The sequence below is a fragment of the Campylobacter sp. IFREMER_LSEM_CL2101 genome (assembly GCF_025771825.1).
GTDB classification, from domain to species: domain Bacteria; phylum Campylobacterota; class Campylobacteria; order Campylobacterales; family Campylobacteraceae; genus Campylobacter_D; species Campylobacter_D lari_C.
Map to the genome: position 1 here is coordinate 57,672 of NZ_JAKMQZ010000002.1, position 115,343 is coordinate 173,014.

Annotated in this window: 122 protein-coding genes, 1 pseudogene and 1 riboswitch (2 of these 124 cut by a window edge); of the genes and pseudogenes, 41 read left to right on the top strand and 82 right to left on the bottom strand. The window is 29.2% G+C overall.

The features are described 5' to 3' along the window. The 8 genes from L8V88_RS01610 to mnmH form a co-directional block, all read left to right on the top strand. Positions 1 to 2,514: the 3' portion of an acyl-[ACP]--phospholipid O-acyltransferase gene (locus L8V88_RS01610; protein WP_263726512.1), read on the top strand. It extends 999 nt beyond the left edge of the window; only the last 2,514 of its 3,513 coding nucleotides appear in the window; the start codon falls outside the window, past its left edge; the stop codon is at positions 2,512 to 2,514. Positions 2,515 to 2,694: 180 nt separating this feature from the next. After that, on the top strand, positions 2,695 to 3,639 hold the full coding sequence (locus L8V88_RS01615) for an NAD(P)-binding domain-containing protein (protein ID WP_263726513.1): 945 nt from the start codon (positions 2,695 to 2,697) through the stop codon (positions 3,637 to 3,639). Beyond that, positions 3,633 to 4,325 (top strand): tRNA1(Val) (adenine(37)-N6)-methyltransferase, encoded by a 693-nt coding sequence (locus L8V88_RS01620; protein WP_263726514.1) that lies wholly within the window; start codon positions 3,633 to 3,635, stop codon positions 4,323 to 4,325. Before L8V88_RS01615 ends, L8V88_RS01620 begins: the two co-directional genes overlap by 7 nt. Continuing rightward, positions 4,315 to 4,686, top strand: coding sequence for a YkgJ family cysteine cluster protein (locus L8V88_RS01625; RefSeq protein WP_257936479.1), 372 nt, complete (start codon positions 4,315 to 4,317; stop codon positions 4,684 to 4,686). The genes L8V88_RS01620 and L8V88_RS01625 overlap by 11 nt, the downstream gene beginning before the upstream one ends. Then, positions 4,662 to 5,897 carry a tetratricopeptide repeat protein gene (locus tag L8V88_RS01630; RefSeq protein ID WP_263726515.1) on the top strand — a complete coding sequence of 412 codons (1,236 nt, stop codon included), beginning with the start codon at positions 4,662 to 4,664 and terminating at the stop codon, positions 5,895 to 5,897. Before L8V88_RS01625 ends, L8V88_RS01630 begins: the two co-directional genes overlap by 25 nt. Next, positions 5,882 to 6,484 carry an indole-3-glycerol-phosphate synthase TrpC gene (locus L8V88_RS01635; RefSeq protein WP_263726516.1) on the top strand — a complete coding sequence of 201 codons (603 nt, stop codon included), beginning with the start codon at positions 5,882 to 5,884 and terminating at the stop codon, positions 6,482 to 6,484. The genes L8V88_RS01630 and L8V88_RS01635 overlap by 16 nt, the downstream gene beginning before the upstream one ends. Then, positions 6,484 to 6,972, top strand: coding sequence for an HIT family protein (locus L8V88_RS01640; RefSeq protein WP_257396669.1), 489 nt, complete (start codon positions 6,484 to 6,486; stop codon positions 6,970 to 6,972). The genes L8V88_RS01635 and L8V88_RS01640 overlap by 1 nt, the downstream gene beginning before the upstream one ends. Next, positions 6,965 to 7,948 (top strand): tRNA 2-selenouridine(34) synthase MnmH, encoded by a 984-nt coding sequence (gene mnmH, locus L8V88_RS01645; protein WP_263726517.1) that lies wholly within the window; start codon positions 6,965 to 6,967, stop codon positions 7,946 to 7,948. Before L8V88_RS01640 ends, mnmH begins: the two co-directional genes overlap by 8 nt. On the opposite strand, the gene L8V88_RS01650 is transcribed toward mnmH, so the two are convergent. Genes L8V88_RS01650 through L8V88_RS01660 form a run of 3 tightly spaced genes read right to left on the bottom strand, consistent with a single transcriptional unit; the run spans position 7,943 to position 11,374 of the window. Beyond that, positions 7,943 to 9,463: an inorganic phosphate transporter gene (locus tag L8V88_RS01650; protein WP_263702059.1), complete on the bottom strand. Its 1,521-nt coding sequence runs from the start codon at positions 9,461 to 9,463 to the stop codon at positions 7,943 to 7,945. The two genes, mnmH and L8V88_RS01650, sit on opposite strands and share 6 nt — an antisense overlap. Positions 9,464 to 9,509: 46 nt before the next feature. Next, positions 9,510 to 10,610 (bottom strand): 4-hydroxythreonine-4-phosphate dehydrogenase, encoded by a 1,101-nt coding sequence (pdxA, locus tag L8V88_RS01655; RefSeq protein ID WP_263726518.1) that lies wholly within the window; start codon positions 10,608 to 10,610, stop codon positions 9,510 to 9,512. After that, complete coding sequence (locus L8V88_RS01660) at positions 10,607 to 11,374, bottom strand: pyridoxine 5'-phosphate synthase (RefSeq protein ID WP_263726519.1); 768 nt, start codon at positions 11,372 to 11,374, stop codon at positions 10,607 to 10,609. The genes pdxA and L8V88_RS01660 overlap by 4 nt, the downstream gene beginning before the upstream one ends. A gap of 55 nt (positions 11,375 to 11,429) precedes the next feature. Here L8V88_RS01660 and L8V88_RS01665 point away from each other — a divergent pair, with 55 nt between their 5' ends. From L8V88_RS01665 to L8V88_RS01675, 3 genes are read left to right on the top strand one after another with little or no spacing between them, the layout of a single operon-like run. After that, positions 11,430 to 12,389, top strand: coding sequence for a Ppx/GppA family phosphatase (locus L8V88_RS01665; protein ID WP_263726520.1), 960 nt, complete (start codon positions 11,430 to 11,432; stop codon positions 12,387 to 12,389). Between the two features lie 10 nt (positions 12,390 to 12,399). Continuing rightward, positions 12,400 to 12,843 carry a GatB/YqeY domain-containing protein gene (locus L8V88_RS01670; protein ID WP_263726521.1) on the top strand — a complete coding sequence of 148 codons (444 nt, stop codon included), beginning with the start codon at positions 12,400 to 12,402 and terminating at the stop codon, positions 12,841 to 12,843. Continuing rightward, positions 12,840 to 13,493 carry a DNA/RNA non-specific endonuclease gene (locus tag L8V88_RS01675; RefSeq protein WP_047208365.1) on the top strand — a complete coding sequence of 218 codons (654 nt, stop codon included), beginning with the start codon at positions 12,840 to 12,842 and terminating at the stop codon, positions 13,491 to 13,493. Before L8V88_RS01670 ends, L8V88_RS01675 begins: the two co-directional genes overlap by 4 nt. 31 nt (positions 13,494 to 13,524) lie before the next feature. On the opposite strand, the gene dnaK is transcribed toward L8V88_RS01675, so the two are convergent. Genes dnaK through L8V88_RS01690 form a run of 3 tightly spaced genes read right to left on the bottom strand, consistent with a single transcriptional unit; the run spans position 13,525 to position 16,698 of the window. Then, positions 13,525 to 15,387, bottom strand: a complete 1,863-nt coding sequence (gene dnaK / locus L8V88_RS01680) for a molecular chaperone DnaK (RefSeq protein ID WP_263726522.1) — start codon at positions 15,385 to 15,387, stop codon at positions 13,525 to 13,527. A gap of 22 nt (positions 15,388 to 15,409) precedes the next feature. Then, a complete protein-coding gene (gene grpE / locus L8V88_RS01685; RefSeq protein ID WP_039641673.1) occupies positions 15,410 to 15,919 on the bottom strand; it encodes a nucleotide exchange factor GrpE in 510 nt (169 codons plus the stop codon). Then, a complete protein-coding gene (locus tag L8V88_RS01690) occupies positions 15,916 to 16,698 on the bottom strand; it encodes an HrcA family transcriptional regulator (RefSeq protein ID WP_263726523.1) in 783 nt (260 codons plus the stop codon). The genes grpE and L8V88_RS01690 overlap by 4 nt, the downstream gene beginning before the upstream one ends. A gap of 240 nt (positions 16,699 to 16,938) precedes the next feature. Here L8V88_RS01690 and L8V88_RS01695 point away from each other — a divergent pair, with 240 nt between their 5' ends. After that, on the top strand, positions 16,939 to 17,070 hold the full coding sequence (locus L8V88_RS01695) for a hypothetical protein (protein ID WP_256374638.1): 132 nt from the start codon (positions 16,939 to 16,941) through the stop codon (positions 17,068 to 17,070). Here the strand turns inward: L8V88_RS01695 and L8V88_RS01700 are convergent. From L8V88_RS01700 to L8V88_RS01720, 5 genes are read right to left on the bottom strand one after another with little or no spacing between them, the layout of a single operon-like run. Further along, positions 17,059 to 17,688 carry a hypothetical protein gene (locus L8V88_RS01700; protein WP_263726524.1) on the bottom strand — a complete coding sequence of 210 codons (630 nt, stop codon included), beginning with the start codon at positions 17,686 to 17,688 and terminating at the stop codon, positions 17,059 to 17,061. The two genes, L8V88_RS01695 and L8V88_RS01700, sit on opposite strands and share 12 nt — an antisense overlap. Next, entirely contained in the window at positions 17,685 to 17,921 is a 237-nt protein-coding gene (locus L8V88_RS01705; RefSeq protein WP_039626390.1) for a hypothetical protein, read from the bottom strand. The genes L8V88_RS01700 and L8V88_RS01705 overlap by 4 nt, the downstream gene beginning before the upstream one ends. Next, on the bottom strand, positions 17,905 to 18,957 hold the full coding sequence (locus tag L8V88_RS01710) for a DHH family phosphoesterase (RefSeq protein ID WP_263724835.1): 1,053 nt from the start codon (positions 18,955 to 18,957) through the stop codon (positions 17,905 to 17,907). Before L8V88_RS01710 ends, L8V88_RS01705 begins: the two co-directional genes overlap by 17 nt. Positions 18,958 to 18,966: 9 nt before the next feature. After that, the gene (gene flhA, locus L8V88_RS01715) at positions 18,967 to 21,126 is read right to left on the bottom strand and encodes a flagellar biosynthesis protein FlhA (protein ID WP_263726525.1); all 2,160 of its coding nucleotides are present in this window, start codon (positions 21,124 to 21,126) and stop codon (positions 18,967 to 18,969) included. Beyond that, positions 21,119 to 21,523, bottom strand: a complete 405-nt coding sequence (locus L8V88_RS01720) for an Rrf2 family transcriptional regulator (RefSeq protein WP_263695407.1) — start codon at positions 21,521 to 21,523, stop codon at positions 21,119 to 21,121. The genes flhA and L8V88_RS01720 overlap by 8 nt, the downstream gene beginning before the upstream one ends. A 178-nt stretch (positions 21,524 to 21,701) precedes the next feature. On the opposite strand from L8V88_RS01720, the gene rpsO reads away from it, so the two are divergent. Beyond that, complete coding sequence (rpsO, locus tag L8V88_RS01725; protein WP_039618506.1) at positions 21,702 to 21,974, top strand: 30S ribosomal protein S15; 273 nt, start codon at positions 21,702 to 21,704, stop codon at positions 21,972 to 21,974. A gap of 188 nt (positions 21,975 to 22,162) precedes the next feature. On the opposite strand, the gene L8V88_RS01730 is transcribed toward rpsO, so the two are convergent. From L8V88_RS01730 to ilvC, 5 genes are read right to left on the bottom strand one after another with little or no spacing between them, the layout of a single operon-like run. Continuing rightward, a complete protein-coding gene (locus tag L8V88_RS01730; RefSeq protein ID WP_263723650.1) occupies positions 22,163 to 23,056 on the bottom strand; it encodes an RsmB/NOP family class I SAM-dependent RNA methyltransferase in 894 nt (297 codons plus the stop codon). Then, the gene (ruvX, locus tag L8V88_RS01735; protein ID WP_263726526.1) at positions 23,043 to 23,429 is read right to left on the bottom strand and encodes a Holliday junction resolvase RuvX; all 387 of its coding nucleotides are present in this window, start codon (positions 23,427 to 23,429) and stop codon (positions 23,043 to 23,045) included. Before ruvX ends, L8V88_RS01730 begins: the two co-directional genes overlap by 14 nt. Further along, a complete protein-coding gene (locus tag L8V88_RS01740; RefSeq protein WP_263726527.1) occupies positions 23,426 to 24,193 on the bottom strand; it encodes a DNA-protecting protein DprA in 768 nt (255 codons plus the stop codon). Before L8V88_RS01740 ends, ruvX begins: the two co-directional genes overlap by 4 nt. Then, positions 24,180 to 25,196: a divergent polysaccharide deacetylase family protein gene (locus tag L8V88_RS01745; RefSeq protein ID WP_263726528.1), complete on the bottom strand. Its 1,017-nt coding sequence runs from the start codon at positions 25,194 to 25,196 to the stop codon at positions 24,180 to 24,182. The genes L8V88_RS01740 and L8V88_RS01745 overlap by 14 nt, the downstream gene beginning before the upstream one ends. Positions 25,197 to 25,248: 52 nt before the next feature. Beyond that, positions 25,249 to 26,271, bottom strand: a complete 1,023-nt coding sequence (ilvC, locus tag L8V88_RS01750; protein ID WP_012661655.1) for a ketol-acid reductoisomerase — start codon at positions 26,269 to 26,271, stop codon at positions 25,249 to 25,251. Positions 26,272 to 26,378: 107 nt separating this feature from the next. Between ilvC and L8V88_RS01755 the strand changes: the two genes are divergently transcribed. The 6 genes from L8V88_RS01755 (at position 26,379) to L8V88_RS01780 (ending at position 31,238) form a co-directional block, all read left to right on the top strand. Next, positions 26,379 to 28,319 (top strand): VacB/RNase II family 3'-5' exoribonuclease, encoded by a 1,941-nt coding sequence (locus tag L8V88_RS01755; protein ID WP_263726529.1) that lies wholly within the window; start codon positions 26,379 to 26,381, stop codon positions 28,317 to 28,319. Beyond that, positions 28,312 to 29,277: a DNA polymerase III subunit delta gene (gene holA / locus L8V88_RS01760; protein ID WP_263726530.1), complete on the top strand. Its 966-nt coding sequence runs from the start codon at positions 28,312 to 28,314 to the stop codon at positions 29,275 to 29,277. The genes L8V88_RS01755 and holA overlap by 8 nt, the downstream gene beginning before the upstream one ends. A gap of 90 nt (positions 29,278 to 29,367) precedes the next feature. Continuing rightward, positions 29,368 to 29,742, top strand: a complete 375-nt coding sequence (gene rpsF / locus L8V88_RS01765) for a 30S ribosomal protein S6 (RefSeq protein WP_012661658.1) — start codon at positions 29,368 to 29,370, stop codon at positions 29,740 to 29,742. A gap of 3 nt (positions 29,743 to 29,745) precedes the next feature. Beyond that, positions 29,746 to 30,273, top strand: a complete 528-nt coding sequence (locus L8V88_RS01770; protein WP_115645698.1) for a single-stranded DNA-binding protein — start codon at positions 29,746 to 29,748, stop codon at positions 30,271 to 30,273. 11 nt (positions 30,274 to 30,284) lie between these two features. Then, positions 30,285 to 30,545, top strand: a complete 261-nt coding sequence (gene rpsR / locus L8V88_RS01775) for a 30S ribosomal protein S18 (protein ID WP_039618521.1) — start codon at positions 30,285 to 30,287, stop codon at positions 30,543 to 30,545. A gap of 51 nt (positions 30,546 to 30,596) precedes the next feature. Further along, positions 30,597 to 31,238, top strand: a complete 642-nt coding sequence (locus L8V88_RS01780) for a MarC family protein (RefSeq protein WP_263674570.1) — start codon at positions 30,597 to 30,599, stop codon at positions 31,236 to 31,238. Here L8V88_RS01780 and L8V88_RS01785 read toward each other — a convergent pair. Genes L8V88_RS01785 through fliW form a run of 5 tightly spaced genes read right to left on the bottom strand, consistent with a single transcriptional unit; the run spans position 31,220 to position 33,767 of the window. Further along, positions 31,220 to 31,642 (bottom strand): hypothetical protein, encoded by a 423-nt coding sequence (locus tag L8V88_RS01785; RefSeq protein ID WP_263726531.1) that lies wholly within the window; start codon positions 31,640 to 31,642, stop codon positions 31,220 to 31,222. The genes L8V88_RS01780 and L8V88_RS01785 overlap by 19 nt on opposite strands. Further along, on the bottom strand, positions 31,639 to 32,367 hold the full coding sequence (locus L8V88_RS01790; protein ID WP_263726532.1) for a hypothetical protein: 729 nt from the start codon (positions 32,365 to 32,367) through the stop codon (positions 31,639 to 31,641). The genes L8V88_RS01785 and L8V88_RS01790 overlap by 4 nt, the downstream gene beginning before the upstream one ends. Next, positions 32,351 to 32,647: a hypothetical protein gene (locus L8V88_RS01795; RefSeq protein ID WP_263726533.1), complete on the bottom strand. Its 297-nt coding sequence runs from the start codon at positions 32,645 to 32,647 to the stop codon at positions 32,351 to 32,353. The genes L8V88_RS01790 and L8V88_RS01795 overlap by 17 nt, the downstream gene beginning before the upstream one ends. Next, positions 32,644 to 33,372: a pyrroline-5-carboxylate reductase gene (locus L8V88_RS01800; protein WP_263726534.1), complete on the bottom strand. Its 729-nt coding sequence runs from the start codon at positions 33,370 to 33,372 to the stop codon at positions 32,644 to 32,646. Before L8V88_RS01800 ends, L8V88_RS01795 begins: the two co-directional genes overlap by 4 nt. After that, positions 33,372 to 33,767, bottom strand: coding sequence for a flagellar assembly protein FliW (fliW, locus tag L8V88_RS01805; RefSeq protein WP_012661666.1), 396 nt, complete (start codon positions 33,765 to 33,767; stop codon positions 33,372 to 33,374). The genes L8V88_RS01800 and fliW overlap by 1 nt, the downstream gene beginning before the upstream one ends. A 175-nt stretch (positions 33,768 to 33,942) precedes the next feature. Between fliW and L8V88_RS01810 the strand changes: the two genes are divergently transcribed. Together L8V88_RS01810 and lon are read left to right on the top strand one after the other, a co-directional pair. Beyond that, on the top strand, positions 33,943 to 34,599 hold the full coding sequence (locus L8V88_RS01810; protein WP_258108478.1) for an outer membrane protein assembly factor BamD: 657 nt from the start codon (positions 33,943 to 33,945) through the stop codon (positions 34,597 to 34,599). Continuing rightward, positions 34,599 to 36,977, top strand: coding sequence for an endopeptidase La (gene lon / locus L8V88_RS01815; RefSeq protein WP_263726535.1), 2,379 nt, complete (start codon positions 34,599 to 34,601; stop codon positions 36,975 to 36,977). The genes L8V88_RS01810 and lon overlap by 1 nt, the downstream gene beginning before the upstream one ends. A 16-nt stretch (positions 36,978 to 36,993) precedes the next feature. Here the strand turns inward: lon and L8V88_RS07940 are convergent, their stop codons facing one another. From L8V88_RS07940 to L8V88_RS01865, 10 genes are all read right to left on the bottom strand, one after another. Then, positions 36,994 to 38,370, bottom strand: coding sequence for a methyl-accepting chemotaxis protein (locus tag L8V88_RS07940; protein WP_318529677.1), 1,377 nt, complete (start codon positions 38,368 to 38,370; stop codon positions 36,994 to 36,996). Between the two features lie 8 nt (positions 38,371 to 38,378). Continuing rightward, positions 38,379 to 38,870, bottom strand: a complete 492-nt coding sequence (locus L8V88_RS01825; RefSeq protein ID WP_263723644.1) for a PAS domain-containing protein — start codon at positions 38,868 to 38,870, stop codon at positions 38,379 to 38,381. 43 nt (positions 38,871 to 38,913) lie between these two features. Next, entirely contained in the window at positions 38,914 to 40,125 is a 1,212-nt protein-coding gene (gene ilvA / locus L8V88_RS01830) for a threonine ammonia-lyase (RefSeq protein ID WP_012661672.1), read from the bottom strand. Positions 40,126 to 40,127: 2 nt separating this feature from the next. Further along, the gene (locus L8V88_RS01835; RefSeq protein ID WP_263726643.1) at positions 40,128 to 40,487 is read right to left on the bottom strand and encodes a CoA-binding protein; all 360 of its coding nucleotides are present in this window, start codon (positions 40,485 to 40,487) and stop codon (positions 40,128 to 40,130) included. A 68-nt stretch (positions 40,488 to 40,555) separates the two neighbouring features. Continuing rightward, entirely contained in the window at positions 40,556 to 41,728 is a 1,173-nt protein-coding gene (locus tag L8V88_RS01840; protein ID WP_263726536.1) for an MFS transporter, read from the bottom strand. Positions 41,729 to 41,739: 11 nt separating this feature from the next. Further along, positions 41,740 to 42,162, bottom strand: coding sequence for a MarR family winged helix-turn-helix transcriptional regulator (locus L8V88_RS01845; protein WP_318529678.1), 423 nt, complete (start codon positions 42,160 to 42,162; stop codon positions 41,740 to 41,742). Positions 42,163 to 42,216: 54 nt separating this feature from the next. After that, entirely contained in the window at positions 42,217 to 43,257 is a 1,041-nt protein-coding gene (trmA, locus tag L8V88_RS01850) for a tRNA (uridine(54)-C5)-methyltransferase TrmA (RefSeq protein WP_263726537.1), read from the bottom strand. Then, positions 43,258 to 44,970, bottom strand: a complete 1,713-nt coding sequence (locus L8V88_RS01855; protein WP_263663159.1) for a Na+/H+ antiporter NhaC family protein — start codon at positions 44,968 to 44,970, stop codon at positions 43,258 to 43,260. A gap of 16 nt (positions 44,971 to 44,986) precedes the next feature. Next, complete coding sequence (locus L8V88_RS01860) at positions 44,987 to 45,733, bottom strand: SDR family NAD(P)-dependent oxidoreductase (RefSeq protein ID WP_263726538.1); 747 nt, start codon at positions 45,731 to 45,733, stop codon at positions 44,987 to 44,989. Further along, the gene (locus L8V88_RS01865; protein ID WP_263726539.1) at positions 45,730 to 46,977 is read right to left on the bottom strand and encodes an ankyrin repeat domain-containing protein; all 1,248 of its coding nucleotides are present in this window, start codon (positions 46,975 to 46,977) and stop codon (positions 45,730 to 45,732) included. The genes L8V88_RS01860 and L8V88_RS01865 overlap by 4 nt, the downstream gene beginning before the upstream one ends. 109 nt (positions 46,978 to 47,086) lie before the next feature. Between L8V88_RS01865 and L8V88_RS01870 the strand changes: the two genes are divergently transcribed. Both L8V88_RS01870 and L8V88_RS01875 read left to right on the top strand, forming a co-directional pair. Then, positions 47,087 to 47,539 (top strand): methylated-DNA--[protein]-cysteine S-methyltransferase, encoded by a 453-nt coding sequence (locus L8V88_RS01870; RefSeq protein ID WP_263726540.1) that lies wholly within the window; start codon positions 47,087 to 47,089, stop codon positions 47,537 to 47,539. A 1-nt stretch (position 47,540) separates the two neighbouring features. Beyond that, positions 47,541 to 48,419 (top strand): EamA family transporter, encoded by an 879-nt coding sequence (locus L8V88_RS01875; protein WP_263677276.1) that lies wholly within the window; start codon positions 47,541 to 47,543, stop codon positions 48,417 to 48,419. Here L8V88_RS01875 and truA read toward each other — a convergent pair. The 7 genes from truA to glmU are packed head-to-tail and all read right to left on the bottom strand — an operon-like array spanning position 48,373 to position 54,614. Next, positions 48,373 to 49,107: a tRNA pseudouridine(38-40) synthase TruA gene (gene truA / locus L8V88_RS01880; RefSeq protein WP_263726541.1), complete on the bottom strand. Its 735-nt coding sequence runs from the start codon at positions 49,105 to 49,107 to the stop codon at positions 48,373 to 48,375. The genes L8V88_RS01875 and truA overlap by 47 nt on opposite strands. After that, positions 49,107 to 50,132, bottom strand: a complete 1,026-nt coding sequence (locus L8V88_RS01885) for an LptF/LptG family permease (RefSeq protein ID WP_214100351.1) — start codon at positions 50,130 to 50,132, stop codon at positions 49,107 to 49,109. The genes truA and L8V88_RS01885 overlap by 1 nt, the downstream gene beginning before the upstream one ends. Then, on the bottom strand, positions 50,129 to 50,878 hold the full coding sequence (locus L8V88_RS01890) for a prepilin peptidase (RefSeq protein ID WP_263726542.1): 750 nt from the start codon (positions 50,876 to 50,878) through the stop codon (positions 50,129 to 50,131). Before L8V88_RS01890 ends, L8V88_RS01885 begins: the two co-directional genes overlap by 4 nt. Then, the gene (gene uppS, locus L8V88_RS01895; RefSeq protein WP_263674584.1) at positions 50,875 to 51,543 is read right to left on the bottom strand and encodes a polyprenyl diphosphate synthase; all 669 of its coding nucleotides are present in this window, start codon (positions 51,541 to 51,543) and stop codon (positions 50,875 to 50,877) included. Before uppS ends, L8V88_RS01890 begins: the two co-directional genes overlap by 4 nt. Position 51,544: 1 nt before the next feature. After that, positions 51,545 to 52,165 (bottom strand): hypothetical protein, encoded by a 621-nt coding sequence (locus tag L8V88_RS01900; protein WP_047208387.1) that lies wholly within the window; start codon positions 52,163 to 52,165, stop codon positions 51,545 to 51,547. Then, complete coding sequence (coaBC, locus tag L8V88_RS01905) at positions 52,162 to 53,325, bottom strand: bifunctional phosphopantothenoylcysteine decarboxylase/phosphopantothenate--cysteine ligase CoaBC (protein WP_263726543.1); 1,164 nt, start codon at positions 53,323 to 53,325, stop codon at positions 52,162 to 52,164. Before coaBC ends, L8V88_RS01900 begins: the two co-directional genes overlap by 4 nt. Continuing rightward, on the bottom strand, positions 53,322 to 54,614 hold the full coding sequence (gene glmU / locus L8V88_RS01910; protein WP_263726544.1) for a bifunctional UDP-N-acetylglucosamine diphosphorylase/glucosamine-1-phosphate N-acetyltransferase GlmU: 1,293 nt from the start codon (positions 54,612 to 54,614) through the stop codon (positions 53,322 to 53,324). The genes coaBC and glmU overlap by 4 nt, the downstream gene beginning before the upstream one ends. Positions 54,615 to 54,751: 137 nt before the next feature. On the opposite strand from glmU, the gene fliP reads away from it, so the two are divergent. The 8 genes from fliP to L8V88_RS01950 all read left to right on the top strand — a co-directional run bounded on the left by fliP (position 54,752) and on the right by L8V88_RS01950 (position 66,099). After that, positions 54,752 to 55,486, top strand: coding sequence for a flagellar type III secretion system pore protein FliP (gene fliP, locus L8V88_RS01915; RefSeq protein ID WP_012661688.1), 735 nt, complete (start codon positions 54,752 to 54,754; stop codon positions 55,484 to 55,486). 9 nt (positions 55,487 to 55,495) lie between these two features. Next, positions 55,496 to 56,407: an AEC family transporter gene (locus tag L8V88_RS01920; RefSeq protein ID WP_263726545.1), complete on the top strand. Its 912-nt coding sequence runs from the start codon at positions 55,496 to 55,498 to the stop codon at positions 56,405 to 56,407. 8 nt (positions 56,408 to 56,415) lie between these two features. Further along, positions 56,416 to 58,164 (top strand): bifunctional anthranilate synthase component I family protein/class IV aminotransferase, encoded by a 1,749-nt coding sequence (locus L8V88_RS01925; RefSeq protein ID WP_263726546.1) that lies wholly within the window; start codon positions 56,416 to 56,418, stop codon positions 58,162 to 58,164. Continuing rightward, positions 58,161 to 58,733: an anthranilate synthase component II gene (locus L8V88_RS01930; protein ID WP_263726547.1), complete on the top strand. Its 573-nt coding sequence runs from the start codon at positions 58,161 to 58,163 to the stop codon at positions 58,731 to 58,733. Before L8V88_RS01925 ends, L8V88_RS01930 begins: the two co-directional genes overlap by 4 nt. A gap of 35 nt (positions 58,734 to 58,768) precedes the next feature. Continuing rightward, the gene (locus L8V88_RS01935) at positions 58,769 to 60,025 is read left to right on the top strand and encodes a TolC family protein (RefSeq protein ID WP_263663143.1); all 1,257 of its coding nucleotides are present in this window, start codon (positions 58,769 to 58,771) and stop codon (positions 60,023 to 60,025) included. Beyond that, a complete protein-coding gene (locus L8V88_RS01940; RefSeq protein WP_263726548.1) occupies positions 60,022 to 60,762 on the top strand; it encodes an efflux RND transporter periplasmic adaptor subunit in 741 nt (246 codons plus the stop codon). Before L8V88_RS01935 ends, L8V88_RS01940 begins: the two co-directional genes overlap by 4 nt. Positions 60,763 to 60,764: 2 nt before the next feature. Next, positions 60,765 to 63,779: an efflux RND transporter permease subunit gene (locus L8V88_RS01945; protein WP_263726549.1), complete on the top strand. Its 3,015-nt coding sequence runs from the start codon at positions 60,765 to 60,767 to the stop codon at positions 63,777 to 63,779. 91 nt (positions 63,780 to 63,870) lie between these two features. Then, complete coding sequence (locus tag L8V88_RS01950; protein ID WP_263726550.1) at positions 63,871 to 66,099, top strand: autotransporter domain-containing protein; 2,229 nt, start codon at positions 63,871 to 63,873, stop codon at positions 66,097 to 66,099. Positions 66,100 to 66,151: 52 nt separating this feature from the next. Here L8V88_RS01950 and L8V88_RS01955 read toward each other — a convergent pair whose 3' ends face one another. The 18 genes from L8V88_RS01955 to L8V88_RS02040 form a co-directional block, all read right to left on the bottom strand. Continuing rightward, entirely contained in the window at positions 66,152 to 66,481 is a 330-nt protein-coding gene (locus L8V88_RS01955) for a Spx/MgsR family RNA polymerase-binding regulatory protein (protein WP_263726551.1), read from the bottom strand. Further along, positions 66,475 to 67,815: a class II 3-deoxy-7-phosphoheptulonate synthase gene (locus tag L8V88_RS01960; protein ID WP_263726552.1), complete on the bottom strand. Its 1,341-nt coding sequence runs from the start codon at positions 67,813 to 67,815 to the stop codon at positions 66,475 to 66,477. The genes L8V88_RS01955 and L8V88_RS01960 overlap by 7 nt, the downstream gene beginning before the upstream one ends. 52 nt (positions 67,816 to 67,867) lie before the next feature. Further along, positions 67,868 to 68,221 carry a cupin domain-containing protein gene (locus L8V88_RS01965; protein ID WP_263726553.1) on the bottom strand — a complete coding sequence of 118 codons (354 nt, stop codon included), beginning with the start codon at positions 68,219 to 68,221 and terminating at the stop codon, positions 67,868 to 67,870. Between the two features lie 2 nt (positions 68,222 to 68,223). Further along, on the bottom strand, positions 68,224 to 68,580 hold the full coding sequence (gene rplS, locus L8V88_RS01970) for a 50S ribosomal protein L19 (protein ID WP_012661698.1): 357 nt from the start codon (positions 68,578 to 68,580) through the stop codon (positions 68,224 to 68,226). A gap of 11 nt (positions 68,581 to 68,591) precedes the next feature. Further along, a complete protein-coding gene (gene trmD, locus L8V88_RS01975; protein WP_263726554.1) occupies positions 68,592 to 69,296 on the bottom strand; it encodes a tRNA (guanosine(37)-N1)-methyltransferase TrmD in 705 nt (234 codons plus the stop codon). Beyond that, complete coding sequence (rimM, locus tag L8V88_RS01980; RefSeq protein ID WP_039628476.1) at positions 69,293 to 69,817, bottom strand: ribosome maturation factor RimM; 525 nt, start codon at positions 69,815 to 69,817, stop codon at positions 69,293 to 69,295. The genes trmD and rimM overlap by 4 nt, the downstream gene beginning before the upstream one ends. After that, positions 69,807 to 70,052, bottom strand: coding sequence for a KH domain-containing protein (locus L8V88_RS01985; RefSeq protein WP_012661701.1), 246 nt, complete (start codon positions 70,050 to 70,052; stop codon positions 69,807 to 69,809). The genes rimM and L8V88_RS01985 overlap by 11 nt, the downstream gene beginning before the upstream one ends. A gap of 1 nt (position 70,053) precedes the next feature. Beyond that, a complete protein-coding gene (rpsP, locus tag L8V88_RS01990; RefSeq protein ID WP_012661702.1) occupies positions 70,054 to 70,281 on the bottom strand; it encodes a 30S ribosomal protein S16 in 228 nt (75 codons plus the stop codon). A 71-nt stretch (positions 70,282 to 70,352) separates the two neighbouring features. Then, a complete protein-coding gene (ffh, locus tag L8V88_RS01995) occupies positions 70,353 to 71,690 on the bottom strand; it encodes a signal recognition particle protein (RefSeq protein ID WP_263726555.1) in 1,338 nt (445 codons plus the stop codon). Positions 71,691 to 71,754: 64 nt separating this feature from the next. Further along, complete coding sequence (locus L8V88_RS02000; protein ID WP_263726556.1) at positions 71,755 to 72,507, bottom strand: pseudouridine synthase family protein; 753 nt, start codon at positions 72,505 to 72,507, stop codon at positions 71,755 to 71,757. Beyond that, entirely contained in the window at positions 72,488 to 73,672 is a 1,185-nt protein-coding gene (gene waaA / locus L8V88_RS02005; RefSeq protein WP_263726557.1) for a lipid IV(A) 3-deoxy-D-manno-octulosonic acid transferase, read from the bottom strand. The genes L8V88_RS02000 and waaA overlap by 20 nt, the downstream gene beginning before the upstream one ends. Next, on the bottom strand, positions 73,669 to 74,388 hold the full coding sequence (locus L8V88_RS02010) for a zinc ribbon domain-containing protein (protein ID WP_263726558.1): 720 nt from the start codon (positions 74,386 to 74,388) through the stop codon (positions 73,669 to 73,671). Before L8V88_RS02010 ends, waaA begins: the two co-directional genes overlap by 4 nt. An 11-nt stretch (positions 74,389 to 74,399) precedes the next feature. Next, positions 74,400 to 75,125, bottom strand: coding sequence for a Nif3-like dinuclear metal center hexameric protein (locus L8V88_RS02015; RefSeq protein WP_263726559.1), 726 nt, complete (start codon positions 75,123 to 75,125; stop codon positions 74,400 to 74,402). After that, on the bottom strand, positions 75,115 to 75,975 hold the full coding sequence (gene glyQ / locus L8V88_RS02020) for a glycine--tRNA ligase subunit alpha (RefSeq protein WP_039618598.1): 861 nt from the start codon (positions 75,973 to 75,975) through the stop codon (positions 75,115 to 75,117). The genes L8V88_RS02015 and glyQ overlap by 11 nt, the downstream gene beginning before the upstream one ends. Continuing rightward, positions 75,972 to 76,478 (bottom strand): DUF3972 domain-containing protein, encoded by a 507-nt coding sequence (locus L8V88_RS02025; RefSeq protein WP_263695382.1) that lies wholly within the window; start codon positions 76,476 to 76,478, stop codon positions 75,972 to 75,974. Before L8V88_RS02025 ends, glyQ begins: the two co-directional genes overlap by 4 nt. 9 nt (positions 76,479 to 76,487) lie before the next feature. Beyond that, positions 76,488 to 76,982 carry a 5-(carboxyamino)imidazole ribonucleotide mutase gene (gene purE / locus L8V88_RS02030; protein ID WP_263677245.1) on the bottom strand — a complete coding sequence of 165 codons (495 nt, stop codon included), beginning with the start codon at positions 76,980 to 76,982 and terminating at the stop codon, positions 76,488 to 76,490. Further along, positions 76,979 to 78,235, bottom strand: a complete 1,257-nt coding sequence (locus tag L8V88_RS02035; protein WP_263726560.1) for a peptidase U32 family protein — start codon at positions 78,233 to 78,235, stop codon at positions 76,979 to 76,981. Before L8V88_RS02035 ends, purE begins: the two co-directional genes overlap by 4 nt. After that, on the bottom strand, positions 78,232 to 78,939 hold the full coding sequence (locus tag L8V88_RS02040; RefSeq protein WP_263674650.1) for a protein phosphatase CheZ: 708 nt from the start codon (positions 78,937 to 78,939) through the stop codon (positions 78,232 to 78,234). Before L8V88_RS02040 ends, L8V88_RS02035 begins: the two co-directional genes overlap by 4 nt. 201 nt (positions 78,940 to 79,140) lie before the next feature. Here L8V88_RS02040 and glnA point away from each other — a divergent pair, with 201 nt between their 5' ends. After that, the gene (gene glnA, locus L8V88_RS02045; protein ID WP_263726561.1) at positions 79,141 to 80,571 is read left to right on the top strand and encodes a type I glutamate--ammonia ligase; all 1,431 of its coding nucleotides are present in this window, start codon (positions 79,141 to 79,143) and stop codon (positions 80,569 to 80,571) included. A gap of 28 nt (positions 80,572 to 80,599) precedes the next feature. On the opposite strand, the gene purU is transcribed toward glnA, so the two are convergent. The 14 genes from purU to L8V88_RS02115 form a co-directional block, all read right to left on the bottom strand. Continuing rightward, positions 80,600 to 81,427, bottom strand: coding sequence for a formyltetrahydrofolate deformylase (purU, locus tag L8V88_RS02050; RefSeq protein ID WP_263726562.1), 828 nt, complete (start codon positions 81,425 to 81,427; stop codon positions 80,600 to 80,602). Beyond that, a complete protein-coding gene (locus L8V88_RS02055) occupies positions 81,424 to 82,533 on the bottom strand; it encodes a CCA tRNA nucleotidyltransferase (protein ID WP_263726563.1) in 1,110 nt (369 codons plus the stop codon). Before L8V88_RS02055 ends, purU begins: the two co-directional genes overlap by 4 nt. Continuing rightward, positions 82,502 to 82,939, bottom strand: a complete 438-nt coding sequence (gene ciaD, locus L8V88_RS02060) for an effector protein CiaD (protein ID WP_263726564.1) — start codon at positions 82,937 to 82,939, stop codon at positions 82,502 to 82,504. Before ciaD ends, L8V88_RS02055 begins: the two co-directional genes overlap by 32 nt. Then, a complete protein-coding gene (locus L8V88_RS02065; protein ID WP_087691144.1) occupies positions 82,936 to 83,184 on the bottom strand; it encodes a hypothetical protein in 249 nt (82 codons plus the stop codon). The genes ciaD and L8V88_RS02065 overlap by 4 nt, the downstream gene beginning before the upstream one ends. Positions 83,185 to 83,246: 62 nt before the next feature. Continuing rightward, positions 83,247 to 84,419 carry an MFS transporter gene (locus tag L8V88_RS02070; protein ID WP_263726566.1) on the bottom strand — a complete coding sequence of 391 codons (1,173 nt, stop codon included), beginning with the start codon at positions 84,417 to 84,419 and terminating at the stop codon, positions 83,247 to 83,249. Between the two features lie 2 nt (positions 84,420 to 84,421). Then, positions 84,422 to 84,589, bottom strand: a complete 168-nt coding sequence (locus L8V88_RS02075) for a hypothetical protein (protein WP_263674658.1) — start codon at positions 84,587 to 84,589, stop codon at positions 84,422 to 84,424. A 2-nt stretch (positions 84,590 to 84,591) separates the two neighbouring features. Further along, positions 84,592 to 84,927, bottom strand: a complete 336-nt coding sequence (locus tag L8V88_RS02080) for a chaperone NapD (RefSeq protein ID WP_039641788.1) — start codon at positions 84,925 to 84,927, stop codon at positions 84,592 to 84,594. Continuing rightward, positions 84,914 to 85,840 carry a WD40 repeat domain-containing protein gene (locus L8V88_RS02085; protein WP_263726568.1) on the bottom strand — a complete coding sequence of 309 codons (927 nt, stop codon included), beginning with the start codon at positions 85,838 to 85,840 and terminating at the stop codon, positions 84,914 to 84,916. Before L8V88_RS02085 ends, L8V88_RS02080 begins: the two co-directional genes overlap by 14 nt. Before the next feature lie 4 nt (positions 85,841 to 85,844). Further along, on the bottom strand, positions 85,845 to 86,363 hold the full coding sequence (locus L8V88_RS02090; RefSeq protein ID WP_263726570.1) for a nitrate reductase cytochrome c-type subunit: 519 nt from the start codon (positions 86,361 to 86,363) through the stop codon (positions 85,845 to 85,847). Then, positions 86,353 to 87,144 (bottom strand): quinol dehydrogenase ferredoxin subunit NapH, encoded by a 792-nt coding sequence (napH, locus tag L8V88_RS02095; protein WP_263726572.1) that lies wholly within the window; start codon positions 87,142 to 87,144, stop codon positions 86,353 to 86,355. The genes L8V88_RS02090 and napH overlap by 11 nt, the downstream gene beginning before the upstream one ends. Continuing rightward, positions 87,141 to 87,890: a ferredoxin-type protein NapG gene (gene napG / locus L8V88_RS02100; RefSeq protein ID WP_263726573.1), complete on the bottom strand. Its 750-nt coding sequence runs from the start codon at positions 87,888 to 87,890 to the stop codon at positions 87,141 to 87,143. The genes napH and napG overlap by 4 nt, the downstream gene beginning before the upstream one ends. Before the next feature lie 2 nt (positions 87,891 to 87,892). Then, positions 87,893 to 90,667: a periplasmic nitrate reductase subunit alpha gene (gene napA / locus L8V88_RS02105; protein WP_263726575.1), complete on the bottom strand. Its 2,775-nt coding sequence runs from the start codon at positions 90,665 to 90,667 to the stop codon at positions 87,893 to 87,895. 167 nt (positions 90,668 to 90,834) lie between these two features. Beyond that, entirely contained in the window at positions 90,835 to 91,629 is a 795-nt protein-coding gene (flgG, locus tag L8V88_RS02110; RefSeq protein ID WP_039626513.1) for a flagellar basal-body rod protein FlgG, read from the bottom strand. A 17-nt stretch (positions 91,630 to 91,646) separates the two neighbouring features. Then, positions 91,647 to 92,459: a flagellar hook-basal body protein gene (locus L8V88_RS02115; RefSeq protein WP_039618632.1), complete on the bottom strand. Its 813-nt coding sequence runs from the start codon at positions 92,457 to 92,459 to the stop codon at positions 91,647 to 91,649. 134 nt (positions 92,460 to 92,593) lie between these two features. On the opposite strand from L8V88_RS02115, the gene rpoD reads away from it, so the two are divergent. After that, the gene (rpoD, locus tag L8V88_RS02120; protein WP_263677227.1) at positions 92,594 to 94,471 is read left to right on the top strand and encodes an RNA polymerase sigma factor RpoD; all 1,878 of its coding nucleotides are present in this window, start codon (positions 92,594 to 92,596) and stop codon (positions 94,469 to 94,471) included. Between the two features lie 20 nt (positions 94,472 to 94,491). On the opposite strand, the gene L8V88_RS02125 is transcribed toward rpoD, so the two are convergent. Next, positions 94,492 to 96,585: an RNA degradosome polyphosphate kinase gene (locus L8V88_RS02125; protein ID WP_263726577.1), complete on the bottom strand. Its 2,094-nt coding sequence runs from the start codon at positions 96,583 to 96,585 to the stop codon at positions 94,492 to 94,494. Positions 96,586 to 96,812: 227 nt separating this feature from the next. On the opposite strand from L8V88_RS02125, the gene nrfH reads away from it, so the two are divergent. Both nrfH and L8V88_RS02135 read left to right on the top strand, forming a co-directional pair. Next, positions 96,813 to 97,307, top strand: coding sequence for a cytochrome c nitrite reductase small subunit (gene nrfH / locus L8V88_RS02130; protein ID WP_039618639.1), 495 nt, complete (start codon positions 96,813 to 96,815; stop codon positions 97,305 to 97,307). A 16-nt stretch (positions 97,308 to 97,323) separates the two neighbouring features. Beyond that, entirely contained in the window at positions 97,324 to 99,141 is a 1,818-nt protein-coding gene (locus tag L8V88_RS02135; protein WP_258107585.1) for an ammonia-forming cytochrome c nitrite reductase subunit c552, read from the top strand. A 27-nt stretch (positions 99,142 to 99,168) separates the two neighbouring features. Here L8V88_RS02135 and thiC read toward each other — a convergent pair whose 3' ends face one another. The 3 genes from thiC to rpe form a co-directional block, all read right to left on the bottom strand. Beyond that, positions 99,169 to 100,467: a phosphomethylpyrimidine synthase ThiC gene (gene thiC / locus L8V88_RS02140; RefSeq protein WP_258107586.1), complete on the bottom strand. Its 1,299-nt coding sequence runs from the start codon at positions 100,465 to 100,467 to the stop codon at positions 99,169 to 99,171. A gap of 44 nt (positions 100,468 to 100,511) precedes the next feature. Then, positions 100,512 to 100,616, bottom strand: a riboswitch (TPP riboswitch). Positions 100,617 to 100,648: 32 nt separating this feature from the next. Further along, entirely contained in the window at positions 100,649 to 101,413 is a 765-nt protein-coding gene (locus tag L8V88_RS02145) for a 3'-5' exonuclease (protein ID WP_263726578.1), read from the bottom strand. Beyond that, positions 101,410 to 102,057, bottom strand: coding sequence for a ribulose-phosphate 3-epimerase (gene rpe / locus L8V88_RS02150; RefSeq protein ID WP_263726580.1), 648 nt, complete (start codon positions 102,055 to 102,057; stop codon positions 101,410 to 101,412). Before rpe ends, L8V88_RS02145 begins: the two co-directional genes overlap by 4 nt. A 145-nt stretch (positions 102,058 to 102,202) precedes the next feature. Between rpe and rpmB the strand changes: the two genes are divergently transcribed. From rpmB to L8V88_RS07980, 5 genes and pseudogenes are all read left to right on the top strand, one after another. Next, complete coding sequence (rpmB, locus tag L8V88_RS02155; protein ID WP_012661734.1) at positions 102,203 to 102,397, top strand: 50S ribosomal protein L28; 195 nt, start codon at positions 102,203 to 102,205, stop codon at positions 102,395 to 102,397. Positions 102,398 to 102,422: 25 nt separating this feature from the next. Next, positions 102,423 to 103,550, top strand: a complete 1,128-nt coding sequence (locus L8V88_RS02160; RefSeq protein WP_263723602.1) for a potassium channel family protein — start codon at positions 102,423 to 102,425, stop codon at positions 103,548 to 103,550. Positions 103,551 to 103,597: 47 nt separating this feature from the next. Next, positions 103,598 to 103,813, top strand: a complete 216-nt coding sequence (locus tag L8V88_RS02165) for a YdcH family protein (RefSeq protein ID WP_012661736.1) — start codon at positions 103,598 to 103,600, stop codon at positions 103,811 to 103,813. Between the two features lie 429 nt (positions 103,814 to 104,242). After that, a pseudogene (locus L8V88_RS07975) lies at positions 104,243 to 104,530 on the top strand (methyl-accepting chemotaxis protein); the annotation flags it as partial. Between the two features lie 66 nt (positions 104,531 to 104,596). Next, the gene (locus L8V88_RS07980) at positions 104,597 to 104,977 is read left to right on the top strand and encodes a CZB domain-containing protein (protein WP_412175396.1); all 381 of its coding nucleotides are present in this window, start codon (positions 104,597 to 104,599) and stop codon (positions 104,975 to 104,977) included. A 10-nt stretch (positions 104,978 to 104,987) separates the two neighbouring features. On the opposite strand, the gene L8V88_RS02175 is transcribed toward L8V88_RS07980, so the two are convergent. The 3 genes from L8V88_RS02175 to groES form a co-directional block, all read right to left on the bottom strand. Further along, a complete protein-coding gene (locus tag L8V88_RS02175) occupies positions 104,988 to 105,557 on the bottom strand; it encodes an NUDIX domain-containing protein (protein ID WP_263674675.1) in 570 nt (189 codons plus the stop codon). Positions 105,558 to 105,685: 128 nt separating this feature from the next. Beyond that, positions 105,686 to 107,323 (bottom strand): chaperonin GroEL, encoded by a 1,638-nt coding sequence (gene groL / locus L8V88_RS02180; protein ID WP_257403999.1) that lies wholly within the window; start codon positions 107,321 to 107,323, stop codon positions 105,686 to 105,688. A gap of 13 nt (positions 107,324 to 107,336) precedes the next feature. Continuing rightward, positions 107,337 to 107,597, bottom strand: a complete 261-nt coding sequence (gene groES, locus L8V88_RS02185; protein WP_263708095.1) for a co-chaperone GroES — start codon at positions 107,595 to 107,597, stop codon at positions 107,337 to 107,339. Between the two features lie 162 nt (positions 107,598 to 107,759). Here groES and L8V88_RS02190 point away from each other — a divergent pair, with 162 nt between their 5' ends. Next, positions 107,760 to 110,303, top strand: coding sequence for a hypothetical protein (locus tag L8V88_RS02190; RefSeq protein ID WP_263726584.1), 2,544 nt, complete (start codon positions 107,760 to 107,762; stop codon positions 110,301 to 110,303). A 32-nt stretch (positions 110,304 to 110,335) separates the two neighbouring features. Here the strand turns inward: L8V88_RS02190 and hpf are convergent, their stop codons facing one another. The 5 genes from hpf to L8V88_RS02215 form a co-directional block, all read right to left on the bottom strand. Beyond that, positions 110,336 to 110,854, bottom strand: a complete 519-nt coding sequence (gene hpf / locus L8V88_RS02195) for a ribosome hibernation-promoting factor, HPF/YfiA family (RefSeq protein WP_263726586.1) — start codon at positions 110,852 to 110,854, stop codon at positions 110,336 to 110,338. Between the two features lie 78 nt (positions 110,855 to 110,932). Next, the gene (locus L8V88_RS02200; RefSeq protein WP_263726587.1) at positions 110,933 to 111,613 is read right to left on the bottom strand and encodes an endonuclease III domain-containing protein; all 681 of its coding nucleotides are present in this window, start codon (positions 111,611 to 111,613) and stop codon (positions 110,933 to 110,935) included. After that, positions 111,610 to 114,549 carry a DEAD/DEAH box helicase gene (locus tag L8V88_RS02205; RefSeq protein ID WP_263726588.1) on the bottom strand — a complete coding sequence of 980 codons (2,940 nt, stop codon included), beginning with the start codon at positions 114,547 to 114,549 and terminating at the stop codon, positions 111,610 to 111,612. The genes L8V88_RS02200 and L8V88_RS02205 overlap by 4 nt, the downstream gene beginning before the upstream one ends. Next, complete coding sequence (locus L8V88_RS02210; RefSeq protein ID WP_263723596.1) at positions 114,539 to 114,943, bottom strand: bactofilin family protein; 405 nt, start codon at positions 114,941 to 114,943, stop codon at positions 114,539 to 114,541. The genes L8V88_RS02205 and L8V88_RS02210 overlap by 11 nt, the downstream gene beginning before the upstream one ends. Then, a protein-coding gene (locus tag L8V88_RS02215; protein ID WP_236681191.1) for a M23 family metallopeptidase crosses the window boundary here: on the bottom strand, positions 114,871 to 115,343 show its 3' portion. 439 nt of this gene lie beyond the right edge of the window; the window shows 473 of its 912 coding nt (coding positions 440–912); the start codon falls outside the window, past its right edge; its stop codon occupies positions 114,871 to 114,873. Before L8V88_RS02215 ends, L8V88_RS02210 begins: the two co-directional genes overlap by 73 nt.

The following is a 115,343-nucleotide window of genomic DNA, read 5'->3' on the forward strand; positions in this document are numbered from 1 at the left end:
TTTATTTTTGGTTTAAGCGGGGCATTTTTTATCATACCTTTAAACTCTCTAATACAATTTCATGCAAAAGAAAATGAACTAGGAAAAGTCTTAGCAGGAAATAATTTTATACAAAATATTTTTATGTTAGGCTTTTTGACACTAGCTACTTTTGCTGCATATGCTAAAATTGAAGTGATAAATTTGTTTTATTTTATCATCGCTGTGGCATTTTTTGGAAGCATTTATGTGTTAAGTAAATTGCCTTTTTCTTTAGTGCGTTTATTAATGAGTATAGCGTTTTTTCAACGCTATCGTTTATTAGTAGAAGGTTTTGAAAATATTCCTGAAAAAGGTGGAGCATTATTACTTGGTAATCATATATCTTTTATAGATTGGGCTATTGTGCAAATGGCTATACCAAGAAAAATTTATTTTGTTATGGAAAAAAGCATTTATTCTAAGTGGTATATTAGAATTTTTCTTGATAAATTTGGAGTTATTCCTGTTTCAAGTGCTTCTAGTAAATCAAGCTTAGAGCTTATTGCTATGCATATTAAAAACGGAAATTTAGTTTGTCTTTTCCCAGAAGGAGTACTCTCACGCCATGGACAGCTTAATGAATTTAAAGGTGGATTTGAGTTAGTTGGCTCAAAATTAGAAGAACAAGATGGAGTGATTTTGCCTTTTTATATTAGAGGACTTTGGGGAAGTGCTTTTTCAAGAAGTGATGAAGAATTTTCAGCAAGAAATCGTAAAATAAGCAAAAGAAAAATCGCTATTGCTTTTGGAAAAAGCTTACCAATACACACTAAAAAAGAAGTGGTTAAAACAAAAGTTTTTGAACTTTCTTTTATTGCTTGGAAATCTCAATGTGAAAGTATGCATACTATAGCCAGAGCTTGGATAGATAGCGCTAAAAGAAATTTAAGTCAAATAGCTATTGTTGATCCTTTAATAGGTGGTATTACTTATAGAAAAATGCTTGCTTTAAGTTTGGTTTTTAGCTCTTTCATAAAAGATAGATCGCATGAGTTAAATATACAACCTACCCAAGGAAGCTATGCTCCAAAAGAAGAATGCGTAGGAATTTTACTCCCTGCTTCTATGGCTAGCTCTCTTTGTAATCTAGCTGTATTACTTGCAAATAAAATCGTGGTAAATTTAAATTTCACAGCAGGTATAAAAGCGATTAATCAAGCCATTCAAAGTTCTCAAATTCAACAAATTTATACTTCTAGAAAATTTATGGAAAAATTAGAAAATAAAGGTATAAAACTAGAATTTGAAGAGCATGTTAGAATTATTTTCATGGAAGATGTTATCGCAAGCTTTAAAAGACAAAAGCTCAAAATCTTTTCTATGCTTGCTTTAGTAAGTATCTTACCTACTTGTTTAATAAAAGCATTATTTGCGCCTAATAAACAAAACCTTGCCATAGCTGCTATATTATTTAGTAGTGGTAGCGAGGGAACACCTAAAGGAGTAATGCTAAATAATCGTAATATTTTAAGCAATATAGCTCAAATTTCAGATGTATTATGTGCAAAAAATGAAGATGTTGTCTTATCTTCTTTGCCACCTTTTCATGCTTTTGGATTAACTGTAACTACTTTTATGCCTTTATTAGAAGGGATTAAAAGCATAACACATGCTGACCCAACAGATGCACTAGGTGTAGCAAAAGCTATAGTAAAAAACAATGTTAGCATTATGTGTGCTACTTCAACTTTTCTAGGTATTTATGCAAGAAATAAAAAACTTGATGCGATTATGTTTGAAAGCTTAAGGATTATCGTCTCAGGTGCTGAAAAACTTAAAAGCGAAGTAAGAAGCGCCTTTGAAATGAAATTTAAAAAACCTATTTTTGAAGGCTATGGAGCCACTGAAACCACTCCGGTTGCAAGTGTGAATTTACCGAATAAATTTGATCCTGACTATTGGATTTTACACCGTGCAAATAAAGAAGGTAGTGTAGGTATGCCTTTACCAGGAAGCGCTATACGCATAGTAGATCCATCTACTTATGAAAGTTTAAATCATGGAGAAGATGGATTAATACTCATTGGTGGTCATCAGGTTATGGTGGGTTATTTAAACAATAAAGAAAAAACCGATGAAGTTATCAAAGAAATCGATGGCATACGCTGGTATAATACTGGAGATAAAGGCCATGTAGATGAGGATGGCTTTTTATATATAGTAGATCGTTATTCTCGTTTTGCAAAAATTGGTGGAGAAATGATATCTTTAGGAGCTTTAGAAGAAGAAATTGCTAAATTTATCAATACAGATGTGGTAAAATTTTGTGCAGTAGCACTAGATGATGATAAAAAAGGTGAAATGGTATGCTTATTAGTAGAATGTCAAGATCAAGACTTTGAAGGAATTTGTGAAGCGATTAAAAACTCTACTATGCCTGCTATTTTTAAACCAAGTAAATATTTTAAAGTAGAACAAATTCCGCTTTTAGGTTCTGGCAAAGTGGATTTAAAAGGCGCTAAAGATTTAGCTAAAATCTTGCAAACTCATTAAAATAAGCCTTTGGCTTATTTTAATTCTAAACTAATTTTATAATAGAATTTTCTATTTTATTTATCTTACTATATAAGCTAGCCTTTTTTAAATTTTATTAATGAATTTTACTAAAGTTTTTATATTTCATTATCATTTTTTTGATACATTTACACATTAAAAATATTAAAAAGGGAAATAATGAAAATTTTTGATATGGTAGTTATTGGTGCTGGCCCTGCAGGTATTGCAGCGGGAGTAGAAGCTAAAATAAAAAATAAAGAAGTTATTGTTTTAGAAAAAGCTGATGCGATTTGTCAAACATTAGTAAAATTTTACAAAGAAGGCAAAAGAGTAGACAAAGCTTATAAAGGTTGTGATAGCACAAATCACGGGCATATAAATTTTGAAGATGGAACTAGAGAAAGTACGATAGAAACTTTCCAAAATGCTATCAAAGAGCATAATCTTGAAGTAAAGCTTTCTAGTGAAGTTGAAAGTGTTAAAAAAGATGGAGAAAATTTCATCGTTAGCACTGCAAATGAAAATTATATTTGCAAAAATGCAGTTATTGCCATAGGTAGAATGGGTAAACCAAATAAACCAAGCTATACTTTACCTATAACTTTAACAAAAATCATCAATTTTAATGCAAATTCGGCAAGCCAAGGTGAAAAAATCTTAGTTGTAGGTGGTGGAAATTCAGCAGCAGAATACGCTATAGATTTAGCTAAAAATAATGATGTGACGCTTTGCTACAGAAGAGAAACTTTCTCAAGATTAAACGATATTAATCTAGAAGATATTCAAAAAGCTTTTGAACAAGGTAGTGTAAAAGCAAAACTTGGCATAGATATAACTAGCATTGAAGATGAAAGCGGTAAAGCTAAAGTAAATTTTACTAATGACACAAATGAAATTTATGATCGTATCATTTATGCTATTGGTGGTTCAACTCCACTTGATTTCTTACAAAAATGCTCTATAGAAGTTGATGAAAAAGGCGTGCCAAGCTTTGATGAAAATAAAGAAAGTAATGTAAAAGGATTATTCGTAGCAGGTGATATAGCGAGTAAAAACGGAGCTTCTATTGTAGTAGGTTTAAATGATTCATTTAAAATCTGCGATCATCTTTATAAATGCTAAAACTCTTTCAATATTCAAAAGGCTATCGTTATAATAATGATAGCCTTTTACTTTTTGACTTTTTATCTAAATATAATTTAAAAGGAAATATCCTTGATATAGGATGTGGTTGTGGAATTTTAGGACTTTTGATAAAGCAAAAATTTCCAAATTCAAAAGTTTATCTACTAGATATCCAAGAGCAAAATATCAAACTAAGTTATAAAAATGCTAAAGAAAATAAACTTGAAATTCAAGGCATTTGCGAAGACTTTTTAAACTATAAAAGTGATATAAAATTTGATTTTTTGATCTCTAATCCTCCATTTTATAAAAAAAATACACAAAAAAGCCAAGATTTGCATTTATGTATATCAAGATATCAAGAATTTATGCCACTTGAGAAGATGTTTGCTAAAATAAATACTTTTATCAAGCCAAATGGTAGTTTTTTTATGTGTTATGAGGCAAGTTTTTTGGATGAAATTTGCGCTTATTTAAAACAATTTAAATTAAAACTAGTTTCACTTCAATGTGTTCATACTAATGCACAAACTAACGCAAGACTTGTTTTAATGCATATTAAAAAAAATAGCAAAAGTCCTTGCGCGATAATGCCTACACTTTTTATGTATGAAAATGATGTTTTAAATCCAAAAATTAGTGAAATTTATGAAAATACAGGAACTATAAGCTATGATGTGTGAAAAAGGTTTTGATTATTCTTTTGATGAAAGTGCTTGTGAAAAATGTGGTGGGAAATGTTGCACTGGAGAAAGTGGGTATATCTATGCTAGCAAAGAAGAACTAGAGGCTATTGCTAGTTTTTTAAATTTAAGCTTTGAAGCCTTTAAAGAGCAATACCTCATCAAAGTTGGGTTTAAATATAGCTTTAAAGAAGTAAAGTATGAAAATGGCTATCGTTGTATTTTTTTTGATACAATGTATAAAAAATGTTTAATTTACAAGCATAGACCAAAACAATGTAGAACTTTTCCATTTTGGGAGTATTTTAAAACACACAAAGAGGAGTTAAAAAAAGAATGTATAGGGGTTTGCTTTCACTAATTATAGTTTTTATCCTAACAAGCCTTGCTTTAGCTAAAGGTGAAGATAAAATCCTACAAGCACTTATTTATGAAGAGCATGGGCAATTTCAAAAAGCATGTGATATTTATACAAATTTATTTCATGAAAATAATGAAAGTATTTATTTGCAAAAGGCTTTACTTTTAGCTTTAAGTGCTAATTTAAAACAAAAAGACGAGCTTTTAAAAGCTTCTAAAGACTTTTTAGAACACACAGCTATTGCAAGATTAAATGCTTTATATTTTTTTGAAATAGGAGATTATAAACAAGCTGAAGCTATACTTTATAAACTCATTAAAGAAGAACAAGATTATAGAAATTATGAAATACTAGGCGATATTTTTGCTAAAAAAGCTTTATATACTAAAGCTTTAGAGCAATACAATCTTGCTTATAAACTTTTTGAACATGAAAATTTATTGCTTAAAATAGTTGAAGTTAATATCAAAAATAAAAATATCAACCAAGCTAAAAAAGCTTTAGAAGAATTTATAAAAAACTCACACTGTACCCTTAAAACATGCACCCTACTTTTAAAAATTTATCAAGAGCAAAAAGATTATAAAGCAAGTATTCAAACCCTTGAAAAACTATATAAACTCAACAATGATATTAAATATATATATGCTATGATAGAATTACTAGTACAAGAAAAAAATTATACTCAGGCTCTAAATTTAACCCAAAAATATAACATAAATCCTGATACTAAAATTTTCTTATACACACAAACAAAAGATTATGAAAAAGCTTATGAAATAGCTTTAAAACATTATGAACTTAGCAAAGATAAAAAATATCTTTCTATGGCAGGTGTTTTAGAATTTGAAATTCATATGGATCCTAAAAGTAAAAAAGTCACGGACCCAAAAATTCTAGCCTCTATCATGAAAAAATTTGAACAAAGCGTAGATGTGCGCAGTGATGCTTTATATCAAAACTACTATGGCTATGCTTTAATTGAATATGATATTGATATAGCCAAAGGTATGGAGCTAGTAGGCTGGGCGCTTGAACAAGAACCACAAAATCTTTACTATCTTGATTCTTTGGCTTGGGGGTATTATAAACTTAAAGATTGCAAAAAGGCTTATGAAATTTTGCAAAAAACACTGCATGATACAGAATTTTCAAGCTCAGATGAAAGTAAAGAACATTTAAAGGCCATCGAAAAATGTTTAAAGCAATAGATTTAAAAAATCATTTTTCAAAAACACAAAAAATTCTTGAAAGTAAAAAAGAAATTTTTCCTTATGATATGTTAGGCAGAAGTCTAGCTTCTAATGCCTTTTATCCTAAAGATATTTACACACTTTTACTTGAAGGAAAACTTTCACATTTTTTATATTCTAAAGATTTAAATTTTAATCATGAAAATTTTGATGCCATCATCTTACCAACAAGTCCTTTGCTTAATCAAGACATACAAATTTTAAGTCTTTTTAGACGCTATCATGAAAAACCTATTGTACAATTTGATTTTATTTTTGATGAATATCAAATTTTAGAAAGCTTAGTATATGGGGCTGATGCGTTTATTGTATTTCCCAAAATGCTAAAAACTATGCAACTAAAAAAACTTTATAATTTTGCAATACATCTTGGCTTAGAGGCCATTTTTTACCTTGAAAGCAAAAGCGATCTTAATAATGCTATTTTAGCAGGAGCTAGAATTTTTTTATTAGAAGATGAAAAGCTATTACCTTTGATACCAAAAAACAAAGCTCTTATAAGTAAAAATATTAAAAATCTACATGCTTGCATAAAGGAGAATTGATGGAGTATTTATACGCACCTTGGAGGGATGTTTATTTTAACAATAAAGATAAAAATTTTTGCCCTTTTTGTCATTGTAAGCATGAACTTAATGAAGATGAAAAACTTGGAGTGATTTTTAGAGCTAAAGAATGTTTTGGCATTATGAATAAATACCCTTATAGTCCTGGTCATTTTATGATTATCCCTTATGAGCATTTAGAAAATATAGAAGATTTAAGTGATGATACATGGCTAGAAATTAGCCATTTTGTGCGTATTGGAGTTAAAATTTTAAAAGAAAACTTTCACGCTAAAGGTGTTAATATAGGTATGAATTTAGGCAGTGCAGCAGGAGCTGGCATAGCACCACATTGTCATTATCATTTAATCCCAAGATGGCAAGGCGATACAAATTTTATCACTACCATAGGACAAACTAGAGTTTGCGGGAGTGATTTAGAAAAAGTTTATACCACCTTATGTAAAGCTTTTAAAGACTATGTATAAAGAAGTTGATTTTGAAAATTTTTTAAAATTTAATTTTGATCTTTTAATTGATGCAAGAAGTCCCAAAGAATACAAACTTGCTCATATAAAATCTGCGCAAAATTACTACGCACTCAATGATAATGAATTTGAAGAAATAGGCACGCTTTATAAGAAAAACAAAGGCTTAGCTAAAGCAAAAGGTGCAAGTTATATTTGTAAAAATATGAGCGAGCATATTAATAAAATTTATCAAAATTATAAAATAGGCTCTTTGGTGGGAATTTATTGCGCAAGAGGTGGTAAAAGATCAAAAGCTATTGCTTTAATCTTAGCCGAACTTGGTTATAGAGTTGTAAGATTAGAAGGTGGATATAAAGCTTATAGAAGTTATGTGAGTGAGTTTTTTAGAAAAGATTTAAATATTGAGTTTTTATGCCTTTGTGGTAATACAGCAAGTGGTAAAAGTGATTTAATCCAAACTTTAGATAATGCTTTAAATTTAGAAAAACTAGCCAACCACCAAGGATCTAGTTTTGGTAAAATTTATGGAGAACAACCAAGCCAAAAAGCCTTTGAAGATGAATTGTTTTATTTTTTAAAAGATTATACTTATAAAACTTGTTTTATAGAAGCTGAAAGCAGACAAATTGGAAATTTAACTATCCCGCTAAATTTATACAATAGCATGCAAAAAGCTAAGAAAATTTGGTGTGAATGCGACATGAATTTACGCATTCAAAGAGTTTTAAAAAACTATACTCCAATGGATAAAAAAGTATTTTATCAATGTGTTGAAAAAATATCACCTTATATCAGCAAGGATTTTAAGCTAAAACTTTGTCAAAATTATGAAGAAAACAATTTAGAACTTTGTGTAAAAATGCTTTTTGAATATTATGATAAAGTATATAAAAAACCTTCAAAAATTGATTATTTTATCAATAGTTCTAATTTAGATGAAGCTAAAAAACATCTTATGAGTTTAAACTCATAAGATTGTGTTTACAAAGATAATAAAAATAATACTTGAAAGAATTCCAGCAACTGGTAAGGTAATCACCCATGCTAAACCAATAGGTTTCATCATAGCCCATTTAGCATCTTTATTAAATACCCCTATACCTAAAATAGCACCGATTAAAATATGGGTTGAGCTAACTGGGATTCCAAGTTGGGTAGCTAAAAGTATAACAATACTTGCGCCAAGTTCAGCACTAAAGCCTGTTGTTGGTTTAATTTCAGCAAGTTTTGAACCCACAGTTTGAATAACTTCTTTACCCAAAAACCAAAGTCCAATAACCAAAGCTATACCAAACATAAGCATCACAGCAAATGGCACTGGCGAGCTAGGATTAATGGTGTTGTTTTTAAGTACATCTAAAATAGCAGCAAATGGTCCAAGAGCGTTAGCTATATCATTAGCTCCATGTGAAAAAGCAAAACTTGAAGCAGTAAAAATTTGAAACCACGAAAAAATCTTTTCTATGGTCTTATTAACCTGAGTTTTTTTCATCAACCTCACAACTGCTAAAGTAACAATATAAGCAAAAATAGAAATAATCGAAACTATCCATAAATTTTGCATTACATCTAAAGTAGAAACATTATTTAAACCCTTAAATAAAAACATAGAAGCAATAGTCAATGCACCTACACCTGCTATTAGTGGAACGTGAAATTTCATTCTTGAGAAAACATCTATGTTTTTTTCTTTTTCTTTTAATTCTTTGATTTTTAACTTATATTCACTTCTTTTTTCATCATCATCTAAAACAATAGCACTAAGTTCTTTGATTTGCTCTTCTTGGCTTTTGTTTTTTAAATTTTTAAAATATTCTTCTTTAAAAGCCTTTTTTTCTTTTTTAATTTCTTTTACCACAAGAGTTATTTCCTCTGATGGCTTTAAGATTTTTTTATAAATATAAGCATAAATTAAATATGCCACAAGCCCGCCAAGCAAAGGCGAAATAACCCAACTCATAGCTATTTTATAAATACCATTCCAATTTACCATAGATAATGCTTGATCTTGATCAAAAAATACAAAGCCCATAGCAATACTTGAACCTACAATACCTCCTATAATACTATGAGTAGTAGAAACTGGAAGTCCTTTTTTGGTCGCTACAAAAAGCCAAATTCCTGAACTTAATAAAGCTGAGAGCATTACGCATACAAACACCATAGGATTAATCCCATCAGGTAAAACTACTATACCACTTCTTATAGTATTTGTTACTTCCCCACCTGCAAACACAGCCCCGCTTAATTCAAACACCGCTGCAATAATCAAAGCTTGTTTTATAGTAACTGTTTTAGCGCCTACGCTAGTACCAAATGAATTTGCTACATCATTACCACCAACGTTAAAGGCCATAAAAATACCAAATATACTAGCAAGGATAAATAATATCATGGAATTATTAGGAATATAATTATATCCCCAAACAAAAAAGCATAAAACACTCACAATAAAAATAAAAAATGCAATAGCATTATCTTTACTCAAGCATTCTCCTTAAGAATTTATTTTAATGAATTAATTTTAGTAACTTTTACTTAGTTTTTTCTTTGATTTTTAAAAATTGCAAAGCAGATTTTACTGCTTGCATATAACTTTGTAAATTAATTTTTTCATTTTTATAAGCCCTATCATAAGCTGTACCATGATCAACACTAGTGCGAATTATAGGTAAATTTAAACTTACATTGATACTTTTTTCAAAATACAAAGCCTTTAAAGGAGCTAAGCCTACATCATGATACATACTCACTAAATACTTGCATTTACTTAGTGCAAAAGGAGTAAAAGCACTATCAGCCACCAAAGGCTCACTTAAATAAATATTTTCCTTACAAGAAAGTTCTTTTTCTTTTTGACTTAAAAAATCTTCATTTTCTAAATTTTGCAAATTCAACGCGTAATCTTTTAAAAATACACTTGCCATTCTTATAGCTTTTTTTATTTCCCTCTCTTCTTCTCCACCTATTACACCATTATCACTTGCATGAGGGTTAAAACTTAAAACACCAATTTTCTCAAATAAAGTGCATTGATAAAAATTAATTAAAAATTGCGCAAGCTCAAAAGCCTTAATCTCTTTATAAACATCTCTTAAAGCCATATGCTCAGTATATAAAGCCACAAAAAGTTCATCACACCCTAACATCATAATAGCATCTTGTTTGAAAAAACCTCTTAGTGCCTCAGTATGACCTTTATAACCCACTCCCCCCATTTGCCAAGTTTTTTTATTAATCGGTAAAGTTACTAAAGCATCTAAAAACAAATGCGTGCAATAACTAGCTCCTTCAAAACTTAAAAAAGAATAAACCCCACTTTTAGCGTCTAAATTCGCAGGATTTAACTCAAAATCAAAATCAATAATTTTGCTAGCTTGATATGAAAACTCATAAATTAAAAAATTTTCTTTTTCTTCTTTAAAACTAAATTGTGGTTTTGAAGCATTAGAAATTTCAACTAAATTGATTTTAGATTTAGGATTTATTTTCAAAAGTTTATTTGCTTTTTGAAATAATTCATAATGCACAAAATAATAAGGCTCGCAAATTTTTACTAGCTCATCATGACAAGCTAATAAAATTTGCATACCTATGCCATTTAAATCCCCTATGCTAATGGCAATTTTTTTCATCTTTTAATCAAAGCTTTCATTTGCAATATAGCTTTTTCTAAGCCTATAAAAACCGATCTTGCTACTATACTTTGGCCTATATTTAACTCTTCTATTTCTAAAATATCTACAATATTTTTTACATTTTTATAATTAAGTCCATGTCCAGCAGCTACTCTTAAATTTAAACTCTTAGCCAAACTTGCACTTTGTCTTAATCTTTGGAGTTCGTTTTCTAAAAGCTTTTTGAGTTCATTTTTGCTTAAAATTAATTCAGGCAATGCATAAGAAGTTTGATTGATATTAGTATATAGTGCATTATAAATATTAGCATACAAACCTGTATGAAGCTCTATAAAATCAGCATTTAAAGAAGATGATTTTTTAATATCTTCTAAATTTGGATCAATAAATAAAGAAACTTCGATTTGCTCTTGTTTTAAAGCATTAATGGCTTCTTGTAATTTTTCATTGTCTAAATTTAAACCGCCTTCTGTTGTAAGTTCTTGTCTTTTTTCAGGCACTAAAGTAACGCGTGAGGGTTTGTATTTTAAAGCATATTCTATCATATCAATAGAGCATTCTAAATTCACTACACATTTGCAATATTTTAAGATATTTTCTAAATCAAACTCATTAGCATGGCGACGATCTTCTCTCACATGGATAGTGATTTGATCAGCTAAATTTGCACTCAAAAACGCAGCCTCAAGCAAATCAGGATCATTTACTTTTCTAGCTTCTCTTAAAACTGCTATATGATCGATATTAACCCCTAAAAGCATAAGTTTTCCTTATAAGTTTTTTGCTATTATACTTTAAATTTTTTAAGGAGAGCTAGTGCTAGGTATTGATATGGGTTCAAATACATTAAGAGCTGTTTTAATGGATGAGAATTTTAATAAATTAAAAAGCGAAGAATTTATCATAGGCGCAGCTAAAAATATGCAAAATGACACCATTAGCGATGAAGCCATAGAAAGAATTTTTAACGCTTTAAAAATCTTAAAAGAAAAAAATTATGATTTAAGTCAAGCCAAAGCAGTCGCCACAGCTGCTTTTAGAAAAGCAAAAAATACTGAGTTTATTTTTGAAAAAATTCAAAAAGAATTTAAACTTGATATAAAATTAATCGATGCAAAAACCGAAGCAAAACTAAGTATTTTAGGTATACAAGAGCGTCTTAAAGCTCTTAAACTTTTTAGAAAAGACTTAAACTATTGTGATTTAGGCGGTGCTTCTTGTGAAATTTCAAATGAAAAGTTTAGTAAAAGTTATGATTTTGGAATTATTAGTTTTTATGAAAGAATGCATTTTAAAGCCATAAAACCAAGTGCTTATGTAAGATTTTTTAAAAAATACCCGCAAAATCTTGCACGTATTAAAGATAAAAAATTAAAATTTCATCTAAGCCCCTACCCTGCACATTTAAAACAACTTGCCCTAAAAGCTTTTAATCTTAGTAAAGATATAAAATTAAAAGGAAATTTTTTCATATTAAATTCAGGAGTACCCACCACACTTTGTGCTTATAAACAAAACATAAAATACAAAGATTACCTAGAAGAAAATGTAAATGGCAAAATACTCAAACGCAAAGATTTTTTTGATTTTGCATTAAAAATTTGGAATTTAGAACAAGAAAAAGCTAAAATTTATCTTGGAGAAAATAGAAAAAAATACCTCATAGCAGGCTCAATGATACTTTTTGCTTTATTTAATAAACAAAAGCTCATTGTGATTGATGATGGTGTTAGAGAAGGTGTGTGTATAGCACATTTTAAAAATATCAAATTTTAAAGGAGAAAAAATGAGTTTAAAAGATCAAATTTTAGAAGACATTAAAGAAGCTATGCGTAATAAAGATGATTTTAAAAGAAACACTTTAAGAACACTTAATGCTAGCTTTAAACAAATAGAAGTTGATGAGAGAATTACGCTTAGTGATGAAAGAATATACAAAATCATTGCAAGTGAGATTAAAAAACGAAATGAAGCAGCTTTGGCTTTTTCTAAAGGCTCTAGAGAAGATTTAGCACAAAAAGAACTCCAAGAAGTAGCTATTTTAAGTGCTTATTTACCAAAACAACTTAGCGATGAGGAATTAGAAAATGAGCTAAAAAAACTTATAGATAAATTACAAATTAGCTCTTTAAAAGAACAAGGTATTTTGATGAAAGAAGCTAAAGCAGCTTTTGGCGCAAGCGTTGATGGTAAAAGACTTAATGAAATGGTAAGAAAGCTTTTAGCATGAAAAAAGTTTTAACGCTTTGCGCCTTAGCTTTAAGCTCTTTTGCTTATACTCAATATGAATTACATCCTAGCTTTAAAGCTTATTTTAAAGACTGCTCTTTATTGATGGATAAATATTATTATATTAATTGTTATGATTATAATTATAAAGGCACTAAGGCTATTGCTTATAAATTAGAAGCTAAAATTTTAAATCAAGGACACATCAAAAAACGCCCAAGATTTCAAGAAGATACCAATATTCCTAAAAAATACAGAACTTATTGGGAGGATTATCTAAGAAGTGGTTATACAAGAGGGCATGTCGTGCCAAATCAATCCATGAATGCGACCCCGCAAGCCCAACTTAGCACTTTTTTAATGAGCAATATCACTCCGCAAAAAAAAGATATTAATGCAGAAATTTGGAATGAAATCGAACAAAGAGAAAGATATTTAGCAAAGAAAAATAAAGAATTAGAAGTCTTAAATTTAGTACTTTATGATGATAAGCCAAAACGCATTAAAAACAACATAGCCATTCCTAGTTTTTATGTCAAAATTCTTAAAGCTAAAAATTTCAGCGAATGTTATAAAGTGCCAAATAATGATAATTTTGCAAGATTTGATAGAAATTATTTTAAGGAAGATTGTAAAAAATATATTGATTAAACTAGAAGCAACAAGGCTTCTAGTTTAGTTTTTACTCAACTTCAGCATCGATTACATCATCGTCTTTTTTCTTTTGAGCGTTTGGTTCTTCTTTTTTATACATATTTTCTGCTAATTTATGAGAAACTTCACTTAAAGCTTTCATTTTGCTTTCAATTTCTTCTTTAGAAGCATTAGCATTTTTCAATGTCTCTTTTAACTCATCTAAGGCTTTTTGAATATTTGCTTTATCATCATCGCCTACTTTATCTCCAAGCTCACTTAAAGATTTTTCTACTTGATGTACTAAGCTATCAGCAGCATTTCTAGCTTCTACTGCTTCTTTGCGTTTTCTATCTTCTTCTTTGTGAAGCTCTGCATCTTTTACCATGTTGTTGATTTCTTCTTCACTTAGTCCGCTTGAGCCTGTGATTTTAATCTCTTGAGCTTTACCTGTAGCTTTATCTTTTGCACTAACTGTTAAAATACCATTTGCATCAATATCAAAAGTTACTTCAATTTGTGGCATACCGCGAGGTGCTGGTGGAATTCCTTCAAGATTGAAATTTCCTAAAGATTTATTATCACGGCTAAATTCTCTCTCACCTTGTAAAACATTGATAGTAACTGCGCTTTGATTATCTTCAGCAGTTGAGAAAACTTGCTCTTTTTTAGTTGGTATAGTTGTACCTTTTTCGATGATTTTAGTCATCACCCCACCTAAAGTTTCAATACCCAAAGAAAGTGGAGTAACATCAAGCAATAATACATCTTTAACATCACCTTTAATAACCGCACCTTGAATTGCCGCACCTATTGCAACAACTTCATCAGGATTTACTGATTTATTAAGCTCTTTTCCAAAAGCTTTTTTAACTTCTTCTTGTACCAGTGGAACACGAGTAGAACCACCCACCATAACAACTTCTTTTACTTCGCTTTTATCAAGTCCTGCATCTTTTACTACCTCGTTAATCTTACTAATAGTTTCAGCAACTAAACCATCAATCATACTTTCAAATTTAGCTCTTGTTAGAGTTTTAGTTAAGTGTTTTGGACCACTTGCATCAGCTGTGATAAATGGTAAATTAATATTAGTTTCATTAGCTGAACTTAATTCTTTTTTAGCATTTTCAGCTGCTTCTTTTAATCTTTGTAAAGCCATTACATCGTTTTTAAGATCAATACCTGTTTCATCTTTAAACTCATTTGCTAAAAAGTCGATTAATTTATTATCAAAATCATCGCCACCTAAAAATGCATTACCACCGGTTGCTAAAACTTCTACAACATTATCACCTGTTTCAAGCACAGTAACATCAAATGTACCACCACCTAAATCATAAACTACAATTTTTTCACTTTCTTTTTTATCAAGTCCATACGCCAAAGCTGCTGCAGTTGGTTCATTGATAATTCTTAATACATTCAATCCTGCAATTTGCCCTGCTTCTTTTGTAGCTTTTCTTTGTGCATCATTAAAATACGCAGGAACAGTAATAACCGCATCTTCTACTTTTTCACCTAAGAAAGCTTCTGCATCTTCTTTTAATTTCATTAAAACTTTTGCTGAAATTTCTTGTGGAGTATAAATTTTACCTGCTATTTCAATCGCACAAGCCCCATTTCTCTCTGTGATATGATAAGGTAAGCGATTTTTAGCTTCTTTTGCTGCTTCTTCATTGATCATTAAACCCATAATTCTTTTTATAGAATAAATAGTTTTTTCAGGATTAGTCACAGCTTGACGCTTAGCGCTATCTCCAACTAAAACTTCACCTTTATCTGTAAAAGCAACTACTGAAGGAGTAGTATTTTTACCTTCTTTATTTGGGATAACTTTACTCTCGCCTCTTTCATACACGCTCACACAAGAATTTGTTGTACCTAAATCTATACCTATAACTTTTGCCATTTTTTATCCTTTTTATTAAATTTTATTTTGCAACACTAACTTTTGCTGATCTAATCACTCTATCATTCATCATATAGCCCTTTTGTAAAATTTGGACGATATGATTGCTTTCATGATCAGCACTTTCAACATGAAACATCGCTTCATGTAAATTTGGATCAAACTCACCATCTGCTTCTATTACTTTAACCATATGTTTTTCAAGTTTTTTCAAAAGCAAGTCTAAAGTGTTTTGAACCCCTTCTTTGATTTTCAAACTTAATTCATCATTAGCTTCTACATTAATAGCCGCCTCTAATGCATCAACTACATCAAGCAAATCTTTAGCAAAACTTTCATTTGCATAAATTGTTGCTGAAATTTTTTCTTTTTCCATTCTTTTTTTGATATTTTCAAATTCAGCATTTGCTCTTAAATAAGTATCTTTTAACTCATTATACTCTGCTTGAAGTTTTTCTAATTCATTGTTTTGATTTTCTGAATTTTCCACTGCTTCTTCTTGCATTTGCTCATTTTGCTTTTCTTCGCTCACGCAGCCTCCTTTATAATATTTAACATTGTTTTAAAATCAGAATACACACTACCGGCAAAAACCACATTAGATTCTTTACCTAAAAATGTACTCTTAAGCTTTAACCCCATAAAACCCTCTTCAAATAAAGGATCAAATTGCAATTTATCGTTAAAATAAAATCCAATTTGAGGAGATAAAAGCTTAGCAAATTCATCATTTTGATAAATTTGATAAGCTTTGCTCTCATTATATCTATAATAAACCATAGCTTCTTTTAGCATAGTTATTTTTTCCAATAACTCTTTAAACTCAACTCTAAAAGCTAAATTTTCAATACTTTTTAGATCAAGTCCTATAAGTCTTTGCAAGAAAACCAGGCTATCTTGGCTAAATCTTAAAACCAACTCATTTTGTCCAAAATCAAGTATGATAAATTTATCATTAACCTTGGTAATATCTTGTAAAATAAGCTCATCGCCACCATAAACTAAGGTATAAATTTCAAACTTATCAAGCAAAAACTCTAGCAAAGCAAGATCATTAATTACAATCTCATTTTCGCAAAGTTGCTCATACCAATAAGCCTTCATAGCACTAAAAGTTGGTATGCGACCACTGCTAATATGAAGTTGTGTTAATACACCCTCATCGCTTAATTTTTTAAAATAAACTCTTATAGTAGAAGCAGGTATGCTAACTTTATGATTTAACTCATTAGAACCCACAGGATTATTACCCTCTAAATAGGTCTCAATGATGGTTTTTAAAATTAAATCTTTTTTACTATAAGACTTCACTACAAAACCTTAAATTTTTTATTTTAGCACTCAATGTTTTTAAGTGATAAAATAATTATACAACTTTAGTATAATAATGTCAAGTTATTTTTAAATAAAAATATTTAAAATTATTTAGTCTATATAACTAAAGTTTATTTAGCCATTTATATATAATATATAAAAATTTCTTTTTCAGTTTTTTTAAAAGAAAAGATAATATAATTGCGTCTAGCAATATTTTTTAAAAGGTTTACAATAATGAAAAATCTTACTTTAAGAGAAAAGCAAGATCTTGAAGCTTATGTGTTTTCTAATATAGAAAGAAAAAAAATGGCTTTGAGTAGAATTTTAAAATTATATTATTTAAGATTTTTTAGATTAGTTTTTTAATTTATATTTTCTCATACCCTCTTTTGTGAAAGATAAGTCTTTAAAATCAGGGGATGAGATTAACTCCATACAAGTTTTATCCAAATTTTCCATTCCGCTTACTTGCATACTAGCTTGCAAATTTTCATCTAAATACAAATCAAAAACTACACAAGCTTGATTATTAACCTTGTAAAGAATTTTTCCACCTTTTTTCTCATCTAGTTTATATGCTTGTAATTTATCATTTTTACTCATTTTCTTAATTTCATCTGCAAAAGATTGATGTAAGGTATAATAAATCATAAAATCACGTATAATATTTTTAATATCAGCAATTTCTTTTCTTAGTTTTGATAAATCTTTAGCGTATAAACTTATAAATTGCGTATTTAAGTATTCATTTAGACTTTTTTCGTTTAAATTTTCACACAATGGATAAATTTTAACCACGAAAGCCTTATTTTTAGCAAGCACTATATCCACACAAGCTTGTTTGTTTTGCTTGTATTCTAAAAATAAAGCTTGACTTGAGCTTAAATTTAGCGTGTTTTGTTTATTGTAAGCAAAATCACTTAGATCCTCATAAATATTTGCATAAGAAAAAATTCCCGCAAAAAGCAATAATAAAATTTTCATTCAAATAAATCTTTATGATGATTTTTTAAGTACTCTACTACTTCTAAGATCTCATCAACTCCTTCTTTTTGAGTATTTTGACAAACCTCATCAATACAATCAATATAAAGTCCAATTGCTTTTTCTAATTTTGCTCTTTTTACCCCAGCAAACAAGAGCATTGCTTCTAAAACTATACTTAATTCATATTGTAAATTTTCTATTTCTTCTTTAAAATCATGATTTGTTTTCATTATTTTCCTTTAATTCTTTGCTTTTAATTAAATCTACAAATTGTGCTTTTATGAAATCATAGTTAGAGCTATCTTTATACGCAGCAAACAATCCACCGCTAGCATTTTTATGCCCTCCCCCATTAACCAAGCTTTTAGCCATCAAACTCACATCGACTTTATTATTTGCTCTAAAACTTAAGGTTTTTCTTGAACTAAGATCAACAAAAAAATCAAAATCGGGATTTTGCATTAAAAAATCATTTCCAATTACAGAAGTATTGCCTATATTTGAAGTTAATAAACCTTTACTTCCTTTATAAAATACACTAAATTTTTCTTTATTTACACTTAGTCTTTCTACCACAAATTTGGAAATTAAATTGCTTAAAGTATCATCATTTTCTTTTTTAAAAAAAGATTTTTTTAAGCCATGCAAGTCATCATCTAAATTAATATGAGCATTTTTTTGATGAATGTATTTTCTACAAACATCAAAAAGATAAAAAAGATATTTGATATTTTCTTGCGCAAACATTACTCTATTGATTTCTTTTGCTCCAGAAACCATACCAAGCAGTACTTTTCCAAGTTCAAAATTCTCATCTTCACTCAACCAAATATCTACTGCATTTACCACATCTACAAATTCTGACAAAGCCTTGTTTTCGCCATAACATTTACTAAAAAAATCATAAACAATCTTAGTAGCACATCTTTTATCATCTAAAAAATACCAAGGATATTTTTGCATACATTCTAAGCCACTTTGATGATGATCTAAAAGTAAAAGCTTGATTTTTTTACCTTCTATAGCTTTTTGAAAATCTTCACATTGACTTAAAGTTAAATTTAAATCCGTGATTAAAATCACAAATTCTTCATTAGGATTTTGCTTTAAATCTTCCTCTATATTTTTAAAAATCACATTAAAATTTTCATTAATCTCTTTACCATAATTAGAATTATAAAAATAACAATTCTTAAAATAAAAATCTAGCACATACTGACAAGCATAACCATCTAAATCCGTATGTGAAAGATGATAAATTTTCATATTTTTCCTTTATAAATTATCAACTTTTATGATGCCTTCTGTTTCAAATTTGGTATTTTCTGCAATCTCAGCAAAACTTAAAACCGTAATATTAATACCAAAATTAGAACAAATATCAGCGATAAATTTTCTAAGTTGTGGCTCAACACAAAGCAAGAAAGGCTTAATTCTTGTATTTGCCACACTTGCAAGTTCAGCTTTTAAAGCTTCTACTAAAGCGCCGGTTTGAGCTACATTTATCATTAAATGATACGAACCATCTTTGAACTGCACATGCTCCATTAATTTTGCAGCAGCAGCAGCATCAAAAATATAAAAGCTAATTTGTCCTTTTTCATCCACATATAAATTTGTAATTGCTCTTGCTAAAGAGGCCCTTACATGCTCAATAATCATATCCAAACTCTTACTTACTTCAGCTATATCACTAATTGATTCTAAAATTGTAAGCATATCTTTAATAGGAATATGTTCTTTAAGTAAAGCTTTTAAAACTTTTTGGATTAAACCTATACTAGCAACTCTTAAACAATCATCTACCACGATAGGATAATCATTTTTGATTTTATCCAATAAATTTTGAACCTCTTGTTTAGTTAAAAGCTCTGAAGCATTAGCTTTTATAAGCTCGCTCATATGGGTTGAAATCACACTTGCTGGATCAATCACAATATAACCATTTAACGTTGCCTCATCTTTTAAAGATGATTCTATCCATAAAGCATCAGAATTAAAAGCAGGTTCTTTAGTAGCTATACCTTCAATAGGTTCAGTGATAAAACCACTATCCATAGCTAGATATTTATCAGGATAAATTTCAGCACTAGCTATACCCACACCTTTGAGTTTGAAAGTATATTCATTAGGCTTTAATTGTAAATTATCTCTAATTCTAATTTTTGGCATTAAAAAGCCTAAACTTTGAGCTATATTGCGTCTTGTTGATCTAATACGCTCTGTTAATTCACTTTCTGCTAACTTAATAAGCCCATAGCCTAATTCTAATTCTAAAATTTCTAATTTTAAAATATCTGTGATTTTATTTTCTTCTTCTCTTAAAATTTCTTCTTCACTGCGTTTTTGAGGTTTAGCTTGCTCTTGCTCATCAGCTTCTTGGGATTTTTTAGCCGAAATTGCGTTGATTTGAATTTTACCCTCTTGCACTTGCTTTATCATATAACCAAGACCTAAAAACACTAAAGCCATAAAACCCAAAGAAAAATGTGGTAAACCAGGTACTAAAGCAAAAATAAATAAAACAAAACCTACAATTAGTAGTGTTTTATATTCTCCCAAAAGCTGATTAATAGAACCTTCAGCAAAATTATCCTCATCTTTACTAGCACGCGTGATAATGATAGCAGTTGCTGTTGAAGTTATAAGTCCAGGAATTTGAGAAACAAGTCCATCACCTATTGTTAATATAGTATAAGTTGAGGCACACTCTCCAAGCTCCATATCATGCTGAAAATAACCTATCATAAACCCACCAATTAAATTTACAATAGTAATGATAATCCCAGCAACAGCGTCTCCTTTTATAAATTTAGAAGAACCATCCATTGCTCCATAAAAATTTGCTTCAGCTATGATTTCTTGGCGTCTTGCGCGCGCAGTTTTTTCATCAATCAAACCTGCATTTAAATCCGCATCAATAGCCATTTGCTTACCTGGCATTGCATCAAGAGTAAATCTTGCTTGAACTTCAGAAACCCTTGTACTACCTTTAGTTACAACCATAAAATTAATCAAAACCAAAATACAAAAAACAACCATACCTATAACATAATTACCGCCAACAACAAATTCACCAAAACTTGCCACTATATCACTAACAGCAGCTGGTCCTTGATGACCCTCACTCAAAATCATACGCGTTGTAGCTATATTAAGTGAAAGTCTAAAAAGCGTGATAATTAAAATCATAGTTGGAAAAGTTGTTAAATCCGTAGGCTTTGGTATATATAAAGAAATTAAAATAATTAAAACCGAAATTGCTATACTTAAAGCAAGAAAAAAGTCTAAAACTATACTTGGTAAAGGTACTATAATAATAGCTAAAATTGCAATAATTACAGCTACTATAGTTAAGCTTTTTGCCTTTAAAATAGGCGCAACAAGTGGAGCAACCCAAGGCAACACTAAGCTAAAAATATCTCTTTTAGCCATTATTTTGAATAATATCCTCTAAAGTAATAGAAACTAAAAAATCATCGATTTTATTTTGAAGTTTCACCAAAATAGGCATAATTTTACAATTATCTTCTTTTTGAGAAGGACAAATTCCATTGCTACACTCAAAAACATTAATAGATTTTTTCTCTACACTATTAATAATTTCTTTTAAAGTATATTCACTTGGCTTTTTAACAAGCATAAATCCACCTTTAGCACCCTTATAAGATTTCAAAAGTGCGTCTTTAGCAAGAGCTTGTAAAATTTTTGCTAAAAAACTTTTAGGGATATCCAAAACACTTGACATAGTATCTACATCTTGCGGTTCTTGAGATTTTGCTATATGAATTAAAGACAATAAAGCATATTCGCTAGCTTTGGTAAATAACATTTGTTCCTTTCAAGTTATAAATATAATATATTATTTTTTGGTTATTAATAAAAATTTTTATTATATCAAAAATAAGTATCGATAAATATTAAATTTCATATTTTTTAAATTCAGCATTTTTTTTGGTTTTTTAGTTATAATTACACCTTTTAATTAAATACCGCTCAGGAGGTCTATTATGGCTTTAGATTCGGCTAAAAAAGCAGAAATAGTTGCAAAATTTGCTAGAAAAGAAGGAGATACAGGTTCTCCAGAAGTTCAAATCGCACTTTTAAGTGCAAGAATTTCAGATTTAACAGAACACTTAAAAATCTACAAAAAAGATTTTTCTTCTCGTTTAGGTCTTTTAAAGCTTGTTGGTCAAAGAAAAAGACTTTTATCTTATCTAAAAAGAAAAGATTATCAAGCTTACACTAAATTAATCAGCGAATTAAACTTAAGAGATAAATAAGCCTCGTGCTTATTTATCTTTATATATTTTTTATTATATTTATTTACTACTACTTTAATTTAAGCTTTCAAAATTTTGATATTTTATTCACAAGAGTTTCACAATGTGATTTTAGCTTCTAAGCACCTAAAAATAGCACTTTAAGTTTTATGAATAAAAATATTTTTCACATTTAAATTTATTGATTTTTAAAGTTTTTTCACTTTTGCTATAAAAAACCCATCTGCATAGTCATCTGGCAAAACTCTTTTGGCAAATGATAAATCAAATTCATCACTTTTTGAGTAAATAAAATTAACATTAGCTAAATCAAAATCAAGCAATTCTAATTTAAAATTTTCATTTCTTAATGCATTTTCTAAAACTGCTTCATTTTCTTCTCTTAAAAATGTACAAGTGCTATACACTAATTCTCCACCATGTTTTAAAGCTAGTAATGCTGAATGCAAAAGCTTTTTTTGTAAATTTGCAATTTGCTTAATTTCTTTTGTATTTTTTTGTATTTCAAAACCCATTTTTGCAAAAGTTGAGCAAGGTGCATCAAGTAAAATTTTATCAAATTTCAAAGGACAAGCCTTGCCTATAGTACGTGCGTCTTTTAAGAAGCATTTTACAATTTTAACTTGATAATTTTCCATAGTTTTTTTTAAGGTAAAAAAACGTGTTTTAGATAATTCACAACTTGCTAAATAACCCTCATTTTGCATAAAATTAGCTAAATTTAAGCTTTTTCCACCAGGAGCTGCACACATATCTAGCACACTCTCACCAGCTTTAACACCCAAAGTTTTAGCACATAAGTATGAAGAATAATTTTGTATATAAAACTTACCTTCATCAAAAGCTTTCAGTGAGCTTAATTTGCTTTTGAAAATACTTGGAATTTTATAGCAATTCAGATCAATTTTTTCAAATTTTATATTTTCATTATTTAAAATTTCTTCTAGTTTTTCATTATCAATAAGCAAAGAATTTCTAAAAATATTGACATATTTTTCTTGATTAAAACTTCGAAGGATTTGTTCTTTTTGTTCTTTTGTATAAATTTCATCTAAAGCTGTATTTAAATCAAGTAAGGCCATAAAAATCCTTTAAAAATAAATACGCAGCTAAAGAATCAAGTTTGCCATCTTTTTTCTTTAAATTCACTACACCAAGCTCTTGTGCGTTTTTAGAGCTAAAACTCTCATCAACAAAAAAAACTTCTTTATCAAAATCAAGTAAAGATATGAAATGCTCTATCCTTTTTCGCATTTCATCTTCACTAGATCCACCTAAAGGAATTCCTACTACTAAAGTATTGATATCATACTCTTTGATATATTTTTTTACCTCATTTGCTGCTTGATTGCGATTTTTTCTAATAATAGCTTCAAGTGGCATAGCTATACTTTTATTAATACACAAAGCAATACCAATACGCTTTAAACCTATATCTAATGCTAAAGTTTTCATAAGCAAGCTCTTATTTTTACTCCAGATATTTCTATCAAACCCTCAAGTTCATACTCATAAACTCTATCGCCAAATTTTTTTAAAACTTTTTCTAAATCATCTTCATGCTTTAAAAAACTTAATAAATCATCTTCGCTTTGTTCATGATGAAGTTCTCCAAACATTTTTACAAATTCATCAAAATCATGAATTAAATTTGCCTTTTTTGTAGCTAAAAGCAAATTTGTTCCTTCGCTTTCATTTTTCCTATGAGGTAATACATATATAGGTTTATTCATACTTAAAGCAAGTCTTGCACTTTGCATAGAACCACTTTTTAAATCAGCTTGAGCTATTATAACAACCTCACTTAAAGCAATAATAAGTCTATTTCTTAATAAAAAATCATAAGGTTTTGCCTTGTAATTACCTTCATTTTCACTTAAAGCCAAAGCATTTTCATAAATATTTAAAATTTCATTTGTGTTTGCTTTTGGATAAATCTCATCAAGCCCATTAGCAAATATAGCTATGGTTTGAGGATAAGCTATTTTAGCTGCTTGGATATCCACTCCCAAAGCCCCGCCACTTACTACACAAACCTTAGCTTTTTTTAGCAAAGTCACCAATTCAACAAGACAATTTTTAGTATAAACACTCATTTTTCTAGAACCTACAATAGCCACTTTTCTGGCATTTAAAAGCTCTAAATTGCCTTTATAATAAATCTTTGAAGGTGGATTTAAAAGATTTTTAAAATCTTCAATATTCTCAATAAATTTCATTTAAATACACAAGCTCAACTGAATTTAACAAATCTTTACTCTGCACCAAGGCCTTAAAAGTCTTTTCTCTTGGATGACCAATAGCGATAGCAAAACCTTTCTTTTTTGCCTCTTCTACTGCTTGTCTGAGTTGGTTTTTAATATATGCTATATCATCTTCATTATCCAAAAAAACATCTCTAGCTATATAAGGTTGTTCAAAATGACTTACTAAAATTTTAGCTTTAGAATTTCCTATAGTTCTTGAATCTACAAAAATAAAATCATTTTGTTTAAAGGCACTAAATAATTTTTCCATAGCCTGCTTATTTGCAGTAAATAAACTTCCTGTGTGGTTGTTAATAAATTTTACTTTTGGAAATTGCTCTTTTACAAAAGCTACGCGTTTGCTTATTTTTTGTATATCATCGCTAGGGTGTAAGGTATTTAATTCCGCCTTGTCATATTTTATAGCAGCAAGGGGTAAATGCACCATAAAAAAGTCAAAATCCTTTGCGAACTCAGCTGTATAAGGATGGCGTTTATCAGGTGGAAAAAAAGATGGGATTAATTTTAAATTTGTTTTTTTAAGCATATCTACATGAGTGTGACTTGCCATATCATCTATAATAATTGCTAGACGAGGTTTGGTATTTTTTTGCACTAGGATTTGAGTTTTATTATCCTCATTTTTATCTGATATATTTTGCTCTTTATTGATTAATTCTTTACTTGTATTTTGATCTATTACTTCTAAAATTAAAGTTTGATTATCCTCTTTAGTTTGATTTAACTCTGTATTTACAGGGTTTAAATTTAAAATTTCACTAATATTTTTATCTAAAAATTCTAATTTTTCATTTTCTAAAGTCAAATTTATATCATTAAAACTAAAATTATTTTCTTGTTCTTTTGTAGGTGGTAATGGTTCTTTTTTAACTATGGTTTGATTATAGTCTAAGGTTTTATTTTCTTCTTTTTTTAAAAACAAAGCTCCAAATGCAAAAAGAAAAATTCCAAACACAATAAGACAAAGCGCTAGAAGCACTTTGTATTTTTTATTTATAGTTTTCAAATTAGTTTTTATCTTTATCAACTAATTTTTTAGCGCTAATCCAAGGCATCATAGCGCGAAGTTCGCGTCCTGTTTTTTCTATCAAAGAATCATTCATTAATTTACGCTCTGCGTGCATTCTTGCAAAATTTGCTCTTCTTTCTAAGATAAAATCTTTAGCAAAACTTCCATTTTGTATGTCTTTTAAAACACCTTTCATAGCCTCTTTAGTTTCTTTGGTAATAATCTTAGGTCCTGTGATATAATCTCCATATTCAGCTGTATTAGAAACAGAATATCTCATATCAGCAATACCACCTTGATAAATCAAATCTACAATTAATTTCATTTCATGCAAACACTCAAAATACGCCATTTCAGGTTCATATCCTGCTTCAACTAAGGTTTCAAAACCAGCTTGGATTAAAGCACTAAGTCCTCCACAAAGCACTGCTTGCTCACCAAACAAATCTGTTTCAGTTTCAGCTTTAAAAGTCGTTTCTATAATACCTGTTCTACCACCGCCTATAGCACTAGCATAACTTAAAGCTAAATTTTTAGCATTTTTACTCTCATCTTGGTGGATAGCAATTAAACAAGGAGTACCCCCACCTATACTAAATTCATGCCTTACAGTATGACCAGGAGCTTTAGGAGCTATCATAATCACATCTATGCCTTTTGGAGCAACAATTTGTCCATAGTGGATATTAAATCCATGTGCAAATGCTAGAGTTTTACCTGCTTTTAATTCAGGTTTAATTTCTTCATTAAAAATTTCACTTTGAATTTCATCAGGAGCTAAAATCATAATCAAATCTGCTTCTTTAGTAGCTTCTTTTACACTTTTTACTATAAAATTTGCTTTTTGAGCTTTTGCCCAACTTTGCCCACCCTCTTTTAAGCCTATGATCACTTCTACACCACTATCTCTTAAATTCATAGCATGAGCATGACCTTGAGAGCCAAAACCTATAATAGCTACTTTTTTTGATTTTATTAAATTAATATCACAATCTTTATCATAATAAATTGATACAGCCATTATGCACTCCTAAAATTAAAATTAAAGCAAAGATTATAACTAAAAAATATAAATTTAATCCTTTTATGATAAAATTTAAGTTTTGAAAAATTGCTATAAAGAGTCTTATGAAAGAATTATTTAATCAACTAAGTTATGGTCTAAATGCTAATGAAATTACCAATAAAAACAAGCAAATAATTAGAGAATTATTAACTTGTGATATTATTAAATTTTATAAAAACAAATACTATTTAAAAGATGGCTTTACTTTTGGTAAAATTGATATTTCTGTTAATGGAACGGGATTTTTAGAAAGTTTTGATCCTGCTTTTAAGCGTGATTTGCTCATAGAAAATAAAAATTTAAAAGGAGCAAATTATGCTGATATAGTTGTGGCAAAATTACTTCCTCTTAAAAAAAAGCGTCCAAGCGCTAAAGTTATTTTAATACTTAAAAGAGCCCACAAAACTTCTTTGGTTATGACTAAAAAATACGGAGAAGCGGTCCTTGGAGTAAATATTCAAACAGGACTTACATGTGCCTTAAAAGCCTCTCAAAAATCCTTAAAAGCTCTGCCTTTAGGAACTATTTTAAAAATAGAAAATCATGATAATAATATCACTGAAGTGATAGGGCATATTGATGATGATTTTGTGGATGAAAAAATTTCCTTAGCACTTTTTAATAAAAATGCAATTTTTGATAATTTATGTGAAAATGAAGCAAAAGCTTATGGAGATAAAGTTGATGCAAGTATGTATCCATCAAGAAAAGATCTTAGAAATTTAAATTTTTGCACCATTGATCCAATTGATGCAAAAGATTTTGATGATGCAATTTATTATGATAAAAATGAACATGCCATTTATATAGCCATAGCCGATGTAAGCGCTTATGTACATGCTTATAGTGCCATTGATAAAGAAGCAAGATCAAGAGGCTTTTCGATTTATTTTCCTCATATTGCCATACCTATGTTGCCAAGAGCTTTGAGTGAAAATATTTGCTCACTAAAACCCAATGAAGATAGATTAGCATTTTGTTTTAAAATAAGCTTAGATCAAAATAATGAAGTGATTAAAGAAGAGCTTTTTGAGGCTATTATTAACTCAAAACGCCGTTTTAATTACGATGAAGTTGATGAGTATTTACAAACGCAAGAAGATTTAGGTGTGATTAATTGGCTTTATGAAGTTTTTAAAATCACTCAAAATTTACGCAAAAAACGATTAAAAAATGCTTGTGAGTTTAAAACCCAAGAGTTAAGAATGACTTTAGATGAAAATAATAAACTCATAAAAACACGCCTTGAAAATGACACAGCCTCACATAATTTAATCGAAGATTGCATGCTTTTAGCTAATAAAGCTGCAGCAAAACTCATTGATATAGGAGTTTTTAGAAATCACTTAAGTCCTGATTATAAAAAAATAGATCAATTGCTAGCTGATCTTTCAACACTTAGTATAGATATTAATCCTAAAAATAATGTCATAGAATTATTTAAAGACATTCAAGTCTTAGCAAATGAGCTAAATATAAGAGAAGAAGTAGATAAGCTCATCATCAAAGCGCAAAAAAAGGCAGAATATTCTAGTGAAAATGCGGGACATTTTGGCTTAGGCTTTGATAAATATACCCATTTTACAAGCCCTATTAGAAGGTATTCTGATCTTATTTTACATAGACTTTTAAAAGCTAAAATCAACAATGATGAAAAAATGTTTAATTATTTACTTTTAAATATACAAAGCACTTGTGAGGAATTAAGCTTACTAGAAAGAGAGGCGGATAAAGTTGCTTGGCATTTCATGGATAGAAAATTTGCAAGATGGGCAAAAGAAAATATAGGAAAAAAATTTAAGGCTTTAGTGGTAGAAAATCAAAGTTCATTGCAAGTAAAATTAAATGATGAAATTAAGGGAGCTTTGATTACCATTATAGGTTCAAGGGCAAATTTATTAGAAAATGTAGAGGTAGAAATCACTGAAGTGGATATTGTTAGTGCTAAAATTTTTGGCAAAATCACCAAGCATTTTAGTTTAGAAAGAAACCAAAATGTATAAAAATCAACTCCAAAGCTTACTTAATAGTAATAATTTTCCTAATTATTTCTTACTTTATGGAGCGGATAATTTCCAAATAGAACTTTATGCTAAATTTATTAAAGACAAATACTCTTTTGATGAGAGTTTAAGATTTTATTTTGAAGAATATGATTTTAAGCAAGCTTATGATTATTTATCTAGTGCTTCTTTGTTTAGCGAGAGAAAACTGCTAGAAATCAAAACTCAAAAGAAAATCCCAAGTAAAGAACTCAAGCAACTTTTACAGCTTTGTCAAAATTCGCAAGATAATTATTTTTTACTTGAAATTTATGATGAAAGCTCTAAACAAAGTGAAGCGGAGAAAATTTTTGCTAATAATTTTTGTAGATTTTATAAGGTAAATTCAGCCAAAGAAGGTATGGAGTTGCTAGCTTTAAAAGCTAAAGAATTAAATATCAATATCACTCAAAATGCCCTTTATACTCTTTTTTATAATTTTAATGAAAATTTATATTTAGCAGCTAATGAGTTAAATAAATTTAGTGGTTTAAATATCGATGAAAAAATCATTCAAGAGCATTGTTATAGTTTAAGTACTATTAGCTTTGAAAGTTTTTTTGATAAATTAATGCAAAAACAAGATTTAAGAAACGAACTTGAAAATATTTTAGAAAATTATAATGAAATAGCATTGATTAATGCCTTATATGCAAATTTTTCTAGACTTTTTAAAATTGCATTACATGTTAAAATTTATGGAAATTTAGACTTAAAAGAAATTTTAGGCTATGCCCCGCCTATTTCTGTGGCACAAAATCTTCAAAAACAAGCTCTTATGATCAAAATACCACAATATAAACATATCTTTTTGACACTTTGTAATTGCGAATATGAATTAAAAAAGAATTCTAAAATAGAAAAAAAAGAGTTTTTAATCGCAACACTTTTACAACTTAGCTCCATATTAAAAAGTTAAATTAAGAAAACTTATGGTAAAATAAAATTTGCATTTTATGCAAATCCTTGCCTAAAAATTTTAGGCTTTATATCCATAAGGAGAAATTAAATGAGACATTATGAAGTTTTATTCATATTAAAACCGACACTTACAGAAGAAGAAGTAAGTGCTAAGTTGGAATTCGTAAAAGAAGTCCTTACAAAAAATGGCGCAGAAATTGAAAGCGTAGTTCCAATGGGAACAAGAAAACTTGCGTATAAAATTAAAAAATACGAAAGAGGAACTTATTTTGTGATTTATTTCAAAGCTCCTACAAATTTAATAGCAGAGCTTGAAAGGGTATTAAGAATCACTGAAGAAGTAATTAGATTTTTAATCGTGAAATATGAAAATAAAAAAGAAATTGCAGCTTGGGAAAAACTAAGCAAAGGTATCAAACAAAATAAAAAAGAAATCAAAGCTAGCGAAAGTACAGAAGGCTAATTAATGTTTAATAAAGTCGTTTTAGTAGGTAATCTTACAAGGGATATAGAGATGCGCTATGCTCCATCAGGTAGCGCAATAGGCTCTTCTGCTATAGCTGTAACAAGAAGATTTAGTACAAATACAGGAGAAAAAAGAGAAGAAACCTGCTTTATCGACATTAGTTTTTTTGGTAGAACAGCAGAGATTGCTAATCAATACCTTAACAAAGGTAGTAAAGTTTTAATTGAAGGTCGTTTGAGATTTGAGCAGTGGAGCGATCAAAATGGACAAAATAGATCAAAACACAGTATTCAAGTTGAGAATTTAGAAATGTTAGGTTCAACTGTACAAAATAACCAACAAAACAATTTTGACAATCAAAATTATGGCTATAATCAGAATTTTAACCAACAACAAAGTTTTGATCCTTATGCTCAAGTACAAACTAGAACAAACCCATCTAATACCTATCAAAATCCTCAAAAGGAAACCCCTATGAAGGAAATTGATATTGATAAATATGATGATGATACAGAATTACCATTTTAAAGGAAAAAATCATGGCAGAAAAAAGAAAATATTCACGTAAATATTGCAAATACACTGAAGCTAAAGTTGATTTCATTGATTATAAAGATACAGCATTATTAAAACATGCTTTATCAGAAAGATTTAAAATCATGCCACGCCGTTTAACAGGTACTAGCAAAAAACACCAAGAAATGGTTGAAGTTGCTATTAAACGTGCAAGACATGTAGCACTTATCCCTTACATCGTAGATAGAAAAGAAGTTGTTACTAATCCTTTTGAAGGGCTATAATTATTAAATCAAACCCAAGCTTTTAAGCTTGGGGAAATAAAAGGTTGTTTTATGTTTTCAGATATAGAATCTGAAATTTATATAATTTTACTTGCTTCTGTTGCTATTATAGCAGTTTTGAATCCTTTTGGAAATCTTCCTCAATTTCTTGCAATGACTGAGGGCTTAGATGCTGATACAAGAAAAAAACTTTTTAGAAATATCATTTATACTGCATTTTGTATTGTTTTAGTTTTTTTACTTTCTGGACCATTTATCATGAAATATTTATTTAAAATAGATATTAATGATTTACGAGTTGCGGGCGGTTTGATTTTAATCATCATGAGCACTAAAAACTTACTTTTTACTCCATCAAGTTCTCAATTTCAACATTATCAAGGATTAAGTCATAAAGAATTATTGAAAAAAAGTATAGTACCAATGGCATTTCCTATGCTAGTAGGTCCTGGAACACTTTCTACTATAGTGGTTATTTCAGAAGATCAAAATTTAGCTATAGCTATAGCTTCTGTATTGCTTACCTTTGCTTTTATTTTTGTTTTATTTCACTTTTCAGCTACTATTGAAAAAGTCATAGGAAAACTTGTGCTTTATGTTTTTTCGCGCATTGCTTTAGTTTTTATTATGGCTATGGGAGTAAAAATGATAGCTATTGGAGTTCAAACTTACATTCAATCTAATTTAGGATAAACAAAAAAACTTTTTTGTAAAAACACTTCTTCATTTACTGCTTTATTGTTATTTAATAACACGCTAATATTTACCGCTATAATGCTTTTTGCGTTAACATCATTTGCTATCAATTTATATCCTTTACACTCACCCAAAGGATAGGCATAATCAATTCGTATTTTTATATTATTATATTCAAAATTATATTCATTTAAGCATTCTTTACCCTCTAAATAGGCTTGATATAAAAAATATTTAGAAAGCTCTTTTATATCATGAAGTAAAATCTTTCCTTGGGTATAAAGAGTTAAATCTTTCATAATTCTTGGAGAATATGAAGAAATTTTTATAACAAATACCATAACAAAAGAGATAAATAAAATAAAAGATATTGTATAAACCATAGCAAACGATTTTTTCATAAAAACATCCACTTAGATAAACATTCATTTTGACTTTTATCGCATATTAGAACTTTTAGCGTCTTATCATCTTGCTTGAAAATAAGCTTTGAAATATTTTGAGCTAGTAAAAAAGATCGTTTGTTATGATTTAAATCATCTATTTGCATATAAATATTTTCATTTTCTAAATATACTCTAACATAAGCATATAAAATAGTATAAAATCCACTAAATTTCTCATTAATAAAATGGATTTTCTCTCTATCATTCACTAATGCTTTATAAATTTTTGAATTTTGTATATCATAAAAATACATATAATCATTAGCATATATTTTTAACTTTTTTTCACTATGCATATCTTTATAATTACTTAAAATTCCTTTAGAACTTCCATTTTCTATAAAATGCAAATTGCTTTTTGGACTAAAAAAACTTTCATTGTTTTCTAAAATAATGCCACTAAAATTTAATTTTTTTAATGATAAATCATAAAAAATATCATCATTTGCACTCATATAACACTCAAAAGAGCTACTTTCCAATGTCACTTTTAAACAAGAGTAATAAATTTTTTCCATACTAAGCAAAGTTTGGTTTAAATTTAAAAACACTGTGTTGGAATTTTTAATTTTGTAGCTATGATTATAAAGATGTATGGCCGGATTACTTAAGATAATAATCAATACACCCAAGATAACAAGGCTTAGTGCAAACTCTAATAAACTAAAAGCTTTTTTCATCTATAAAAGCTTCTTTATAGGATAAATCTTTTATTTTTAAAGATTTAAGTTTAAACTTATCGCTAGTGTATTCTAAAAAATTATAAGTATTTATATTTATTTTTTTTGCTTTATATGAAGGATTTTGCATAAATAATTCTTTTTCTTCATTAAAAAGGACTTGATTTTGCCATATAACATTTAAAGATTTATTTGCAAATATAAGATAGTAAGATCCAAAAACAAAAGATAAGATTACAATACAAAAAGCAAGCTCTAGGAGACTAAAAGCTTGCTTCATTTATTTAAACTTGCATTAAAAGCTTCAAAAAAAGCACCGCGTAAAGCTCTTTTTTCTAAAGCTTCAACTCCTCTTATAGTCACTCCTGCTGGAGAACAAATTTTTTCTTTGATAATAGCAGGATGTGTATGGTTAAATAAAGCACAAAAGCTTTTAAAACTTGCACGAGTAAGCTCATAGCTAAGCTCATTTTTTAAACCATTTTTAACACCTGCATTTGCTAAACTTTCTGCTACCAAAGCCAAAAACGCAGGAGCACAGCCACTTAAAACCATAGCCACATCAAATTCTTTTTCATTTTGCAAACTTATGGCTTTACCAAAAGTATTTAACAAAGATAAAATTTCATCTTTATATAAATCATTTTCCATTAAATACGCAGTCGCTGAGGCTTTAAATTCAGCTGCTGTATTTGGCATGATTTTTATATAATCTTGTGCATCAATACAATGAAGTTGCTCAAAAGTAGTATTTGCTAAAACTGAAATAAGCCATCTTGCCTTGCCTTTTAATTTAATAGCTACTTCTTCTAAAGCATAAGGTTTAAATGCTAAAATAACATTTTTATCTTCTAAATCAAATTCTTCATAAGATAAAACCTCTAAATTTAAGCTACTAGCTTTTTTTAAATCCCTAGCAACAATAACTACTTTATAAGTATCTTTCAAACCTTTAGCTATAGCACTTGCCATAGCGCCATTTCCTAAAATATAAATTTCAGACATTATTTTGTTTGTTTAATAAAAGCTGAAATCTTTTCAGATTGAAAATAATTAGGATATTTGCTTGTATCTAAAATCACTTGTACTAAAGAATTATTATCATAATTCATCACAACAGGCGCTAAAAAATTAACCGTAGATTCTTCCAACGGCTCATTAATAGCGACAATAACAAATACACCAAAATTAGTTTGTTCATTTAAAGCTAATAATTCTTGATAATAATCAGGTACTTCAAAATCATAATCAGGACGGATCATATAAGGATCAATCATCACAAAAGAAAAATCTTTACCATCAAGGCTTTTAAGTCTATAAAAAACCTCATCTATTTTGTAAAAGTTCATATTTTTGGTATCTTCAAACCCCAAAATAGGACATTTAACTTCTAAGTTCATTTTGCCTCCTAAAATCTATTGACTAAGAAATTACAACACATAAAGCAATTTTAGTTCCAACTTTTTAAATTGCGCTAATTAAAACTTTTTGATTATAATTTTAATTTAAAAATTAACATTTTCATAAACATAAAAACACTATAATTGCAAATTATTAAATTTATAAGGTAACACCATGAAAAAACTTTTTATTTTTTCGCTTATTATCGCAGGTTTATTTTTAGGGGCATGTAGCTCAAAAAAAGCTGAAGATTTATATAATCTAAGCTCTATGGAATGGTATCAACAAATTATAAAAGATTTACAAGAAAAAAATCTCGAAGCAGCTGATAAACATTATACCTCAATGGCAGCTGAGCATATTGCTGATCCATTATTAGAACAAACTTTGCTTATATTAGCTCAAGCTCACATTAGTGAAGAAGAATACGAAATGGCAAATTTTTATCTTGATGAATACTTAAATAAATTTGGTGATTCAAAAAATGTAGCTTATATAAGATATTTAAAAATCAAAGCCAAATTTGACTCTTTTGCTGTACCAAATCGCAACCAAGCGCTAATGTTAAAAACAATAGAAGAAATCAATGAATATAATCAAAACTACCCTAATGTGCAATATAATGATTTAATTGACACCATGCTTACTAAATTTAATCTTGCAGTTTTTTACCTTGATACTAGCATAGCAGAGTTATATCAGAAAAAAAACAGAGAGCAAAGCTATGAAATTTATAAGCAAAAAATAGAAAATTCCGATTTTAATAAAATCGATATGATTAAACCAGAACTTCCATGGTATAGAAAAATATTTGAAGAAGGTATAATGTAATGAAATTAGAAAATACTCAAAACTATCCGACAAAACTTCCTGTTCTTGTGGAAGATGAGCTTTTTTTATACCCTTTTATGATAACACCAATTTTTTTAAATGATATGCAAAATATCAAAGCCTTAGATACTGCTTTACAAAATGAAAGTATGATTTTTGTGGCACCATCAAAAATTGAAGGTGGGCGTGGTTTTGATGATATTTATGATTGTGGTGTTATTGGAACTATTATGAGAAAAGTTCCACTACCTGATGGTAGGATTAAAATTTTATTTCAAGGTTATGCTAAAGCTAAGATTGTTGAAAAAATTTCAGATGATCCCTTACTTGCTCTAGTTGATTTAATCCACCAAGAACCATTATGCAACACAAAAAAAGAAGCAATTATCGAAGTGGTAAGAGAAAAGGCTAAAGTTTTATCGACTGTGAGTCATTATTTTCCACCTGATCTTTTAAGAACCATAGAAGAAGATGTTGAGCCTAGTAGAATTTGTGATTTAATACTAAATTCTATCAAAATCAAAAAACAACAAGCATATGAATTTTTTATCGAAACTAATTTAGAAACCAAGCTTTTAAATTTAATTGATTATTTAGCTAAAGAAATCGAAGCAAACAAAATCCAAAAAGAAATCAAAAACAAAGTTCATTCTAAAATAGATAAAGTCAATAAAGAATATTTCCTAAAAGAACAACTCAAGCAAATTCAAAGAGAGCTTGGAAGTGACATACAAAAAGAAAGCGAAGTAGAAGAATATAATAAAAAATTAGAAAAGAAAAAAGCTTTTATGTATGAAGAAGCTTATAAAGAAATCAAAAAACAAATTCAAAAATATGAAAGAATTCATCAAGACAACTCAGAAGCCTCTATGGTGCAAACTTACATAGAAACGGTTTTAGACATACCTTTTGAACACTCTTCAAAGAAAAAGCTTAATCTAAAAGATGTGTCTTTGCAGCTTAATAGCGATCATTATGCATTAGAAAAACCAAAAGAACGTATTGAAGAATACTTTGCAGTTAAAGAACTTTTAGAAAAACGCAAAATTAAAGATAGAGATGGTGCTAAAGTTATCTTGTGTTTAGTTGGACCTCCAGGTGTTGGTAAGACTTCTTTAGCAAATTCAGTTGCAAAAGCGCTAAAAAGGGAATTAGTACGCATAGCTTTAGGTGGTTTAGAAGATGTAAATGAATTAAGAGGACATAGAAGAACCTATATAGGAGCTATGCCAGGACGCATTATACAAGGACTTATAGAGGCAAAACAAAGTAATCCTGTGGTTGTACTTGATGAGATTGACAAACTAAGTCGTAATCACAGAGGAGATCCAAGTGCAGTTTTACTTGAAATCTTAGATCCTGAGCAAAATACTAAATTTAGAGATTATTATCTAAATTTCAACATTGATTTAAGTAAAATCATTTTCATAGCTACTGCAAATGATGCTAGTTTAATCCCACCTGCTTTAAAAGATAGAATGGAATTTATAGAACTTAGTTCTTACACTCCTCAAGAAAAATTCCAAATAGCCAAAAACTATCTCATACCTGATGAAATAAAAAAACATGGATTAAAAAAAGAAGAAATTAGCTTTGATGATGAAGCCATAGAATTGATAGTCAATGAATATACCAGAGAATCAGGTGTAAGAAATTTAAGAAGAAAGATTGCGGAAGTTTGCAGAAAATGTGTTAAAAAACTTCTTTTAGAAGAAAATACTAAACACATTCAAATCAATACTGAAAATTTAAAAGATTTTTTAAGTAAGAAAGTTTTTGAGATAGAAAAGCATGAAAAAGAAAATAAAATCGGTCAAGTAAATGGACTTGCATGGACTGCAGTGGGTGGAGATGTTTTAAAAATAGAAGCCATTAAGATCAAAGGCAAAGGCGAGTTAACTCTTACAGGAAGTTTGGGTGATGTGATGAAAGAATCAGCAAAAATTGCTCAAAGTCTTATTAAAAATTTAATTGATGAAAAGCAAATCAAAACGCCAAAAAATCTTTCTTATAAAGAAGATGAAAGCATTTATAATCAATACAATCTTCATATCCATGTTCCAGATGGTGCAACACCAAAAGATGGACCAAGCGCAGGCATAACAATTACTACAGCCATTGCCTCTATTTTTAGCGACAAAAAAGTAAGATCTAATGTTGCAATGACAGGAGAGATTGACTTAATGGGTAATGTTTTACCAATAGGTGGCTTAAAAGAAAAATTAATTGCTGCTTATAAAGCTGATATTAAAACGGCTATTATTCCACACAAAAACTACGAAAGAGATTTAAAAGATATCCCAGAGGAAGTAGTAAAAAATATGAAAATAATTGGAGTAAAAACTTTAAATGAAGTATTAAAAATAGCTCTTGTTTAAAAAAACTAGAAGCTCATTAAGCTTCTAGTTTATCCATAATAGCCTTACTTTCTTTTTCTAACTCTTGTATATCACAAACTATTGCATCATATGTATCTTTATCAATATTTTCATTTTTAGAAAGTTCAACCGCGGTATTAGCTTTATTTTGTATCAACTCACGTTTAATATCTAATTCCTTAGGCGAAACAAGCGAGCAAAATACGCTTTGAGCATCTTCATCTTTACATAAAGTAGAAATAGGATCTAAGTTTTGAAGTTTTTCTTGTGATCCATTAAGTGTTAAATACACATCAGATTTATATAAAATATGATCTATCTTCATAGCAGAAAGAGTTAAATTAGAAGCAAAACCCACAAATTCTCTTCCTAAATGCAAGCTTTTATCTTCAAGCTCTTTAAATGCTTTGCTAAAATCTAAAATTTTAGTATCCGAAGAATTAGCAATATCATAAACTTTTTCACTATTTTCTTGTATAGAGCCAATCTCTTGATTCATTACTTGAATTGCCAAGGTAATCTCGCCAGTTGCTTTTTGTGTTTTTTCAGCAAGTTGTCTTACCTCATCTGCAACTACCGCAAAACCTCTTCCATGCTCTCCTGCACGTGCAGCTTCAATAGCTGCATTTAAGGCAAGCAAATTTGTTTGATCTGCTATATCTCTAATTACACCTACAATAGAATTAATATTTTGAGAATTTGAAACAAAAGTATTAATCACGCCTTTACTTTCTTCAGCAACCTCCATCATCATATCCACTGAAGATTTTAGTTCATCAACTTCTTTTCCATTTTTTTGCGCAGTATCTGAGATAACCTTAATATCTCCAAAAACTTCCCTCATTAGTTTTATATTATTATTCAAAGCATTAGAAACATTAATCAAATTTTGATTTTGATTATTTAAACTTAAATCCATTAATTTTCTTGATAAAGCATTTTTAAAAACAGACTTTCCTGTTTTTTCTATATCATCTAATGCTTTATTGATGAATTTAATATTATGAACAAAAATCCCTTTCAATCCCTCAGGAATAGCTCTTCTAAAATACTCCCCTTTTTGTGAGCAAGCAATAGAAGTATTAATTTCTCTCAAATAAGCCTCTAAGCCATCTATGGTATTGTTAAGATTATCAGCAATTTGTTTAAGTTTTTTGTCGCTACACTTAATATAAACCACACGTCCATCAAAGTTTCCATTTTTTAATTCTTTACTTAAATTTAAAATTTTATCCACAAATTGTTCATTGGAATTTTCTAAATAAGCACCAAAAACAAATACTAACAACAAAAGCGCGAAAAATCCTACTGAAAAATATTCTTTAAAATATAAAGCACAAAGTATTGCCAAAACATTTAAAATAATTCCACTATATATTATTTTTTTCATCATCCACCTCACTATTTTTGAAGCTCTAAGATTAGTTGATTATAACTCATACCATAAGAATTAACTATTTTGACAAGTTCTTCTACACCAGCTTTTATTCCACCGCTTTTTTCTGTTTCTAAAAGAATTTTATAAACTTGCTCTATGGTCGGTATAGCTTCTCTTTTAGGTTTTCTTCTTACTGAATAATAATTTATAATATTTCCTTGATCATCAAATGAGGCTGTAACATTAGTAAAAACCCAATAATAATCATTTTGTTTGGTTTTATTTTTCACAAAGGCAAAAATTTCTTTTCCATCTTGTATATAATCCCACAAACACTTAAAAACCGTTCTTGGCATATCAGGATGACGCACTATATTATGAGGTTTATATAGAATTTCCTCCATTTTATAACCTGCGTATTTTAAAAAGTCATCATTAGCGTAAATAATATCCCCTTTTAAATCTGTTTTAGAGGTTATTAGTGTATCTGGCTCTAAAATTTTTTCTTGCGACATTTTTTTCCTTATTATTTATTTACAAAATATTATATTTCATTTATCATAAAATTTCATTAAAATTAAAACCTTTATCATAAAGTATCTTTCTAACTAATTCTTGATGCTCCTTTCCTTTAGTTTCTAGAGTGATTGAAATCATCGCATCGCCATACTCAAGCTTAGTTGAAAATCTATCATAATCAATTTTAACTATATTTGCTTGAGCTTCTTTAATAGCATCACTTAAAGCACTCAAAGCACCCGGCTTATCAATCAAAGTAACATTAATAAGCATTTTTCTAAAAGCTTTAAATAAACCTTTTTCTATAATGATATTTAGCATTTGCACATCGATATTTCCACCACTTAAAATCACTCCGATTTTTTTATGGTTTTTCAAATCTATTTTTTTATGCAAAAGTGCGGCAACTGCTGATGCTCCTGCTCCTTCGACTGTAATTTTATGCTTTTCAAGTAAATACAATACTGCATTAGCTATTTCTTCATCATCAACTTGAATAAAATCATCAACACATTCAAGAATAATATCAAAATTAATTTTATTCACATCACGCACTGCTATACCATCAGCTATAGTTCTAACAGCTTTTGAATTAATCATTTTTTTGCTTTTAAAACTCTCATACATCGCAGGAGCTCCCTTAGCGCTCACTCCAATAACTTTTATAGCAGGATTAATTTGCTTAGCAGCACTTGCCACTCCACTAATCAAACCTCCTCCACCAACTGGAGCTAAAATCATATCCAAATCACTTATTTCATCAAGCATTTCAAGCATTAAAGTGCCCTGCCCTGCTATAATACTTTCATTTTCAAAAGGATGAATAAAATTTAAATGATGTTCTTTAGCATAATTTAGTGCATATGCATAAGCCTCGTCAAAATTATCCCCTTTTAAAATCACTTTTGCACCTAAATTTTTAGTCGCACTTACTTTTAATAAAGGCGTAGCTTCAGGCATAACAATCACAGCTTCTATGCCAAATTTTTTAGCACTAATTGCTACTCCTTGTGCGTGATTTCCTGCACTTGCAGCTATTACACCTGCTTGTTTTTGTTCTTTAGTTAAATTAGCTATTGTATTATAAGCTCCTCTAATTTTATAAGCACCTGTTTTTTGCAAATTTTCACATTTTAAAAAAACATCAGTTTCTAAAAACTCACTCAAAAAAGAAGAATGCACAAAAGGGGTTTTTAATACAAAATCTGCAATTTTTTGTTTCGCTTGATAAATTTTATTTAATTCAACCATGATTATCCTTTTTGTAGTTCTATTTTAATACAACGATCTTGAACGCAATTTATACCATATTTTTTACATTTTTGCATTATTTCTTCATTGATAATGCCAAGTTGCATCCAAAAATTTTTAATCTTTTTACTCAAAAGATCTTTAAAAATTTCATTTGCAAAACTTGCTTTTCTAAACATTACAACCGTATCAACCTCAAAAGGGATTTCTTTTAAGTTTCTATAAACTCTTTCATTTAAAATAAAATCTTCTTTAGGATAGATGGGATAAATTTTATAACCTAAATCTTGTAAATATTTACTTACAAAATGAGAAGGTTTATCTTGATTAGGGCTAAGTCCTATGATGGCTATATTTTTCATAGTACTTAGTATTTTATAACTATCACACAATGCTTTCTCCTTTTTAAAGCATTGTATCTAAAATCAAATTAATAAGAAGCTTTTTTTGTAACCAATAAACAATACAAAATCAAAGCCATTGCAACTAATAAAGCACAAAAAGCATAAACATTAGCAAAACCTATACTTGGCTCTATAATGCCTAGCAAATAAGGACTTACTCCTATACCAAAATCTAAGGCTATAAAAAATGTAGAATTAGCCAAGCCCATTTTTTCTTTAGGTGCAAGTTTTATAGCTAAAGCTTGAGCGCTTGAAGTAGCATTAGCATAACCTAACGCACAAAAAACTCCAGCTAAAATAATCATATAAAAATTTAATGCAAAAGCAAGCAAAAGCAAACATACTATAAAACTCAAAAAGGAAAAAATCATCACAATGTTAGCACCATAATTATCAAACACTTTACCAGCAAGTGGTCTAAAAACCATAGAAAATCCAGCATATATTACAAAAAACATAGATCCAGCAAAAGCTAAATTTAAACTTTGGGTATAAGCACTCATATAAGCTATAATAGCACCAAAAGGACATGCGAGTAAAAAAGTCACTAAGGCTAAATTTAAAACTGATTTTTCAAAATAATTATAAATACTGAATTTTCTTTTTATATGATGATGTTTTTTAAATCTTCTTACTTTTAAAAAAATAGATAAAACTAATGCAAAGACAATACTCAAACAAGCTATTAAAAAACTAAGCCAAAATTGATTGATAGAGTCAAGTTTTATAGCCAAAAAAGGCCCTAAGGCTGAAGTTAAAACAACGCTTGTAGCATAATATCCTATACCAACTCCTCTTTTATTACTAGGTATTATCCTAGCAATAGCTGCCCCACAAGCACAAGAGCAAATTCCATAACAAACCCCTGCTAAAAAGCGTATTAAAATCAAAAAATATACATTATAAAATTTCAAATACAGTAAATTAATAAAAAGATAAAACAAAAGTGAAAACACTATAACCTTTTTTATATTAACATCATCGATTATAGAACCAAAATAAAGTCTAGAAAGCAAAGCACCTATAACAAAAGCTCCCATGATAAGACCTGCGGTACTAGTTTGAAGGTTTAAAACACCTAAAACATAATCTGTACTAGAAATAGTACTCATATAAAAAACAAGACAAATAGTAAAATTTATCCCAAAAATACAGAAAAAATTTACATTAAATAAATTATATTTTTTACTTAATCCCATGAAAAAACCTTTTAAATTTTCTCATTGATATAATCAAGTAATTTTAAAAGTCTTTCTTGATCTTTTACATCTAAGATATCTAAAATATTTCTTTCGTATTTTCTTATATAAGCATTTGCATCTAAAAAAATTTCTTTACCTTTAACGCTTAAAGTAATGATTTTTTCTCTTTTATCATCTGCTTTTAAAAACTCTATATATTCAAGTTTTGCTAATTTAGAAACAACTCTAGAAAGTATAGCTTTATCCATCTGATAAAACTCACATATTGGGGCTAAAGTACTATAACCATGCTGATTTAAATATACAAAAACCCTCCAATCACTTGATTTTAGTCCAAAGGGTTTTAAAATTTCATTGACTTTATAGAGTATTTTTCTATTTGTATAAGTAATTTTTTGAAATAAAATAAGAAATCCTTTATAAAAATTAATTGATTAAATCAACTATTTTTATAATAACAAAGCTTGTATAAATTCTAACTTATACTAAGCTTTTATTCTTAAATGTACCCCACATTCAAGATGAGGAGTATTAGCAAATTGATCAAAAAAAGCTAAATTTAAAATTTCATGACTTTGACATAAGACTTCAAGATTTTCTTTTAAAGTAATAGGATTACACGAAATATAAATGATATTTTCATAATTTTTAATAAGTTCAATCACGCTTAGATCAAGCCCTGCTCTTGGAGGATCAACCAAAACATGAGATATTTTAAAGCTATCTAAGTCTATACCTTTTAAGCGGTTAAATTCTCTTTCTTTTTTCAAAGCTTGACTTAACTCTTCACTAGAAAGTCTTGTAAAAGTTATATTTTCAATAGAATTTAAAACGCAATTTTTTAAAGCAAATTCGATATTTTTTTTAGAAATTTCAGTTGCCAAAACTTTGTTAAAATTTCTTGCTAAAGCTATGGTAAAATTTCCATAACCACAATAAAGCTCTAATAAATCTTGTTTAAAATCACTTCCAATACAAGATATAACCCATTCGATCATCTTTTCATTGATAAAAGTATTAGGCTGGATAAAACAATCATTATTAAACTCATATAAAAATTCATTTGTATTAATTTTTAAAGCTTGTCTTAAATTCTCCCCATTAAATATAAGTTTTTTACCCCTGCTTCTTGCTATGAGTTTGAGATTTAATTTTTCTGCTAATTCTTGTAAATCTTGTGCAATTAGCTCTATATTTTTATGGAAAAGTAAAGTTACACTTAAATCTAATTTTGTAGCTAAAAACTCTACTCCAAAAAGCTTATGTTTTAAATTTTCATTTAGATTATTTAATAAAATAGACATATAGTCTTGAATTTTTTCATCTGCTATATCAAATTTTTCAATAGGAATTTTTTTCTTATTTTCAAACATTGCATAAGAAATTTCCCCATTTTCATAATGATATATAGAAAATTCTGCCCTAGTTCTATAAGCTTTTAAAGGTGATTTAAAGCACTGAATTTCTTTATCATATAAAGAAGAAAACAATGCTTTATTTAAAGCAATTTTTTCTTCAAAATGCATTTACGCATCTACCTTTTTGCCAACTACAAAAAGTAAAGCTATCATAGCTAAGATTCCAAAAACAAGCCCTAGCCATACATTAAGTCCTAGTGCTACTGGTAAATAACCACAAAGTATACTAATAGCACAAACACTCAAAGCATAAGGCATTTGTGTGCTAACATGAGCTAAAAGATCGCACTTACTTCCCATAGATGAAAGTATCGTGGTATCAGAAATTGGCGAGCAATGATCTCCAAAAATAGCTCCTGTTAAAACCCCTGAAATATTAATAATCATATATTGGTGCAACTCTGCTCCACTTAATTCATTATGAACCCCAACAGCCATAGCTAAAGGAATAGCTAAAGGCATTAAAATACCCATAGTCCCATAACTAGTTCCTGTTGAAAAAGAAATAATAGAAGCAAAAATAAAAATTGCTGTAGGAAGCAAGTAAATAGGTGTTTTATCTGAAAATAAATCAATTAAATATTTAGAAGTTCCTAAATCCTTAATCACAGAAGCTAACGACCACGCACAAAGTAAAATAATCACAGTCATAATCATAGTTCTCCAACCATGAGTCCAAACCGCAATAGCTTCTTTTAAAGTAAATATTTTTCTATACATTCCTAAAATAATAGCTACTATGGTAGCTAAAAGTGCTGCTTGAAACAATACTACAGAAGCATCAGCTGCACCAAAAGTTTCTCTAAAGGCAAATAAACTAAGCGGTGCTGCATCAATTTGTGCTTTAATACTCGCATCATCTAGGGCATTATAACCACTAAAATAAAAACCTATAAATGAAAATACAATCAAAACAGCTAAAGGTATAATGGCATTAGAAGCTTGTAATTTCACATGCTCTTTTGGCTCTAAAACCTTATCTTCTATATTATCAATTTGCTCATGACCATGCGAAAATTTACCCGCTCTAGCTCTAAGCTCAGCTTTTAACATAGGTCCAAATTCTCTACCTGTATAAATAGTCAAAACAACAAAAATCAACATAAAAAGATTATAAAACCTATAAGGTAAGGTTTGTACAAAGATTTCAAAAGCATTGATTTCTTCTTTTACTATACCTAAATGCGCAAAAGTTGCATTATCGATTAGATCATATCCGCTACGAATTAAAGAAATTTCAAGTCCTATCCAAGTAGAAATGATAGCAAGACCAGTAATTGGCGCTGCAGTTGCATCCATAATAAAAGCAAGTTTTTCACGGCTTACTCTAAATTTATCTGTCACTGGACGCATGATAGGACCTACGATTAATGAATTAGCATAATCATCAAAGAAAATAAAAATCCCCATGCACCAAGTAGCAAATTGTGAGCTTTTTGCCTGCTTAGCTTTAGTAGAAAGCCAAACCGCAACCGCTTTTGTACCACCTGTTTTAGTAATAAGAGCTACAACCCCACCTATAGTTAAAACTTGTAATAAAATTCCTGCATTACCCGGACTTGCCATAGCATTTACCACTTTAGAAATAAAGCCTGTAAAAGAAGCAATAATAGCATGATAAATGCTATTTTCAATAAGTCCTAGCATAAAAGTACCACTTAATGCACCAATAAACAACGAAAGCACTACATCTTTAGTAATAAAAGCTAAAATAATAGCTATTACCGGTGGTAAAAGCGTCCAAACTCCAAAAAGTTCTGCATTTGCTTGTGCATCAGCAAATAACAACAAAGGAGCTAATAATAAATAAAAAATTTTCATATTTTTCCTTAAGTTTTTATATTTTCTCGCTAAAAGTTCCTGCCCATGTTTGAGTCACAGGCATAAGTTCAATTTCGTTAATATTAATATGCTCAGGTAAGCTAATAATAAAAGTAATAATTTTTGCTATATCTTCAGCTTTAATATATTTAGTATTTTCATAAACCTCATCAGCCTTTTTAATATCACCTTTAAATCTCACTTCACTAAATTCAGTTTTACAAAGCCCCGGAGCTATATTAGTTACTTTTATATTGCTTCCGCGCAAATCCGTTCTTAAAGCTTTAGAAAATTGTGCAACAAAGGCTTTTGTACCACAATAAACATTGCCTCCATAATAAGGCACATTTGCCGCAATTGAACCAAGATTAATCACATGAGCATTTTTTGCCTTTCTAAGTAAAGGTAAAGTAGCTCTTGCTATATATAAAAAGCCTTTGATATTAGTATCTACCATGGCTTCAATATCTTCAATATCTAAAGAATCAAACTCATTTAAACCCAAAGCAAGACCTGCATTATTAACAAGCAAAGAAATATTTTGCAAATCTTGAGGTAAATTTTCAATTGCTGCAAAAACCGCTTGTTTATCCCTAACATCAAGCACGATAGGATAAATTTTATCCCCATAAAGCTCTTGTAGTTTTTCCAATCTTTCTTTGCGTCTTGCTATGGCTATAACCTTATAATCAAGCTCTATCAAAGCTTTTAAACTTTCTAGTCCAAAGCCTGAGCTTACCCCTGTTATTAAAGCAATTTTCATGGTTGCGCCTCTTCATATAACATCAAATTTTCATTTTCTTTTAAACCAAGTTTTTTTAAAAATTTAATATTTTTTTCTTTTTTTGCAATGATGGCAAAATCAAGAGCATTAAATCCTAAATCATCTATTTCTTTATAATTAGCTTTGTAATCTATAAGTAGTTTAAGCATTTTTACATCAGCATAATTTGCTCCATGCATAAAGATATTTTTAGAAGTATGCTCAAGTGCACATAAGGTGATAAAATATGGCGTATTGCTTCCCATACTGGCAATAGAAAGTTTTTCATTATCATTAATGTATTTTTGATTTACATTTGCACCATTTTCAAGCAAAAGCTTGGCAACTTTATAGTTGTTATATTCAACAGCATAAAACAAAGGTGTTTTTCCAAAAGAATTTTTATAATCAACCACCGCTTCATTTTCAAGCAAAAGCTTAACATTTTCTGCATTATCTAGTGCAAAAAATAAAGCAGACTCATAACCTTCATTTATTTTTACACCTAATTTAATAAATTCTCTTATAATCTCACTTTCTCTATTATTTAACAAGGCTGATTTAAAACCATTGTTTAATTCTAAATTACTAATTTTTTTAGTATAAATATACTCTTTAATCTGCTCTAAAGAATTATTTCTATTAGCTACAAATTTTTCAAAATCTGAAATATCTTTAAAAATTTTAGTCTCGCCAACTGCCCAGTTTAAAAATTCATTCAAAGCATTACTAGCAAAATAAATTGCACTTGCTTTATCTAAATTAAATTCTTTTTGAAAATATCTTGTTAAAGGATTAATCGCATTATTATATTCTTTCCAAAATTCCTTAAAAAGTTTAAAATTTCCAATGCTTTGATAAGCCCAAAATCTAAAATACGCTTTTAATTTTGCAAATTTTTCTTCAAGTATTATAGGATCTTGTAAAGTCTTTTGATAACCTTGTGGATCAAGTGCAATTTCTAATAATTTAAAATCAAATTTTCTCAAATCACTAAAATATTCTCCACCCATACAAGCACTATTGCTTCCTCTAATTTCATTAGCAAGCTCATATAATCTTTTTGTGATTTGATGATTTTTTAAAGAAAAAGCACAATTTAAATCCACTTGAGCAAAATCTTGTGTATTTTTTGGCTCAAATTCTTTAAAAAAATCAGCTTTATTTTCCTTAACATACTCACAACTGTAATCCAAAGCTAAAGCATTTAAACTTATAATCAAACTAAATAATAAAATCTTCAAATATTTTCCTTGAATATAAATTAAATCACTATTTTAACTAAATTTTTGCTTTAATAACAATTAATTAATTTAAAATTCATACAATGCTTGCTTTTAAATAAGGAAAAATATGTATCAAAGTTTTTACAAGGCTAGTTTTGCTTATATTCTTTTACAAAGTAATAAAGATAAGCTTATTAATGTTGATTTTACTATATATAAGCCTGATTTTACCAAAGATAAACACCTTGTTTTAGAACAAGCCTTAGAAGAACTAGACCTTTATTTTAACAAAAAGCTTTTTGCTTTTAGCACTCCCCTAGCTCTTCAGGGAAGCGAATTTGAACAAAAGGTATATAAAGCTTTGATAAAAATTCCTTATGGACAAACTAAAACTTATCAAGAAATTGCTTCTTTTATCAATCATCCAAAAGCTTTTAGAGCAGTAGGTAATGCAAATTCTAAAAATAAACTTGCAATTTTTATACCTTGCCATAGAGTAGTAGCTAAAAATCACTTAGGTGGATACAATGGTGGTTTATTTATCAAAGAAGCTTTACTTAAATTAGAAGGCGCACTTTAAAATGCCAAGTTTATTACTAGCAAGTTTTATTTGGGCTTTTTCTTTTCCATTAATTGGACATTTTATTACCTTAGAAATGGATAGTTTTTTTGCAGCATTTGCAAAAGTTTTTTTATCTTTATTGGTATTTTTACCTTTTTTAAATTTTAAGCTAAATTTGCATTTAAAATTAAAACTCATAAGCATTGGGGCTTTGCAACTTGGCATAATGAATTTATTTTATTATCATTCTTTTTTATATTTAAGTGTAAGCGAAGTAGCGCTTTTTACGATTTTTACACCTTTTTATGTTGTACTTTTTTATGGGCTTTTTTCAAAAAATCTTAGATATTTATATTTTATAAGTATTTTTATATGCATTATGGGTGCTTTTGTAGTTAAATTTGATAATATTAACTCTAATTTTTTATATGGATTTTTACTTATTCAAGGGGCTAATTTAGTATTTGGAGCTGGACAAAGTTTTTATAAAATTTTATTAGAAAAAAATACAAATTTAAGCCAAAAAGAAGCTTTTGCTTATTTTTATCTAGGCGCAACCAGTATAACCTTACCTGCATTTTTATTTTTTGGAGATTATAATAATTTACCATCCAATTTAAGCTCTTGGATAGCTTTGATTTATCTTGGGACTATTGCTTCAGGACTTGGATATTTTTTATGGAATAAAGGCTCTACTGAAGTAGATAGTGGAGTTTTAGCCTTGATGAATAATGCCATTATACCTATAAGTATTTTTATCAACATGAGTATTTTTGGAGTAGATGTAGAACTGCTACCTTTTTGCATGGGGACTTTAATCATTCTTTTTTCATTTTTTATACATAAAAAAATCATGCATTATTATAATAAGAAATCTTACTCAAATACAAACCACTAGCAGGAGCTAAAAATCTACAATGAGCTTTTTTAGCGTTGATTTGTTCTAAAAGCTCATTTTGGCTCATTTTTCCTTCTAATACTTTTAAAATACTTGCCATCATCATTCTAATTTGCGATCTTAAAAAACCATTTGCTTCAAAATAAAACACAGTGTAATTTTTATAAGCATAAACTCTAGTTTTATACATTTTTCTTATACTTGTTTTATTATCAGAGCCTTCTTTTTGAAAAAGTTTAAAGTCATGCTCTCCTTCAAATAAAAATGCAATTTCATTGGCTAATTTAATATTTATTTTTGGATAAAAATGCACATAAGAGGCTAAAAAAGGATTGTATTTTTCATGACTTATAATGTAGCGATATGCTCTTTTTTGCACATCAAAACGCACTTGAAAATTTTCTTGCATTCTTTGGATATGCTTTATATGTATAAATGGGTGTGCAAAATGATTGATTTTATTTTTTAAATATACAAAATCTTTAAAATGCTCTCCCGCTTTAACACAAGCAACTGCATTAAATGCATGCACACCTTTATCAGTTCTTGAAGCAAATAAAGGCTTTTCATAAATACCCAAATGCGACAAAGCCTGCGCTAAGGTATCTTGGACACTAAGCTTGTGTGGCTGGGTAGCCGAACCTTGAAATTTAGAACCATCATAAGAAAAAGTTAATTTTAAAAGCATTAATACTTACTTGCAATTTTTGCTTTAAAATAAAACAAAGAAGTAATTAAAAAGCTTGAAAAAATCACAGCAATAGCTACAAAAGGAGGATTATAAAAACTAATCAAAAGCGTAAAATAAGCAAAAATAATCACAAAAATTCCAAAATAAGCAAAACCTTTTTCATAACGATAAGTTACTATACCAAAAGAGAGTGCAAAAAGCACGCTAGCTAAAGGGAATAAAGCTATAAGAATATAAATAACAAATTCTTTTGCTTTTTCTTTATTGCTTGTTACATCAGACCAATACCCATAAAAACTTTGAGTATTTAATTCTTTAGAAGAAAGTTTGCTTTTAATTAATAAATTTTTAAAACTAGAAATATGCCAATCTTCTTCTTTAATCTCATAAGCTTTTCCCTCATCTAGCTTAAAAGTAATAACCCCATCATTGGTTTCTAACTTTCCTTCTTTGGCTAAAATCACTTGTTCTTTATCTTGTGGGTTTTTCTTTGGATGATACATTATGATGTTTTTATAAGTTTCATCAGAATTTTTAGCATCGATAAAAACAAGCCATTCCCCATATCTTTGTCCAAATTCCCCTGTTTTTATACTTACTTTAGCGCTAATTTTTTTATAATCTACAAAATTATCAAAAAGTTCAAAAGATATAGGTATAAAAACCAAAACCACCACAAGCATAAAAGCACTTACCAAAGCTGCAATTTTTGCAAAAAAACTTGCTATCATACTTGGAGCTATACTCAAAGCAAACAACACCGTGCTTTCATTTTCCCTAGAAAGTCTATAAAAGGCCAAAGTCAAAGCAATGAAAAAAGATATGGGTAAAGTAAAAATCAATATCTTTGGTAAAAGAAAAATATATAATTTGATTAATTCAAAAAAAGTAATTTCAATATAAGCAGTAATTTTAGCAAGTTGTATAAAAAATATAATCGAAACAATAATAAATAAGGTGAAAAATAAAGACAACATTGTGCTTAAAAACTGATTAAGCAAATACTTATAAACTAGTTTCATAATATACTTTCTACACTTAGATTAATCAAAATTCCGCAAAATAAAAAAGGAATCATAGGCATTTGATAATCTTTCTTGGCTATTTTTATAAACATCAAAAGACTTAAAAAACTTGCAATAAATAAAATTAAAAAGCCTTTTTCATAGCCAAAAATTCCAAAAATCAAAGCTATTATTATAACATCACCTTCCCCTAAACTTTCTAAAATTTCATCTCTTTTTTTAAAATTTTTAATAAAATTAATCACACTTTTTAGTATGAAAATTAACCCCGCTCCAAAACACACTCGAAACAAAAAGCTATCTTGAAAATCCTCTAAATTCAAGCCATTTTGTAAAAAATCAAAACAAAAAGCTAAAATAAATAAAATCCAAAGCCAAAGCTCACTCACTGCTTTTAGATAATAATCCATCCAGGAAAGTGCTAATAATATAGCTAGCATACAAGCAAAAATTAAAATTTGAAAAACATCTTCGATTAAATAAAAAGCAAAGACAAACAAACACGCACAAAGAAATTCATTAAAAGGATAAGTCAAAGAAATTCTTTCTTTGCAAAAAGCACATTTGCCTTTTAAAAATACAAAAGATAACAAAGGAAAAAGATGATAAAATTTCAAAGTTTTAAGACACTTAGAGCATTTTGATCTTGGACTTATTATGCTTTCTTTATTAATCGTTCTTAAAATCAAAACATTGACAAAAGAACCTACACAAAGTCCTAGTAATAAAAAGAAAAATATCATTTACCAAAGGTTCTTTTGCGTTTTTTAAACTCAGTAATAATATTTGCGATTTCCTTTTTAGTAAGTGCAGGAAATAAAGTTTGACTAAAATAAATTTCTGCATAACTTGATTGCCATAATAAAAAATTTGAAATTCTTTTAGCACTCCCTACTCTTAAAAACAAATCCACATCCTCGCTTAAGTCAAGATTTGCTTGTATATTTGCTTCGTTAATTTCAAGATTTTTTTCAATCACTTTTTTAACCGCTCTAACTATTTCATCCTTACCTCCGTAAGAAATAGCTAAATTAACGCATAATTTTGTGTAGTTTTTAGTTTGTTCTTGAAAATTTTGTATTTTTTTTAAGGTTAATTCATCTAAAAGACTTAAATTTCCTATGGCTTTAAAACGCACTTCATTGGCTACAAATTTATTTAAAGACTCATCAAGATATTTATTTAATAGTTTAAAAAGAAACTCCACTTCTTCTTTTGGTCTTTGCCAATTTTCTGTACTAAAAGCATAAAGGGTTAGATTTTGAATTTTTTCATCTATACATACTTCTATGATTTTTTCAACAACTTTAGCACCTTGACTATAGCCAATTTTTTCTAAAAGTCCATTTTTTCTAGCCCATCTTCTATTGCCATCCATTACTACAGCAAGATGTTTTAACTCATTCATTCTATCCCTTTATATCCATCAATCTTTTAAAAACAAACATAGGATTAAGCGTATTAACTACTTCAAATTTAAAATACTCGTTTAAAAAATGTGCTACTTTGGCAAAAGGTGTTTGTATACGTGTGATTTTACCATTATCAATTATAATTTTTAAAGCACCAAAAATTTCAAAATACAAATACACTTCTAAAATATTTCCATTTTTCTTAGCTTCAAACAAAGCCCTATTTCCCTCATAAACAAAAGGTATATGATAAATTCCTTCAAAAAATGCAAAAAACATTTCCTTATAAATTTCAAACTCATATGCACTTTTGCTTTCCATAAGTCTTTGAATAATGAATTTTTTATACCAAGCTTTTTCATCACCTTCTTGCAAAAGCTTTTCTATGAGTTCAGTTCCTTCTTCAAAAAGTCTAATTTTAGGCTTCTTCAAAAGATTTTTAAAAGAAATCACGCCTTTATCTTCATAAACTTCAGCTAAATACTCCTCCCCTACTTCAAGCTCTATCATACTTTTTGTTTCAAGCTTTTTAGTATTTAAAAGCAATACATAGCGATTATATGCGCGTTTTTCTAAAATTTGCATTCTTACAGGTAAGGTTGAGTTGATGATATTCACCAAAGTTTCCTTAATTCTTGTGCTAAAACAAAGCCAAGTTTTTCTTTGCTTTGCTTAGGACTTTGAGAGATGCCATCTTTAGTGATAAAACAAATGCTATTTTCATCACTTCCAAAGTTCATTTGCTCATTTAAGACATTTAAACACACCATATCTAAATTTTTACTAACTAAAGATTTTTTAGCATTTTCTAGTGCATTTTGCTCATCAATTTCCATCTTAAAGCCTATTTTTTTGCCTTTAAAATCTAAATTTTTTAAGATGTCTTCATTCAGCTTTAATTTTAAATCAAGTCCATTTAAATGCTCATTTTTCTTAATCTTACCCTTGTAAGCTTTTAGAGTAAAATCACTCACAGCAGCAGCCATAATTAAAGCATCAAAATCTTTGTATTTTTGCAATTTTTCTTTTAATTCTAAAGAAGATTTAAATTTTTCTAATTTATAAGGTGTTTTAAACTCTACCGAGCTAACTAGCACCACCTTAGCACCTAAAAAATATAAAGCATCAGCAACCGCCTTTGCCATTTTTCCACTTGAAAAATTACTAATACATCTTACATCATCAATTTTTTCTTTAGTCCCACCACCGCTTACAATAAAACTTTTATCTTTAAAAAAATCTTCTTGCATTAAGCTTCTTTTTAAAGCATTTATAATACTATCAAGCTCAGCCAAAGCCCCCAAACCCTCATCTTTACAAGCTAGAGTTTTAACTATAGGATCAATGATAATATAGCCTTGTTCTTTTAAATTTTTTAAAGAATTTTGAGTACTAAAATGTAAATACATGTTTGTATTTGCAGCGGGTGCGATTAAAAATGGTTTATTTTTATCTACTGCTATTAAAGTTTGAATAAATAAATTATCTGCTATACCATAGTTTAATTTATTGATAGAGTTTATACTAGCAGGCGCAAAAAGCACACAATCACAAGTCTTGCTAAAGGCTATATGATTATTAGTATTTTGCCAACTTTCATTATCTTCACATAAAATTTCATCCGCTAAAGCTTCAAAGCTAAGCTTAGTGCCAAATTTCAAAACTCCCAAGCTTAGTAAAACTTTAACCCTAAAACCTTCTTTTTTTAATAAAGAAATAAGCTCATAAGCTTTATAAAAGGCTATGCTTCCACTTACTGCTAGTAAGATTGTTTTCATTTTTTACCTAGTTTTTTATAGTAAAAATCTTCTATGATTTGCACTTTTGCCCTATTGATATGCAAAGAACCTTTTTCTACATCCTTACACACAGTGCTTCCTGCTGCGATGATTACCTCATCTTTTATCTCTACTGGAGCGATAAATTGTGTATCTGAACCCACAAAAACATTTTTACCTATTTTAGTTTTATGCTTTTTAACCCCATCATAATTACAAGTGATAGTACCACAACCTATATTAGTTCCCTCATCTATTTCACAATCTCCTAAATAACTCAAATGCCCTGCTTTAACTCCATTCAATAAAGCATTTTTACATTCTACGAAATTTCCTATATGAGTATTTTTAAGCTGACATTTTGGACGCAAATGCGCTAAAGGACCTACATCGCTATTTTCCACTATACTATCTTCAATCACACTTGAACTTTTAATGATAGAATTAATGATTTTTGATTTTCCTTCTATGCGCACATTTTCATACACCTCACACTCGCCTACAAACTCAACTTCATCTGAAATAAAAGTCGTCGCAGGCATGTGAAAAATCACTCCTTGCTTCATCCATTCCTTTTTAATCGCTTCTTGCATAAGATCTTGAGCTAGGCAAAGCTCTACTTTATCATTTACCCCCATAAAATCTTGCTCATTTACAAATACCGCATCGATTTCATAGCCCTTTTCTTTTGCTAAATAAACCGCATCGGTTAAATAATACTCTTTAGCTTTATTATCATTTTTTATCAAAGGTAATACTTCTTTTAAAATTTGTGCTTTTATAGCATAAACACCACTATTGCAAATGTTTATAGCAAGTTCTTCTTTGCTTGCATCTTTTGTTTCTACTATTTTTTGAATTTTATTTTCTTTTAATACTATTCTTCCATAACTTTTTGGATCTTTTGCCTCAAAAACTGCCACATTAAAATCACTCTCATTTAAAGCTATTTTTTCTAAATCATCTGCTTTAACCAAAGGCATATCGCCACATAAAATCAAAACTTTTTCATGCTTACTCTCATAACCCCTTAAAGCCCCTGCAGTACCTGGAAAATTTTGCAAGTCTTGTTCTAAAAAACGTGTATTTGGAAAATGCTCTAAAACAACTTGTTCAACCTTTTCTTTTTGATGAGAAAGCACCACACATACATCATCACTAATTTTATATGCTTGTTTTAAAATATGTAAAATCATTGCTTTTGAGCAAATTTTTTGAAGCACTTTTGGATTTTGTGATTTCATACGCGTGCCAAGTCCAGCAGCCAAAATAAGCACAGAAATTTTCATAATTTACCTTTGTTTTAAAAATTATTGCTTATTTTAACAAGCTAAAGTAAAAATTATTATTTTTTATAAAATCATTTTTATTCTTTTAAGAGTAAAATTGCTAAAATAACGCTTTTAATTTTAACCAAGGAAATATTTTGAGGGTTTTACTAGCTTTATTTTTATCAAGCTTGGCTCTTTTAGGCGCTGAAGCAACCATACCAACTGTAAATTTAAGTCTTAGTGCTCCAAATAGCCCACAACAACTCGTAACAACCCTAAATATAGTCATAGTTTTAACCATACTAGCTCTTGCGCCTACCATTGTTTTTGTAATGACTTCTTTTTTAAGACTTGTTGTAGTGTTTTCTTTTTTAAGAACAGCTCTTGGCACTCAAACTATGCCACCAAATACTATTTTGGTTACCTTAGCTTTGATTTTAACTTTTTTCATTATGGAGCCTGTGGCTACAAAATCATACAACGAAGGTATAAAACCCTATATCGCTGAACAAATAGGTTATGAAGAAGCTTTTGCTAAAGGTGTTAAGCCTTTTAAAGATTTTATGCTAAAAAACACCAGGGAAAAAGACTTAGCGCTTTTTTATAGGATTAGAAATTTAGAAAATCCAAAAACCATAGATGATGTGCCTTTAACAGTTTTAGTGCCAGCCTTTATGATAAGCGAGCTTAAAACTGCCTTTGAAATAGGCTTTTTACTTTTCTTGCCATTTTTGGTTATTGATATGGTAGTAAGCTCGGTATTAATGGCTATGGGTATGATGATGCTACCTCCTGTTATGATTTCTATGCCTTTTAAACTTTTGATATTTGTGCTTGTAGATGGATGGAATTTACTCATACAAAATTTAGTCAAAAGCTTTTTAACCTAGCAGAATAAAATGTATATTTTTTCTTCCTTATTCAGTATATTTTGTTTGCTTTTTGGTGGATATTTTGCTAAAAAAATCAAAATTTTAAAACAAAAACAAGCGCGTGCTTTTTTAGATTTTGCTATTATTTTTGCCTTGCCTTGTTTGATTTTTGAGCGTGCTTATCATTTAAATTTTGATTTTTCTTTAATTGTTATTATATTGCTTGGGTTAGGTTGTGCTATTGTTTCAGCATTATGTTGTGTATTTTTAGCTCTTTGTTTTAAATTTAGTAAAAGTACTCTTGTAAGTATTTTTTTACTTTCTAGCTTTGGAAATACTTTATTTGTAGGTATACCTATTATTAGTGGAATTTATCAAGATCCTCATTTTTTGGGTGAGATTATCCTTTATGATGCACTTGCTACTTCTTTGCCAGTGGCACTGCTTGCTCCCTTTATCATCTCTTTAGCTAGCGAGCAAAAAGTAAGCTTTTTACAAAATCTTAAAAAAGTTTTTACTTTTCCACCTTTTGTTGCTTTGATTTTAGGACTTTGTTTTAAGTTTACCACACTTCCTGATTTTATCTTTGAACCTTTGCGTATGCTTGGAGCTAGTGCCACACCTATAGCACTTTTTGCCATAGGTTTAAATTTAGGCTTTTTAAGTATAAAAACTTCTTATAAAGCAACTATAATAGTCATTTTTGGTAAAATGATACTCACACCTTTAATCTTTTTAGTGCTTTTAAAGCTTTTAAATTTCAAATTAAATCCTAGCTCTATCATTGCCTTACTTGAATCAGCTATGCCTACTATGACAATGGTTGCAGCTATGATTATGAAAGCAAAACTTGATACAAATTTAGCAGTTAGTTCTGTGGCTTTTGGTATAGTTTTTGCCTTTATTTCTTTACCTATTTGGGTATATTTTCTAAGCTAAGGATATCAATGACATTTGCTATCTTTGGAAAATATCTTTATGATGATCTTGCTTTCACTCTTAAAGCCTATACTCAAAAAGAAAGTAAAAAAGCTTTTAAAATCATAGAAAAATACAAAAATCAATATTATTTTTTAGGTTATATTCAATATGAATTTTATAAATATCTAGAAGATAAAAATTATAAAAGTAAAGAGCCTTTTTTGTATTTTTTTGCTTTTAAATCAAAAAAAATCTTTACAAACGAAGAAAAAAATTTAGACTTTTATCCAAGTTTTTCATCCAATTTAAATCAAGAAAAATATTTTAAAAACTTTGACAAAGTTAAAGATGCTATAGCTAAAGGTCAAAGCTATCAAGTTAATCTTACTCAAGAATTACATTTACAATCAAATCTTAATTTATACGAGAGTTTTTTAAGCCTTTATCCTAAGCAAAATACCCCTTATAAAGCTTATATGAAAAATGAATTTTTAGAACTAGCTTCATTTTCACCTGAGCTTTTTTTTAAAATCAAAAATAAAAAAATCATCACAAAACCCATGAAAGGCACAATCAAACGCTCAAATGATCCAAAAGAAGATGAAAATCTAAAAAAATTTTTAAAATGTGATGAAAAAACCATTAGCGAAAATGTAATGATAGTTGATTTATTACGCAATGATATTTCAAAACTCATCAAAAAACATTCTTTAAAATGCGAACTTTTTAAGGTTAAAACCTACCCTACCTTACACCAACTCATTTCAAAAATAAGCGGAAAATTAAAGCAAAAAAATGATTATTTTAAAATTTTCAAAGCCCTTTTTCCATGTGGATCTATCACAGGCGCACCCAAAATAGAAACTATTAAACTTATAGAAAATTTAGAGCAAAGAAAACGCGGAATTTATTGTGGAGCTATAGGTTTAATCCATAAAAACAAAGCAAAATTTAGCGTAGCTATACGCACTTTAGAGAAAAAAAGCAATGATGATTTTTTAAGATATGGTGTGGGAAGTGGGCTTGTATGGGACTCACAAAAACAAGATGAATTTGAAGAATTAAAACTAAAAAGTAAAATTTTAGAACCTAACTTTTATTTATTTGAAACAATGTATTTTAAAAATCATTCTATTTTATTTTTCAAAGAACATTTACAAAGAATTTTAAACTCAGCTAATTTTTTTGGCTTTGATACTCAAATATTAATGCATGATTTTAAAAATATACTAGAGAGTAAAGATAAAAAATTCCATTGTAAATCTTTACAAAATTTTGATAATTTTGTTTTTAATCATCATCATTTTTTTACAAAAAGTAATTTTACTCAAAAAGGCTCAAAAGCTATTAAATTAAAACTTTTCAAAAATGGCCTTTATGAGTTTGATTTTAGCAATATACAAGAAAATTCAAGCAAAAAACTACTCATAAGTAAAGATATCGTAAAAGTAAATCTTTTAACACACCATAAAACTTCTCTGCGTAGTTTATATGAAGCAAATTCATATCTATGGAAAGAAAACATTTGCTATGATATAGTTTTTTTTGATGAAAAAGGCATACTTTGTGAGGGTTCAAGAACTAATATTATCATAAATTTAAATGATGAATATTTTACTCCTTATGCTAAAAACTGCCTCAATGGCATTTATAGACAAGCACTCTTAAAACACAAGCTCATCAAAGAAAAAGATATCACTAAAAATGAGCTTTTAAATGCTAAAGAAATTTATGCTATTAATTCTTTAAGAGGCCTAAAAAGGGTGTTTTTGTGAGAGTTTTGATTATAGATAATTATGATTCTTTTACCTACACCATAGCCTTTTATTTAAAAGAATTAAATATTGCTTATAAAATCATCAAAAACGATCAATTTAAAAATCCAAAAAAGCTTAAAAAATACAATTTCACTCATCTTTTAATCTCCCCTGGACCAAATTCTCCAAAAGAATCAAAACTAAGCTTAGAAGCTATAAAATATTTTAAAAAAGATAAAAAAATTCTTGGAATTTGTCTAGGACACCAATGCATAGCACATGTTTTTGGTGGTAAAATTTCTAAACTTCCAAATCCAACTCATGGTAAGGTAAAAACTATAAAATTTAAACCAAACCCACTTTTTAAAAATCTTGAACAAAATTTTAAAATTTGTTTATATCACTCTCTTTATGTTAGCCATATAGGTAAAAAATGTGAAATTTTAGCCCAAAGTGAAGATAATATCATCATGGCTTTAAAACATAAAAAATACGACATTTATGGAGTTCAATTTCATCCTGAAGCCATACTAAGTCAAAATGGCAAAAAGCTACTTAAAAATTTTCTTGCTTTATCATTACTTTAAGTTATATTTTCTATAATAAAACAAAAAGTTTAAAAATGAAAATTTTATATTTACTTTTCTTGCCCTTATTTTTGCTAGCTAATAATCTTAAAGAATTTATAGATTTAAGTTTAAACAATGAAAATTACTTACAAAAGCAACTCCAATTTTCAAAAAGTATTTTAGAACAAGAAAGTGTGCAAAATGCTTATTTACCAAGTTTACATTTAGGTGTTTCTTATCTTGGCTCAAACAAAGATCGCTTTATCATAGAACCCCAAGAAAGTCTAATGAGTACTCTTTCGCTTAAATTTTTACTTTTTGATGGGGGTAATAGAGAAGCAAAAATCGCTAGCATGCAAAGTCTAAAACAACTTGCTCATCTTGAAAAAGAAAACATGGCAAATTATATGGCACTTAGTGCTAGTGTTTTGTATTTTAATTATCTTAGTTTAGAAAGTATTATAGCAAGTGATAAACAAAAAGAAATCACTCTACAAAATCAACTCAAGCGCTTAGAAAATTTTTACCAAGCTGGACTTGCTAGCCAAAGTGAGCTTGAGAGCATAAGAGCAAAATTTGAGTTAAGCTCTTATGAATTAGCTCAAAATGAGTTAAAACTATATGAATTAAAAAATGAAATTTATAATCTTAGTAAAACGCATTTTACGCCTTCTTTTCAAAATATTTTACAAGAACCAAGTGTAGAAAAAAACAAAAGCTATGAAATAGCCCTTATGCAAGAAAAATTAAATTTAGAAAATTTAAAAATAGACTCTGCTAGAGCTGAGTTGTTTCCAAAAATATTTTTACAAAATAGTTTTAGTTTTTATGATATGAACTACAATCCTAAATTACCGCATGAGCTAAAATCAACAAGCGAAAGCTTTCTAAAAGAACATGGACAAAGCAATCGTTTTATTTTAGCTTTTGAATGGAAAATTTTTGATTTTGGTGCTAATCAAAAAGCTCTAGAAGCTCAAAAATATACAAGCAAAATCACTCAATTAGAGCTTGAAAAAACTAAAAGAAAAGTAAATATAGAACTAGATAATCTTTTACAAGAAATTGAAATTTCTAAAGTTAAAATAAAAGCATTAAATGCAAGTTTCAAAGCAGCTAACTTAGCTTTTGAGGCTATTGAGAAAAAATACACCGCAGGACTTTGCTCATATGTAGAATACCTAAATGCATTAGAATTAAAATACAAAAGTCAAAGTCAGCTTGAACTAGCTAAAAATGAATATGAAATTACAAAAGCAAGGTATTATTTTACAGCTGGAATTGATATAAAAACAAAGGTTTTAGAATGAAATTAGTATTTTTAATTTTATTTTCTCTACTCACTTTAAAAGCTGAAGAAATTTATGCTAGTTTTGATGTGCTTGCACAAAATCAATCAAAATTATCCTTGCAAAGTGCTGGTATAGTTAAGGCAATTTATGTGAATGTTAATGATAAGGTAAAAAAAGATCAAGTTTTACTTAAACTTGAAGATTCTAGTGAGCAAATAGCCTTAAAATTAGCACAAAATGAATACAAACTTGCCACTCTTGCGCTAGAACATGCTAAAAGTTCTTTAGAAAAATTTAAAAAGGTACAAGAAGTTATAGATAAGCAAAGTTATGAAAATGTTTTATTTGAGTTTCAAAAAGCACAAAGCTTGCAACAAAAAGCCTTTTTAAATATACAACACTATAAAGATTTAATCGATAAAAAAACTCTAAAAGCACCTTATGATGGGATTATTTCTAACAAATATATCGACATAGGCGATGGAGCTAGGGGAATTTCTCATGTTTTATTTGATTTTTTTTCTTATCCAAAAGTAAAATTGCTTTTAAGTTTTGATGAAAAATTTAAAGACAAGGTAAAAATCGATGATATTTTTATTTATAAAATAGACTCAAATGAAAAAGAATATCAAGGTAAAATCACACTTATTTATCCAAGTATAGACATAAAAACACGAAAAATTTATGCAGAAGTTGAGGCCTTAAACTTTACTCCAGGTTCTTTTGGAGAAGGAAAAATCACTACCAAGGATTAATCTTGTATCGTTTTGCTATTAATAATCCTATTGCTGTTTTGATGTTTTTTATCGCTTTGGTGATTTTTGGTACTTTTTCTATTTTTAGTATGCCTATTAATCTTTATCCAAAAGTAGATATTCCTTTGATTAAAATCACAACAACCGCCAATGGGGATTTAAAATACATAGAATCTAAAATAACCAAAGAAATAGAAAATGCAATTTCAGACGTACAAGGGATAAAAAATATCAATTCTACAAGTTATAATAATTTTTCTATTTCTGTTGTTGAATTTGAATTAGGCAAAAACTTAGAAGTAGCTGCAAATGATATTAGAGATAAACTTAATACTATTAATCTTCCAGCAAAGCCAACCTTAGAAAAAATATCCCCTGATGCAGGTTCTGTTGTATCATTATTTTTAAGCTCCAAAGATCATTTAAAACTTATGCGTAAGATTGACAATGATATAAAACCATTTTTACAAAAAATTTCAGGAGTTGGAACGATCAATGATATAGCCTTTTTAAAACCACAAGTTCAAATCAAACTCCTGCCTAATGCCTTACAAAAATATCATATTAATGCACTTGATGTAGCTAAAATCATCCAAAGCCATAATTTTAAACAATATCTAGGTGAGTTTGAAAATTCAAAAGATAATTTCACTATCAAAGGATATTTTGAAGCACAAAATTTAAAAGAGCTAGAAAATATACGCATTTTTAGTGGAATATTTTTAAAAGATATAGCAAATATTAGTTATGGCTTAGAAGATCAAAAGCAGTTTGCAATGCTTGATACAAAAGATGGGGTATTACTTGAGCTTAATAAAATTTCTGGTTATAACTCCTTAAAAGTTATAGAAAATATCAAAAATTCCTTAAAAACACTACAAACAATAGCAGGCAATGAAATAGAAATTAAAATAGTTTATGATAAAAGCCAAAATATCTTAAAACATATCAATCAAGTTATTTTTGATATGGTTTTTGGCGTGATTTTAACACTTTTAATAGTGTATGTATTTTTAAGAAATATCAGCGCGACTATTTTAGCTTTTATTGTTTTACCAACTTCAATTATTTCTAGTTTTTTTCTCATTAATCTTTTAGGTTATGATATTAATCGCTTAACCATTATAGCTCTTACTTTAAGTATAGGAATTTTTATAGATGATGCTATAGTCATCATTGAAAGTATAGCCAAAAAAGCAAAAACACTTCCTCCTTTACAAGCTTCATTTGAAGGGATCAAAGAAATAGGCTTTAGCGTCTTAAGCATTAGTGCGGTTTTATTGTGTATATTTATACCTATTGCTTATATGAATTCAGTTCCTGGTTTATTTTTTAATGTATTAGCTACTAGTGTTGCTTCTGGTGTGATTATAAGCTATCTTGTAAGTGTATTTTTAATACCTACCTTAAGTGCTAGATTTTTAAATACTAGCGAAAGCGCATTTTATAAAAAAAGTGAATTTTTATTTATAAAACTTGACTTATTTTATGAAAAGCTACTTTATAAAGTTTTAGCTAATAAAATTAAATTTATCCTATCAACGCTTGTTGTAATTATTTTATGTTTTTCTTTAGCTCCTAAAATAGGTTTAGATTTTCTACCTATAGAAGAAGATAGTGAAATACAAGTTTTATTAGAAAGCAAAAACGACTTATCTTTAGAAGCTATGAAAGCAAAAAGTTTAAAAGTATATGAAAATATAAAGCAAGATCCAAGTGTTGCTTATGCATATTTACTTATAGGATATAATGACGCAAAGGAAATTAAAAAAGCAAAAATTTATGTAAAATTAAAACCTTTAAATGAAAGAAAATTCAGACAACCTAAGCTTATTAGTCTTTTTCAAGAAAAATTAAACTCCTATGAAGACTTAAAGATAAAAGTTTTAGAACTCCCTAAAATAGAAGGAGCAGGCATTGAAGATCCGGTTCAAATTCAAATTTTAGGTGATGATTTAAAGCTAATAAAAGAAGCTATTAATAGAATGAAAGAAGTGTTTTCAAAACATGAAGGTTTTGTTGCTATAGATGATAATGAAGGGGATTTAAAAGAAGAAATTGCTATTAACATCAATAGAGAAAAAGCTGCCAAACTTGGTATTAACCCTCAAGAACTTGCTTATGTCTTGGCTTATTCATTTGGAAATTTAAGTGTTGGAAATATGGATTATAAAAATTTTAAAGATGAAATTATCCTTAGCTTTGATGAAGCTTTTAAGCAAAATCCAACTAGTTTAGAGCTAATAGAACTTAAAAATCATAATAATGAAAGTATAAAACTTGCTAGTATTGCTAGCTTTTCTTATAAAAAAGATCTTTCTTTGATTAACAGACACAATAAAACTACTAGTATAAAACTCACTTCAAGCATAGAAAACATTTCTTTGGGTGAAGTAAGAAAAATTTTTGAGTCCAATTTAGCTTATATTTTAGGAAAAAATAACCTATCTTTTGCTTATTCTGGCTTTTTGGATTTTTTAGATGATACCATTAGTGGATTTTTGTTTTCTATATCTTTGGGAATGATTTTGATTTATTTAATCCTTGCTTCTTTGTATTCAAGTTTAATACTTCCTTTAATCATCATGATAAGCATGCCTTTGGCTTTTGGTGGAGCTTGTTTTGGAATTTTTATCACAGGAAATCACTTTTCTTTATTTGTACTTGTAGCTATTATTTTGCTTTTTGGAATGGTAGGAAAAAATGCTATATTATTAGTAGATGTGGCTAATAAAAAATGCGATGAAGGTATGGAAGTAGAAAAAGCGCTAATTTATGCAGGAAAAAGTCGCTTAAGAGCCATTTTAATGACAACTTTTGCAATGATTTTTTCCATGCTTCCACTAGCACTTTCAAGGGGTTCTGGCTTTGAAGGAAATTCTCCTATGGCTATTGCTATTATATTTGGTCTTATTAGCTCAACCTTACTTACACTTTTAGTAGTGCCAGCTTTATTTAAATTTGCTCATAATTTAGATGTGAAAATTAAAAAAATCTACCAAAGAGAGAAAATTTAATTACTTTTTGAAAATCTCATTTACTTTAAACTTAAATTTATGGGGGGGGGTATAATGCTTTTTTCAATTTAAATTTACAAGGAGTAATCAAATGAAACTTTCTTATTACACAAGTAAAGTTTTAATGGGAGTTAGCATTAGTGCTTTATTAAGCAGTGTCATCTTAGCACAAGAAATTGCCATAACAGATGACACTATGAAAAATTATTTTGAAACTAGCGATGGTCAAAATTTCAATCTAAAACAAGAATATACTAATCAAGACTTAACTATAAATCTCACAATGACAGACCTAGCTAATGCTATAGCTAACGATGAATTTAAAGATTTTTCAAGAGTAAATATTAACTTAAATTCTAATAATCTTACTTTGAAAAATACTTCCGAAGGTACTAGTTATGTAACAAACTATACCATTAATGCTAAAAAAACTGAGGCAACAGATGTGATATTTCAAAGCTTAGATGGAAAATCTATAGTCAATGGAGATTTTAATATAAGAGGTTCATCTAATCCTACAGAGGGCGTTTTAGATGATATAAAATCTTCAGCTATTTTAATCGGCGATGGGCATGGCCTACAAGGTTCTCTTGAAGTAAATGGAAATTTTACAGCAGATAAATCTACTCTATTTACCATAGGTGGTAATAAAAGTCAAAACCACATACAAGTAAATGGTAAAGCAAATATCACAAATTCAAACTTTTCCATAGGAACAACAAGTTTTGGTGATTTGGCTTTAAATAATTATGTTTTCATGAGTGCAAGCGAAGGATTTAATGAAGATATAACAAGCTCAAACAAAGCTAGTGCAAACATAAGTAAAAATTTTGAAAACATTGTAGGTATGAGTAGCAAAGATTTAGGACTTGATTATGAAATTGTAAGAGCTATAGATGTAAAAGATTTTGTTGATTATGAACTTTCTACAAAAGATAATAAGCTTTTAATTAGCGGTGGCGCAAATGAAAATGTACTTGATAATAAGAAAGTCTTAGAAAGTGATAAAAAATATCTAGAATTAATTAAAACTGATTTAGAAGATGCCAAAGATGATGAAGGTGCTAATAAAGAAAAAATTGATGAAGCCATTGCAAAAATTGATGAGCAAATAAAACAAATTCAAGATATGATTAGCAATGCTGGAAGCGGAGAAATCTCTAATGATGATTACATTAAAAACGATTCTAGCGTTTCAACTTCCAACAAAGACTTTGTTTCTAAAATTTTAGATGGACTTGCACTCGGTAAAGATTTTAATGCAATAGGTAGTATTAAATTTGATAAAGCTGGAGAGCAAGTAGCAAATGATATAAAAGATTCAGCTAAATCTATCTCAAATGTAAATCAAGCTTCATCAGGTATAAACTCAACTATTAATGTCTCAAATGATGTATCTATAGGTTCTCGTGTAGCTATGTTAAATAATCCTTATGGAAATTATGCTACAAAATTATCTCAAATAAGATTTGCTGCTAATGATTATAGAGGAAATTATGTTGATAATTATAATAACAGCATTTGGGGTAATGTTATAGGTGGTGCAAACATCATAGATGGAGATAGTGGTGCTTTATATGGAGCTACTATAGGTATGGATAGAAAAGTCAATGATGATGTTATTATTGGAGCTTATTTTACTTATGCAAATGCTGAAATAAAAGATAATCTTTTAACCCAAAAATCAGATAACTTCCAATTTGGTGCTTATTCTAATATCTATATAAGTCCAAAAGTTGAAGTTAATGTTAAGGCTTATGCTCAAATTTCTCCAACAGATCAAGATATTATAAATAGAGGATTTAACACTACAAATAGTGCTGACTTTAATAGAAAATTCCTTGGTTTGAGTGCTAACATGGGATATGTTTTTGATTTTAGCGATAATACTTTATTTATCAAACCTTTTGCTGGAGCAAACTACTACTATGCACATACTCCAAGCTATAAAGAAAATGGCATAGCAGGAAAAGATGTCAATAGCGCTAGCAACAATTCCATCTCATTAGAACTTGGCACTGAACTTAGAAAATATATGAGTGAAGAATCATATTTATTTATCACCCCAAAAATAGAACAATATGTAATGAATAATGGAGATGATTTTGTAGCAAGTTTAAATGGTGTAGCATTACCTAGTGTAAAAAGTGATGATAAGAAAAAAACCTATGGACAAATCATTATAGGTGGTAATGTAGATATCAATGAGCAATTTAGCTTAAATGCAGGTGTTGGAGCTAAACAAATACTAGCTGGTAAAACAGATGGTAAAAGCGAAACTTATATAAGCGGTCAAGTAGGTTTTAAATACAAATTCTAAAAAAATATTTTTTGAGAAACTCCTAAATGCTAGAGTTTTTCACTCTAGCATTTTAAAAACTCTCATACTCTTTAGCTATAAAAACTTCATCATCTTTTACAATCAATGGGCGTTTTATGAGCGTTGGACTTTCTAAAATCATTGCTTTAATTTCATCTTGGTTTAAATTTTGAAGTTTTTCTTTATTTAAGCCTAATTTTCTAGCACTCATACCCGCTGTATTTACAAGCTCTAAAACACTCCTTTTGCCAAGCCAAAAATCCAAAGTTTCTTCATCTAGTTTTTTAATATCTAAAAATTCAAATTCAATTTGCTTAGAATTTAAATAATCCATAGCCTTTTTAACACTATTGCAATTTTTAATACCATAAAATTTTAACATTTTCTTGCCTTTTTAACTAAGTCTGCTATGATAAATGCTAATTCTAAAGCTTGGTCAGCATTTAATCTTGGATCACATTGTGTTTCATAGCGTTTAGAAAGTTCTTCTTGAGTGATATTTAAAGAGCCTCCTACACATTCTGTTACATTTTGCCCTGTCATTTCCAAATGTACCCCACCAGGATATACGCTCTCACTCATAGCTATTTCAAAAAATGCACGCACTTCTTGGATGATTTTATCAAATTCTCTTGTTTTAAAATTACCTGATTTAACTGTGTTTGCATGCATAGGATCTATACTATAAAGTATATTAAATCCTTCTTGTTTTAACTCTTTAAATAATTTTGGCAAGGCATTTTCTATCTTATCACATCCCATGCGGATGATGAAATTTAATCTTCCTGCTTCATTATGTGGATTTAAAATACTTACTAGCTTTTTAATCTCATTTAAATCATAATTAGCACTAAGTTTAACACCAAGTGGATTTTTCACTCCACTTAAAAAATGCACATGTGCTTCATCTGCTTTTCTAGTACGCTCACCTATCCAAAGCATATGTGCTGAACAATCATAAATTTCCCCACTTAAACTATCTACCCTAGTTAAAGCTTCTTCATAAGGCAAAAGCAAGGCTTCATGAGAAGTATAAAAGGCTGTTTGAGAAAGATTTGGAGTATCAGTGATACCACAAGCTTGCATAAAAGCTAAAGCTTGAGTGATTTTTTCGCTAAGTTCATCATATTTTCTCCCAAGCTCTGCCTTTTTTAAAAAACCCAAATTCCACTTATGCACTACTCTTAAATCCGCTAAACCGCCTCTTGAAAAAGCTCTTAATAAATTTAAAGTTGTAGCACTTTGATAATACGCTTCTAGCATTCTTTTAGGATCAGCTATTCTTGATTTTTCATTAAATTCAAAACCATTAATAATATCCCCGCGATAACTTGGAAGCTTTACCCCATCAACTTCTTCAAAATCACTACTTCTTGGCTTTGCAAATTGTCCTGCAACGCGCCCTACTTTAACTATAGGGCAAGATCCTGCAAAAGTAAGCACTATAGCCATTTGAAGCATAACTTTAAACATATCTCTTATATTATCAGCACCAAAATTTACAAAACTCTCCGCACAATCTCCTCCTTGAAGTAAAAATGCTTGAGAATTTACAACCTTAGCAAGAGATTTTTTTAATTTATCTACCTCGCCTGCGAAAACAAGCGGTGGTAATTTTTCTAATTTTTTAACAACATCTTGCAATTCATTTTCATCAGGATATTGTGGTTGTTGCTGAATTTTATAATTTTTCCAAGAATCTTTAGTCCATTTCATAGCTTAACTTCCTAATTTTAGTAAGCTAAAATTATACAAAATGAGGCTTAAATTAATATTTTAAAACACTTTCAACGCGTTCAAGACTATCTTGCTTATACAAAGTTAAGCGCACTATAGAATCTTCTAGCGCTAAAAGATTATGAATCTCATGAGCTTTTAAACTTATACTATCTAGCGTTTTAAGTAGAATTTTTTGGTTTAAAACTCCAAAATCGATAGAGCCTTTTAATACTTGTATGGTAATATCAAAAGGTGCTTTATGATCTTTCATAAAGCTATCTTTTGACATAGTTATGCAGATTTCTTTAGCATAAGCATTTTCTATTTTCTTAGATATATTAATGCCGTTTTGAATTTCTTGTTCCCAAGAAATTGCTTCATATATTTGAGTTCTAAATTTCACTTTTATTTTTTAAGTTCTTTAATACGAGCAGCCTTACCTCTTCTATCTCTTAGGTAGAATAATCTAGCACGGCGTACACGACCTCTTCTTAATACTGTAATACTTTCTAAACTTTCACTATAAATAGGGAAAATTCTTTCAACGCCTACATTATTAGCGCCGATTTTACGTACGATGAAAGTTTCATCTACACCATTTCCTCTACGTGCTATACAAATACCTTCAAAATTTTGAATTCTTGTTTTATCGCCTTCTTTAATGCGAATAGCAAGTCTTAAAGTATCTCCAGCACGAAATTCTGGAACATTTTTACCTTCAATTTGTTTTTGCTCAAATTGCTCAATGTATTTATTTTTCATAACGATATTCCTTAAAATTTGCGTTCATGCTTTTGATACAAATCAGGACGAAAATATTTCGTTTTGCAAGACGCCAAAGTAGTTTTTAAAGCTGTTATTTTAGCGTGATTTCCCTTTAAAAACTCTGAAGGCACATAAAATTTTTTATTTTCCTTTTCAAAAACAAATGGCTTAGAAAATGATGGGGCTTCTAATAAGTCATTTTCAAAACTTTCTTCACTTAAGCTTTCACTATTTCCAAGAACATCTTGAATATTTCTGCTAATAGCATCACACATCACCAAAGACGCTAACTCTCCACCTGTAAGTATAAAATCACCTATAGAAAATACCTCATTAGCAAATTCTTCCACAATGCGCTCATCCAAACCCTCATATCTACTACTTACAAAGCAAATATGATCTTTCTTACTTAATCTTTTAGCATCAGTTTGTTTAAAAGTCTTAGCGCAAGGCAAAAGAAAAACAAAATGAACATTTTTATCTTGCTTTTTAATATGCCTTAAGCAATCATACAAAGGCTGAACTTGTAATAAAAGCCCTGCGCCTCCTCCTATTTTATAATCATCTACTTTAAAGTGCTTGTTTGTGGTAAAATTTCTAGGATTAACAAAAGCAAATTCTAATATCCCTTTTTCTTTTGCTCTTGCTAAAATAGAAGTTTGAAAATAAGGCTCAATAAGCTCTGGGAATAAACTTACAAAAGTATATTTCATGAATTTTCTAAAATATCTAAAGCAGATTGTGTGAATATCTTTTTATTTTCTACATCAACTTTTTGAATATATTTATCAACATAAGGAATATAAAAGTTTTTAACCTTTGTTTGTAGTTTTTCATCGCATTTTATACAAAATAAAAATCCTGCTCCATTTTCTAAAATGTCTTCAACTACACCTAGTTTTTGCTCATTTTCAATAACGTCACATCCAATTATATCAAAATAAAAATACTCATCTTTTTTTAATTTACAAGTTTCTTTTGTAGCTTCAATAGTTTGAAAAAGAGTAATATTAGTTAAGGTTTTGGCAGTCTCAACACTCTCAAAACCTTCAAATAAAACTAAAGATCTAGTTTTATCAAAAGCTTTTATGGTGTAAATTTTTTGATTAATATCAAAAAATTTAGCACCTATTTTAAACTGCTCATAAAAATCACTAAGATTATGTAATTTTACATAACCTTTCAAACCAACACTTTTCCCAAGTTTAGCAACTTGGACTAAATCATTCTTCAATAGCTTTTACCGTTATACGATATGAAGTTGCATCTTTAACTTTATAAGCCATAATGACTGTTTTTATTGCGTTGATTAATTTTCCATTTTTTCCGATCAACTTACCAGTATCAGATGGATCGACATAAATGATAATTTCAGCAAAATTATTTTCTAAATTTTGTCTTTGTATATCAACTTTTTCAGGAAAATCAACAATTAATTTTGCGTATTCTCTTAAAAAATTTTCAACCATTTTATTTGCTTGTAATAGCTGCTACTCTATCGCTTAATTTAGCACCTACGCTTTTCCAATAAGCTAAACGCTCAGCATCAAATTTTACCACTTCAGGTTCAACCATAGGATTGTAATATCCAATGCTTTCTATCCAGCTACCATCGCGTCTTTTTCTACTATCAGTTACAACTATACGATAAAATGGTCTTTTTTTACGTCCCATTTTTGTAAGTCTGATTACTGTCATTTTAATACTCCTAAAAAAATTAAAATTTTGTTATAGATATTTTAACTCATATATCCATAAAAAAGCTTTAATTATTGCGGTCTTTTAGCTTGCTGCAACATATTCATAAAGTTTTCCATTCCTTTTTTATTTGAAAATTTCTTTGCCAACTTGGCTGCATTACTAAATTGTTTTAAAAAGCGATTTACTTCCATTTGAGATAAACCAGCACCCTCTGCAATACGACGCTTTCTTGCATTATTTAATAAATCAGGATTTTCTCTTTCTTTTGGCGTCATTGATGAAATCATTGCCTTAATATGAATAATTTCTTTAGAATTATCCAAGTCAATATCTTTAATATTTGCTGCCATAGATGATAAACCAGGTATCATACCAATGATTGATTTCATACTACCAAGTTTTTTAACACTTTCCATTTGATTTAAAAAGTCATTAAAATTAAATTCACCTTTTTTAATTTTCTTATTAAGTTTTTTTGCTTCTTTTTCATCAATAATGGTAGCAGTTTTTTCAGCCAAAGTCGCTAAATCACCCTCGCCCATGATACGATTAACAATCCTATCAGGGATAAACACTTCCAAATCAGCTACTTTCTCACCAACACCTATAAATCTTAAAGGCACACCAATTTGTTTTGCCATACCTAGCGCAACACCACCTTTAGTATCTGCATCAAATTTACTTAAAACAACCCCTGTAATTTCTAAAGCCTCATTAAAACTACTTGCAGTTTTAACTCCATCTTGACCACTCATAGCATCAGCTACATAAAATACTTCATCAGGATTTAAAATAGCTTTTACTTCTTTAAGCTCATTCATCAAAGCCGTATCAATTGCTAAACGGCCGGCAGTATCTACAAGCAAAACATCATACATAGAATTTTTTGCTTTTTCTAAAGCTTGTTTAGCTACATTTAAAGGATTGCTTTCATTTTCTATGAAAAATAAATCAAGCTCATTAGCTTGAGTGAGTTGTCTTAATTGCTCTACTGCAGCCAATCTTTGCAAATCACATGCAGCAATTAGTACTTTTTTATTTCTTAGTTTTAAGTAATTAGCAATTTTTACCGTAGTAGTAGTTTTACCACCACCTTGTAAACCACACATCAAAACAACCGTAGGCGGCTTACTAGCAAATACAAAACCTTGATTTTTACCTTTAACACTAAGAATTTCTTCTAAATTTTTCTTAATTGAGTCTAAAAATTGTTTTTGACCTATGCCATTAGTTTTTACATCATTTTCTACTAAAGTAAGTAATTCTTTAGTAACTTTATGATGTACATCTGCTTTTAAAAGGGCTTTTTTTAAAGTGTCAAGAGCATTTTTTAAAGCTTTTTCATCATCAACAAAACGAAGTTTATTAACTGCGGATTTAAATGACTCACTAACTATTTCAAACACTTTATTTTCCCTTTATTAAAATTTTAAAAAGCTAAATTATAAACCCTTTTAGCTTTAAACGCCTTTAAAAATTTAAATTTTTTATTTCAAAACCATAAGCATTGAAGCTCTCATCAAGTAAGGCTTTAAATTGATAATCAAAAATATGCGTTTCATAAGAGTGTAAATACATTCTTGATGAACTAATTTTTGCATATTTTTCATCACCGATAATACCATGTTTTATATGATTTAAATGTACTCTAATTTGATGTGTTCTACCTGTTTTAATGACTGCTTTTATTAAGGTTTTTTTAGCATTTACCATTAAAGGTATAACTTGAGTATGAGCTTCTAAGCCAAATTTATCGATTTTACTAAAAGCTCCGGATTTATTTTTTATAGTAGTTATTTTTTCACAAATTTCAAGTTCTTCAGCAATCACTCCCTCAACAATAGCTAAATAGCTTTTATAAACATTTTGCTTTTTATATTCTTGGATACATTTTAGTCTAAATTCCTCATCTTTACTTAAAAGTAAAACTCCACTTGTTTCTCTATCAAGCCTGTTGATTAATTTAGCATTATAAACACTTTCTAAATTCTCACTAATTTCTCCATAAGGCTTATTTAAGGCTATGATTTTATCATCTTCAAAAAGTATTTTTGCTTTTTTTATTTTTTGCACAACAAATCTTGTTTTAGAACTCATTAAAGCTCTAGCTATAACAACCTTTTTACCCATAGCAAAAACACAGCCTTTGTCAATCAAATCCTTTGCTGCGTTATTAGAAATTTTTTCTTGCATTGCAAGCAATTTATAAGCTTTTTCTTGCATCTAAACCTTCTTTTATACTTAGTATAACTTCACTTAAGTCACTTTGTTCTTTAAGTTGTGCTTGTGATAATTTTTGTTTTAAAAAACTATTTATATCTTTTACACTCTCGCAAATATATAAACTATCAACTTCTTGATATAAACTTTCTTGATTGAAAAAATATCTCCCTGAGATAATAGCATTATTCCATCTAGCTGCTTCTATGGGATTATGTCCACCTATATTATCTACAAAAGAGCCGCATAAAAAAACCACATCACTAATCTTATAAAAACTTTCTAGCTCACCCAAAGTATCTAACAATAAACATTTGGTATTAAAAAAATTTGCAAAATCATTTTCACTTAAAGTAAAGTCTGAAAATTTTTGCATATTATAGTGGTTTTTTTGACAAAAATCTTTTAAAATTCCCTCAACCTCGCCAAAACGCTCCGGATGTCTTGGGGCAATAATCAATTTATCATTTTCTTCTAAATTAATTTCATCAAGCAATAATTGCTCTTCATTTTCATGTGTGCTAGCAAATACAATAATCCTAGCTTTAGGTTTGGAATAGTTTTTCACTTGCTCTTGTTTTATATTAGCTTTGATATTCTTATATGCTATAACATTTTTAGCGCCCAAGCATTCTAATCTTTCTTTGTCTTTTTGACTTTGCGCAAATACAACATCAATATATTTAAAAATCAAACGATAAAAAAAGCTAAAACGCTTGTAATTTTTTAAAGATCTATCGCTAATCCTAGCATTTAATAAAATCACTTTTGCATTATAAAATTTAGCCATAAACACAAGCATAAGCCAAAGCTCTGCTTCAAAAATAACCAAAACTTTACAAGGTCTCATCCAAAAAGGCACAAAAATTTCAAATGGTAAAAAATTTACTTTTTTAGAATGTCTTAAAGCTTCATTAAATCCAGTTTGCGTGATGGTTGAAATTTTACAAGTTGGAAAAAGTTTTATTAAAGGAATAAGGCTTTTAATCTCACCAAAAGAACAAGCATGAAAATATACATCACCTTGTTTTTGTCTTAAATTTTTGTAAAGAAAAAATCTTGATTTTAATGATATTTTATACTTTTCCTTACAAAAACTTAAAATCAACAAAAAAGGAGCTGCGATTACATATATAATCGCAGCAAAAATATAATAAAAAAAAATCAATTTTGATTTTCTTCTTTTTCTTTGTATAAAATTCTTCCACAATGTGGACAAGTTACGATTTCATCGCCTTTTAAAACAGCTAAATAAGTTTTGTCGTAAATTCTCATAAAACAGCCATAACAAGCATGTTTTTTTACAGGAACTACAGCACTATTTCCCGCCCATTTTCTAATTTTTTCATAAAAAGTTAAAACTTTTTGATTTATTTCACCCATCAGTTTAACTTTTTTATCATAAATTTGCAATCTATCTTTTTCAATATCTACTAATACAGCTTTAGTTTGAACATCGATTTGATCCACTTCATTTTCAAGTTCGCTTCTTTTAGCTTGCAATTCTTGTATGAATTTTTCTTTATTTTCTAAAATTTTATCCAATCTTTCTATTTCTTCATTTGCTGCATCAAGTTGCTCTTTAGCTATATCTTCTTCAATTTTTAAAGCATTTGCTTCTTTTTCAGTTTTTACTGCAGCACTTTTTTTAGCTATTTCTTTGATTTTTACACCAAATTCTGCAATATGGTTATTGTTTTGAACTTTTTGATTTTCTATATCTTTAATATCTTTCTCAAAACTAGCAATTTCCTCTTCAGTTTTATCAAGCAAATTACGCTTTTCTTTTAAATCTTTTGTAGCATCTTCTACTTTATTTGTAAAACCATCAAGTTCTTTATCAATTTGCGATAAAGTTATAAGTTGTTCTAGGTATTTATTCATTGAATTTTTCCTTAAAAATATTGAAATGGATTTTTTGAAACTGATATTATAACTTCTAAATGAAATTTTTGCAAATCTTTTGCTAAAATTTCACTAAAACAAGATTCGCTTTCATAATGCCCTATATCAATCAAACTAAGTTTATTGTGATAACTTTCCAAAGCTTGATGATACTTAAAATCTCCACTTAAAAAGCAATCTGCCTTAACACTAGAAATCAAATCTCCTCCACTGCCTGTGCATATTGCTAAAGTTTTAATTTTCTCATTACCTGCATTTACAACTCTTATACAATCAAGCTTTAAACTTTTTTTCACATGAGTAATTAAATCACTAAATTTAAAATCAACATCACAATAAATTAAAAACTCATTTTGCTCTTTGATTTTAAAACCTAAAATTTCATTAGCAAAATAAGCATTTAAATGACTTAAATCAAAATTCGTATGCATAGCGATTAAGGCTATATTTTTTTGTATCATTTTAGTAAGAATATTTTGCGGATAAAACACTCCGCTTAAATTTTTTAAGCCTTTAAAAATTAAAGGATGATGAACTATAAATAGTGAATTTTCACTCGCATTTTCAATTAAATGCATATCCACATCAAGAGCAAGATAAATCTTGTTTATATCTTGATCGAAATTTCCAAGCAATAAGCCACTATTGTCCCATGAACTTTGCGTATTAAATGGACTAATAGTATCTAAATAATCATAAATTTCTTTAATTTTCATCTAAACTTTCTTTATACACCAAAGCACAGTTTTTAGATAATTCTCTAATTTTAAGCATAAAATCTTGTCTTTGAGTTACTGAAATAGCTCCTCTTGCATCAAGCAAGTTAAAAGTATGCGCTGCTAACATACAATAATCATATGCGGGTAAAGCAAGCTTTGCTTCTAATGCATTTTTGCACTCATTATAAGCATTTTCAAATTGCACATTTAAAGTTTTTACATCACTTACTTCAAAATTATATTTACTAAATTCAAACTCACCTTGCTTATGAACATCTTTATAAGTAATTTTTTCGCCGTTAAATTCATTCCAAACTATGTCATATACATTATCTACATCTTGCAAATACATTGCAAGTCTTTCTAAACCATAAGTAATTTCAGCACTTACTAAATCTACGCTTATACCGCCAACTTGCTGAAAATAAGTAAATTGTGTCACTTCCATACCATCAAGCCAAACTTCCCAGCCCAAACCCCAAGCGCCTAGACTTGGGCTTTCCCAGTTATCTTCAACAAAACGAATATCATGCGATTTTAAATCAAAACCTAAATTTTCTAAACTTTTTAAATATAATTCTTGGATATTATCAGGACTTGGTTTAATCAAAACTTGAAATTGATAATAAGCGCCTAACCTATTAGGATTTTCTCCATATCTACCATCAGTTGGTCTTCTACTTGGTGCTACATAAGCAGTTGCCCATGGTTTTTTTCCTAAACTCCTTAAAAAAGTTGCCGGATGAAAAGTCCCTGCACCTGCTGGAAAATCATAAGGTTGCATAATAGCACAACCTTGCTTTTGCCAAAATTCTTGTAAATTTAATATCATTTGAGAAAAGGTCATTTTTCTTCCTTTATTTCTTCTGACTTTTCAGGCGAATTTGCATATAATTCTACTGTTTTATTCCACATCATTTTATATTTTCTTTTTAGAAATTCTACTTCATTGCGTGCATATTTAAGTTGCTCATTAAGATTTTCTATAGTTTTTCTATCCTCATCGTAAAGTTCTTGCATAGAATAAAGAGCATCTTTTAAAAATTTATTCTCACCCTTTAAAGCTTCTAAAGTCTCATCCTTAGCATCAAGAACTTTTTCATGTAAATTTAAAATAGTTCCTATAGTTTTTTCTACAAAACTTTCTCCTGCTAAAGTCATAGAGTTTACCATAGCAGGTTGTTTTGAGCTCATAGGTACCACACTAAAAGTTCCTTGATTAGCTTCTATATAAATTTTACCCTCTTCTTCTTTGAAATTTAAAGCACCATTTGCCATCATTCCTTTTACAACATCTTCAGATAAATGCACTAATTGACAAAATTCTTTTAATTCCAAGTAAGTTTGCATACATGCTCCTTAAAGAAAAACTTCAATTGTATTAGAATCTTGGATTAATTTTTCTTGTTGTTTTTGTCTATCTTCTAATAATTTTTGCGCTAAAGACTCATCTTCTATTGCTAAAATTTGTACAGCTAAATAAGCTGCATTAATAGCCCCTGCTTTACCTATAGCTACAGTTGCCACAGGAATCCCACTTGGCATTTGCACAGTAGAAAATAAAGAATCCATGCTTGCTAAATTACTTCCTGGCATAGGTATACCTAAAACAGGTTTTGTTGTGTGTGCTGCAACAGCCCCTGCTAAATGTGCTGCCATACCTGCTGCGGCAATAAATACTTTAGCACCTTTTTCTTCAGCGTTTTTAATGTATTCTTGAGTTCTTTGAGGACTTCTATGTGCTGAAGTGATTAAAATTTCATATTTAACATCAAATTTTTCCAAAATTCCCAAAGCTTCTTTTACCACATCATAATCACTCTTACTTCCCATCAATATAGAAACAAATTTCATTCAACACTCCTTCTTAAAAAGCTAAATTCTGGAAGCTTAAACGGTAAAGTAATTTCATTTTCATTACCACTATGAATTTCACTAAATTCTTTATTATTTTTGGCTAATAATTGTTTAAAAACTATAAATTTCTTACCATCATTTTCATAAATTAAACCTAGTTTATTTTCTCCTAATTCTATATTAGAATTAACCGGAGCTAAAATTTCATATTCTTTGTTTAATTCTATCTTGCCTTTACATTTAAAAAACTCACCATCTTCACTAATAGCATGCACTTGATGAGTTCCTTCTTCTATGCTTGTATCATGATTAATAGAATCGGTTTTTTCATAAGCTCTTGAAACTAAATATCCATCCGTAAAACCCCTGTGTTTTAAAGTATGAATTTCTTTTTCATATTTGTTCGCATCGAAAGTATTTTGCAATACATCTTGCACTGCCATTTTATAAGTTCTTGTAGTCAAAGCTACATAGTACTCACTTTTTGTTCTTCCTTCTATTTTAAAAGCATGAATACAATTTTCTTGCATAATTTTTTGAATATATGAGCTTAAATTTAAATCTTTAGAATTAAATACATGTGTGCCATTTTCATCTTCTTCTAATCTAAAAAGCGTATTTGTTTCTGGATTTTTCGCATAAAGCTCATAATTAAATCTACAATCATTTGCGCAAGAGCCACGATTACTCATACGCCCACTTTGTACTGAACTTATTAAACATCTACCAGAATATGCAAAACACATAGAACCATGCACAAAACTTTCAAGCTCGATATCACAATTGTTTTTCAAATCTTTTGCATCTTTTAAGCCAAGTTCCCTTGCTATAACAACGCGCTTAGCTCCCATGTCTTTATAAACTTGGGCGTCTAAATAGTTTAAAATATTAGCTTGAGTGGATACATGAAGATTGATTTCAGGTGCAAGTTCTTTAACTAAACGCATAGCACCTACAGAAGCTACTATAAAAGCATCAGGTTTCATTTCTTTTAATTTTAAAATATGCCTTTTTAAACCCTCAATTTGTGAGCTAAAATGAAAACCATTAATGGTTACATAAATTTTTTTTCCTCTTGCATGCGTATAATCAATAGCTTCTTTAAAAGTTTCATAATTAAAATCTCTAGCAGTTCTTGCTCTTAATGAAAAATTACTCACTCCTGCATAAACAGCATCAGCTCCATAAGCTAACGCTATTTTTAATTTTGTAAAATTTCCCGCAGGAGCTACTATTTCAGGAATAATCATTTTTTTCCTAAACTTGCGATTAATGCCTCAATATCATCATTGCTTACAACATCTGTAGTTGTATCCCCTTCAATATGCACAGCCGATCCCACGCGTTTTTCATCATCAATTTTACCTTCAAATAAACTACTCATATATCTACTTAAAGCTCTCATAACATTAATAACACGCTCGATTTTTTGACGGTGAATATCTTGATATTGCATAGCATCCATTGCCATCATAACTTCATCTTGTCCAGTTTGTAAACAACCTGTAATTTCATCTATAATATTTTTAGCATTATTATTGGTTTCTATAGCCTCTTTAAAGCTTGCAACATTAGGAAATTTTGCATTTAGTTTTTCAAAAATTTCTATATTTTTATTTAAAGCATCACTAATTACACAAAGCTCATTTTCTGAATTTGCAAAAAAATCATTAATAGCTTCTAGTTTTTCCATCATTTCAGTAGCTTTGATTTCACTATCTCTTGTAACATCATCAAGTTGATGTACAACTTTATGTTCTTTACTAGGTGGTGGTGGTGGCCAAGCCATATCCGCTCTTGCTTTATAATCGCCGTTAATCATATCATTTACAATTTGCTGATTTTTTTCCTCATCTTCATACTCTGTTTCAGGTTTTGCTTCTGTTTCTTCTACAGAATCAAGATCTAAGTCTTCAGTGCTATTCATTAAAGCATCTAATTCTTCTTGAGTCATTGTCACACCTTTTTTAATAATAAAAAACTAATGCGAGATTATATTACAAAAAAATATAAATCAATATTAATTTTAGTTTTTTTATACAAAATAACATTTTTTTATATTTGACTATAAAAAAAATATTAATTTAAACTTAATTTAAAAAAAATATACTACAATCTTAAAAAATAAATTAAAACCTAGTGAAAAGGAGAAAAAATGGGTAAGTTTGTAAATAATATTGATGAGTTTTTTAGCTATTGTCAAGAGCATGAAGTTTTATTTGTTGATTTTAGATTTACTGATATGATAGGCACTTGGCACCATATCACTTACAATATAAAAGCAATTGATGATAAAACTTTTGAAAATGGAATTCCTTTTGATGCAAGTTCTTTGCATGGTTGGCAACCTATAGAAAAATCGGATATGATTTTAAAACCTGATGTAGAAAGTGCGTTTTTAGATCCATTTACAGCAGATCCTACTATCATAGTAATTTGTGATGTATATGATATTTACAAAGATCAAATGTATGAAAAATGTCCAAGAAGTATTGCAAAAAAAGCAATGCAATACTTAAGCACAAGCAATATCGCTGATACTGCTTATTTTGGTCCTGAAAATGAATTTTTTATTTTTGATAATGTAAAAATAGTTGATTCTTCTCACTGTGCAAAATATGAAGTAGATACTGAAGAAGGTGAGTGGAATGATAATAAAGATTTCACAGATAGTTACAATAGCGGACATCGCCCAAGAAATAAAGGTGGATATTTTCCTGTAAGTCCTATTGATTCTAGTGTAGATATTAGAGCTGAAATGGTGCAAGTTTTAGAAAGAGTGGGTTTAAAAACTTTCGTACACCACCATGAAGTAGCACAAGGACAAGCTGAGATTGGTGTAGAATTTGGAAATTTAGTTGAAGCTGCTGATAATGTGCAAATTTACAAATATGTAGTAAAAATGGTCGCGCATTTAAATGGAAAAACAGCAACCTTTATGCCAAAACCACTATATGGAGATAATGGAAGCGGTATGCATGTGCATATGAGCCTTTGGAAAGATGGAGCAAATTTATTTTATGACAAAGAAGGCTATGGAAAATTAAGCGAATGTGCGATTAATTACATCGGTGGAATTTTAGCTAATGCAAGAAGTGTTGCAGCATTTACTAATCCTAGCTCAAATTCTTATAAAAGAATAGTTCCAGGTTTTGAAGCACCTTGTATATTAACTTATTCTTGTCAAAATCGCTCTGCAAGTTGTCGCGTGCCTTATGGTATTAACGAAAAAAGCGCAAGAGTAGAAATAAGATTTCCTGATAGCACTTCTAATCCTTACTTGGCTTTTACAAGCTTGCTTATGGCAGGGCTTGATGGCATTAAAAACAAAACCATACCGGTTGGCCCTATGGATGAAAATTTATTTGCACTAACCCTAGATGAGATTAGAGAAAAAGGTATAGAGCAATTACCTCACACTTTAAGAGGATCTTTAGAAGCACTCATTAGAAAAAATGCTTTCTTAAAGCCTGTTATGAGTGATGTGTTTATTGATGATTATCAACATATGAAATTTGAAACTCAAGTATGGCCTGTAGAAGCTAGACCAACTGCATATGAGTTTAAAACTTGTTATTCTTGCTAATTTTTGATGCCTTTTTGGCATCAAAATTTTAAAATACTATTGTTTTATTTTCGTGTATAAAAATCCTATCATCAAACACCAAATCCAAAGCCTTAGAAAAAACATTTTTTTCCACATTGCGTCCTGCTTGTTGCATAGCCTGCCAAGAATATTCATGAGTAACCGGTATAACATCTTGGGTAATGATTGGTCCCTCATCTAAGTTATTATTTACAAAATGTGCTGTTGCACCTATAATCTTAACCCCTCTTTCATAAGCTTGCTTATAAGGATTAGCTCCTATAAATGCAGGTAAAAAAGAATGATGGATATTAATAATCTTCCCTTCAAAATGCTCCACAAAAGATGGAGATAATATTCTCATATATTTTGCTAAAACAATATAATCAAACTCATATTGTTTTAAACACTCTAGTAATTTTTCTTCATGCTCTTGCCTACTTAAATCCTGCGCTAAAATAGTATGAAAAGGTATGTTAAATTTATCCACTAAAGGTTTTAACACCTCATAATTTGCAATAACTGCTTTAATATTTGCGTTAAATTCCCCACTAAATTGGCGAATAAGTAATTCACCCAAACAATGAGTTTCTTTGGTAGCTAAAACAATAATATCTTTTTTTCTCTTTGGTGTAATTTCAATTTGTGCATTATCAGGCAGCATGGCCTCAAGCGTTCCTTTAAAAGCTTTTATATCAAGCTCACCTTCTAAATGTGCCCTAAAGAAAAAACAATTTTCTCCAACAAATTCATCATTTTTTATAATATTGATTCTATATTTAAAAATAACATCTGAAATTCTATAAATCAATCCCTTTTCATCGCTACTTGAAATTTTTAAAATATATTCATTCATTTTTGCTCCTTTATATAGTTTTTTAATTCTTGTAATCTTCTTTTTTCAAGCTCAATCCCAAGCTCTTTACCGCTAAATCCTTCTTTTAACAAATCATTTGCACTAATTTTACTTTCAAAAGCATGATAATATAAATTTAATTTCTTTGCTTGTGCTATACGCTCATTATCCCAAAGTCCAAGCCATTTGCAAAGTGGTATTTTTAAAGCAATTTTAGCTAAATTAAAATCATCAATTTTACCCAAAATAAACTCTTGTTCACATTTTTTTAATAGTTCTTTTTTTAATTTTGTTTTTTTAAAAAATTCCTCTTTATTTATATGAAAAAAATTCAAATACAAATACAAAAACAAAGCCTCATTGCAAATTAATTTTTGACTTTGTTCTAATAGCCTTTCAAATTCTTCATTGCAACTTTGATGAAAAAAGATTTTTTCTTCTAAATTTAAAATTTTTAAATACTTATAAGCTTTATTTAGTCTTGAAGTTTTAAAAATTTTGTAAAGTTCGTTATTAATGCGTTCTTTAGATAAATCACTTATATCCATAGTTTGCATTAATTTTAAACTTTCTTTTGCAATTGTTAAATCAAACCTGCATGCAAAAGAAATTCCACGAAGCACTCTTAAACTATCTTCAACAAAACTTTTATCATCAATATGTCTTATAATCTTTGCTTGCAAATCTTGCAAACCATTAAAAAAATCTAAAAATTCAAAATCAAAAATATTTACCATCAATGCATTAATGGTAAAATCCCTTCTTTTAGCACCTTCTTGCTCATCATTACAAACTTTAACTTCAAAACCTCTATGACCTATAGAAATTTTATTCTCATAACGCGCTAGAGCTAAATCAAATTTTTTGTATTTATATACAAAAAAACTTTTTCCCACTCCATTTGCGCCAAGTTTTTGCATAAGCTCATCAAAAAGCTTAGGCTCAATATCATAAATTTCTATATCATAATCATCGCTAGATAAATCTAAAAAAGAATTCCTTACACAACCACCTACTAAATAAGCCCTTCGTGTGTAAGGCTTAAGTATATTTTTAATACTTAAAAAATCTTGGTCATTTTTTAAGTCTATCTTCAATCTTTGCAAGCAAAAACTCTAAAAAAGTAATGGTCATATCTAATCTTTTTTCCATATGCTCATCTTTGGTATTTTTTAATCCTTCAAATAAAACCAAAATACGCTCTCTGAGATTTTTTAAGAAAAATTCTTCATTGTTTATAGTACTTTCTTCTTTTTCTTCTAAAGCTTCAACCTTAATAGCGACATTTTGCTTCTCATCTTTTACTTTTACTTCTAAATCATCTAATTCTTGAATTAGCTCTTGTGTAACCTTGCTAATTTCTTCTTTGATTTTTTTCTCTTGAGTATTAACACTTTTTTCTTGAGTAATTTCTTCTACCATAGGAGCAAATTCATCATTTTTACTTTTTTTATTATCTAACTCTGAATTAACTTCACTAATAGCCATTTTTGCTAAATCTTCTATGTTCATAGTTTTATCAACCACCTTTTAAATTCATTAATTTCTTCTTCACTTTTCATATTGACAAAAAAATCAAGCATATCATAATTTAAATCTTCATGATTAGAACGCAAGCCACTTAAACGCCTTATAGCATCAATGGCATTTTTATTTTGCGGATCTTGTTTTAATATATTTTTATAAATCTCCAAAGCTTCATCTTTTAAACCTTGTGCTTCATAAATAGAGGCTTCTGTTACTGTATATCGCATTATCAACTCACAAAAAAATAAAATGCCAAAATTCTAACAAAAAAGACTTTAATTTATTTTAATTTTTACTTAATCACAGGAGCTTTATATGCTAAAAATACAAAAATATTAAGTATTATAGCTACTATAATAAGCATAATAAAACCTAAAGTAAAATTTCCAAAGCTATCATGAAGCATACCTATAATCCAAGGTGCTTGAGCTGCTATTAAATATCCTATACCTTGTGACATAGCAGAAAGTTTGGCTGCTATAAAAGAATTTGAACTTTTTATAGCAATAAACAATAATGAAATTGTAAAAACCCCACTAGATGCAAAACCTAAAAAAATAGCTGCTAACAACAACACTAACTTTACATCACAAAAAAACACCAAAATAAAACTTAAAACATATAAAAAACCTAATATTATAATAACAAAACTCTTAGCATGAGCTCTTAGTTTTCCTAAAACAATAGGCAATAAAAATGCTACGGGCATGCCTATGATTTGAGAAAGTAACAAAACATTAGAACCAAAATCAATTCCAAAACCTTTTTCACTTATCATCACACTAAGCCAAGCAAAAAGACTGTAAGATAAAAAACTTTGCAGTCCCATTACAATGGTAACTTTCCAAGCTGTTAAATTTAAAAAAAGATTTATTTTATTGATACTTTTCTTTTTAGGACGCAATAATCTTTTATTTTTCAAATGTGGAAAATAAAAAATCAAAGCAATCAAAGCTAAAACAACCCAAAAAAACATAGCTTGAGGTACTTCAAAAATTTTAAGCAAAGGAAGTGATAAAGCTACTCCAGCAATTGAAGATAAACCTATAATTGATCCATATAAACCCATTATTTTATAAGCATTTTTTGCAAATTTTTCTTTTATAAAAGAAGGTAATAAAACATTAGCTATTGCAATGCCTGCTCCAATTAAAAAAACCCCAGAAAATAAACCTATATTACCTCCATAACTTCTAATAAGCTCTCCAAAAACAATTAAACACAAAGCAAAAAACAAAGCTTTAATTTGTGAAAAATATGCTACAAAAAAAGATATAAGACCAAAAGCTATCAAAGGTAAGGTTGTTAGCATACCTGCTAGGGCTGAATTTATCTTATAGTATTCTTGAATGTATTCTATCATAGGACCTATAGAGGTTATAGGTGCTCTTAAATTTAAAGCAAGGGTAATTACAACTAAAATATTAATCCAAAAGAATTTTTTATATGAAATTTGCGTATGCATGATTATTTTTGATTTAATATATTTTCAAGATATTTTTGTTTATCTTGCTTAATATCTTTTTGTTCTATTTGTTTTTGCTCTTTTATTATTTCATTTTCTTTAGAAAAATAAAAATGATCAATGATAAAAATAGAAGATATGATTACTATTAAAGGTATTAAAAAAACCATAATCAATATTTCCTAAAGACATTGCCATAATATTCTATATTATCTTTTTTTAAATTCTCATCAAAAGCATTTGCCTCAAAATTTGCTTTTAAAATTTTTTCTCTTTCTTCATCTAAATCCTGATAAGAAAAAACCATATTAATACTCACTACCCCATCAAGCTGTTCTAATTGTTTATATGCTTTTAACTCATCATCTAAATTTTCACTTTCTATTACTACTATAATTTTTTCATCCTGAGCTAATTCCACACTACAACAAGGTGTTTGCTGAATTTGCTTTTTAAGTTTTTCTAATTTTTCTTCTTTAGTTAAAATCAACACACTAGAAAGATTCATCTATACTCCAAAATATAATTTTGTTTTCATAACCTGCACTAATAAACTCATGCTCGTTTAAAAATATAAGATATTCTAGCAAAAAATCTTTATTTTGGAATTTTTTTATTGTTTTTAAATTTTTAGTATCTATAAGTTCTATGATATTTTTTTCATTATCTCCAAAAACTGCTATTGAACCATCTTTATTTAAAGCACAAGTATAAATCAAAAAATCTCTTTCTATATTTTTTTCTTGATCATTTTGCACTATACCTAATTTTCTATCAGTGCTACAACTTGCAATAATTGTGTTTTTAAAATCAAGTTGATAAACATTATCCTTATGAATACTCTTATAACTTTTTATTTTTTGCCATCTTTTCACATCAAAAAGTATTATTTCGCCACTTTCAAAACCTGCCGCTAATTGAGTTTTTGTTTCATTTAAAACCACATCACTTAAGCTTGAACTAGAAAAAGTAAAATTTTTTACAACACTTTTTGTTTTTAGATCAAAAAGTTCTATATTAGAACCTAGCAAGGCTAATAAAATAGTATTATCATCTAAAAACAAAGCCTTTTTTACTCCATCATTAGCTAAATCATAGCTTAAAAGTTGTTTATTTTTATAAACATGTAATTTTTTACTTCCAAAATCGCCTTCACTTAAAATCAAAATAGCCCCATTTAAGTAATCAATACTATAAATTCTAGGGCTAAGATTTTCTTCATAAAAATTTTTAATCTTATCTAGCTGAGTGATTTTTTGCATTTTTTTATCTTTAATGAAGTATTGATTTATTTCTCCATTATCAAGCCCTATAAACAAACTATCATCGACAAGTTTCAAAGCATTCAAATTTGAATCAAGTTTAAGCTCATAGCTAAATGCATAAATACTCACTAACAAGATTAAAAATATTTTTTTCATAATTTTATTTTACACCTTCATTTAAAACATCTAAGAAATTAGATTTTTTCTTTGATTCCTCGCTTTTAAATTTAGCTTCAAAGCTATTCCCCACTAAAGGTTTAGCATCGCTTTGTGGTACATGGCACTGCGTACAATTAAATCTTGCATCACTTACCATATCTTTAGTAGATTTATTTTTTCTTAAATCAAAATAATGACTACTTGGAAGTGCTGTTGCAGCTAAATCTTTTGCTACTGCTTTATCATGGCAACTTAAGCAAATATTATTATCTTTGGTAATTGGAAGCATATCCTCTAAAGTATGTGGAATCAATGGTGGAGCATTTTCAAACGACCTCTCAATCAAAACAGATTCACCAGCTAAAGATTGAGAGTATTTAGCATCTAATAACTCTACATTTTCACTTTCTAAACTTGTTTTTCTTAAACCTATATCTTTTGAATCAACACTTTTAACAGCAAGCCCACAAGCACTTATTAAAACAGCTGCTGCTAAGGATAAAAAGATTTTATTTTTCATTTTCTCTCCTTAAATTTATTATACTAAAACCTAAAGCATCATCACCGCAAACATCAATACATTTTCCACATCTTATACATTCACCCGATTTTACATCTTGATTTTCTTTACCTATCATCCAAAGCACTTGCTTTTCAGGACATACTCCAAGGCATTTGTAACATTTAGTGCATTTTTGCAAGTTATATCTTACTTTTAGTAATGAAAAATGCGAACTTAAAGCCCAAAAAGCCCCTAAAGGACAAAAATGCGAACAAGTAAATCTTGGACTAAAAAATGTATCTATACAAAAAACAATCAAAGCTACAAAAAGCCAAGAAACACCGCCAAAAATAATCCCTCTTTGGATTATTCCTATATAAGAAAATTCCTCAAAAACAGGAAAAGAAAAAAGAAAAGAAAAAATCAAAACAAAAGCTAAAACATAATAACGTAAATTTTTATTTACATTAAAAACTCTTGCTTGATTAAAGCCTAATTTATTTCTAATAAAATAAGCAAAATCGGTAATGATATTCACAGGACAAACCCAAGCACAAAAAGCTCTTCCAGCAAAAATAGCATAAAATAAAAATACTATTAAAGCACCGCTTAAAGCCATTAAATCTACTTGCAAACTTGCTAAAGCAAGTTGAATAAATGCAAAAGGATCGCTTAGTGGCACCGAAGAAAATAAAACCGAAGAGCTTAAATTTCCTTTTAATATAAAATTAAATACACCAAAAGAAAAAAAAGTTAAAATAGACAATTGCACTATTCTTCTTAAAATAAGATATTTCATAGCAATTCTCCATCATTAAGATAATCTTTAGCTTTATTTTTATTGAAATTTTTATCCGTATTTACATCTTGTAAGCGTTTTTCATCTTTTTCATCCCAACCTTTGATATAATTATCCCCAGCTTTTCCTAAAACAAATTCTCTAGGTAAAACTCTAATAGCTGCTTTTTGTGTTATACAAGCTTTTTCACAAATCCCACATCCAACACACACTTCATGATCTACCACAGGTAGTAAAAATGCATGCTTTGCGGTTCTTTCATTGCGTTTTGTTTCAAGTTTTAATGCTTTATCTATTAAAGGACAAGCTCTATAGCAAGCATCACATTGAATTCCCCAATAAGCAACACAACTTGCACTATCAATTATAGCTATACCCATTTTTGTTTTATAAATTCCATTATTTTGCTCTAGATATTTATGATCTAGCGCATTTGTAGGACAATCTCTTATACAAGGTATATCCTCGCACAATCTACAAGGATTTTCTCTTGCTACAAAAAAAGGTGTGCCATTTTTAGCACTATTTTCTAAATTTGCTAGTTTTAAAACATCATAAGGACAAGCTTTTACACAAAGTCCACATCGTATACATTTTGACAAAAACTCTTTTTCATCATCTGCTCCAGGAGGTCTTAAAAAATACTCCTGATTTGAGCTAAATGCTAAACTTGCCAAAAATGCACTTCCGCTTCCTATACATAAAAGCTTAAAGGTAAAGGCTAAAAATTCTCTTCTATTTTTCATTTTTATGCTTTAGTAATTTTTACGGCACATTTTTTGAAATCTGTTTGATTAGACAATGGACAAGTTGCATCTAGTGTAACTTTATTTATATACACATTCTCATCAAACCAAGGCACATACACAAGCCCTTTAGAAGGTTTATTTCTACCACGAAAATCTACTCTAGCTTTTACTTTGCCACGGCGTGATTCTACCCATATGATATCACCTTGATTAATTTTCATAGCCTTAGCATCATCTTCATTCATATAACAAAGTGCTTCAGGTACTGCACGGAAAAGCTCAGGAACCCTCATAGTCATAGTTCCACTATGCCAATGCTCTAAAACCCTACCAGTACATAACCAGAATGGATATTCTTTACTTGGTCTTTCAGGTGCTTTCATAAATGGTCTAAAGAAAATTTTTACTTTGTTTTTTAAGCTATATTTTTCTTTAGTTTGTGGAGCTAGTAAATCTCCTTTTGGTAATTCTTTAGCAAAATCACCATAAAATGCAAAGTCTGAATTTGGAGCAGCTTTTTTAGCATAATAATCAAATTTAGTATTAAATCTCCATTGAGTTTCTTTACCATTTACTACAGGCCATCTTAAACCTCTTACTTTATGATAAGTATCAAAATCAGCTAGATCATGTCCATGACCTAAGCCAAATTTGCGGTATTCTTCCCATAGATATTTTTGTATAAAAAATCCATATCCATTAAATTCTTTACCATCACTACCTATAACTTTTCTCTCATCACCAAATACTTCAGAATTATCAAATCCTTTTGCGATATTATCTTTAGCTTTGAAAGATTTTGCTTCTTTATTAGCAAATAATACATCATATAAAGTATCATCTTCACTATAACCCATAGCTTTAGCTTCTTCTAAAACACTTGGCAGAGTAAGTTTATCATTTACCTTAGTTTCACCCCAAACTTCTTTTAATTTAAAGCGTTTTGCAAATTCCATGATTTGCCAAGTATCACTCATAGCTTCACCTACAGGCAAGACTTGTTGCTTCCAGTGTTGAGTTCTTCTTTCAGCATTACCATAAGCACCCCATTTTTCATAAATCATAGCACTTGGTAAAATTAAATCTGCTACTTTAGCACTAATTCCTGGATAACAATCACTCACAACGATAAAATTATCCATTTCTCTAGCCGCTGCTATCCAGTGATTTGCATTAGCAGTGTTTTGCCAAGGATTATTTACTTGCACCCAAGCAAATTTGATATTTCCATCTTCTAAATCCCTCATGATTTTTAAGTATGGAGCACCTGGTTTAGGATTGATTGTTTTTGCAGGAACTTTCCAAATTTTTTCACTAATTTCTCTGTGTTTAGGATTTGCAACCACCATATCAGCAGGTAAACGATGTGAAAAAGTCCCTACTTCTCTTGCAGTTCCACAAGCACTTGGTTGCCCTGTCAATGAAAACGCACCATTACCTGGTTTAGCTTGTTTACCAAGTAAAAAATGCACCATATAAGCTTGCTCATTTACCCAAGTACCTCTTGTGTGTTGATTAAAGCCCATGGTCCAAAAACTTACAACTTTTCTATTTTTTTCTATATATAAATTTGCTAATTCTTGAAGTTTTTTCTTAAATTCTTCTATACTTTCATCTTCATTGCCCTTAGCAACTTTAGCAACATAATCAAGCGTATAAGGCTCTAAAGCTTTTTTGAAATCTTCAAATGAAATTTCCCAATGCGCATCAGGAGCACTTTGGTGTTTCATTTCAAATTTATCGCCTGCTTTTACCCCTAAATAAGCCAAAGATACTGCTTCTTCTTCGTCTACAATAATAGCATTTTGTTTTGCTACGGTATCTTTTTCACTCGCTTTAAATTTAGGATGGTTTGGATTATTTCTCATTCCATAACCAATATCAGCATAACCTGTTGTAAAAATACAATGTTTTTCAATAAATTCTTTATCCATAGCTTCAGGATGATTATAAACAATTTCCCTTGCTATATAATTCCAAATAGCTAAATCAGTATTTGGCTTGAAAATAATTTCAGTATCTGCTATATGAGAGGTTCTATTAGAAAAAGTAGATAAATTTACGATTTTAACTTTATCTAAATTGCTTAATTTTCTATCACTTACCCTTGACCATAAAATCGGATGCATTTCTGCCATATTTGCACCCCAAGTAATGATAGTATCAGTAAGTTCTATATCATCATAACAACCAGAAGGCTCATCAACCCCAAAAGTTTGCATAAAACCAACAACAGCACTAGCCATACAATGACGTGCATTTGGATCTATATTGTTTGATCTAAAACCAGCTTTTACTAATTTTGCAGCAGCATATCCTTCTTGTATAGTATATTGACCACTTGCAAAAATTCCAATTCCCTCAGCACCTTTTTCTTTGTAAGCTTTTTTGAATTGTTTTTCCATTTCATCAAAAGCTCTTTGCCAAGAAACTTGTTGAAATTTTCCTTTTTTATCAAACTCACCTTTTGCATTTACACGAAGTAAAGGTGTTACTAAGCGATCTTCTCCATACATAATTTTTGCATTAAAATAACCTTTAATACAATTTAACCCACGATTTACCGGAGCTGCTGGGTCTCCTTTTACAGCAACAATTTTACCATCTAAACTTGCAACTAAAATTCCACAGCCTGTACCACAAAATCTACAAACAGCCTTATCCCAACGCCATTTATTCTCAGTATTTGCAAGCACACTACTTGGAACACTAAGACCTGCAACACCACAAGCACTAGCAATAGCGGTATTTTTAATGAAGTCTCTTCTGTTCATTATATCCCTCGTTATTGTTTATTCAATGCATTTTAATACATCTTCAAAATATTACTACATTTATGGTAAATTTAAATTATAAAAAAGAATATTTTATAAGTATTTATAAATAGGAGTTTTTTGGTATTTTTTAATATTTTTTGCATATTATAAAACGCTAGTTAATTCTAGCGTTTTAATTGATTTACAATTCCAAGCATATCATCACTTGTAGTGATTGCCTTTGAGCCTGCCTCATAAGCTCTTTGCCCTGTAATAAGATCTGTCATTTCTTCTACAAGCTGAACATTACTTAGCTCTACAAAGCCGTGTTTGATTACAGAAAATCCATTCTCACCGGCTATACCTGCAATAGGCGCTCCACTTGCATCAGTTTCTACTAAAAGATTATCCCCTAAAGCATGTAAACCTGCAGGATTAATAAAATTTACAAGTTCAATTTGACCTATTTGAGTTTCAGCTGTATTTCCTGGCTGCATAACAGAAACTGTTCCATCACTTGCTACGTTAATAGCTGTAGCATCTTCAGGTATAGTCATTTCCGGCAAAAGTCTATAACCATCTGAATTTACTATATTTCCTTCAGCATCTTTAGTAAATTGACCATTTCTAGTATAAGCTATAGTTCCATCAGGCATTTGAATTTGAAAAAAGCCATTATTACCAGCAATTGCCATATCAAGACCTGAAGTTGAAGTTTGCTTTAAACTACCTTCACTAAAAATTTTACTCACAGCTGTCACTCTTGAGCCAAGACCCACTTCTATACCACTTGGGTGTTTTGTAGTGCTTGAAGTTGAAGTACCTGCGTATTTCATCGTTTGATACATTAAATCTGCAAATTCTGCACGCGATTTTTTATAACCTACTGTATTAACATTTGAAATATTATTTGAAGTTACATCAATTTGTGTTTGTTGTGATACCATCCCTGATGCTGCTGTGTATAATGATCTTAACATTTTATCTATCCTTAGTTTTATTTAGTACTTGCTAATTTATTAATAGCTTCTTGATTTAAATCATCCATATGAGATGTCATAACTTTTTGATACATCTCAACCATTCTATTTGCTTCGATTAATCCTACCATTTCTGTAACTGGATTAACATTTGATCCTTGAGTAAAACCTTGCTTAATGGCGTTTGAATTTGGCAAATCTCTAATTTTGTTTAAATTATCGATTTTATACATATTATCGCCATCTTTTTGTAAATCTCTCAAATCATCAACTTGTGCGACGAATAATCTTGCTATATCTTGATTAGACGCACTAATGATTCCGTTTTTATCCACATTAATAAAAGAAGTAGAATCTCCTATGCGTATGCCATCATTTTCAGGATTGTTAAAATAATCACTGCTTAAAACTCTATACCCTTGACGATTTACCAAATAGCCCTCATCATCAAGCTGGAAATTTCCATCTTGGCTTAATCTTACTTCGCCATTATTTGTTTTAATTAAGTAAAAAGTATCTTCACGAGTAAGAGCTAAATCCAAAGGATTATGCGTCATTTTCATAGAACCTACGCTAAAATTTGTATAGACGTGATTAACTTGTGGAACTCTATCTATAGTTGTATTTACAAATCTTGCAGCATCTCTTGTGTGATTTTGTATAGGCAACTCATCTTGAGTTTCTTTAAAAATCCTTTTAAAATCTGCAATAACAACATTATCTCTTTTATAGCCACTTGTATTTACATTTGCTAGGTTATTAGTTACAACATCTAAGCGATTAAACTGCGTAACCATAGCACCAGTGGCTTGATAATACCCATTTTGCATTGTTTTTCCTAACTAAAATCTTAATTTTTCACTAACAAAGCAAAAGCTGTTCCAAAATGTTTTTATTTGTTTTTAATTAATCTTTAGGCATAATATTTGGTTTTACACTCATTACTTAAATACAAGGGGTATCCATGGCTAATGAAACCAATGTTTTAGAAGAACTTTTCAAAGAAAATTCTAAAGATTATATCACATATGAAAAACTTGTCAAGTATTTTGCAAAGCTTCCAAATGCAACAAGTGCAAAAAAAATCCGTGATTTAATGGATAAATACAAAGTAGAATTAATCTCTTCAGCTGAAATTGCTAAAAAAAGAAATTTAGAAGAAGCAAAAAAATTACAAGAAGAAAAACAAAAATTACAAGATACAAGTTTAGAAAATGAATTTGATTTAGCCAATGAAAATGATTTATTAGAATGGAGCAGATCAGACTCACCTGTTAGAATGTATTTAAGAGAAATGGGGCAAATTGCTCTTTTAAACAAAGATGAGGAAGTTGAAATTTCTAAAAAAATTGAACTAGGCGAAGACATTATCATCGATGCTTTTTGTTCTGTGCCTTATTTGATTGATTTTATACTTGATTATAAAGAACCTTTAATCAATAGAGAAAGAAGAGTAAAAGAGCTTTTTAAAAGCTTTGAAGATGACGATAAAAGCGATGATGATAAAAGCGATGACGAAATAGACTCTGAAGAGGAAAATGAAAACGAGGAAAATGAAAGCTCAAGCGAAAAAAAACCTAAAAAAACAAGTAAAAAAGAAGACGAAAGAACCTTAAAAGTTATAGAAAGTTTTAAAGCTTTAGAAAAAGCAAAAAAAGAATGGTTAAAAACCATATCTACTATTAATGCAGAAAAAAACGATGATGAATTATTAGATAAATTAATTATTGCTTTTAAGAAAAATATATTAAAAGAAAAACTAATGGATCTAGGTCCAACTTCAAAACTTATCTCTGAAATCGTAAAATCCATGGAAACAGCTTTAAAAAGCGATGAGGAATTTGACAAAGAATTAAAACGCTTAGAATATCGTTTGCCAATGTTTTCAGAAGAATTAAAACAAAGACACCAAGATATCTTAAAAGATATTACCAAACTTAGCAAAGAAGAAATCGCTGAACGCGCACTAGAAACTACCATGGTAAGCACTTATATGGAGATAAAAAAACTCATTCAAACTAAAGAAGCTAGTCAAAATTCTTTTGATTTAGAAAAAGATCAACTAAAAGAAATTCTAGAGCAAATCAAACGCGGTAAAAAAATCTCAGATGAAGCTAAAACTAGAATGGCAAAATCAAATTTACGCTTGGTTGTAAGCATTGCCAAAAGATATACTAACCGTGGGTTACCATTTTTAGATTTAATCCAAGAGGGCAATATAGGCTTAATGAAAGCGGTAGATAAATTTGAATATAAACGCGGTTATAAATTTTCAACCTATGCAACTTGGTGGATTAGACAAGCCATTTCAAGGGCTATTGCTGATCAAGCAAGAACGATTAGAATTCCTATTCATATGATAGAAACTATTAATCAAATCAATAAAATCATTCGCGAGTATTTACAAAAAGAAGGTAAAGAACCGGATGTAAGTATTATTGCTAAAGAAGTAGGACTTAGCGTAGATAAAGTAAAACAAGTGATTAAAATCACTAAAGAACCAATCTCTCTAGAAGCGCCTATTAGCAATGAAGATGATGGTAAATTTGGAGATTTTGTAGAAGATAGAACTTCAATTTCACCTATGGATCATATCTTAAAAGATGATTTAAAAGAACAAATTGATGAAGTTTTAGATCAGCTTAATGATAGAGAAAAAGCTGTTATTAGAATGCGTTTTGGTTTAATGGATGATGAAAGTGATAGAACCTTAGAAGAAATCGGTAAAGAATTAAATGTCACAAGAGAAAGAGTAAGACAAATAGAAAGCTCAGCTATAAAAAAACTCAAACATCCAAAAGTTGGTAGAAAACTTAAAAATTATATAGAAGGTTGGAAATAATCCTTGCTAAAAAGCAAGGATTAGCTATCTCTAAAAAGCTTCGTTGCTAAATGCGCTGCTCTACTATGATCAGTATCTTTTTTTAAGGTATTAAAAATTCTACCAATGTATTCTTCTAAGATTTGCTGAGAATTATTAACTTTTTCTGCTTCATTTAAAGCAACCTTGCGATATCTTCCTTCGCTATCTAACTCATAAGCCAAATCATTATCGCTTAATTGTAATTTTAAAATTTGAGCTAGTTTTGCACGCGAATGCTCATCAAAAATAGGAGTCATTAATTCTAGTCTTCTTTCTAAATTTCTTGGCATCCAATCAGCACTTGAAATAAAATAATTTGGCTCAGTGTGCTTAAAATATAAAATTCTAGCATGCTCTAAATATTTTCCTACTATACTTCTAACCTTTATATTTTCACTATATCCTTTTACCCCAGGTCTTAAACAACAAATTCCACGCACAATAAGATCTATTTTAACACCCTTATTTGAAGCATCATATAAAGCTTTAATCACATCACCATCTACCAAAGCATTCATTTTAGCTATGATTACTCCATCTTTTCCATGATTTGCTTCAGTAGTTATCATATCTAAAATTCTTTCTTTGATTTGCTTTGGACTCATTGATAAAGTCTTTAAGCGACGGCTTTTACTATATCCTGAAAGTATATGAAAAAAGGTTGTGGTATCTTGAGAGTATTCTTCTTTTGAAGTAAAATAACTTACATCAGTATAAATTTTAGCCGAACTTGCATTATAATTACCCGTACTTAGATGATTATAAATTTTTAATTTTTCCCCTTCTTTTCTAATCACTTGAGCCACTTTTGCATGTACTTTAAAACCCGTAATGCCATATATTACATGAGCTCCTGCATTTTCTAATGATTTTGCCCAGTGTAAGTTATTTTCCTCATCAAAACGCGCCTTTAACTCTACCATTACAGTCACTTGTTTACCATCGCTTGCTGCGTCAATTAAAGCTTGGACTATGTTTGAATTTTTTTCAACCCTATAAAGAGTCATTCTTATAGAAACAACCTTAGGGTCTTTACTTGCTTCTTTGATAAATTGATACACAGGTTCAAAACTCTCATAAGGCTGTATAGCCAAAATATCTTGTTTATCAATTGCGCTAAAAATAGATACATTATCTCCAAAAGGTGGTAAAATTTTTGGTGTATATACAGGGTTTAGCAAGTGTGTAAATTCTTTATTAGAAATAATTTGCCACAGTGATGGTAAATTTAAAAGTATGCTGTATTCGTAAATATCTTTATGAAAAATATTCATATGAGAACTTAAAAACTCAATCAACTGCTCATCTGCGCCTTTTTCTATTTGCAAGCGTATAAAAGCACCTTTTCTACGAAGCTTTAGACCCTGCTCTAAAATCAACATAAAATCATCAGCCTCTTCTTCTTCTATCTCCATATCTGCATTTCTGGTTACTCTAAAAGCAGCAGATGATAAAAGCTTATAGCCAGGAAAAATATGCTCAGTATGGTGACGCACTATACTTTCTATAGGCACATAAATATTCGAACTTACTTGGTAAAATCTTGGTAAAACCCTAGGTATGCGTATCATGCCAAATTTTAAAAGCTCAGGATGCATAGGATCACAAAGCTTTACTGCTAAAGAAAATGAAAGATTGTTTAAATGCGGAAAAGGATGGGTTGCATCAACTGCAATAGGTACTATCACAGGAAAAATATTAGAAAAAAAATGCTCATTACATTGCTGCTTTAAATCCTCATCAAGCTCTTCGTAAGAGCGAATAAATAAATTTTCTTTTTCTAAATCTTGAGTTATTTTAGTAAAATACTGCTCTACTACATATTTTTCTTCATGTAAATAATTTCTAATGGCTTTAAGTTGCGCAAGTGGTGTCATTTCATCATTACTTGCTGTACTTATTCCTGCTACAAAAAGCTGTTTTAATCCTGCTACTCTTATCATATAAAACTCATCTAAATTTGTACAATATATAGCAATAAATTTAAGTTTTTCGAGCAAGGGAAGATCTTTAGAGCATTGATCCAAAACACGAGAATTAAATGCAAGCCAAGAAAGTTCTCTATTGATATACATTGATGGTTGAATTTGCATAATACACCTACCTTATTTTCTAGTATTTAATATTTTAGTATTTCTTTCATTAAAATTTATTTTATTTTTATAATAGTAAATAAAATTATATAAAAAAATAATACTTTTTTTCTCTTATTAAAAAAATAATAAATGATTAATAAACTTATATTTACTTTTTAAGTTTTATAGTGTAATATAATTGCACTTAAGTTCTTGTAACTTAAACTTCATTCAAAGGAGAGACTTTGAAAAAAGCAAACTCAAAACTTTTTGCTGTTTTCCTCTTCTTACTTGTAATTTTAGCAGGCGTGGGAATGTATACTTTCCATAATGCCAAAGGCACTTCTTATTTTAGCGATGCTAGTGAAAGCTGTAATAATTGTCACATTATGAACGAAGTTTATAATGATTATTTGAAAGCTTCACACTCTAAAGAAGTTGATGGTAAGCCAAGAGCAACCTGTAATGATTGCCATTTACCACATAGCTTTTTTGAAAAATGGATTGCTAAAGCTCAAAGTGGCTTAGGACATGCTTATGCATTTACTTTCAAACTTGATTCTTTGCCTACGCATTTGAGTGCAAATGCAAAAAGTAAAGAAATAGTCCAAAATAACTGTATAGAATGTCACAAAGAAATTGCGAGTAACACTATCAACCCTACTCTAGATCCACATAAAGATAATGCTTTAAGTTGTGTATCTTGTCATCAAGGTGTTGGCCATAAGAGAGGATTTTAAATGAAAGGAGTATTTAATGAATAACAAAGGCATTTTATATAGTGCTATTAGTGCTACTATAGTAGCTATTGCGGGCGTATTGTGGTTAAATCAAGATATCACAGCCAAAACAAACGATTCAGTAGGTGGAATCATCTCTCAAGAAATTGTAAAACTCGGTGATGAAAATCCTACTTTTGATTATTGGGGAAAGAATTTTCCTGATTATTTAGATATGCACACAACAGTGGAAAAACAAGCACCTAATGCAACAGAATTTGGCGGGAACTTAGCTTATTCAAAACTAATTCGCTATCCACAATTAACTGTTCTTTGGGCAGGTTATCCATTTAGTATTGACGCTAATGAAGAAAGAGGTCACTTTTGGGTTCAAGTAGATCAAATGGATACAGCTAGAAACAATAAAGATTTCTTGAACGCACACGGTTTTGCAGGATTTGGTGGCCAACCAACAGCTTGTATGAATTGTCATAGCGGATGGACCCCTTGGCTTTTAAACAACACTGCAAAAGGTGATTGGGTAGCATTTAACTCTGCAAAATATTGGACTATGATTAAAACAGTTCCTGCAGTAAATGGAGCTAAAGAAAACTCACCTGAGCACAGTGGACCTCATGGTGGAAAAAGAATGGGTGTAACATGTGCAGACTGTCATAATCCAACAGACATGAGTTTAAGACTTACAAGACCAGCTTTAATCAAAGCATTAATTTCAAGAGGTTATGAAGCAGATGAAAAACAAGGCATTAAAGCTTCAAGAAGCGAAATGAGAACCTTAGTATGCTCTCAATGTCACGTTGAATACTACTTCAAACCAACAGGTACCAAAGTAAAAACTATCGGAGAAAGCATAGCTAATGATAGCTCTAAAAAATGGTGGAATGGTACTCAAAAAACTTATGATGAGTTTGATTCTTGGAGAGATGGAAATAAACCAATTGAAATCGAAGTTGATGGTATAGAACTAGCATTTCCTTGGAGTGAGTGGAAAAAAGGTGAGCCATTTAGAATAGAAATGTTTGATGATTATTATGAAAAAAATAGAGAAAATTTCCCAAGTGATTGGGTTCATAAAATCACTAAAGCACCTATGCTAAAAATTCAACACCCAGAAAGCGAACTTTATAGTGGCGGTGTACATGCTGCAAATGGTGTAAGTTGTGCAGATTGCCATATGCCTTACATTAGAAAAGGTGCAAAAAAAGTTACCAACCATAACATCACTTCGCCTTTAGTTGATATCAACTCAGCTTGTAAAACTTGTCACACTCAAAGCGAAAGCTATCTAGCTAAACAAGTAAAAGATATACAAAATTCAGTAGCTCATGATTTAAGAACAGCTGAATATTCTTTAGTAAGCTTGATTAAAGATGTAGAAACTATTCGCGCAGAGCTTGGAAAAATGCCTAAATTCCAAACTGATGGCAAAGCAGATGATGCTAAAATTTCAGCTGAATTAAAAGAAGTATTAGAACTACATAGAAAATCTCAAGTAAGAGCAGACTTTGTAGGTGCTGAAAACTCAACAGGTTTCCATAATCCTAGAGAAGCTTCAAGAATGCTTTTACAATCAGTTGATATGTCAAGACAAGGACAAACTAAACTAGTAGAAATTGCAGCCAAAAATGGTATTAAAGATTTCAAAACTTCAAATTTAGGTTTTGAAGATATTCAAAAATTAAATCCAGGTGAAATTCACTATAAAGTAGATTTAAACGGCAACAAAGCAGGTGATCGCTACTATAAACATCAAGAAGTAAATGGTAATCCACCAGCAAAACTTCTTGAAGATGATAAAAATCTAAAACCTTATAATTATAAAGTGATAGATTAATCAAAATAAACCCTCATAATCGAGGGTTTATTCTTTTATCAAACTTACATCCTCGCCTTTTAAAATTTTATTCATAGTGTTCATAGCACACATTTTTCCACACATTGAACAAGAATTAAGTTCTTCAGGCTTTCTTTCATTAAACATTTTTTTAGCCTTTTCTCCATCAATTGCTAATTTAAACATTTTTTCCCAATCAATATCTTGTCTAGCTTTACTCATTTCATCATCTATTTTTCTTTCTTTAGGAAGTTTAGCTATATCTCCTGCATGAGCTGCTATTTTAGTCGCTACTATACCATCTCTTACATCTTCTAAATTTGGAAGTCTTAAATGTTCAGCAGGGGTTACATAGCAAAGTATATCAGCACCAGCTGCGGCTGCCACAGCCCCACCGATTGCTCCACTTATATGATCATATCCTGCACCTATATCAGTAACCAATGGTCCTAAAACATAAAATGGAGCTCCATTGCAAATTCTTTTTTCAAGTTGCATATTAGCTTCTATTTCGTTAATAGCCATATGGCCAGGTCCTTCTATCATCACTTGCACATCTTGAGCCCATGCTCTTTTAGTTAATAACGAAAGTTCAATAAGCTCAGCAATTTGAGCTCCATCACTTGCATCATGAGTGCAACCAGGTCTTAGCGCATCGCCCAAAGAAAGTGTCACATCAAATTCCTTGCATATAGCAAGCAAATCATCATAATATTCATAGAATGGATTTTCAGCATCATTCATTTGCATCCAAGCATAAAGAACTGATCCTCCTCTTGAAACTATATTAGTAATCCTATCACACTCTTTAAAAACCCTAGCAGCACGAGAATTTATCCCTGCATGAATTGTCATAAAATCCACTCCACTTTTAGCATGATGATATACTACATCTAAAAAATCTTTTGCCTTAATATCTTTTAAATCTTTTTCCAAAAAACCTACCGCATCATAAACAGGTACAGTGCCTATCATAGCTTTTGAAGTAGCAATTAGCTCATCTCTAAAACGACTAGTTTTACCATAATTACTAAGATCCATAATAGCTTCTATATTAAATTTATGAGCCAATTCTACCTTTTTCATTTCTTCACTATAATCTACACAATCATTTGAAACACCTAAATTTACATTTACTTTTGTTTTAAGTCCATAGCCAATACCATTTGGGTCTAGTGCTTTATGGTTGATATTTGCAGGAATGATAATTTTTCCACATGCTATATTTTCAAGCAAAAAATCTTCACTTACTTGCTCTTTTTGCGCAACAATTTGCATTTGTTTTGTGAAAATTCCTTCTTTTGCATAAGACATTTGAGTTTTCATTTAAATTTATCCTTAAAATAAAATTTGGATAAATGAAGGGTATGTGAGTAGTTGATAAATTATCCCAACGCTAGCATTACCTAGTTCTGGTGCGGTCTAAGCTTTTAGCTTACTCTCAGCCTGTATCACAAGCTCCCGTCATTTATGCAAAGCAAGTATAGCAATAAATACAAAACAAAGTTTATTTTTTTATTTGATTTTTAGCTTGCTTGCTAAAATGTAACAATTCTTCGGTAGTTTTTATATAAAAAGGAATTTTTTTAAGACAGTATTTTAAAATTTCACTTGCAGCCAAAGCATCACTTAAGGCTCTATGATGCTTACTTTCGATACACAAAAACTCTTTTAGCGCATCAAGGCCGTATTTGGGACTTTCAATGCATTTTTTAGCTAAATCAATAGTACATAATCTTCTATTTAAAAGTACTCCAAAATCATTTTCATACATAGCTTTAGATATAAAATGATAATCAAAACGCACATTGTGTGCCACAAAAATGCTATCTTTTAAAAACAACTTAAAATCACTTAACACAGTTTTTAAAGAAGGAGCATTTTTTACCATATCCAAACTAATCCCGGTTAATTCTGTAATATTTTCAGGTATGCTTTCTACTTTTATAAAACTCTCAAATCTATCAATTTCTTTATAATTTTGAATTTTCACCGCACCTATTTCTAAAATTTGACCACTTTTTATCCCACCGGTGCTTTCAATATCTACAACACAAAAAATCTCATCTTTTATTTTTGTATTTTTACTTTTTAAGCACAAGCAATTTTGTGCATTAAGCTCTACCCCTAGCCCTAAAAGCTCAAAAATATATAAATCAAAATCATAGTGGTTTAATTCTTCTATTTTTGCAAGCTCTTTTAAGACCCAAGGAAAGGGCTTGTTTTCTTTGCTTAGCTTGATGATTAACTCATCGATTTGTTGTTGGCTCAAAATTCAAGCTTTAAAGAATTGATTGCTGTTTTTTTATCTTGCGAGGAAAAGATATAACTACCTGCGACTAAAATATCAGCTCCTGCTTCATCTAAATCAGGCGCGTTTAAGCCATTTACCCCACCATCTACTTCTATAAAAACTTTAAGATTTTTTCTATCTATCATTTCTCTTAACTGTCGAATTTTATCATACACTAAAGGTAAAAAACTTTGCCCACCAAAGCCTGGATTAACACTCATTAAAAGCACCATATCTACAAATTCTAAAATATATTCTATACTTGAAACTGGGGTATGTGGATTTAAAACAATAGCAGGATGAATGCCATTTTTTCTTATATACTCACACACTCTAATAGGATGATTTTCAGCCTCTAAATGAAAACTAATGAATTTTGGTTTTACCGGAATAAATAAATCCACAAAACTACTAACATTATGCACCATTAAATGCACGTCTAAAGGCACTGAAGTAATTTTTGAAATATTTTCAACTACACAAGGACCAAAAGTAAGATTTGGCACAAAATGCCCATCCATTACATCAATGTGTAACAAATCAGCCCCTGCTTTAGATACTTCTTTAATCTCATTTTCTAAATTTAAAAAATTTGCAGACAATAAACTTGGTGCTACATACATTTTATATCTCCAAATACAAAGTAAAAAATAATTTTATCATACTTATTATCAAATTTTCTTTATGTATTTTTGATAATATTTGATTTTTTTAAGCTTGCTTTAGATATAATGCTAAAAATTATTTTTATTTCATAAGGAAAAATTTATGTCAAGAATTTGCCAAATTACAGGAAAAGGACCTATGGTAGGTAACAATGTTAGCCATGCTAACAATAAAACTAAAAGACGCTTTTTGCCAAATTTAAGAACAGTTCGCATCACTTTAGAAGATGGAACTACTAGAAAAGTTAGAGTAGCTGCTTCAACTTTAAGAACACTTAAAAAGCAAAGTAGTAAATAATCCTTAATGTAAACGAGGAATTGTTATGTCTTTTTTGAAAAAGCTACAGAAATTCCTCAACTGGTCTCCTTCTCCAAAACCTTCAATTAATCTCAATGACGAGCTTTATGAGCAACTTAGATTTTTAAGAATTCCTCTTATTGCTGTTGTAATGATGACGCTAATTGGGGCTTTTGGTTATATGCTTACAAGTAATTACAACCTTAACGATGCTATTTATCAAGCTGGTATGACTTTTACCACTTTAGGTTATACTGAAGTTAATCCTATACCAACAGCAGGTAGAATTTTTACCGTTGTATATGTATTATTAACTTTTACAATATTTACTTTTTGTATGGGTTTGGTAATAGAAATAGTCAAAAAAGGTGTTTTGTCTAAGATCATCAAGGAAAGAAGAATGCTTCATAAAGTTGCAAGATTAAAAAATCATTTTGTAATATGTTACCATAATGATTTTACCATAGAATTAGCACAGCAATTTAGAGAAAATCATATTCCTTTTGTTGTAGTTGATGAAGTTGAAAATTTTAATGAGATTGCTGAAAAATATAATTATCCTTATTATATAGAAAGCGCACCTCATACTAATACAGCCTTTTTAAAAACCAATCTTTCTAGCGCAAAAGGCGTAATTACTCTTAGTAATAACATAGCAGATAATATTGCTATCATTGCCTCAGTAAGATTATTTGAAAAAGAATTACAAAGAATCAATCCTTATTTTATACTAGCTAGCTCAAGTAATGAAGATGAAACAGAAAAACTCAAAAAACTTGGAGCAAATTCAATAGTTTCTGCTACAAAATTAGTTGCACAAAGACTTAGCGCGATGTCAGCAAGACCGGATATGGAAAATTTATTAGAAAATTATCTTTATAAAAAAAATAGCCCTATTGATTTAGAAGAGGTTAAAATTCCTGATGAATCATGGGTAAGATTTAAAAGATTAAAAGAAATTCATTTAAGAGATATGGCAAATGTAAGTATAGTAGGAATTTTAGAAAATAAAAAATTCACACCCATGCCAAGAGGTGACACTTTAATAGGTACTGGGGCAAAATTATTAATCGTAGGTACAGCAGATAGTATAAAAATAGCCAAAAAGATTATCAAAAATAAACAAAAACCTGATGAGTTAAAATATATTTAACTTATTTTAAGTTATAATCAAACATTAATTTTAAAAAGGAGGCTTATATGCTACACGAATTTAGAGATTTAATCACTGAGTTAAAAGGCAAAGATATGCACTTTGATAAACTATTTGAAGAGCATAACGAACTTGACCATAAAATCAAAGACGCAGAAGAAGGCAGAATTCACTTAGATAGCTTAGAAATAGCTAATCTAAAAAAAGAAAAATTGAGATTAAAGGATGAGTTAAATACTTACTTATCAAATTATAAAAAATAATTCTCTGTGAAATTTTTACTTTAAGGATAAAACATGTTTGGAAAAAAAAGTCAATCAAAACAAGACTTTGAAGAATTACAAAATAAAATCAAAGAATTAGAAGAAGAAAACAAAAAACTTCTTTTGGAAAAGCAAGAATTAATTGAGAATTATGAAAAACAACTTCAAGGAAATTGCGGTAAAACTGAGCTTGAAACTCATCTTTTAGAAATGCTACTAGCTGGAGTTTTAAAAGGCATTTCAAATGTTCAAAGTGATATGCAAGAAAATGTCAATAAAGCAGAAATGATTTCTCAGTACTCTGATTCTTCTTTGGAAGATATGCAAGAATTAAATTCTATCACACATTCAATTATATCCTCACTTCAAAGCATTATTGAATCGGCTAATCGTTCAAGAGATACAGCAGGTAACTTACACCGCAGTGTTGATGAGATCACTAATGTTATTAACTTAATCAAAGATGTATCTGATCAAACCAACCTATTAGCACTAAATGCCGCTATAGAAGCTGCGCGCGCAGGAGAGCATGGTAGAGGTTTTGCTGTTGTTGCTGATGAAGTTAGAAAACTTGCTGAAAAAACACAAAAAGCAACATCAGAAGTAGAATTAAACATTAATCTACTCAAACAAAATGCAGATGAAATGTATGGACAAAGCGAACAAGTAGAAAAAGTGTCATTAGAATCAAACGAACACATAGTACAATTTTCTAGCAAATTTACTCAACTTATTTCAAATGCAAACTCAACTAGCTCGCACGCTAAACGTATTGCTTCTGAAATTTTTGTTTCTTTAGCTAAACTAGATCACGTTGCTTTTAAACTCAATGGCTATAATGAAATCATTCATGCTTCTGGTAAAGCACTATCTGATCATTTAAGCTGTAGACTTGCAAAATGGATCGCAGGAGTTGGTAAAGAAAGATTTTCTAGCGGAAGAGCTTTTGGTAAGTTAAATTTACCACACCAAAAAGTGCATGAAAATATCAACCAAGCTGTTGCTTTAGCTCATGATGAAGATACAAGCAACAAACTAGTACAAAATCAAATTTTAGACAAATGTTCTAATGCTGAAAAAGCCTCAGAAGATTTATTTAACATCTTTAAAGAAATGCTTGATGAAAAAGATCCAAACATTGAAAACAAGGAAGAAAAAAAATAAAAAGGTAAGATTAATTCTTACCTTTAAACCATAAATAAGCATATTCAAGTAAAGGAGTTTTGATAGGATTTTCTTTGGAAAATTTTTCAAAGTCTTTTCTTTTTATCCATACTGCTTGGATATCTTCTCCCTCAATTCCACCACCATGGCCAATTTTATTATCTTCATTAATTTCAGCATAGAATAAAAACTGTCTACTAACACCTGAACCAAAACCTGTATAAAATTCCCCTATTTTTTCTACAACCTTAGGAGCATAACCCAATTCTTCTATACATTCTTCTTTAGCTATTTCTTCCAAACTCAAATCTTTATCAACAAGCCCTGAACAAAGTTCTATACTAAATCCTATCTCATCTAAATACAAATTATTACGTTTTTGATAATCCCATAAAGGAATTCTAAATTGCTTTACAAAAACAAAAGAATCTTTTTGAGTATGATATAAAAAAACAGAAACACTATCTAATGCTTCTATAAAATCCCAAGTATATTTTTTATCATCTTTGCCTATATAAGTGTATCTTTTAGGTTTAATGTATTTTGAGTTGGAAAATTGCTCTTCTTGTAAATTTTTCATGTAAAATCCTTATAATTTTACATCTATTATAACAAAATAAAATGAGTATGGAAAAATATAAAAGAATTTAAAAGAGTTGCTACAAAAAGCAACTCTATAAAGAAAGCTAAAAAATATAAAGGCGGTTATTACATCATACCGCCCATGCCTCCCATACCGCCCATGCCACTCATATCAGGCATAGCAGGTTTATCTTCTTTGATTTCACTAATTGTAGCTTCAGTTGTTAAAAGCATACTAGCTACTGAAACTGCATTAAGTAAAGCTACTCTTTCTACTTTAACAGGATCAATAATACCGCTTTCAAGCATATTTACATATTCGCCTTTTGCAGCATCAAAACCGGTATTTTCTTCTTTACTATTTTCTACTGTATTTACAACTACACCAGCATCAAATCCAGCATTTTCAGCAATTTGTCTTAAAGGTGCTCTTAAAGCTCTTTCTACAATAGCAGCACCAATAGCCTCATCACCTTGCAAATTCAAGCTGATTTTTGATTTTGCTTTGATTAATGCAGCACCACCGCCTATTACTATACCTTCTTCAACAGCAGCTTTTGTGGCACTTAATGCATCATCAACTCTATCTTTTTTCTCTTTCATTTCAGTTTCAGTTGCAGCACCAACTTTAATCACCGCTACACCACCGCTTAACTTAGCTAGTCTTTCTTGTAGTTTTTCTCTATCATAATCTGAGCTTGTTTCAGCAATTTGAGCTTTGATTTGATTAATTCTTGCATCAATATTTGCTTTTTCACCTGCACCATTTACAATAGTTGTATTATCTTTGTCAATAATCACGCTTGAAGCTTGACCTAAATCTTGGATACTAGCACTTTCTAAAGTTCTTCCAAGCTCTTCAGAAATCACTTCACCACCTGTTAAAATAGCAATATCTTCAAGCATAGCTTTTCTTCTATCACCAAATCCAGGAGCTTTAACTGCTGAAATATTTAAAACACCTCTTAATTTATTTACAACTAAAGTTGCCAAAGCTTCACCTTCAATATCTTCAGCTATAATTAAAAGTGGTTTTCCTGTTTTTTGAATTTGCTCTAAAATTGGTAATAAATCTTTTAAGTTGGCAATTTTTTTATCAAATAACAAAATAAATGGATTTTGCAATTCAGTTGTCATTTTTTCAGTATTTGTAATGAAATATGGGCTTAAATAGCCTCTATCAAATTGCATACCTTCAACTACATTTAATTCATCATTGATTGATTTTGCTTCTTCAACAGTGATAACACCATCTTTTCCAACTTTTTCCATAGCATCAGCGATTAAATTTCCGATTTTCTCATCTGAATTTGCAGAAATTGTCGCAACTTGAGCTATTTCTTTTTTATCTTTAACTTCACGAGAAAGTTTTTTAAGTTCAGCTACTATAGCTTCGCAAGCTTTATCCATACCTCTTTTAACTTCAATAGGATTCGCACCTGCTGTAATATTTCTCAAACCTTCTTTAAAAATAGCATGCGCTAAAACTGTTGCTGTTGTTGTTCCATCGCCTGCTTGATCAGCTGTTTTACTAGCTACTTCCCTAACTAAAGAAGCACCCATATTTTCTAAAGAATCTTTTAATTCCACTTCTTTAGCCACACTCACACCATCTTTTGTGATAGTTGGAGCGCCAAAACTTTTTTGGATTAATACATTACGACCACGTGGTCCCATAGTAACTTTTACTGCATCATTAAGTTTTTTAACACCTTCATAAAGTTTATTTCTTGCTTCGTCTGAAAAAAATATTTCTTTTGCCATTTTTTATCCTTTTTTATTTAATAATCCCTAAAACATCATCAATATTAAGAACTAAATATTCTTCATTATCAAGTTTTATTTCAGTTCCGCCGTATTTTGCAAACATTACTTTATCATTTACTTTAATATCTTCTATTTCTTTACTCACTGCAACAACTTCACCATTTAATGGCTTTTCTTTAGCATTATCTGGTATAATAATCCCAGAAGCAGTAGTTTTCATTTCTTCTAAGCGTTTTACTAAAATGCGCTTTCCTAGAGGTTGAAAATTCATTTTTTATCCTTTCTAAAATGTGCCTTTTTTAGCACTCTTTGTTTTTGAGTGATAGAATTATACATTAAAGAAAGTTAATTGTCAATAAATTAAGTAAAATATATCATATAAGTTTAGTCTATATCACTAAATTTATATGATATATCATTATAAAGGTTTCTCATGAAAAAAATTCTTTACATTCTTTTAGGCGTAGTGTGTGTGGCATTATTAGCTATATATACATTATTATTTACAAGTATGGGTAATGCTTTTTTAAAGCCAAGAATCGAAACGATAATTGCTCAAAAAAGCGGTATGAATGTTAAATTTGAAAATTTTAAAATTAGTTTTTCACAACTTGACATTAAAGCAAATATTGATGATAAATTTTTTGCTAATATAGAAGGTGGTATATCACCTTTAAGACTAGGATTTGATTTAAATTATCTTTTAGGACTTAAACAAAATTATATTCAAGAACTTGGTTTAAAAAGTGATAAAGACTTTACATTTAAGGGTAATATTGTAGGTAAAAGTAGTGATTTTTCAGTAAAAGGCAATGGATTTTTGTTTGATTCTAATCTTAGCTTAGATGCAAAAATTGTTGATTTTTCTCCTATAAATCTTGAATTTATTGGTAAAAATATAGATTTAGCTCAAATTTTAGATTTTGCTAATCTACCAAGATATGCTCAAGGAAAAATTAGTATTATCAGTGATATACAAGCTAAAGATTTAAAACCAAATGGTAATGCTTTGATTAATTTTTACACAAGTTCTATCAATAATACTCTCATTGAAAAAGATTTTAATCTAAGCTTACCAAAACAAAGCTATATAAAAGGCGAAATAAGATCTTTAATCCAAAACAATGAAATTATTTCTAAAAGTGAAATTTTAAGCAATTTTTTTAAACTTTATACACAAAAAAGTATTTATGATATAACAAAACAAAGCTTAACTAGTGATTTTGACATCAAAATAGATGATTTTAATCAATTTTCATCTTTAGCTAAAATGAAACTCCAAGGTAACAGTCAAATTCAAGGTAATTTACTTTTTGCAAGCAATCAATTGCAAAAATTAGATGCTAACTTGCTTGGATTTGGTGGTAGCTTAAAAGCTATTTTAGAAAATAATAATCTTAACATCAACACAACCGATATTGAAGTAGCAGAGCTTTTAAAGACTATCTCCATGCCTGCTTTTATTAATTCTAAATTAATCTTAGATTTAAAAGCACAAGGACTTGATTTTAAAAATTTCAATCTAAATACTAGGTTAAACAATGCAAATATAAATGTTGTAGAATTTAAAAAACTAAGCAATCTTGATTTTCCAAAAACAACTTTTAATCTACAAGCTAAAGCAAATGCGAAAAATTCTTTAATTGATTATGAAGCTTTGCTTGATTCAAACATAGCAAAAATACCTCAGCTAAAAGGCTCATATAATCTTACAAATAAAGATTTAAAAGCACAAATTAGTGCTTTTGTAGATAATCTTAACAAATTAAAACCTTTAACCAAGCAAGATCTCAATGGACCTTTAAATTTAGATGCCAAAGTTGATCTTAAGGCAAATCAGATTCAAAATCTTGATGCAAATATTAAAATCATGCAAGGGCTTATCAATGCAAAATCCAATGGAAAAAGTTTACAAGCGAAAGTTGATAATATAAAATTAGAACAACTTTTTCCTTTAATAGGACAAAAAGTTTTAGCATTTGGTGATATAAATGCTGACATTGATTTAAAAACACTTGATTTTAACAATATTAATGGTGATTTTAAAGCCATTATTAATTCTTCTTTTAATGAAGTAGAATTATCTAAGCTTTTAGAGAAAAAATTTCCAAAGAATACTTCAGCAAAAATCAATCTTGATGGAAAAATTTCTAAATCAATCATTGATTTTAATGCTAAAGCTCTAAGTTCATTTGCGAATATTAATTCACTAAAAGGAAAATTTGATCTTAATCAAATGGCTCTAGCAAGTACTTATAATATTTCATTACAAGATTTTTCTAAGTTAGGATTTTTAGTCGATAGAAACTTAAAAGGCAAGGCTGATTTTGAAGGAAAATTTGATTTTAAAAACGCTTTAATAGATGCAAGTATTAATAGTAAAAATATATTTAACGGCTCATTAAATGCAACTTTAAAAAATAATATTTTTAACGCTAAAATGCAAAATACTGATCTTTCAAATTTAGCTCAAAGTTTAGATTTACCTGATTATTATCAAGCAAAATCAAATTTAAGTATTGACTATAATCTTTTAAAAGAAAGCGGTGTGGTGCTAATGAACTTAGCCGATGGACAACTTAAGAAAAACCTCATCACAAGTGCTTTAATGCTACTTTTACAAAAAGATATCACGCAAGATGTGTATCGCAATGGTGAAGCTAAAATAAACATCAATAAAAATCTTATAGATTTAAATTTAAACCTAGTGGCCGATAGAAGTAACATAAACATCAGCAAAGGTAAAATTGATACAAAAAGTACTAAATTAAACATTCCTTTTAATATTGTTATTGATAGAGCAAATTTCAAAGGCATTATAAAAGGAACAACACAAGATCCTAAAGTAAGTCTTGATACAAAAAGTGTTGTAAATTCTATTGTTAATACAATAGGCGGAAATGCTAGTGATGGTGCTAAAAATACGGGTAAAAAAGTAGATCAAGCAATAGATAAAATCTTTAACAAACTCTTCTAATACATCTAGCCTTTAAAAAAAGGCTAGATTTTTTAAAATAAACCAAATTTACCATCTTTTTTCTTATATAAAACCCTCATTTTTGCATCCATATCATTAAAAACTAAAAATATATCCTTACTTGCTTTTAGCTTTTCTAATGCTTCTTCAATTTCTAAAGGTTTATATAGTTCAAGCTCCATTGGAACTATCTCATCTTCTTCAATCACACTTGGCAATACTAAATTTTCTTTTATCTCATCTTGATGCTTATGGGTAATATTTTTATCATGCAATCTTCTTAAAACCTTAGAAATTCTATCAATAGCTAAATCTATAGCGGCATATAAGTCTTTATCCTTTTGCTTTACAACCACTGTATTAATACCAGCTAAGTTAATACTAAATTCAGCCCAAAATCCTTTCTTTCCATGCCTTTCATCAGCACTTATAACACAACGCGCAGAAATCACATCTAAGCCATATTTACTTAAAGCATCAAAGCTTTTTTCCACATACTCTTTTATAGACTCAGTTAGCTCAAATTGCTTTCCAACTATACTTGTATTCATTACTTCTCCTTTTTATGAAGTTAAATACATTATAGCACTTTAATCGTAAAAAATTAACTTTTTAAATAAAAAATAAATTTAAAATTTTAAAGGATCTAAAATAAGCGCACCATCTGCTGAAAGTTTTTTACCTTGAAAATGCATTTTACAAAAAGAAACAATTAAAGCATGAAAAATTTGATAAAGCTCGTATAATTTACATTCTTTTTTTAGTAAAACACACAATTCTTGTTGATTTTTAGCTATGTCTTTTTTTAAAAAATCTGCTAATTCATCATAACTTTGGCACTCATAACCTAAATAATTAGCTATTTTTGCACTATAAACATCAACTACTAAAACTTCTTTTTTACATATATAATTTAAAATTCCATCTGCACTTTCTTGACCAAAACCCTTAATACTCAAAAGCCATTCTCTATCCACTTCTTCTTTAAAAAGCTCAAAAGAATTAAAATCTTGAAAATATTTTTGAGTGAAATTTTTAATATATTTTGCCTTAGTATTATAAAATCCACTTGGTTTTATTAAAAGCGCTAAATCTTGAGTGTTTAACTTTAATAAATCTTCTATCTTAGTAATATTTGCTTGTTTTAAATTTATCAAAGCTTTTAATACATTTTTCCAGTTTGTATTTTGAGTTAAAACCACAGAAATTAAAATTTCAAACTCGCTTAAAGTATTATTTTCTAGCCATTCAAAATCTTGATAGTCAATATTTACATCAATTAAAGCTTTAAAAATTTCATATCCACTCATGCTTTTTCATTCTTTCTTAAATGCATCAAAATAGCCTCAATTACATCATCATCGTCTTTACTTTTTGCCTTAATGATTTCCTTACTCTCATCATCTTTTACAAAACAAATATTTTGCTCATAATTACTCACTAGTTTATAATACTTGCTAGCTAAAATTTTTATGATGATTAAATCCAAAAACTGCTTAGTAAAAATATCAGGCCTTCCAAAACGATCATTCATCTCACTTTCTATCTCATAAACTTCATTAACACTCATACACTTACTAAGTCTTCTATAAAGTTCTAATCTCAAACGATCTTCACTAATATACTCACTATTTAAAAAGGCATTGATGTTAAGCTTTAGATCTATTTTTTTCTCTTTAACCTCTTCTTTTTTACTTAGCTTATTAATCTCATCTTCTAACATTTTAAGATACAAACTATAACCAATTTGTTCTATATGCCCACTTTGATCCACTCCTAATAAATTTCCACCCCCACGAATTTCTAAATCATGATAAGCAAGCACGCTTCCTGAACCTAAATAAGAATTACTCTCTAAACTCGTAAGTCTTTTTAAAGAATCTTTTGTGATTTTTTCCTTATCTTCAATCAAAAAATAACAATATCCTTGCTTAGCACTACGCCCTACTCTTCCTCTAAGTTGGTGCAAATCAGCCATACCAAAGCGATCTGAATTTTCTACTATAATAGTGTTTGCATTTGCCAAATCAATACCACTTTCAACTATAGAAGTACAAAGCAATAAATCATATTCTTTATTTTCAAATTTAATCATTTCTTCTTCAGTAGTTTTTGCATCGATTTTAGAATGCAAGATTAAAATTTTTAAATTTGGAAACAAATCTAAAAGATATTTTTTACACCCATCAATACTTGCTATATGATTGTGTATATAAAAAATCTGCCCTGCTCTTCTTAATTCTCTTGAAATAGCTTCTTTAATCAAAGCATCATTACTTTCTCTAACAAAGGTACGCACATCCAAACGATCCTCAGGTGGAGTTTGTAAAACACTATATGATTTTAAAGAACTAAGAGCTTGATTTAAGCTTCTTGGTATAGGTGTTGCTGACATAGATAAAATATGGGAGTTTTTACTTAATTCTTTGAGTTTTTCTTTTTGTTTTACACCAAATTTATGCTCCTCATCTATCACGACTAAACCTAAATTTTCACACTCAACCCCTAAAAGAGAATGCGTTCCAACCACCACACAAGGCTTATTTTCTTTTAAAAATGTTAAAACTTGTTTTTTTTCTTTAGTGCTAGTAAAACGATCTAGCTTAAAAACCTCTATATTAAAAGAATCAAATCTTCGTTTTAAGGTTTTAAAATGCTGAGCCGAAAGTAAAGTAGTTGGTACAAAAAACAAAGCCGTATAGCCACTTTTTACACAAGTAAATATAGCATTCATAGCAACTTCTGTTTTACCAAAGCCCACATCACCACTTAAAAGCCTATCCATTACTTGAGAACTTTTTAAATCTTGAGTGATTTCTTGGCAAACTTGACTTTGATCTTTAGTGTAAAAAAACCCTGCTTTATTGATAAATTCATCTTGTAATTCTTGAGAGATTTTTAATTCTTTTGCTTTTATCAAAGCTCTAGCTGCTGCTAAAGAAACTATATTTGAAGCAATGGCAAATAATTTTTCTTTTAATCTTTCTTTGATTTTTAGAAAACTTCCTTTTCCAAGCTTATCAAGTAAAGGCACACCACCACTTGCACCGATATATTTATCAATCATATATAAATTTTCAACAGGCAATAAAAGCTTGTCATTATTTAAATACCCAAGAGCAACAAATTCTTTTTTTGCTCCTGCTATTGTAATAATCTCAAGACCTAAAAATTTAGCTATACCATAATCTTCATGCACAACAAAATCCCCGACTCTAAGCTCATCTATTGCCAAACTTGCTTTTCTAACTCTTTTATTTTTTTCTTTTTTATTTAAAGAGATGATAAGCTCATCTTGAGTGCTTAAATTAATTCTTTCTTGAGATATTTTTAATTTAATATTTGAAAATTCTTGTAAATTTAAAGCTTTAAACAAAGCTTCATTCTTTGCTAAAACAGTAATTTTTTTATCTTTATGAAAAGTGAAAAAATCATGATTATAAGAGCTTATTAAATCTTTATAAAATCTTGGTTCAGGTAAAATATTTTGATTAATTTTACTAATATCTTCTTCAAAATCATTTATATCAAAATTTTTTATACTCACAAAATTTAATTCTAAATAATCACAAAAATCATCAACACACCAAAAACCCAAAGAATTAACATCATTAATAATGCTTTGGCTTTGAAAATTTTGAATTTTTTCTTGTAAATTTTCATATTGCTCTTGATTAAAAGTACTCAAAAATGGACAAATCTCAATTTTTGAAAGTTCGTTTGGGATTGATTTTTGTGTATGAATATCAAAATATCTTATACTTTCTATCTCATCTGAAAAAAGCAAAATTCTAAAAGGCTGTTCTTCATTAATTGCAAAAATATCTACAATATCCCCGCGTATTGAAATTTCACCCTTATCTTGAACTATATCTACAAACTCATATCCACTATGTAAAATTTCTTCTTTAAATTTCTCTAAAGCAAGAAGTGAATTTCTTTTAAGAATAATATTTTTGAGATGCTTTTTTCCGGGGAGTTTTTGTAAGATTGTTTTTATAGGGGAAATTAAAATTTTATTTTCATCTTCTTTGTGATAAGCATTTAAAACTTTGCAAATTTCAAAAAGCTCTTTAGAAAAAGAGCGTAAATCACTACCAAATTCTGCTCTAAAATCAGGTAAAACAAAGGTCTTGAAATTTAAAAATAAACAAACTTGAGCTAACTCATCTGCTTCTTTATCATTCTCACAAATTATTAACTCAGTTTTGTTACTTAATAAATATTCATATAATTTAGCTTGCATTTTCTGAATTTTCTATACTCACATCGATAGTTGCAAGTTCTTCATCTTTTTCGATTATTTTACTGCTTCCATTAAATTTTCCACCATTTTCAATGCTTAATTGTTTAACTATGATATTACCATTAAGCACACCGCCGGATAAAATCTCTAAAGAATCAACTTGCATTTCTCCTTCAAAAACCCCATTAATCACTATCTTGTTTGCCTTAACTTGTCCTTTTAAAACACCACTTTTACCTATTACTATCACATTGGAAGAATTAATCACTCCTGTGATTTCTCCATCCAAATGAAGCATAGAGTCAAAATAAAATTTTCCTTCTATTTTTGCTCCGTTTGAAATGACTGTAGTTTCGGATACTGTAGCAATAGAGCCTTTATTAAAGATTGCCATGGAACTCTCCTTTCTTTTTCAAAAATTTGTTCGTAGTTTTTTCGGTTTAAATCTATAAAAATCTTAGGATCTAAAAGTTTATTAATAAATCTAACCTCATAATGCAAATGCGGCCCCGTAGAAAGACCTGTATTTCCTGTATATCCAAGTAAATCACCTTTTTTTACAAATTGTCCTGCTTTGACAACATCTTTACGCATCATGTGCGCATATACTGTTTTAAAACCAAAATTATGGATCAAAATCACTGAATAACCATAACCATTATTACTATATGCAGCATATTCAACCACTCCATTTGCCGGTGCATAAATGGGAGTATTTAAAGCTGCTCTTAAATCAATACCTGGATGAAACTCTTTTTTATTTAGTATAGGATGATGGCGCCATCCAAAATTAC

Bases quoted from the DNA above. Each gene is read 5' to 3' on its own strand.
- L8V88_RS01740 (WP_263726527.1), bottom strand. From the start codon at position 24,193: ATGAAATTTATTGAGAATATTGAAGATTTTAAAAATCTTTTAAATCCA.
- L8V88_RS01790 (WP_263726532.1), bottom strand. From the start codon at position 32,367: ATGAAAAAAGCTTTTAGTTTATTAGAGTTTGCACTAAGCCTTGTTATC.
- L8V88_RS02135 (WP_258107585.1), top strand. From the start codon at position 97,324: ATGAATAACAAAGGCATTTTATATAGTGCTATTAGTGCTACTATAGTA.
- napA (WP_263726575.1), bottom strand. From the start codon at position 90,667: ATGAACAGAAGAGACTTCATTAAAAATACCGCTATTGCTAGTGCTTGT.
- L8V88_RS02015 (WP_263726559.1), bottom strand. From the start codon at position 75,125: ATGAAAATTAAAGAAATTTATGATTATTTAGATACTATTAGTCCATTT.
- L8V88_RS01785 (WP_263726531.1), bottom strand. From the start codon at position 31,642: ATGAAAAAATCGTTTGCTATGGTTTATACAATATCTTTTATTTTATTT.
- L8V88_RS02210 (WP_263723596.1), bottom strand. From the start codon at position 114,943: ATGGCAATCTTTAATAAAGGCTCTATTGCTACAGTATCCGAAACTACA.
- L8V88_RS01940 (WP_263726548.1), top strand. From the start codon at position 60,022: ATGAAATTAGTATTTTTAATTTTATTTTCTCTACTCACTTTAAAAGCT.
- L8V88_RS02160 (WP_263723602.1), top strand. From the start codon at position 102,423: ATGTCTTTTTTGAAAAAGCTACAGAAATTCCTCAACTGGTCTCCTTCT.
- rpsP (WP_012661702.1), bottom strand. From the start codon at position 70,281: ATGACAGTAATCAGACTTACAAAAATGGGACGTAAAAAAAGACCATTT.
- napH (WP_263726572.1), bottom strand. From the start codon at position 87,144: ATGAAATATCTTATTTTAAGAAGAATAGTGCAATTGTCTATTTTAACT.
- L8V88_RS01935 (WP_263663143.1), top strand. From the start codon at position 58,769: ATGAAAATTTTATATTTACTTTTCTTGCCCTTATTTTTGCTAGCTAAT.
- rplS (WP_012661698.1), bottom strand. From the start codon at position 68,580: ATGAAAAATAAATACATTGAGCAATTTGAGCAAAAACAAATTGAAGGT.
- purE (WP_263677245.1), bottom strand. From the start codon at position 76,982: ATGAAATTTGTTTCTATATTGATGGGAAGTAAGAGTGATTATGATGTG.
- glmU (WP_263726544.1), bottom strand. From the start codon at position 54,614: ATGAAAATTTCTGTGCTTATTTTGGCTGCTGGACTTGGCACGCGTATG.
- rpsO (WP_039618506.1), top strand. From the start codon at position 21,702: ATGGCTTTAGATTCGGCTAAAAAAGCAGAAATAGTTGCAAAATTTGCT.
- rpsR (WP_039618521.1), top strand. From the start codon at position 30,285: ATGGCAGAAAAAAGAAAATATTCACGTAAATATTGCAAATACACTGAA.
- L8V88_RS01720 (WP_263695407.1), bottom strand. From the start codon at position 21,523: ATGTTATTTACCAAAGCTAGCGAATATGCTTTATTGTCTTTAATTCAT.
- L8V88_RS01755 (WP_263726529.1), top strand. From the start codon at position 26,379: ATGAAAGAATTATTTAATCAACTAAGTTATGGTCTAAATGCTAATGAA.
- trmD (WP_263726554.1), bottom strand. From the start codon at position 69,296: ATGAAATATACTTTTGTAAGTTTATTCCCAGAGCTTATTGAGCCTTAT.
- L8V88_RS01795 (WP_263726533.1), bottom strand. From the start codon at position 32,647: ATGAAGCAAGCTTTTAGTCTCCTAGAGCTTGCTTTTTGTATTGTAATC.
- L8V88_RS01670 (WP_263726521.1), top strand. From the start codon at position 12,400: ATGAGTTTAAAAGATCAAATTTTAGAAGACATTAAAGAAGCTATGCGT.
- L8V88_RS02190 (WP_263726584.1), top strand. From the start codon at position 107,760: ATGAAAAAAATTCTTTACATTCTTTTAGGCGTAGTGTGTGTGGCATTA.
- L8V88_RS01700 (WP_263726524.1), bottom strand. From the start codon at position 17,688: ATGAAAATTTTATTATTGCTTTTTGCGGGAATTTTTTCTTATGCAAAT.
- L8V88_RS02025 (WP_263695382.1), bottom strand. From the start codon at position 76,478: ATGCAAACTTACTTGGAATTAAAAGAATTTTGTCAATTAGTGCATTTA.
- trmA (WP_263726537.1), bottom strand. From the start codon at position 43,257: ATGCATTTTGAAGAAAAAATTGCTTTAAATAAAGCATTGTTTTCTTCT.
- L8V88_RS01890 (WP_263726542.1), bottom strand. From the start codon at position 50,878: ATGATATTTTTCTTTTTATTACTAGGACTTTGTGTAGGTTCTTTTGTC.
- ilvC (WP_012661655.1), bottom strand. From the start codon at position 26,271: ATGGCTGTATCAATTTATTATGATAAAGATTGTGATATTAATTTAATA.
- thiC (WP_258107586.1), bottom strand. From the start codon at position 100,467: ATGAAAACTCAAATGTCTTATGCAAAAGAAGGAATTTTCACAAAACAA.
- L8V88_RS02080 (WP_039641788.1), bottom strand. From the start codon at position 84,927: ATGAATCTTTCTAGTGTGTTGATTTTAACTAAAGAAGAAAAATTAGAA.
- L8V88_RS01855 (WP_263663159.1), bottom strand. From the start codon at position 44,970: ATGAAAATTTTTTATTTATTATTAGCTCCTTTGTTGTTATTTGCTGAT.
- ruvX (WP_263726526.1), bottom strand. From the start codon at position 23,429: ATGAAAACTTTAGCATTAGATATAGGTTTAAAGCGTATTGGTATTGCT.
- fliW (WP_012661666.1), bottom strand. From the start codon at position 33,767: ATGAACTTAGAAGTTAAATGTCCTATTTTGGGGTTTGAAGATACCAAA.
- L8V88_RS01635 (WP_263726516.1), top strand. From the start codon at position 5,882: ATGTTTAAAGCAATAGATTTAAAAAATCATTTTTCAAAAACACAAAAA.
- L8V88_RS02040 (WP_263674650.1), bottom strand. From the start codon at position 78,939: ATGACTCAAGAAGAATTAGATGCTTTAATGAATAGCACTGAAGACTTA.
- L8V88_RS02090 (WP_263726570.1), bottom strand. From the start codon at position 86,363: ATGAAAAATAAAATCTTTTTATCCTTAGCAGCAGCTGTTTTAATAAGT.
- mnmH (WP_263726517.1), top strand. From the start codon at position 6,965: ATGTATAAAGAAGTTGATTTTGAAAATTTTTTAAAATTTAATTTTGAT.
- L8V88_RS02175 (WP_263674675.1), bottom strand. From the start codon at position 105,557: ATGAAAAATTTACAAGAAGAGCAATTTTCCAACTCAAAATACATTAAA.
- pdxA (WP_263726518.1), bottom strand. From the start codon at position 10,610: ATGAAAAAAATTGCCATTAGCATAGGGGATTTAAATGGCATAGGTATG.
- L8V88_RS01925 (WP_263726546.1), top strand. From the start codon at position 56,416: ATGACATTTGCTATCTTTGGAAAATATCTTTATGATGATCTTGCTTTC.
- rpoD (WP_263677227.1), top strand. From the start codon at position 92,594: ATGGCTAATGAAACCAATGTTTTAGAAGAACTTTTCAAAGAAAATTCT.
- L8V88_RS02070 (WP_263726566.1), bottom strand. From the start codon at position 84,419: ATGCATACGCAAATTTCATATAAAAAATTCTTTTGGATTAATATTTTA.
- L8V88_RS01705 (WP_039626390.1), bottom strand. From the start codon at position 17,921: ATGAAAACAAATCATGATTTTAAAGAAGAAATAGAAAATTTACAATAT.
- L8V88_RS01840 (WP_263726536.1), bottom strand. From the start codon at position 41,728: ATGGGATTAAGTAAAAAATATAATTTATTTAATGTAAATTTTTTCTGT.
- L8V88_RS02165 (WP_012661736.1), top strand. From the start codon at position 103,598: ATGCTACACGAATTTAGAGATTTAATCACTGAGTTAAAAGGCAAAGAT.
- L8V88_RS01630 (WP_263726515.1), top strand. From the start codon at position 4,662: ATGTATAGGGGTTTGCTTTCACTAATTATAGTTTTTATCCTAACAAGC.
- L8V88_RS02000 (WP_263726556.1), bottom strand. From the start codon at position 72,507: ATGCAAGAAAAAGCTTATAAATTGCTTGCAATGCAAGAAAAAATTTCT.
- L8V88_RS01695 (WP_256374638.1), top strand. From the start codon at position 16,939: ATGAAAAATCTTACTTTAAGAGAAAAGCAAGATCTTGAAGCTTATGTG.
- ilvA (WP_012661672.1), bottom strand. From the start codon at position 40,125: ATGGTTGAATTAAATAAAATTTATCAAGCGAAACAAAAAATTGCAGAT.
- L8V88_RS01625 (WP_257936479.1), top strand. From the start codon at position 4,315: ATGATGTGTGAAAAAGGTTTTGATTATTCTTTTGATGAAAGTGCTTGT.
- rpe (WP_263726580.1), bottom strand. From the start codon at position 102,057: ATGTATGTAGCACCAAGTTTATTGTCTGCAAATTTTTTAAATTTAGAA.
- L8V88_RS01675 (WP_047208365.1), top strand. From the start codon at position 12,840: ATGAAAAAAGTTTTAACGCTTTGCGCCTTAGCTTTAAGCTCTTTTGCT.
- L8V88_RS01950 (WP_263726550.1), top strand. From the start codon at position 63,871: ATGAAACTTTCTTATTACACAAGTAAAGTTTTAATGGGAGTTAGCATT.
- glyQ (WP_039618598.1), bottom strand. From the start codon at position 75,975: ATGACCTTTTCTCAAATGATATTAAATTTACAAGAATTTTGGCAAAAG.
- L8V88_RS01710 (WP_263724835.1), bottom strand. From the start codon at position 18,957: ATGAAAATTTATCATCTTTCACATACGGATTTAGATGGTTATGCTTGT.
- L8V88_RS01615 (WP_263726513.1), top strand. From the start codon at position 2,695: ATGAAAATTTTTGATATGGTAGTTATTGGTGCTGGCCCTGCAGGTATT.
- L8V88_RS01770 (WP_115645698.1), top strand. From the start codon at position 29,746: ATGTTTAATAAAGTCGTTTTAGTAGGTAATCTTACAAGGGATATAGAG.
- L8V88_RS01960 (WP_263726552.1), bottom strand. From the start codon at position 67,815: ATGAAATGGACTAAAGATTCTTGGAAAAATTATAAAATTCAGCAACAA.
- ciaD (WP_263726564.1), bottom strand. From the start codon at position 82,939: ATGAACATAGAAGATTTAGCAAAAATGGCTATTAGTGAAGTTAATTCA.
- groL (WP_257403999.1), bottom strand. From the start codon at position 107,323: ATGGCAAAAGAAATATTTTTTTCAGACGAAGCAAGAAATAAACTTTAT.
- L8V88_RS02125 (WP_263726577.1), bottom strand. From the start codon at position 96,585: ATGCAAATTCAACCATCAATGTATATCAATAGAGAACTTTCTTGGCTT.
- L8V88_RS01825 (WP_263723644.1), bottom strand. From the start codon at position 38,870: ATGTCGCAAGAAAAAATTTTAGAGCCAGATACACTAATAACCTCTAAA.
- L8V88_RS01810 (WP_258108478.1), top strand. From the start codon at position 33,943: ATGAAAAAACTTTTTATTTTTTCGCTTATTATCGCAGGTTTATTTTTA.
- L8V88_RS01620 (WP_263726514.1), top strand. From the start codon at position 3,633: ATGCTAAAACTCTTTCAATATTCAAAAGGCTATCGTTATAATAATGAT.
- lon (WP_263726535.1), top strand. From the start codon at position 34,599: ATGAAATTAGAAAATACTCAAAACTATCCGACAAAACTTCCTGTTCTT.
- groES (WP_263708095.1), bottom strand. From the start codon at position 107,597: ATGAATTTTCAACCTCTAGGAAAGCGCATTTTAGTAAAACGCTTAGAA.
- rpmB (WP_012661734.1), top strand. From the start codon at position 102,203: ATGTCAAGAATTTGCCAAATTACAGGAAAAGGACCTATGGTAGGTAAC.
- L8V88_RS07940 (WP_318529677.1), bottom strand. From the start codon at position 38,370: ATGATGAAAAAAATAATATATAGTGGAATTATTTTAAATGTTTTGGCA.
- purU (WP_263726562.1), bottom strand. From the start codon at position 81,427: ATGAATGAATATATTTTAAAAATTTCAAGTAGCGATGAAAAGGGATTG.
- flhA (WP_263726525.1), bottom strand. From the start codon at position 21,126: ATGGCTAAAAGAGATATTTTTAGCTTAGTGTTGCCTTGGGTTGCTCCA.
- L8V88_RS01885 (WP_214100351.1), bottom strand. From the start codon at position 50,132: ATGAAACTAGTTTATAAGTATTTGCTTAATCAGTTTTTAAGCACAATG.
- flgG (WP_039626513.1), bottom strand. From the start codon at position 91,629: ATGTTAAGATCATTATACACAGCAGCATCAGGGATGGTATCACAACAA.
- L8V88_RS02115 (WP_039618632.1), bottom strand. From the start codon at position 92,459: ATGCAAAATGGGTATTATCAAGCCACTGGTGCTATGGTTACGCAGTTT.
- L8V88_RS02075 (WP_263674658.1), bottom strand. From the start codon at position 84,589: ATGGTTTTTTTAATACCTTTAATAGTAATCATATCTTCTATTTTTATC.
- truA (WP_263726541.1), bottom strand. From the start codon at position 49,107: ATGCTTTTAAAATTAACTTTTTCTTATGATGGTTCTAAATTTCAAGGT.
- hpf (WP_263726586.1), bottom strand. From the start codon at position 110,854: ATGAATACAAGTATAGTTGGAAAGCAATTTGAGCTAACTGAGTCTATA.
- L8V88_RS01835 (WP_263726643.1), bottom strand. From the start codon at position 40,487: ATGAAAAATATAGCCATCATAGGACTTAGCCCTAATCAAGATAAACCT.
- L8V88_RS01660 (WP_263726519.1), bottom strand. From the start codon at position 11,374: ATGCTTTTAGGGGTTAATATCGATCATATAGCAGTTTTAAGAGAAGCT.
- L8V88_RS01800 (WP_263726534.1), bottom strand. From the start codon at position 33,372: ATGTCTGAAATTTATATTTTAGGAAATGGCGCTATGGCAAGTGCTATA.
- napG (WP_263726573.1), bottom strand. From the start codon at position 87,890: ATGAAAAATAGAAGAGAATTTTTAGCCTTTACCTTTAAGCTTTTATGT.
- L8V88_RS02010 (WP_263726558.1), bottom strand. From the start codon at position 74,388: ATGAATAAATACCTAGAACAACTTATAACTTTATCGCAAATTGATAAA.
- L8V88_RS01955 (WP_263726551.1), bottom strand. From the start codon at position 66,481: ATGTTAAAATTTTATGGTATTAAAAATTGCAATAGTGTTAAAAAGGCT.
- L8V88_RS01780 (WP_263674570.1), top strand. From the start codon at position 30,597: ATGTTTTCAGATATAGAATCTGAAATTTATATAATTTTACTTGCTTCT.
- L8V88_RS01870 (WP_263726540.1), top strand. From the start codon at position 47,087: ATGTATCAAAGTTTTTACAAGGCTAGTTTTGCTTATATTCTTTTACAA.
- L8V88_RS02205 (WP_263726588.1), bottom strand. From the start codon at position 114,549: ATGCAAGCTAAATTATATGAATATTTATTAAGTAACAAAACTGAGTTA.
- L8V88_RS01640 (WP_257396669.1), top strand. From the start codon at position 6,484: ATGGAGTATTTATACGCACCTTGGAGGGATGTTTATTTTAACAATAAA.
- L8V88_RS01875 (WP_263677276.1), top strand. From the start codon at position 47,541: ATGCCAAGTTTATTACTAGCAAGTTTTATTTGGGCTTTTTCTTTTCCA.
- uppS (WP_263674584.1), bottom strand. From the start codon at position 51,543: ATGAATGAGTTAAAACATCTTGCTGTAGTAATGGATGGCAATAGAAGA.
- rpsF (WP_012661658.1), top strand. From the start codon at position 29,368: ATGAGACATTATGAAGTTTTATTCATATTAAAACCGACACTTACAGAA.
- L8V88_RS02035 (WP_263726560.1), bottom strand. From the start codon at position 78,235: ATGATTATTCCTGAAATAGTAGCTCCTGCGGGAAATTTTACAAAATTA.
- glnA (WP_263726561.1), top strand. From the start codon at position 79,141: ATGGGTAAGTTTGTAAATAATATTGATGAGTTTTTTAGCTATTGTCAA.
- L8V88_RS02085 (WP_263726568.1), bottom strand. From the start codon at position 85,840: ATGAAAAAAATATTTTTAATCTTGTTAGTGAGTATTTATGCATTTAGC.
- L8V88_RS02200 (WP_263726587.1), bottom strand. From the start codon at position 111,613: ATGAGTGGATATGAAATTTTTAAAGCTTTAATTGATGTAAATATTGAC.
- L8V88_RS01730 (WP_263723650.1), bottom strand. From the start codon at position 23,056: ATGGCCTTACTTGATTTAAATACAGCTTTAGATGAAATTTATACAAAA.
- holA (WP_263726530.1), top strand. From the start codon at position 28,312: ATGTATAAAAATCAACTCCAAAGCTTACTTAATAGTAATAATTTTCCT.
- dnaK (WP_263726522.1), bottom strand. From the start codon at position 15,387: ATGGCAAAAGTTATAGGTATAGATTTAGGTACAACAAATTCTTGTGTG.
- L8V88_RS01860 (WP_263726538.1), bottom strand. From the start codon at position 45,733: ATGAAAATTGCTTTAATAACAGGGGTAAGCTCAGGCTTTGGACTAGAA.
- coaBC (WP_263726543.1), bottom strand. From the start codon at position 53,325: ATGAAAACAATCTTACTAGCAGTAAGTGGAAGCATAGCCTTTTATAAA.
- L8V88_RS01985 (WP_012661701.1), bottom strand. From the start codon at position 70,052: ATGGTTGAAAATTTTTTAAGAGAATACGCAAAATTAATTGTTGATTTT.
- L8V88_RS01920 (WP_263726545.1), top strand. From the start codon at position 55,496: ATGTATATTTTTTCTTCCTTATTCAGTATATTTTGTTTGCTTTTTGGT.